General features: G+C 41.6%; 120 protein-coding genes, 1 other RNA gene, 1 pseudogene and 3 other annotated features (2 of these 125 cut by a window edge). Of the genes and pseudogenes, 106 read left to right on the top strand and 16 right to left on the bottom strand.

The window, feature by feature from the left end; translation table 11 throughout:
* From ACFPZG_RS11780 to ACFPZG_RS11870, 19 genes and pseudogenes are all read left to right on the top strand, one after another.
* Positions 1-320: the 3' portion of a M23 family metallopeptidase gene (locus tag ACFPZG_RS11780; RefSeq protein WP_283732298.1), read on the top strand. It extends 232 nt beyond the left edge of the window; only the last 320 of its 552 coding nucleotides appear in the window; the start codon falls outside the window, past its left edge; the stop codon is at positions 318-320.
* On the top strand, positions 317-931 hold the full coding sequence (locus ACFPZG_RS11785) for a metalloprotease (protein WP_283732297.1): 615 nt from the start codon (positions 317-319) through the stop codon (positions 929-931). Before ACFPZG_RS11780 ends, ACFPZG_RS11785 begins: the two co-directional genes overlap by 4 nt.
* A 39-nt stretch (positions 932-970) precedes the next feature.
* Positions 971-1,045: a sequence feature (ribosomal protein L21 leader region), on the top strand.
* Positions 1,046-1,058: 13 nt separating this feature from the next.
* A complete protein-coding gene (rplU, locus tag ACFPZG_RS11790) occupies positions 1,059-1,367 on the top strand; it encodes a 50S ribosomal protein L21 (protein ID WP_283732296.1) in 309 nt (102 codons plus the stop codon).
* 6 nt (positions 1,368-1,373) lie between these two features.
* A complete protein-coding gene (locus ACFPZG_RS11795; protein ID WP_283732295.1) occupies positions 1,374-1,700 on the top strand; it encodes a ribosomal-processing cysteine protease Prp in 327 nt (108 codons plus the stop codon).
* Between the two features lie 12 nt (positions 1,701-1,712).
* A complete protein-coding gene (gene rpmA, locus ACFPZG_RS11800; RefSeq protein WP_251624735.1) occupies positions 1,713-2,003 on the top strand; it encodes a 50S ribosomal protein L27 in 291 nt (96 codons plus the stop codon).
* Between the two features lie 200 nt (positions 2,004-2,203).
* A complete protein-coding gene (locus ACFPZG_RS11805) occupies positions 2,204-2,722 on the top strand; it encodes a Spo0B domain-containing protein (RefSeq protein ID WP_283732294.1) in 519 nt (172 codons plus the stop codon).
* Between the two features lie 11 nt (positions 2,723-2,733).
* Entirely contained in the window at positions 2,734-4,029 is a 1,296-nt protein-coding gene (obgE, locus tag ACFPZG_RS11810) for a GTPase ObgE (protein WP_317941119.1), read from the top strand.
* Positions 4,030-4,110: 81 nt separating this feature from the next.
* On the top strand, positions 4,111-4,566 hold the full coding sequence (locus ACFPZG_RS11815) for an ACT domain-containing protein (protein ID WP_283732292.1): 456 nt from the start codon (positions 4,111-4,113) through the stop codon (positions 4,564-4,566).
* A 28-nt stretch (positions 4,567-4,594) separates the two neighbouring features.
* Complete coding sequence (gene pheA, locus ACFPZG_RS11820) at positions 4,595-5,458, top strand: prephenate dehydratase (protein WP_283732291.1); 864 nt, start codon at positions 4,595-4,597, stop codon at positions 5,456-5,458.
* A 190-nt stretch (positions 5,459-5,648) separates the two neighbouring features.
* The gene (locus ACFPZG_RS11825; RefSeq protein WP_283732290.1) at positions 5,649-6,968 is read left to right on the top strand and encodes a LysM peptidoglycan-binding domain-containing protein; all 1,320 of its coding nucleotides are present in this window, start codon (positions 5,649-5,651) and stop codon (positions 6,966-6,968) included.
* 7 nt (positions 6,969-6,975) lie between these two features.
* On the top strand, positions 6,976-7,845 hold the full coding sequence (locus ACFPZG_RS11830; RefSeq protein ID WP_283732289.1) for a phosphotransferase: 870 nt from the start codon (positions 6,976-6,978) through the stop codon (positions 7,843-7,845).
* A 234-nt stretch (positions 7,846-8,079) separates the two neighbouring features.
* A pseudogene (locus ACFPZG_RS11835) lies at positions 8,080-8,423 on the top strand (MerR family transcriptional regulator); the annotation flags it as partial.
* Positions 8,424-8,468: 45 nt separating this feature from the next.
* Positions 8,469-9,611, top strand: a complete 1,143-nt coding sequence (locus tag ACFPZG_RS11840; protein WP_283732288.1) for an RNA-guided endonuclease InsQ/TnpB family protein — start codon at positions 8,469-8,471, stop codon at positions 9,609-9,611.
* 141 nt (positions 9,612-9,752) lie between these two features.
* Positions 9,753-10,358 (top strand): Holliday junction branch migration protein RuvA, encoded by a 606-nt coding sequence (gene ruvA, locus ACFPZG_RS11845; RefSeq protein WP_283732287.1) that lies wholly within the window; start codon positions 9,753-9,755, stop codon positions 10,356-10,358.
* Between the two features lie 33 nt (positions 10,359-10,391).
* Entirely contained in the window at positions 10,392-11,396 is a 1,005-nt protein-coding gene (gene ruvB, locus ACFPZG_RS11850; RefSeq protein WP_317941118.1) for a Holliday junction branch migration DNA helicase RuvB, read from the top strand.
* Positions 11,397-11,434: 38 nt separating this feature from the next.
* Complete coding sequence (gene queA, locus ACFPZG_RS11855) at positions 11,435-12,475, top strand: tRNA preQ1(34) S-adenosylmethionine ribosyltransferase-isomerase QueA (protein ID WP_283732286.1); 1,041 nt, start codon at positions 11,435-11,437, stop codon at positions 12,473-12,475.
* Between the two features lie 38 nt (positions 12,476-12,513).
* Positions 12,514-13,653 carry a tRNA guanosine(34) transglycosylase Tgt gene (gene tgt, locus ACFPZG_RS11860; RefSeq protein WP_317941116.1) on the top strand — a complete coding sequence of 380 codons (1,140 nt, stop codon included), beginning with the start codon at positions 12,514-12,516 and terminating at the stop codon, positions 13,651-13,653.
* Positions 13,654-13,691: 38 nt separating this feature from the next.
* Entirely contained in the window at positions 13,692-13,964 is a 273-nt protein-coding gene (yajC, locus tag ACFPZG_RS11865) for a preprotein translocase subunit YajC (RefSeq protein WP_283732284.1), read from the top strand.
* A 107-nt stretch (positions 13,965-14,071) separates the two neighbouring features.
* On the top strand, positions 14,072-14,713 hold the full coding sequence (locus tag ACFPZG_RS11870; protein WP_317941115.1) for a DUF421 domain-containing protein: 642 nt from the start codon (positions 14,072-14,074) through the stop codon (positions 14,711-14,713).
* On the opposite strand, the gene ACFPZG_RS11875 is transcribed toward ACFPZG_RS11870, so the two are convergent.
* Positions 14,707-16,224, bottom strand: coding sequence for a putative polysaccharide biosynthesis protein (locus ACFPZG_RS11875; RefSeq protein WP_283732283.1), 1,518 nt, complete (start codon positions 16,222-16,224; stop codon positions 14,707-14,709). The two genes, ACFPZG_RS11870 and ACFPZG_RS11875, sit on opposite strands and share 7 nt — an antisense overlap.
* Before the next feature lie 99 nt (positions 16,225-16,323).
* On the opposite strand from ACFPZG_RS11875, the gene ACFPZG_RS11880 reads away from it, so the two are divergent.
* From ACFPZG_RS11880 to dtd, 7 genes are all read left to right on the top strand, one after another.
* Positions 16,324-16,632, top strand: coding sequence for a post-transcriptional regulator (locus ACFPZG_RS11880; RefSeq protein ID WP_283732282.1), 309 nt, complete (start codon positions 16,324-16,326; stop codon positions 16,630-16,632).
* A gap of 127 nt (positions 16,633-16,759) precedes the next feature.
* Positions 16,760-19,030, top strand: a complete 2,271-nt coding sequence (gene secDF / locus ACFPZG_RS11885; protein ID WP_283732281.1) for a protein translocase subunit SecDF — start codon at positions 16,760-16,762, stop codon at positions 19,028-19,030.
* Positions 19,031-19,126: 96 nt separating this feature from the next.
* Positions 19,127-19,468: a LapA family protein gene (locus ACFPZG_RS11890; RefSeq protein WP_283732280.1), complete on the top strand. Its 342-nt coding sequence runs from the start codon at positions 19,127-19,129 to the stop codon at positions 19,466-19,468.
* Positions 19,469-19,600: 132 nt separating this feature from the next.
* The gene (gene recJ / locus ACFPZG_RS11895; protein ID WP_283732279.1) at positions 19,601-21,949 is read left to right on the top strand and encodes a single-stranded-DNA-specific exonuclease RecJ; all 2,349 of its coding nucleotides are present in this window, start codon (positions 19,601-19,603) and stop codon (positions 21,947-21,949) included.
* Positions 21,940-22,452 (top strand): adenine phosphoribosyltransferase, encoded by a 513-nt coding sequence (locus ACFPZG_RS11900; protein ID WP_283732278.1) that lies wholly within the window; start codon positions 21,940-21,942, stop codon positions 22,450-22,452. The genes recJ and ACFPZG_RS11900 overlap by 10 nt, the downstream gene beginning before the upstream one ends.
* Positions 22,453-22,596: 144 nt before the next feature.
* Positions 22,597-24,792: a RelA/SpoT family protein gene (locus ACFPZG_RS11905; protein WP_283732276.1), complete on the top strand. Its 2,196-nt coding sequence runs from the start codon at positions 22,597-22,599 to the stop codon at positions 24,790-24,792.
* A gap of 16 nt (positions 24,793-24,808) precedes the next feature.
* Positions 24,809-25,249: a D-aminoacyl-tRNA deacylase gene (dtd, locus tag ACFPZG_RS11910; protein ID WP_283732275.1), complete on the top strand. Its 441-nt coding sequence runs from the start codon at positions 24,809-24,811 to the stop codon at positions 25,247-25,249.
* A 37-nt stretch (positions 25,250-25,286) separates the two neighbouring features.
* On the opposite strand, the gene ACFPZG_RS11915 is transcribed toward dtd, so the two are convergent.
* Positions 25,287-26,822 (bottom strand): SH3 domain-containing protein, encoded by a 1,536-nt coding sequence (locus ACFPZG_RS11915; protein WP_317940780.1) that lies wholly within the window; start codon positions 26,820-26,822, stop codon positions 25,287-25,289.
* A 152-nt stretch (positions 26,823-26,974) separates the two neighbouring features.
* Positions 26,975-27,207 (top strand) — a binding site (T-box leader).
* Positions 27,208-27,269: 62 nt separating this feature from the next.
* Between ACFPZG_RS11915 and hisS the strand changes: the two genes are divergently transcribed.
* From hisS to ACFPZG_RS11935, 4 genes are all read left to right on the top strand, one after another.
* Positions 27,270-28,541 carry a histidine--tRNA ligase gene (gene hisS / locus ACFPZG_RS11920; RefSeq protein WP_283732272.1) on the top strand — a complete coding sequence of 424 codons (1,272 nt, stop codon included), beginning with the start codon at positions 27,270-27,272 and terminating at the stop codon, positions 28,539-28,541.
* A 17-nt stretch (positions 28,542-28,558) separates the two neighbouring features.
* Complete coding sequence (gene aspS / locus ACFPZG_RS11925; RefSeq protein ID WP_317940779.1) at positions 28,559-30,316, top strand: aspartate--tRNA ligase; 1,758 nt, start codon at positions 28,559-28,561, stop codon at positions 30,314-30,316.
* Between the two features lie 95 nt (positions 30,317-30,411).
* Positions 30,412-30,596, top strand: a non-coding RNA gene (gene ssrS, locus ACFPZG_RS11930) — 6S RNA.
* Positions 30,597-30,686: 90 nt separating this feature from the next.
* A complete protein-coding gene (locus tag ACFPZG_RS11935) occupies positions 30,687-31,454 on the top strand; it encodes a tRNA threonylcarbamoyladenosine dehydratase (RefSeq protein ID WP_317940778.1) in 768 nt (255 codons plus the stop codon).
* 48 nt (positions 31,455-31,502) lie between these two features.
* Here ACFPZG_RS11935 and ACFPZG_RS11940 read toward each other — a convergent pair whose 3' ends face one another.
* On the bottom strand, positions 31,503-32,789 hold the full coding sequence (locus tag ACFPZG_RS11940; protein WP_317940777.1) for a replication-associated recombination protein A: 1,287 nt from the start codon (positions 32,787-32,789) through the stop codon (positions 31,503-31,505).
* A 131-nt stretch (positions 32,790-32,920) separates the two neighbouring features.
* Here ACFPZG_RS11940 and cymR point away from each other — a divergent pair, with 131 nt between their 5' ends.
* From cymR to mtnN, 15 genes are all read left to right on the top strand, one after another.
* Complete coding sequence (cymR, locus tag ACFPZG_RS11945) at positions 32,921-33,340, top strand: cysteine metabolism transcriptional regulator CymR (protein WP_283732271.1); 420 nt, start codon at positions 32,921-32,923, stop codon at positions 33,338-33,340.
* Positions 33,341-33,366: 26 nt separating this feature from the next.
* The gene (locus tag ACFPZG_RS11950; RefSeq protein ID WP_283732270.1) at positions 33,367-34,503 is read left to right on the top strand and encodes a cysteine desulfurase family protein; all 1,137 of its coding nucleotides are present in this window, start codon (positions 33,367-33,369) and stop codon (positions 34,501-34,503) included.
* Positions 34,504-34,524: 21 nt separating this feature from the next.
* The gene (mnmA, locus tag ACFPZG_RS11955) at positions 34,525-35,649 is read left to right on the top strand and encodes a tRNA 2-thiouridine(34) synthase MnmA (protein WP_283732269.1); all 1,125 of its coding nucleotides are present in this window, start codon (positions 34,525-34,527) and stop codon (positions 35,647-35,649) included.
* A gap of 11 nt (positions 35,650-35,660) precedes the next feature.
* Positions 35,661-36,323: a tetratricopeptide repeat protein gene (locus ACFPZG_RS11960; protein ID WP_283732268.1), complete on the top strand. Its 663-nt coding sequence runs from the start codon at positions 35,661-35,663 to the stop codon at positions 36,321-36,323.
* A 27-nt stretch (positions 36,324-36,350) separates the two neighbouring features.
* On the top strand, positions 36,351-38,783 hold the full coding sequence (gene recD2, locus ACFPZG_RS11965; RefSeq protein WP_317940776.1) for an SF1B family DNA helicase RecD2: 2,433 nt from the start codon (positions 36,351-36,353) through the stop codon (positions 38,781-38,783).
* A 38-nt stretch (positions 38,784-38,821) separates the two neighbouring features.
* Positions 38,822-39,022, top strand: a binding site (T-box leader).
* Between the two features lie 293 nt (positions 39,023-39,315).
* Complete coding sequence (gene alaS / locus ACFPZG_RS11970; RefSeq protein WP_317940775.1) at positions 39,316-41,949, top strand: alanine--tRNA ligase; 2,634 nt, start codon at positions 39,316-39,318, stop codon at positions 41,947-41,949.
* 80 nt (positions 41,950-42,029) lie between these two features.
* On the top strand, positions 42,030-42,302 hold the full coding sequence (locus tag ACFPZG_RS11975) for an IreB family regulatory phosphoprotein (RefSeq protein WP_283732267.1): 273 nt from the start codon (positions 42,030-42,032) through the stop codon (positions 42,300-42,302).
* Complete coding sequence (gene ruvX / locus ACFPZG_RS11980; RefSeq protein ID WP_283732266.1) at positions 42,299-42,718, top strand: Holliday junction resolvase RuvX; 420 nt, start codon at positions 42,299-42,301, stop codon at positions 42,716-42,718. The genes ACFPZG_RS11975 and ruvX overlap by 4 nt, the downstream gene beginning before the upstream one ends.
* 10 nt (positions 42,719-42,728) lie before the next feature.
* Positions 42,729-43,025: a DUF1292 domain-containing protein gene (locus ACFPZG_RS11985; RefSeq protein ID WP_283732265.1), complete on the top strand. Its 297-nt coding sequence runs from the start codon at positions 42,729-42,731 to the stop codon at positions 43,023-43,025.
* A 113-nt stretch (positions 43,026-43,138) separates the two neighbouring features.
* Positions 43,139-44,263: an endolytic transglycosylase MltG gene (gene mltG / locus ACFPZG_RS11990; RefSeq protein WP_317940774.1), complete on the top strand. Its 1,125-nt coding sequence runs from the start codon at positions 43,139-43,141 to the stop codon at positions 44,261-44,263.
* A 12-nt stretch (positions 44,264-44,275) separates the two neighbouring features.
* Positions 44,276-44,932, top strand: a complete 657-nt coding sequence (locus tag ACFPZG_RS11995) for an O-methyltransferase (protein ID WP_381427387.1) — start codon at positions 44,276-44,278, stop codon at positions 44,930-44,932.
* Between the two features lie 31 nt (positions 44,933-44,963).
* Entirely contained in the window at positions 44,964-45,602 is a 639-nt protein-coding gene (gene udk / locus ACFPZG_RS12000; RefSeq protein ID WP_283732262.1) for a uridine kinase, read from the top strand.
* Positions 45,603-45,703: 101 nt separating this feature from the next.
* The gene (greA, locus tag ACFPZG_RS12005) at positions 45,704-46,180 is read left to right on the top strand and encodes a transcription elongation factor GreA (RefSeq protein ID WP_283732260.1); all 477 of its coding nucleotides are present in this window, start codon (positions 45,704-45,706) and stop codon (positions 46,178-46,180) included.
* Between the two features lie 88 nt (positions 46,181-46,268).
* Complete coding sequence (locus ACFPZG_RS12010) at positions 46,269-46,988, top strand: YrrS family protein (protein ID WP_283732259.1); 720 nt, start codon at positions 46,269-46,271, stop codon at positions 46,986-46,988.
* Between the two features lie 27 nt (positions 46,989-47,015).
* Positions 47,016-47,708, top strand: a complete 693-nt coding sequence (mtnN, locus tag ACFPZG_RS12015; RefSeq protein WP_283732257.1) for a 5'-methylthioadenosine/S-adenosylhomocysteine nucleosidase — start codon at positions 47,016-47,018, stop codon at positions 47,706-47,708.
* Between the two features lie 386 nt (positions 47,709-48,094).
* On the opposite strand, the gene sigK is transcribed toward mtnN, so the two are convergent.
* Entirely contained in the window at positions 48,095-48,796 is a 702-nt protein-coding gene (sigK, locus tag ACFPZG_RS12020) for an RNA polymerase sporulation sigma factor SigK (protein WP_317940772.1), read from the bottom strand.
* A gap of 169 nt (positions 48,797-48,965) precedes the next feature.
* Here sigK and ACFPZG_RS12025 point away from each other — a divergent pair, with 169 nt between their 5' ends.
* From ACFPZG_RS12025 to ACFPZG_RS12075, 11 genes are all read left to right on the top strand, one after another.
* Positions 48,966-49,481, top strand: a complete 516-nt coding sequence (locus tag ACFPZG_RS12025) for a YqeG family HAD IIIA-type phosphatase (protein WP_283734661.1) — start codon at positions 48,966-48,968, stop codon at positions 49,479-49,481.
* Positions 49,469-50,584, top strand: a complete 1,116-nt coding sequence (gene yqeH, locus ACFPZG_RS12030) for a ribosome biogenesis GTPase YqeH (protein ID WP_317940771.1) — start codon at positions 49,469-49,471, stop codon at positions 50,582-50,584. Before ACFPZG_RS12025 ends, yqeH begins: the two co-directional genes overlap by 13 nt.
* Positions 50,585-50,597: 13 nt before the next feature.
* Positions 50,598-51,428: a shikimate dehydrogenase gene (gene aroE, locus ACFPZG_RS12035; protein WP_317940770.1), complete on the top strand. Its 831-nt coding sequence runs from the start codon at positions 50,598-50,600 to the stop codon at positions 51,426-51,428.
* Complete coding sequence (gene yhbY, locus ACFPZG_RS12040; RefSeq protein WP_283732256.1) at positions 51,429-51,716, top strand: ribosome assembly RNA-binding protein YhbY; 288 nt, start codon at positions 51,429-51,431, stop codon at positions 51,714-51,716.
* Between the two features lie 10 nt (positions 51,717-51,726).
* A complete protein-coding gene (locus ACFPZG_RS12045; protein ID WP_283732255.1) occupies positions 51,727-52,308 on the top strand; it encodes a nicotinate-nucleotide adenylyltransferase in 582 nt (193 codons plus the stop codon).
* Entirely contained in the window at positions 52,286-52,843 is a 558-nt protein-coding gene (gene yqeK / locus ACFPZG_RS12050; protein WP_283732254.1) for a bis(5'-nucleosyl)-tetraphosphatase (symmetrical) YqeK, read from the top strand. The genes ACFPZG_RS12045 and yqeK overlap by 23 nt, the downstream gene beginning before the upstream one ends.
* 29 nt (positions 52,844-52,872) lie before the next feature.
* Positions 52,873-53,217 carry a ribosome silencing factor gene (gene rsfS / locus ACFPZG_RS12055; RefSeq protein ID WP_283732253.1) on the top strand — a complete coding sequence of 115 codons (345 nt, stop codon included), beginning with the start codon at positions 52,873-52,875 and terminating at the stop codon, positions 53,215-53,217.
* Positions 53,207-53,953 carry a class I SAM-dependent DNA methyltransferase gene (locus ACFPZG_RS12060; protein ID WP_317940769.1) on the top strand — a complete coding sequence of 249 codons (747 nt, stop codon included), beginning with the start codon at positions 53,207-53,209 and terminating at the stop codon, positions 53,951-53,953. The genes rsfS and ACFPZG_RS12060 overlap by 11 nt, the downstream gene beginning before the upstream one ends.
* Positions 53,954-54,020: 67 nt before the next feature.
* Positions 54,021-54,689 (top strand): helix-hairpin-helix domain-containing protein, encoded by a 669-nt coding sequence (locus ACFPZG_RS12065; protein ID WP_381427398.1) that lies wholly within the window; start codon positions 54,021-54,023, stop codon positions 54,687-54,689.
* 22 nt (positions 54,690-54,711) lie between these two features.
* Positions 54,712-55,275 carry a ComE operon protein 2 gene (locus tag ACFPZG_RS12070; protein ID WP_283732250.1) on the top strand — a complete coding sequence of 188 codons (564 nt, stop codon included), beginning with the start codon at positions 54,712-54,714 and terminating at the stop codon, positions 55,273-55,275.
* Entirely contained in the window at positions 55,272-57,563 is a 2,292-nt protein-coding gene (locus ACFPZG_RS12075) for a DNA internalization-related competence protein ComEC/Rec2 (RefSeq protein WP_317940768.1), read from the top strand. Before ACFPZG_RS12070 ends, ACFPZG_RS12075 begins: the two co-directional genes overlap by 4 nt.
* Positions 57,564-57,620: 57 nt before the next feature.
* Here the strand turns inward: ACFPZG_RS12075 and ACFPZG_RS12080 are convergent, their stop codons facing one another.
* Positions 57,621-57,755, bottom strand: a complete 135-nt coding sequence (locus ACFPZG_RS12080) for a YqzM family protein (protein ID WP_283732245.1) — start codon at positions 57,753-57,755, stop codon at positions 57,621-57,623.
* Between the two features lie 159 nt (positions 57,756-57,914).
* Between ACFPZG_RS12080 and holA the strand changes: the two genes are divergently transcribed.
* Complete coding sequence (gene holA, locus ACFPZG_RS12085) at positions 57,915-58,931, top strand: DNA polymerase III subunit delta (RefSeq protein ID WP_283732244.1); 1,017 nt, start codon at positions 57,915-57,917, stop codon at positions 58,929-58,931.
* Positions 58,932-59,099: 168 nt separating this feature from the next.
* Here the strand turns inward: holA and rpsT are convergent, their stop codons facing one another.
* A complete protein-coding gene (gene rpsT / locus ACFPZG_RS12090; RefSeq protein WP_283732243.1) occupies positions 59,100-59,351 on the bottom strand; it encodes a 30S ribosomal protein S20 in 252 nt (83 codons plus the stop codon).
* Positions 59,352-59,517: 166 nt separating this feature from the next.
* On the opposite strand from rpsT, the gene gpr reads away from it, so the two are divergent.
* The 25 genes from gpr (at position 59,518) to recO (ending at position 84,602) form a co-directional block, all read left to right on the top strand.
* The gene (gene gpr, locus ACFPZG_RS12095; protein ID WP_317940767.1) at positions 59,518-60,561 is read left to right on the top strand and encodes a GPR endopeptidase; all 1,044 of its coding nucleotides are present in this window, start codon (positions 59,518-59,520) and stop codon (positions 60,559-60,561) included.
* 42 nt (positions 60,562-60,603) lie between these two features.
* Complete coding sequence (spoIIP, locus tag ACFPZG_RS12100; RefSeq protein WP_317940766.1) at positions 60,604-61,440, top strand: stage II sporulation protein P; 837 nt, start codon at positions 60,604-60,606, stop codon at positions 61,438-61,440.
* A gap of 195 nt (positions 61,441-61,635) precedes the next feature.
* Positions 61,636-63,459: a translation elongation factor 4 gene (gene lepA, locus ACFPZG_RS12105; RefSeq protein WP_283732241.1), complete on the top strand. Its 1,824-nt coding sequence runs from the start codon at positions 61,636-61,638 to the stop codon at positions 63,457-63,459.
* A gap of 322 nt (positions 63,460-63,781) precedes the next feature.
* Positions 63,782-64,915 (top strand): radical SAM family heme chaperone HemW, encoded by a 1,134-nt coding sequence (gene hemW / locus ACFPZG_RS12110; RefSeq protein WP_317940765.1) that lies wholly within the window; start codon positions 63,782-63,784, stop codon positions 64,913-64,915.
* 96 nt (positions 64,916-65,011) lie between these two features.
* Positions 65,012-66,037 carry a heat-inducible transcriptional repressor HrcA gene (hrcA, locus tag ACFPZG_RS12115; protein WP_283732239.1) on the top strand — a complete coding sequence of 342 codons (1,026 nt, stop codon included), beginning with the start codon at positions 65,012-65,014 and terminating at the stop codon, positions 66,035-66,037.
* A 28-nt stretch (positions 66,038-66,065) separates the two neighbouring features.
* Positions 66,066-66,665 carry a nucleotide exchange factor GrpE gene (gene grpE / locus ACFPZG_RS12120; protein ID WP_283732238.1) on the top strand — a complete coding sequence of 200 codons (600 nt, stop codon included), beginning with the start codon at positions 66,066-66,068 and terminating at the stop codon, positions 66,663-66,665.
* A gap of 44 nt (positions 66,666-66,709) precedes the next feature.
* Positions 66,710-68,551, top strand: a complete 1,842-nt coding sequence (gene dnaK / locus ACFPZG_RS12125; protein WP_283732237.1) for a molecular chaperone DnaK — start codon at positions 66,710-66,712, stop codon at positions 68,549-68,551.
* Between the two features lie 153 nt (positions 68,552-68,704).
* The gene (gene dnaJ / locus ACFPZG_RS12130) at positions 68,705-69,832 is read left to right on the top strand and encodes a molecular chaperone DnaJ (RefSeq protein ID WP_317940764.1); all 1,128 of its coding nucleotides are present in this window, start codon (positions 68,705-68,707) and stop codon (positions 69,830-69,832) included.
* A 15-nt stretch (positions 69,833-69,847) separates the two neighbouring features.
* Positions 69,848-70,792, top strand: coding sequence for a 50S ribosomal protein L11 methyltransferase (prmA, locus tag ACFPZG_RS12135; RefSeq protein WP_283732236.1), 945 nt, complete (start codon positions 69,848-69,850; stop codon positions 70,790-70,792).
* 3 nt (positions 70,793-70,795) lie between these two features.
* Positions 70,796-71,536 carry a 16S rRNA (uracil(1498)-N(3))-methyltransferase gene (locus ACFPZG_RS12140; protein ID WP_283732235.1) on the top strand — a complete coding sequence of 247 codons (741 nt, stop codon included), beginning with the start codon at positions 70,796-70,798 and terminating at the stop codon, positions 71,534-71,536.
* 16 nt (positions 71,537-71,552) lie between these two features.
* Positions 71,553-72,893: a tRNA (N(6)-L-threonylcarbamoyladenosine(37)-C(2))-methylthiotransferase MtaB gene (gene mtaB, locus ACFPZG_RS12145; protein WP_283732234.1), complete on the top strand. Its 1,341-nt coding sequence runs from the start codon at positions 71,553-71,555 to the stop codon at positions 72,891-72,893.
* Between the two features lie 107 nt (positions 72,894-73,000).
* Positions 73,001-73,672 carry a deoxyribose-phosphate aldolase gene (gene deoC, locus ACFPZG_RS12150; RefSeq protein WP_283732233.1) on the top strand — a complete coding sequence of 224 codons (672 nt, stop codon included), beginning with the start codon at positions 73,001-73,003 and terminating at the stop codon, positions 73,670-73,672.
* A gap of 150 nt (positions 73,673-73,822) precedes the next feature.
* A complete protein-coding gene (gene rpsU / locus ACFPZG_RS12155) occupies positions 73,823-73,996 on the top strand; it encodes a 30S ribosomal protein S21 (RefSeq protein WP_009496905.1) in 174 nt (57 codons plus the stop codon).
* Between the two features lie 188 nt (positions 73,997-74,184).
* Positions 74,185-75,522: an NfeD family protein gene (locus ACFPZG_RS12160; RefSeq protein ID WP_283732232.1), complete on the top strand. Its 1,338-nt coding sequence runs from the start codon at positions 74,185-74,187 to the stop codon at positions 75,520-75,522.
* Positions 75,522-76,529 (top strand): flotillin-like protein FloA, encoded by a 1,008-nt coding sequence (gene floA / locus ACFPZG_RS12165; RefSeq protein WP_283732231.1) that lies wholly within the window; start codon positions 75,522-75,524, stop codon positions 76,527-76,529. The genes ACFPZG_RS12160 and floA overlap by 1 nt, the downstream gene beginning before the upstream one ends.
* A 37-nt stretch (positions 76,530-76,566) precedes the next feature.
* A complete protein-coding gene (locus tag ACFPZG_RS12170) occupies positions 76,567-77,073 on the top strand; it encodes a hypothetical protein (RefSeq protein ID WP_317940763.1) in 507 nt (168 codons plus the stop codon).
* A 47-nt stretch (positions 77,074-77,120) separates the two neighbouring features.
* Positions 77,121-77,378, top strand: coding sequence for a hypothetical protein (locus ACFPZG_RS12175; protein ID WP_283732229.1), 258 nt, complete (start codon positions 77,121-77,123; stop codon positions 77,376-77,378).
* Entirely contained in the window at positions 77,368-78,468 is a 1,101-nt protein-coding gene (locus ACFPZG_RS12180) for a sporulation protein YqfD (RefSeq protein WP_317940762.1), read from the top strand. The genes ACFPZG_RS12175 and ACFPZG_RS12180 overlap by 11 nt, the downstream gene beginning before the upstream one ends.
* Complete coding sequence (locus ACFPZG_RS12185; RefSeq protein ID WP_317940761.1) at positions 78,461-79,420, top strand: PhoH family protein; 960 nt, start codon at positions 78,461-78,463, stop codon at positions 79,418-79,420. Before ACFPZG_RS12180 ends, ACFPZG_RS12185 begins: the two co-directional genes overlap by 8 nt.
* 66 nt (positions 79,421-79,486) lie before the next feature.
* Positions 79,487-81,613 carry an HD family phosphohydrolase gene (locus tag ACFPZG_RS12190; RefSeq protein ID WP_283732226.1) on the top strand — a complete coding sequence of 709 codons (2,127 nt, stop codon included), beginning with the start codon at positions 79,487-79,489 and terminating at the stop codon, positions 81,611-81,613.
* 18 nt (positions 81,614-81,631) lie between these two features.
* On the top strand, positions 81,632-82,102 hold the full coding sequence (ybeY, locus tag ACFPZG_RS12195; protein WP_283732225.1) for an rRNA maturation RNase YbeY: 471 nt from the start codon (positions 81,632-81,634) through the stop codon (positions 82,100-82,102).
* Positions 82,103-82,109: 7 nt separating this feature from the next.
* The gene (locus ACFPZG_RS12200) at positions 82,110-82,457 is read left to right on the top strand and encodes a diacylglycerol kinase family protein (RefSeq protein WP_317940760.1); all 348 of its coding nucleotides are present in this window, start codon (positions 82,110-82,112) and stop codon (positions 82,455-82,457) included.
* Positions 82,458-82,481: 24 nt separating this feature from the next.
* Positions 82,482-82,895 carry a cytidine deaminase gene (locus ACFPZG_RS12205; RefSeq protein WP_283732224.1) on the top strand — a complete coding sequence of 138 codons (414 nt, stop codon included), beginning with the start codon at positions 82,482-82,484 and terminating at the stop codon, positions 82,893-82,895.
* A complete protein-coding gene (gene era, locus ACFPZG_RS12210) occupies positions 82,876-83,790 on the top strand; it encodes a GTPase Era (protein ID WP_283732223.1) in 915 nt (304 codons plus the stop codon). Before ACFPZG_RS12205 ends, era begins: the two co-directional genes overlap by 20 nt.
* Positions 83,791-83,816: 26 nt before the next feature.
* Complete coding sequence (gene recO / locus ACFPZG_RS12215; RefSeq protein ID WP_283732222.1) at positions 83,817-84,602, top strand: DNA repair protein RecO; 786 nt, start codon at positions 83,817-83,819, stop codon at positions 84,600-84,602.
* A 113-nt stretch (positions 84,603-84,715) separates the two neighbouring features.
* Here the strand turns inward: recO and ACFPZG_RS12220 are convergent, their stop codons facing one another.
* Positions 84,716-86,095, bottom strand: coding sequence for a glycine--tRNA ligase (locus tag ACFPZG_RS12220; protein WP_317940759.1), 1,380 nt, complete (start codon positions 86,093-86,095; stop codon positions 84,716-84,718).
* Positions 86,096-86,465: 370 nt separating this feature from the next.
* Between ACFPZG_RS12220 and ACFPZG_RS12225 the strand changes: the two genes are divergently transcribed.
* From ACFPZG_RS12225 to ACFPZG_RS12270, 10 genes are all read left to right on the top strand, one after another.
* A complete protein-coding gene (locus ACFPZG_RS12225) occupies positions 86,466-87,095 on the top strand; it encodes a helix-turn-helix transcriptional regulator (protein ID WP_381427416.1) in 630 nt (209 codons plus the stop codon).
* A gap of 39 nt (positions 87,096-87,134) precedes the next feature.
* On the top strand, positions 87,135-87,950 hold the full coding sequence (locus ACFPZG_RS12230; RefSeq protein WP_283732221.1) for a pyruvate, water dikinase regulatory protein: 816 nt from the start codon (positions 87,135-87,137) through the stop codon (positions 87,948-87,950).
* A 199-nt stretch (positions 87,951-88,149) separates the two neighbouring features.
* Positions 88,150-89,964: a DNA primase gene (gene dnaG / locus ACFPZG_RS12235; protein WP_283732220.1), complete on the top strand. Its 1,815-nt coding sequence runs from the start codon at positions 88,150-88,152 to the stop codon at positions 89,962-89,964.
* Positions 89,965-89,999: 35 nt separating this feature from the next.
* Positions 90,000-91,175 (top strand): RNA polymerase sigma factor RpoD, encoded by a 1,176-nt coding sequence (rpoD, locus tag ACFPZG_RS12240; protein ID WP_317940758.1) that lies wholly within the window; start codon positions 90,000-90,002, stop codon positions 91,173-91,175.
* Positions 91,176-91,236: 61 nt separating this feature from the next.
* Positions 91,237-91,647, top strand: a complete 411-nt coding sequence (locus ACFPZG_RS12245; RefSeq protein ID WP_283732219.1) for a hypothetical protein — start codon at positions 91,237-91,239, stop codon at positions 91,645-91,647.
* A 90-nt stretch (positions 91,648-91,737) separates the two neighbouring features.
* A complete protein-coding gene (locus tag ACFPZG_RS12250) occupies positions 91,738-92,877 on the top strand; it encodes an acyl-CoA dehydrogenase (RefSeq protein WP_317940757.1) in 1,140 nt (379 codons plus the stop codon).
* Between the two features lie 163 nt (positions 92,878-93,040).
* Positions 93,041-93,409, top strand: coding sequence for a c-type cytochrome (locus ACFPZG_RS12255; protein WP_283732218.1), 369 nt, complete (start codon positions 93,041-93,043; stop codon positions 93,407-93,409).
* Between the two features lie 121 nt (positions 93,410-93,530).
* Positions 93,531-93,812 (top strand): hypothetical protein, encoded by a 282-nt coding sequence (locus ACFPZG_RS12260; protein ID WP_283732217.1) that lies wholly within the window; start codon positions 93,531-93,533, stop codon positions 93,810-93,812.
* 46 nt (positions 93,813-93,858) lie between these two features.
* The gene (locus tag ACFPZG_RS12265) at positions 93,859-94,557 is read left to right on the top strand and encodes a tRNA (adenine(22)-N(1))-methyltransferase (protein ID WP_283732216.1); all 699 of its coding nucleotides are present in this window, start codon (positions 93,859-93,861) and stop codon (positions 94,555-94,557) included.
* The gene (locus ACFPZG_RS12270; RefSeq protein ID WP_317940756.1) at positions 94,554-95,675 is read left to right on the top strand and encodes a Nif3-like dinuclear metal center hexameric protein; all 1,122 of its coding nucleotides are present in this window, start codon (positions 94,554-94,556) and stop codon (positions 95,673-95,675) included. The genes ACFPZG_RS12265 and ACFPZG_RS12270 overlap by 4 nt, the downstream gene beginning before the upstream one ends.
* A gap of 79 nt (positions 95,676-95,754) precedes the next feature.
* On the opposite strand, the gene ACFPZG_RS12275 is transcribed toward ACFPZG_RS12270, so the two are convergent.
* On the bottom strand, positions 95,755-96,735 hold the full coding sequence (locus tag ACFPZG_RS12275; protein ID WP_283732215.1) for a 4-hydroxy-3-methylbut-2-enyl diphosphate reductase: 981 nt from the start codon (positions 96,733-96,735) through the stop codon (positions 95,755-95,757).
* 64 nt (positions 96,736-96,799) lie between these two features.
* On the bottom strand, positions 96,800-97,252 hold the full coding sequence (gene vrrA, locus ACFPZG_RS12280; RefSeq protein WP_317940755.1) for a VrrA/YqfQ family protein: 453 nt from the start codon (positions 97,250-97,252) through the stop codon (positions 96,800-96,802).
* A 111-nt stretch (positions 97,253-97,363) separates the two neighbouring features.
* On the opposite strand from vrrA, the gene ACFPZG_RS12285 reads away from it, so the two are divergent.
* Together ACFPZG_RS12285 and ACFPZG_RS12290 are read left to right on the top strand one after the other, a co-directional pair.
* On the top strand, positions 97,364-98,665 hold the full coding sequence (locus tag ACFPZG_RS12285; protein WP_317940754.1) for a DEAD/DEAH box helicase: 1,302 nt from the start codon (positions 97,364-97,366) through the stop codon (positions 98,663-98,665).
* On the top strand, positions 98,655-99,560 hold the full coding sequence (locus tag ACFPZG_RS12290) for a deoxyribonuclease IV (RefSeq protein WP_283732213.1): 906 nt from the start codon (positions 98,655-98,657) through the stop codon (positions 99,558-99,560). The genes ACFPZG_RS12285 and ACFPZG_RS12290 overlap by 11 nt, the downstream gene beginning before the upstream one ends.
* Before the next feature lie 41 nt (positions 99,561-99,601).
* Here the strand turns inward: ACFPZG_RS12290 and ACFPZG_RS12295 are convergent, their stop codons facing one another.
* Positions 99,602-99,838 (bottom strand): hypothetical protein, encoded by a 237-nt coding sequence (locus tag ACFPZG_RS12295; RefSeq protein ID WP_317940784.1) that lies wholly within the window; start codon positions 99,836-99,838, stop codon positions 99,602-99,604.
* Positions 99,839-99,961: 123 nt separating this feature from the next.
* Between ACFPZG_RS12295 and ACFPZG_RS12300 the strand changes: the two genes are divergently transcribed.
* From ACFPZG_RS12300 to ACFPZG_RS12310, 3 genes are read left to right on the top strand one after another with little or no spacing between them, the layout of a single operon-like run.
* Positions 99,962-100,726, top strand: a complete 765-nt coding sequence (locus ACFPZG_RS12300; protein WP_283732212.1) for a metal ABC transporter ATP-binding protein — start codon at positions 99,962-99,964, stop codon at positions 100,724-100,726.
* A gap of 2 nt (positions 100,727-100,728) precedes the next feature.
* Positions 100,729-101,595, top strand: coding sequence for a metal ABC transporter permease (locus ACFPZG_RS12305; protein WP_283732211.1), 867 nt, complete (start codon positions 100,729-100,731; stop codon positions 101,593-101,595).
* Positions 101,592-102,008 carry a Fur family transcriptional regulator gene (locus tag ACFPZG_RS12310; RefSeq protein WP_317940753.1) on the top strand — a complete coding sequence of 139 codons (417 nt, stop codon included), beginning with the start codon at positions 101,592-101,594 and terminating at the stop codon, positions 102,006-102,008. Before ACFPZG_RS12305 ends, ACFPZG_RS12310 begins: the two co-directional genes overlap by 4 nt.
* 82 nt (positions 102,009-102,090) lie before the next feature.
* Here ACFPZG_RS12310 and ACFPZG_RS12315 read toward each other — a convergent pair whose 3' ends face one another.
* From ACFPZG_RS12315 to ACFPZG_RS12330, 4 genes are all read right to left on the bottom strand, one after another.
* The gene (locus ACFPZG_RS12315; RefSeq protein ID WP_283732210.1) at positions 102,091-102,675 is read right to left on the bottom strand and encodes a 5' nucleotidase, NT5C type; all 585 of its coding nucleotides are present in this window, start codon (positions 102,673-102,675) and stop codon (positions 102,091-102,093) included.
* Positions 102,672-103,796 carry a flavodoxin-dependent (E)-4-hydroxy-3-methylbut-2-enyl-diphosphate synthase gene (gene ispG / locus ACFPZG_RS12320; RefSeq protein ID WP_317940752.1) on the bottom strand — a complete coding sequence of 375 codons (1,125 nt, stop codon included), beginning with the start codon at positions 103,794-103,796 and terminating at the stop codon, positions 102,672-102,674. The genes ACFPZG_RS12315 and ispG overlap by 4 nt, the downstream gene beginning before the upstream one ends.
* An 87-nt stretch (positions 103,797-103,883) precedes the next feature.
* Entirely contained in the window at positions 103,884-104,216 is a 333-nt protein-coding gene (locus ACFPZG_RS12325) for a hypothetical protein (RefSeq protein WP_283732209.1), read from the bottom strand.
* Positions 104,217-104,261: 45 nt separating this feature from the next.
* Entirely contained in the window at positions 104,262-104,765 is a 504-nt protein-coding gene (locus tag ACFPZG_RS12330) for a DUF1189 family protein (RefSeq protein ID WP_317940751.1), read from the bottom strand.
* A gap of 210 nt (positions 104,766-104,975) precedes the next feature.
* On the opposite strand from ACFPZG_RS12330, the gene ACFPZG_RS12335 reads away from it, so the two are divergent.
* From ACFPZG_RS12335 to ACFPZG_RS12350, 4 genes are all read left to right on the top strand, one after another.
* Positions 104,976-106,607: a Na/Pi cotransporter family protein gene (locus ACFPZG_RS12335; RefSeq protein WP_317940750.1), complete on the top strand. Its 1,632-nt coding sequence runs from the start codon at positions 104,976-104,978 to the stop codon at positions 106,605-106,607.
* A gap of 21 nt (positions 106,608-106,628) precedes the next feature.
* Positions 106,629-107,111: a DUF456 domain-containing protein gene (locus ACFPZG_RS12340; protein WP_283732207.1), complete on the top strand. Its 483-nt coding sequence runs from the start codon at positions 106,629-106,631 to the stop codon at positions 107,109-107,111.
* A gap of 87 nt (positions 107,112-107,198) precedes the next feature.
* On the top strand, positions 107,199-107,798 hold the full coding sequence (sodA, locus tag ACFPZG_RS12345; RefSeq protein WP_317940749.1) for a superoxide dismutase SodA: 600 nt from the start codon (positions 107,199-107,201) through the stop codon (positions 107,796-107,798).
* Between the two features lie 109 nt (positions 107,799-107,907).
* Positions 107,908-110,100 carry a peptidoglycan D,D-transpeptidase FtsI family protein gene (locus ACFPZG_RS12350; RefSeq protein ID WP_283732206.1) on the top strand — a complete coding sequence of 731 codons (2,193 nt, stop codon included), beginning with the start codon at positions 107,908-107,910 and terminating at the stop codon, positions 110,098-110,100.
* Positions 110,101-110,143: 43 nt separating this feature from the next.
* On the opposite strand, the gene ACFPZG_RS12355 is transcribed toward ACFPZG_RS12350, so the two are convergent.
* On the bottom strand, positions 110,144-110,629 hold the full coding sequence (locus ACFPZG_RS12355; protein WP_283732205.1) for a hypothetical protein: 486 nt from the start codon (positions 110,627-110,629) through the stop codon (positions 110,144-110,146).
* On the bottom strand, positions 110,626-110,982 hold the full coding sequence (locus ACFPZG_RS12360; RefSeq protein WP_283732204.1) for a hypothetical protein: 357 nt from the start codon (positions 110,980-110,982) through the stop codon (positions 110,626-110,628). Before ACFPZG_RS12360 ends, ACFPZG_RS12355 begins: the two co-directional genes overlap by 4 nt.
* A 171-nt stretch (positions 110,983-111,153) precedes the next feature.
* Here ACFPZG_RS12360 and rpmG point away from each other — a divergent pair, with 171 nt between their 5' ends.
* From rpmG to ACFPZG_RS12385, 5 genes are all read left to right on the top strand, one after another.
* On the top strand, positions 111,154-111,303 hold the full coding sequence (rpmG, locus tag ACFPZG_RS12365; RefSeq protein WP_060210366.1) for a 50S ribosomal protein L33: 150 nt from the start codon (positions 111,154-111,156) through the stop codon (positions 111,301-111,303).
* A 62-nt stretch (positions 111,304-111,365) separates the two neighbouring features.
* Positions 111,366-111,947 carry a 5-formyltetrahydrofolate cyclo-ligase gene (locus tag ACFPZG_RS12370; RefSeq protein WP_317940748.1) on the top strand — a complete coding sequence of 194 codons (582 nt, stop codon included), beginning with the start codon at positions 111,366-111,368 and terminating at the stop codon, positions 111,945-111,947.
* The gene (locus tag ACFPZG_RS12375; RefSeq protein WP_283732203.1) at positions 111,944-112,135 is read left to right on the top strand and encodes a YqgQ family protein; all 192 of its coding nucleotides are present in this window, start codon (positions 111,944-111,946) and stop codon (positions 112,133-112,135) included. Before ACFPZG_RS12370 ends, ACFPZG_RS12375 begins: the two co-directional genes overlap by 4 nt.
* 152 nt (positions 112,136-112,287) lie before the next feature.
* On the top strand, positions 112,288-114,177 hold the full coding sequence (locus tag ACFPZG_RS12380) for an LTA synthase family protein (protein WP_283732202.1): 1,890 nt from the start codon (positions 112,288-112,290) through the stop codon (positions 114,175-114,177).
* A 69-nt stretch (positions 114,178-114,246) separates the two neighbouring features.
* Positions 114,247-115,343, top strand: the 5' portion of a protein-coding gene (locus ACFPZG_RS12385) for a YqgU-like beta propeller domain-containing protein (protein ID WP_283732201.1). Its footprint extends 28 nt past the window's final position; the window shows 1,097 of its 1,125 coding nt (coding positions 1-1,097); its start codon is at positions 114,247-114,249; the stop codon falls past the right edge of the window.

Raw genomic sequence — 115,343 nt, forward strand, 5'->3', positions numbered from 1 at the left:
AATCGATGCAACCTTATAAGGACGGCGTCATCGTATCCTACACAAATGCGATGCCTATTACCGCCCAAGGGGACGGGCTTGTCGTGTTTACTGGCTTTACTCGTCAATCCGGCAAAACGATTACTGTCCTATACGAAGATGGCGATGAGGTCACATATGGATTTGTTGGATCCTTACAAAAACTTCCCTATTCAACTGTAAAAAAAGGGGACACGCTCGCATTGATGAATGATGAAGCAATCTATTTAAAAGTCAAAAGGGAAGGGACCATACTTGATGCTGCAATACTGGCAACCTATTTTTCGGAAGACAGTAAATGAAGCTTCGACTTCATCCCATTTTGGTGCCCTTCTTCCTTTTGCTCTTCATATCAGGTGGTTTTGCTCTTTACGCACTCATATTCATGTCGTTACTCATACATGAGGCCGGGCACATCGTTGCGGCAAGAGCTTCCGGGATGAAAGTCCGTATTTGCACGATTTTGCCATATGGAGGAGAATTGCAGATTCCTAGTAGGTATCTCTACGGAAAAAAGCAACAAGTGATGGTTGCGATCGGTGGACCAATCGCGACGGCAATTCTCCTATTCATAGGATTAATCGTTCCGTTTCCAGGTAATGATCAGTTTGTACGAATCCAATTAGCTATTTTGTTTCTAAATTTATTGCCGATTCTCCCGCTTGACGGTGGACAAGCTTTATTAGCCCTATTGGAAAGTGATGCCAATAAATATAAAGTCAGATCAGCATTTTTAATTTATTCGATTTCAATTTTGAGTGTATTAATTCTATTATTATTTATAGGTTGGCCAAAAACGGTTTTGGCTATTGCACTTGCTTTATTTTTATTGGTCCAAAATATATCCGCTTTTAAGTTCCGTAAATATGAAAGAGCATATGAGTTGCTGAAAAGAAAACAGTTGACGTCATAAGCCGTGCATGGTAATATTTTAATGTTATTGTTTGTAGCACCCGTGCTACAACCGCTCTGACAAGGTACAAGTATCCGTTTAGGATCACCCAAGAAGGCGAGTCTGAGTCTAAAGAGGAGGTGCAAGTATGTACGCAATCATTGAAACAGGTGGAAAACAAATCAAAGTCGAAAAAGGTCAAGAGGTTTTCATCGAGAAACTAGTCGGTGAAGCTGATGAAACTGTAACATTCGACAAAGTTCTATTCGTTGGTGGAGAAGACGTGAAAGTTGGCGCTCCATTCGTGGAAGGTGCTTCTGTAACGGCTAAAATCGTTAAACAAGGCCGCGCTAAGAAAATCACTGTATTCAAATACAAGCCGAAAAAGAACTACCACAAAAAGCAAGGTCATCGTCAGCCATACACAAAAGTTGTCATCGAAGGCATCAACGCGTAAGCGGGCATGATCAAAATCATTATTGATGAAAAACAATCGGGTCGTATCAGCTCTTTTGAGATGAAAGGCCATGCCGATTTCGCAGAACATGGAAAAGATCTCGTCTGTGCGGGTGCATCAGCGGTTTCATTCGGAGCCGTCAATGCCGTGATCGCACTCACTGGAATAACACCGGATATAGAGCAAGGATCCGATGGAGGTTATCTCAAAGTGGTTTTTCCGGAGACGGAGAAAGACGACGAAATTCAACTAATCGTGAGGGCAATGATTGTTTCATTACAGACGATTGAACAAGATTACGGGCAACATATAAAACTTATTTTCAACCGATAGGAGGTGGCACTAATGTTACGTTTGGATCTCCAGTTTTTTGCATCGAAAAAAGGGGTAGGTTCTACAAAGAACGGTCGTGACTCTCATTCGAAACGTCTTGGCGCAAAGCGTGCTGACGGACAATTCGTTTCTGGCGGCTCTATCCTTTATCGCCAACGCGGAACAAAAATTCACCCAGGTGAAAACGTTGGCCGCGGCGGGGACGATACACTTTTTGCGAAAGTTGACGGCGTAGTTCGTTTCGAACGATTTGGCCGCGACAAGAAAAAAGTAAGTGTGTACCCTGTAGCTCAAGAAGCTTAATGTTATAACTGACATTGAAAGGACTGCATTTTATGTGCAGTCCTTTTTATTTTTAATTTTTCATCATTATTATCAAAGTGCTTGGTAAGAATTGTAGCGTCCGCCTAAAGCGAAAATTCGATATATCCTCCCATTATTTTTGACGAAACTCATATTCAAAATGCTATACTGTATAGTATGAAACTTTTGGCGGTGATAAAATGGGATCCGAAAAGCTGACAGTGGGAAAAGCATTAAAGTTTGCACGCCATGATTTTTTAAACGATTTACAACTTATGTTACTAAACCTGGACCTTGGCAATTCATCTGAAGCTAAAAAAACACTAATGGATACAACAGAACGCATGAGGCAACTATCGATGCTGGAAAAACTGCGTTTGCCCGAGACGGAAGTTTGGTTAACGACTTTCGAATGGAGGCATACTGCCTTTTCAAAAGTACTACAAAGTAATATTACAGCTGCTGAACGTTCAATCGACGATGCAGCACTAACCGATTATTTGGAACGTTTGATCAAAAGTGTCGAAACGGTTGTAGATCCATGGAATGAATACAACGTTCATATAACCGTGAATGCCAGTGAAATGAATTGGTCTATTCAGTTGAAAATAGATGGTCCACTTAAAGGCGTTCCGCTAATTCCAATGGCCGCCAATGGTATTGAAGTGACTGAGGAAATTCAAGATGAGCAATGCATGTTCACAATCAGTGGACAATAGGAGGAAGTAAAATGTTTGTCGATCACGTAAAGGTATATGTTAAAGGTGGTAACGGCGGGGATGGAATGGTTGCATTCCGCCGGGAAAAATATATTGCTTATGGAGGTCCAGCAGGTGGAGACGGAGGTAAGGGCGGCGACGTAATCTTCAGGGTGGATGAAGGATTACGGACGCTAATGGATTTCCGTTACCAACGCCATTTCAAAGCTCCTCGAGGTGAGCATGGCGGAAGTAAAAGCATGCACGGTAAGGGCGGAGAAGACATGGTCGTAAAAGTACCGCCGGGCACAATTGTGAAGGAAGTTGAGTCCGGAATTATCATTGCGGACCTTGTTGAACATGGCCAAACTGCTGTCATCGCAAAAGGTGGCCGTGGGGGACGTGGGAACTCACGCTTCGCAACACCACAAAACCCTGCTCCAGAACTCTCCGAAAAAGGGGAGCCGGGAATCGAAAGAGAAGTCACTCTTGAGTTGAAAGTTCTTGCGGACGTGGGATTGGTAGGTTTTCCGAGTGTAGGGAAATCGACATTATTATCCGTTGTGTCTGCAGCTAAACCTAAAATTGCCGATTATCATTTCACAACGCTTGTACCGAATCTTGGCATGGTTGAACTAGAAGGCGGAAGAACCTTCGTCCTTGCAGATTTGCCGGGTCTTATTGAAGGTGCGCACGAAGGAGTCGGGCTTGGTCACCAGTTTTTACGACATATCGAGCGAACGCGGGTCATTATCCATGTTGTCGACATGTCTGGACTTGAAGGCCGTGACCCCTTCGAAGATTTTCAGACAATCAATGAAGAATTGGAAAAATATAATTTGCGTTTGATGGAGCGTCCACAAATTATAGTCGCGAATAAAATGGACATGCCTGATGCTGAGGGAAATCTGAAGGAATTCAAGGAAAAGTTAGCTGACGAAGATGCGTTGATCTTCCCGATTTCGGCACTCGCTCACGAAGGGTTGGATCAGCTACTATTTGCCGTTGCCGATCTGCTTGAAACAACTCCAGAGTTTCCGATGTATGAAATTGAAGACGAGGAAGAGGAGAATCGCTCCGTTCTTTACAAACATGAAAAAGAAACGGCTGATTTTAAAATCACTCGTGATGATGACGGTGCATACGTACTTTCCGGTTATGCAATTGAACGTCTATTTAAGATGACTGATTTCAACTTTGATCAATCCGTCCGTAAATTTGCCCGTCAAATGCGCGGAATGGGAGTCGATGATGCACTTCGTGAACGTGGTGCAAAAGACGGGGATACGGTTAGACTTCTTGACTTTGAATTTGAGTTCCTAGAATAATGTCTTTTATAGTTATTGTGTCCAACATCTAGCTCCGGGTGGCAACCGCCACCCTCCGCTTTTGATTTAAGGAGGCATTCCATGAAACCATTGGGGGAAGGGCAATTTTATCTTGTAAGAGAAGATGTGCTCACTGAATCGATGTTGAAAATGCTTGAAGCGAAAAGATTGCTCGCTAGCGGTGAGGAAAAAACAATTCAAGAGGCGACCAAACGGGTTGGACTTTCCAGAAGTGCTTATTATAAATATAAGGATACTGTATTCCCGTTTGAGTCGATTGCCCGTGAGCGTGTCTTAACAATATTCATTCAATTAGAAGATCGGAAGGGTTCACTTGCATTGCTTTTACGAGTCATCTCGGAGGCAAAGTGTAATGTGCTGACAATCCACCAGACTATACCGGTGCAGGGTCGAGCAAATATTACGCTTTCATTGGATGTAACCGAAATGGAGATTAGAATGGAGGAGTTCATGCATAGGTTGAAAGCCCCGAATTTTATTGACTCCGTTCATCTGATCAGCTCAGGGGCATTATAATAATCAGTTGCTTTAGGAGGTACTGAAAATGGTTGAAAAACAATACACGCCAACGGTCGCTTATTTGGGTCCTGAAACGTCATTTACTCATGTGGCTGCAACACTCCTCTTTGGAGATGTGGGCCTGGTACCACAACCAACGATACCCGATTGTATTGAAGCTGTAGCGGAAGGGAAAGTCGCTTATGCGATTGTTCCTCTTGAAAATGCACTCGAAGGGTCAGTACCGATGACAATCGATTATTTATTCCATGGGAGTGAGTTGTTTATCAACGCTGAAATATCAACTCCAATTGAACAGCATCTCATGGTGAATAAAATACGGAAGGATGAGTCGGGACAACTGCAATCGATTCATTCCCATCCAGTGGCGCTTGCTCAATGCCATAAATATTTGCAATATCATTACCGCCGTACGCCATTGATGCAGACTACATCTACTGCCGCAGCTGCAAAATACGTTTCCGATAACCCGGAACTAAATATTGCGGCTATCGGTAATCGATTGTCTGCTGAAAAATACGGACTACATATAGCAGAAGAAAATATCCATGATTTCCATTTTAATCATACCCGATTTGTTGTTTTGTCCCAGCGAAAGGGCTTTTTGGATATACCTTTCAAGTCGGAGTCGTCAAAAACAACATTAATGGTGAAATTGCCGGAAGACGATCGTTCGGGGGTGCTTCACCAAATACTTTCCGTTTTTGCCTGGCGCAAACTCAATTTAAGTAAAATTGAATCCAGGCCTATGAAGACGGGATTAGGAAATTATTTTTTTATCATAGATGTATTGGAAGATGAAGAGCATCCTATGTTGAGAGGCGCACTTGAGGAACTTACATCATTAAATTGCGCTGTTCGCTCATTCGGATCGTATTATACGTTTTAACCAAGGCCCTTGAACCGAATTAATTTCGGCTCGGGGTCTTTTGTATTTAGTAGATACAGATTGTTTTTTGATGAATAATAGATCCAATTCCGCAATATACATAGTATGAGAGAGGGCGCCAATCACGAATTTGCGTCACATAGACGGGCGTTCGTTCATACGATGGATTGATGGAAGGGGGATTTTGTTAGTGGATGTCCATATTGTTGTAAAAGGGGATACGTTGTGGAAGATTGCACGACAGTACGGTATCCCTTTTGAAGATTTGAAAAGGGTCAATGCCCATTTGGCGAATCCGGATTATATTGTACCAGGAATGAAAATATTCCTACCGAAGAAGGCGGAACATAAGCCGGGCGGGAAAGGTCCGGAAAAAATGCCTGAGAAACACCATCATCAACCTGCAGCGCCGCCAATGGAGAGGCACCATCATCAACCTGCAGCGCCGCCAATGGAGAAGCACCATCATCAACCTGCAGCGCCGCCAATGGAGAAGCACCATCATCAACCTGCAGCGCCGCCAAAGGAGAAACACCATCATCAACCTGCAATTCCGCCAATGGAGAAGCACCATCATCAACCTGTAGCTCCGAAGCAGCCAATTCCTTTGCCGCATGAGAAAGAAAAGGTGAAGCCTATGCCGCCAGCAGCGCCGCCGCAAATGAAGCCACCTGTTCCACAACCGCCTGTAATGCAACCACCGAAGCTACCGGAAACGCCACCAGCACCACCAGTGATGCCGCCACCTGCACCGCCGGTAATGCCGCTACCAGCACCGCCGGTAATGCCGCTACCAATGCCGCCAATGGCTTTTCAGCCTTGTTTTCAGCCTTGCTGTCAACCGATAATGCCTTTTCATTGTGGTTGGGTGCCGATATACGATGCCGATTGCATGCCGATTATGCATCCAGGTTTTGCACAGCCAACACCACTCCCGGCGATGCAAATGCCTCCACAGCAACTTGGAACTCCATCTTTCCCTGCTCAATCGGGAGTAATGCCACCGTTGATGGATATTAGTGAGGAAGAAGAGTACGAGGAATCGCCGATTCACCCAGGGGGTGGAATGGGTGTTTCACCAAATTATCCAATTAGTGGGTGGGAGTTAACTGAGTCTCCAACAATGGAATCTCCAACAATGGAAATGCCAATGGAGAACGAGATGATGAATCTACCACCTGAACAACAGCCATATATTCCGCAAATGATTTCGCCTGGATTCCAACCAAATCAAGGCGGTATGTTGCCGCGTCCTCAGGACGTGTTTGGAGCTAATTTCCCATGGCATATGTATTGTTCTTGTGGATGCCATCAGTTCCCAGGACATTTTCCGGGATTTGATAGTGGATTCTACCCAACGAATATGATGCCGATGCAATCAATGCCGGCGATGCAACCGATGATGCAACCAATGCAACCAATGCAGCCGATGCAAATGTTTCCAACGCAAATGTACCCAATGAATATGCAACAGTTCAATTTAATGGATAATAACGGCTGCGGATGCTGACCGGCGTATGGCGCTGGAAAAGAACATTCGTAAAGTAAAGGATAATGTATGGAAATTGCAAGAAGGCGAAGCCTCCTACTCATTAAAAAAATATAAAACCCGATCTACGGCAGTGAAAGTAGAGTATGTACATCGGCAGCTCCAGACAATCAGATTCCCGCATATTGTTCCGATCATTTCGACGGAAGATCCGTTATATATCATGCAGCCTTGGATTGAAGGAACAAAACCAGTCAACTTTAGAAAAAGGGTAGACCGAACGGATTCACTAATGGCTCTTCAAGCGTTGCATGAGACAAAAGAGATGATTGATTGGGATGCTTCCCCGTATCTGCATAGATATCAACTTATTGATAAATGGCAAGAAAGATTGGAACGTTTCATCGATAATCGCAATGCAAGTGAAAATTACCTTGGTAAAAAGACGGTCGACGAAATTATTCTATATGGAAAGAAAGCTCTTCCTTTGATAAAGAAGCAATACCGTCAACCCTTTGGCCAAACTTTACTTCACGGCGATGTCGTACACCATAATATTTTGCGTGATGAAAATGGAATGATTCGCTTTATCGATTTTGATCTTGCATGTACGGGGCCTCCCGGAACTGAGCTTGCGCTTTGGATGCATCGTGTACTACCGAATATCGGCTATAACCTTGAATTTCTTTTAGCGGAACAATCCGCCTTAAATGATTTAGATAATGCTTCAAAATCAATGCTGCTTTATCCAAATGAGCTGTTAAGGGAATGGCTTCACCTTTTAAACTTACCTAAGAACAAGCAATATAATCTTGCAAGGAAACTCATACCATTTACAGAAAGCGCCCTCTCTTCCTGGCCGAAGCTATGGTATGATGTCGAACGGAATATGAACTAATTCAGTGCAACCCATTATAGATGAGCCAATAAGCCGCTTTGACAGCGGCTTATTTTTTTTGCTCCCACACACCGGGGGAGGCATTAACACATCTATAGATAGAAAATCCGTTCGTATGCTATAATAGTTTCTATACTTTAGGGGGGCTTATAACAGACGACTCAAGGTTAAAAAATAGAAGAAATTTCAAGTTTATTATATTTTTTTGTATAACGAAATTAGCGGTGATAGAGAATGAAATATTATTCTATTGGCGAATTCGCTGAATTGATCGGGAAAACGAGTCAGACATTAAAAAAATGGGATTAACAAGGGGTTTCCAAGCCGCATCATGTTAAAGCGGTTATCGATATTATTCGTACGAACAGCTCCGTCACTTCTTAGGCGTTTAAAGGTGAACGACAACTGAATAAAGTGGTGAGGTTATTGCAGGGTTAGCTCGCAGAATCAAAAAGATGACCTGGATAAAAATTGAGAATGTCAAAACGTATTATGTTGCAATAGGTTATCAATTTGAAATCATAACGGATGTTGAAAGCAGGATGAACTGCAATAAAAAGGGATTAAACAAACTAATCGTTAAGCAAACAAAGCCAAGAAGATGATTAAGGAGTTGTTAGAGAATGATTCTTGCGAAGAAAATCAGACTCCGACCAACTAAAGAACAAGAAAAACAGTTATGGAAGTCTGTAGGTACTGCCAGATGGGCGTATAATTGGGCGTTAAACAGACAACAGGAAAACTTCATGCAGGGAGACAAGTTTATTTCCAATAATGACCTGCGGAAAGAACTGACAAAACTGAAACAAATGGAAACATTTTATTGGTTATTTGACGTATCAAACAATGTTACAAAACAGGCGATAAAGGATGCTTGTATAGCATATAAAAATTATTTCAAGGGGAAGGCCAAGTATCCTAAATTAAAAAGTCGTAAAAAATCAAAGCTATCCTTTTATAATGATACCGGCAAATTAAAAGTGAAAAGGAATTTGGTGTTGATCGAAAAGGTAGGTTGGATAAAAACAAGTGAGCAGATTCCGATGGGGGTTTCTTATACCAATCCGAGAATTAGTTTTGACAATAAATATTGGTATATTTCCGTGGGGATTGAACAAGAATTTGAACAGCCTGAACTAACAGATGAAATCATTGGAATTGACTTAGGGATTAAAGAGTTGGCTGTTTGTTCCAATGGTCAAGTATTTAAGAATATCAACAAAACCAAAGAAATAAGAAAGACCGGGAAACGCTTGCGTAGGTTGCAACGAAGCGTATCGCGCAAATACGAGATGAATAAGGAGGGAGACCGTTTCGTCAAAACGAGCAACATTATAAAACTTGAAAACCGGATACAACACCTACACAGGCGATTATCCAATATCCGAAACAATCATATTCACCAGGCAACTAACGCTATCGTGAAAACCAAACCAAGCAAAGTTGTGATGGAGGACTTGAATGTGAGTGGCATGTTGAAAAACCGCCATCTTTCAAAAGCAATTGGAGACCAGAAATTCCATGAGTTCATTCGCCAAATGAAATATAAGTGCGAAAAATATGGAATTGGATTCACTAAATCGGATCGTTTTTACCCGTCCTCCAAAAAGTGTTCATCATGTGGAACGATTAAAAAAGACCTGAAACTGTCTGATCGTGTGTTTTCATGTGAATGTGGATTGAAGTTGGATCGGGATAGAAATGCATCATTAAATTTGGCAAGCTATGAAGGATTAACAGTTTTGTCACCAACAAGACACTGTTAATGTGTAGGGTTCGTTGTACCCGAATTTACGCTTGTGGACTGTTAGAACAAACGAAATTAGCTTCGGCAAAATCGGACAGGATGAAGCAAGAATCAAACAGGCTTTATAAAATTTTATAAGGTTTTGGCAACGGAGAATGATTTGTACGATTATATTAAAGGGATTGTCACACGTGTGACACCGGAATACATAACGCTCGAGCAGGGGGGCGTTGGATGGCAGATTATGACTCCTAATCCATATGCATTCCACAGGACTGAAGAAATTCAACAAGTATTTACCTACTTGCATGTCCGTGAAGATATGCAGTGGCTGTTGGGATTCAAATCACTGGAACAGCGCGAACTGTTCAAAAAACTCATCACTGTTTCGGGTATCGGTCCGAAAGGCGCACTTGCAATTTTGGCGAGTGGCATCCCATCACAAGTAATTGGTGCAATTGAAAGGGAAGATGAAACCTTCTTAGTCAAATTCCCAGGTGTTGGTAAGAAGACTGCGAGGCAGATGATCCTTGACCTAAAAGGAAAACTTGGAGATCTTTTCTCCGAAATCGAAATGCCGGATACGGAGGCTACACTTCTTTCAATGGCTGAAAATGACGCGTTGGAAGAAGCGATCCTTGCATTGCAGGCGCTTGGCTATTCTCAGCGGGAACTGACCAAAGTGAGAACAGAGATGCAAAAGGAAGAATTGGATACGGAAGGTTATATGAAACTTGCGCTACGCTTATTATTGAAACAGAAGTAGGTGGAATCTGTTTGGAAGGAGGAATAGGCAGGCATGGAACGAGTCATTTCAAGCGAGAATTCCAATTATGACGATAGCTTCGAACAATCGTTGCGCCCGCAGACGTTGCAACAATATATTGGACAGGAAACTGTAAAGGACAATCTGAGTATTTTCATCCAAGCCGCAAAGGGTAGAAATGAAAGCCTGGATCATGTCCTTCTTTATGGTCCTCCGGGACTTGGAAAGACAACATTGGCGACAGTTATTGCCAATGAGATGGGTGTCAATGTGAAAATGACAAGCGGCCCCGCTATAGAACGGCCAGGGGATCTTGCAGCCGTCGTCTCATCATTGGAGCCGGGAGATGTCCTTTTCATCGATGAAATACATCGCTTGAACCGGTCAATCGAGGAAGTGCTCTATCCGGCAATGGAAGACTTTTGTCTCGATATTGTTGTCGGGAAAGGGCCATCCGCAAAGTCGATAAGACTTGACCTACCTCCATTCACACTGATAGGTGCTACAACAAGAGCAGGCTCTCTATCCGCGCCGCTTAGAGACCGTTTCGGAGTACCACTTCGTCTTGAGTTTTACAGCGAAGAACCGTTAAAAGAAATTGTCACAAGAAGTGCAAACCTATTCGACGTCGCTATCGATGAAGGTGCGGCTGTAGAAATTGCCAGAAGGTCAAGAGGGACACCGCGGATTGCGAACAGACTACTACGGAGGGTACGGGACTATGCACAAGTCAGGGGAAATGGAAGCATTACTTTTGCAATTGCTAAAGAGGCCCTTGAAATGTTGCAAGTCGATTCCCATGGCTTGGATCATATCGACCATAAATTACTCTTAGGTATGATTGAGCGATTTCGTGGCGGCCCGGTTGGAATTGATACGATTGCTGCAAGTATTGGGGAAGAGTCGATTACTATTGAAGACGTTTACGAACCCTATTTGCTGCAAATCGGCTTCATCCAAAGAACACCTCGTGGTAGAATCGCTACACGACTTGCCTACGAACACTTCGGCCTAACAGCCCCCGAAACAATAAATTAAATGTACTTAGTTAAAGATAGAAGGAGTCTTCGCAAATTATGGATGTAAATGATTTCGACTTTGAATTGCCGGAAAGTCTAATAGCACAAACACCATTAAAAGATCGTACAGCAAGCCGACTAATGGTACTGGACAAAGTTACAGGAGAAATTGAACATCATCAATTCCGTCAAATTGTCGATGAGCTACAGGCAGGAGATGTACTCGTACTTAACGATACACGCGTCCTTCCCGCCCGTTTAATCGGAATTAAGGAAGATACCGGTGCATCAATCGAAGTCCTTCTCCTAAAAGAATACGGCCAAGACGAATGGGAAACACTTGTGAAACCTGCAAAACGGGTCAAAGTCGGAACTGTCATATCGTTTGGTAATGGTACGTTACAGGCAGAATGCACTGAAATATTGGAACAAGGTGGCCGAGTATTCCAATTCCGTTATGAAGGCATCTTCTATGAAATTTTAGATGAACTCGGACAGATGCCTCTACCTCCATATATCACCGAAACACTCGATGATCAATCGCGCTATCAAACTGTTTTTGCAAAAGAAAGAGGATCCGCTGCAGCTCCTACTGCCGGTCTTCATTTTACTGAAGAGATCCTGCAGGAAATCAGAGACAAAGGCGTTGGTGTTGAGTTTATCACTTTACATGTAGGTTTAGGTACATTCCGTCCAGTCAGTTCTGATACGATAGAAGAGCATACGATGCATTCCGAGTATTATCACGTAACCGAAAGCGCTGCAAACGCGATTAACGAGGCAAAGTTAAGTGGTGGAAATGTCATTGCTGTTGGTACAACCTCTGCTCGCACACTTGAGACAATTGCTTCGCAAAATAATGGGAAAATTGTTCCTACGAGCGGTTGGACTTCCATCTTCATCTATCCGGGGTATGAATTCAGTATTCTTGACGGGATGTTGACGAATTTCCACTTACCGAAATCGACGTTAATTATGTTAATATCGGCCATGACGACGCGGGATCATATTTTAGCTGCATATAAAGAAGCAGTGAAAGAGAAATACCGATTTTTCAGTTTTGGTGACGCAATGTTTATCAAGCCTCCAAAAAAGTAATGGGAATAAGATTCCTAAATTAGAAAGGGTAGTAGTTAATGGCAGCAATCACATACGAACATATTAAGACGTGTAAACAGACGGGTGCCCGTTTAGGTATCGTCCATACGCCACATGGATCATTCGAAACTCCTGCCTTCATGCCTGTCGGAACGCAAGCAACCGTCAAGACAATGTCTCCAGAAGAGCTTAAAGCGATGGGTGCAGGAATAATTCTTAGCAATACGTATCACCTATGGCTAAGACCGGGACATGACGTCATTAAGGAAGCTGGCGGCCTTCATAAATTCATGAATTGGGATCGGCCAATCTTAACGGATTCAGGCGGTTTTCAAGTATTTTCATTGAGCGAATTCCGTAAAATAGAAGAGGAAGGTGTCCATTTCCGTCACCATTTGAATGGAAGCAAACTTTTCCTCAGCCCGGAAAAAGCGATGGAAATTCAGAATGCACTTGGTTCGGACATCATGATGGCATTTGACGAATGCCCTCCATATCCCGCGACATTTGAATATATGAAAGCGAGTGTCGAACGTACATCTCGATGGGCGGAACGTTGCCTGAAGGCGCATGCCCGTCCTGAGGATCAAGGTCTTTTTGGCATCGTGCAAGGTGGGGAATTCGAGGAACTTCGTAAACAAAGTGCAAGAGACCTTGTTTCATTGGACTTCCCGGGTTATGCTATCGGAGGATTGTCCGTCGGTGAACCGAAAGATGTCATGAACCGTGCGCTTGAATTCACAACTCCTTTGTTGCCGGAAAACAAACCGCGTTACTTGATGGGAGTCGGTTCTCCGGATTCATTGATCGATGGTGCGATACGCGGAGTTGATATGTTCGACTGTGTTCTACCTACGCGTATTGCTAGGAATGGAACACTTATGACGAGCGAAGGACGCCTCGTTGTGAAAAATGCGAAATACGAGCGCGATTTCGGACCATTGGATCCGAACTGCGATTGCTATACTTGCAAAAATTACAGTAGGGCATACATCAGGCATTTGATCCGTGCGGGTGAAACCTTCGGTATTCGATTAACGTCTTATCATAATCTCCATTTCTTATTGAATTTAATGGAGCAAATTAGGGAAGCAATCCGCAATGACCGTCTCGGAGATTTCCGAGAAGAGTTTTTTGAGCAGTATGGATTTAATAAACCAAATGCAAAAAACTTTTGAATCTTGTATAATAAACCGAGAGAAAAGGGGGGAATAAAATGGGTGACTCATTAGGAACTTTGCTTCCGATTATCGCAATGTTTGCAATTATGTGGTTTTTGTTGATCCGACCTGCACAAAAAAGGCAAAAACAGACTAAATCAATGCAGGAAAGTTTAAAACGCGGTGACAAGGTTATTACAATTGGCGGAATTCACGGTGTAATCGACGCAGTGGATGAAGGTTCTGTATTCTTGAAAGTAGCGGACGGTACAACTTTGCAATTCGATAGACAAGCTGTTGGTCGTGTTGTGGATGCAAGCGCATCTTAAAACTTTTAAAGAGGCAGTCACACAGTTATACTGTGGTGCTGCCTCTTTCTTATTTTGTATATTCCGAACTACGATTAGGCATCCTTACTTGGATAGGAGGGATTGCTTTGTCTGATTTAGTAATAATTGGTGCAAGGACAGTATTTTTGTATGTGTTAGTATTAATCATTCTCCGGGTAATGGGAAAACGAGAAGTAGGGGAATTAAGTGTTATTGATGTAGTTGTGTTTGTTATCATCGCGGAAGTCGTAGCAATTGCTCTTGAATCGCCTGAAAATAAATTAAGCCATACGATATTGCCCATGCTTATCCTCTTAGGTATCCAGTTGTTAACTTCTTATATTTCTTTGAAGAGTAAGAAATTTAGGGATCTTGTTGATGGAGATCCAACTGTTATCATTGAAAATGGTGTCATACTAGAAAAGGAAATGAGGAAACAAAGGTATAATATGGATGATTTATTCCAACAACTTCGTGAACAACAAATTGGTTCGGTACGTGAAGTCTCCTACGCTTACTTAGAACCTTCGGGAAATCTTTCGGTTTTTAAGTATGATCAAACTCAGCCAGTTCTTGCGCTTATTTCAGATGGTGTAATCCAAAGCAGTCATCTTCAAATTATTGGGAAATCCAAGGGGTGGCTCGTTGACGAATTGCAAAAACAAGGTGTCAATGATGTCAAGCAGGTTTTCTATTGCTCATTTGAAGATGGAAGGCTCCACCTCCAACTAAAAGAAGAGTATCAATAAAGTTTTGCAAGTCGTTTTAGCATTAATACATCATTTTTCTTCACTTGGCCGAATAAAAGCAGGATTACAAGAAGGAATGCTGTCGTAATTATGCATTCAAACAACAAGCCGAATTGTCCGATTGGAAGGAAAATAGGACGCATGACAGCTGTCAGGATGAATGATACATATGGCAATGCAAACATTGTAAAACCTGCAGCTGCGGCTTTGTTTTTCCTTAGTGTGGCGATATGGAGGAAAGAGGTGACAAGCACACCAAAGCCGATCGCCAGAACGGCCCCTGTTTCCTGTAGCCCGGGTTGTGATGCCAAAACGAACATCACTCCCAATTTTGCAATTCCTCCATAGACTGAATTCATCATTCCTGCTTTTGCATCTCCAGTCGCTTGCAAAATGGAATACAAAGGCCCCTGAATATAGTAGAAGAAAAAAACAGGTGCCAATAATGTCATATAGGATCCGCCTTCGGTAATTTTGAAGAGCTTTTCTGCAAGATCCTGTCCATGAACGTAAAATACTGCTGCTGCAAAAGCGCCAGTCAAGGCGGATAGTCGTAATGCCAGTTGAATCCGTTCTTGTAGCTTCTTTTTATTGCTCGAGGCTGCAGCCCCGCTCACGGCTGGTACAAGCACTACAGAAAGGGCATACGGAATGAATGAAGGGAAGAGCAACAGAGGTATCAGAACCCCTGAGATGATACCGTAAAGCGATGTGGCGGCAACGGCCCCGACTCCAGCCATGGAAAGGGCACGTAAAAAGATAATTGGCTCTAAAAACCAAGTGAATGTACCGAATAATCTGCTTCCCGAAGAAGGCAGGGCAATAGACAAAAGTGGTTCCATCGGGAATTTCTCTTTCTTTTGAACGGGATACCGTTCACGTTTCTTATGCTGCTGATATTTATACCATAAATAACAAGCTGAAAGAGCCTCCGCAAGAAGGGTGATACCCATTGCATATGCGGCATTCATAGCGGTGTTATCTGGCGTTAAGAACATCGGCAACATCCAAGTTATTAAGGCGATACGGCAAATTTGTTCAATAATTTGGGACCATGCTGTTTCTTCAATCCTAACAATCCCTTGAAAATATCCACGTATAAGACCGCAAACTGCCGCGATCGGTATAATGGCGATTCCAACGTATAAAGTAGTTGAAGAAGCCGCATTCCCTAATAATGTTTCTGATAAATAAGGAATAAATAAAATGGATAATGGAAGGAAAATGACCCCAGTTATAATCGTTATGACGGTTGCTGTTCTCATGACAGCCGGCAACTTGGCGGTTTCTCCATTTACCTTCAGCTCTGCAATTACTTTTGCGACGGCAATTGGGACACCTAATTGGACAAGGGATAAAAAGAAGATAAAGGCAGGATAGGCAGTCATATAAATACCTACAGCCTCTTCGCCAGCTACCCGCATAAACTGGATTCGAAAGACGAATCCTAATAGCTTGGTCATAAAAACGGCAATCATTAATATGGCGGTTCCACGTATGAAAGTGGACATTCATAAACAACTCCTTCTAAATTCCGGTCATTTCGTTTACACTAAATCTATGCACAAGTTTGTCTATTTACGACTGAACAGGAAAGGATGGGGAGTGTGATGATTCAATTCGGACAATTATTCAATCATGCAATACCCGCAATCGAAAGCAAAAGGGATGAATTCCGGTTATATGGCTATTCGACTGTAACAAGTGAAGAAATATGGAAATTCTGTATCCGTAGAAAATGGCGCAAAAAAAATATCGAACAGATGCCCATCCACGAGATTGTGAACGGCATCCTTCGATTGTCAGCTGCTGAGTTTATGACCTTTACTCAAATTGAAGAGCAACGGGATGCGAATTGGTTCTCAGATTTACATAGCGAGGAGCTTCAATTGCTTTTATCACCAAATAGTAAGGAGTAAAGTTTTACATTTATGGAACGAAGCTATTTGACAGATGGCTGTCACTGTTTCATAATTGGAGTATTGTATTTTTAAAAACTGTACATGGCAATCATTTCACAGCTCCGTACAGAGGGGGAACAATTTTATGAAAAAAAGAAGTAGGATAGTGGCGTTTTTACTCGTGCTTGTTTTATTCGGGTCATTAGTAGGCGTTTCTATTAAACCAATTATAAAAGATGTACGACTTGGCCTCGATTTACAAGGAGGATTCGAAGTCCTTTATGAAGTTCAGCCTCTGAAGGAAGGTCAACAGATTACGGAGTCCGTAGTCGTGGATACCTCAGGCGCTTTACGGAACCGCGTTGACGTCCTCGGTGTTAGTGAGCCAGTCATCACAGTTGAATCGAATAATCGGATTCGAGTTCAACTCGCAGGTGTCGAGGATCAGGAAGAAGCTCGTGAGCTATTATCGACTCAAGCGAATTTAACATTCCGCGATGCAGACGATAACCTTCTTCTAGACGGAACCGATCTAAAAGAAGGTAAAGCAAAAGCTAACTTTGGACAATATGGCGATCCGGTTGTTACGCTTGAAATGAAAGATCCGGACAAGTTCGGAAAAGTAACGTCGGAAATTGCAAAAAAACCGAAACCTGAAAACGTCATGGTTATTTGGATGGACTTTGTAGAAGGTGTTGACTCTTTCAAAGAAGAGGTAATGAAAGAAAAAACGAAGTTCATATCCGCACCATCTGTAAGACAAACAATCAATTCATCCAATGTTGAAATTTCAGGAAGCTTTACTGTTGAAGAAACAAAGAAATTGGCTGGAATCTTGAATGCCGGTGCACTTCCTGTCCATCTTGAAGAAATCTACTCCACTTCCGTTGGTGCTCAATTCGGTGCACAAGCGTTGGATAAAACGATTTTGGCAGGAATTATCGGTATTTCATTAATTTTCATTTTCATGTTGTTTTATTACCGTATTCCTGGAATTGTGGCAGTTATTACATTATCCATCTATATCTATTTAATTCTTGTTGTTTTTACAGGCATTAATGGTGTTCTTACACTTCCTGGTATTGCGGCCTTGATGTTAGGGGTCGGTATGGCGGTTGATGCGAATATCCTGACATACGAAAGGATTCGAGAAGAACTGCGGGTAGGAAAGTCAGTGAAATCTGCCTTTACGACTGGGGCGAAATCTGCATTTACCGCTATCTTGGATGCCAATATTACAACCTTGCTTGCAGCAGTTGTTCTATTCATATTCGGGACAAGCTCAGTTAAAGGTTTTGCTACAATGCTCATTATAAGTATAATGGTCAGCTTCTTGACAGCTGTATGGGGCTCAAGGTTATTGTTAGGCCTACTTGTTCAAAGTGGTGTTCTTGACGGGAAAACAGGTCTCTTCGGTATTTCGAAAAAACGAGTCCATCCAATTGAAGAAGGTGTGGACACGCTTGACCTTACAACGAAATTCGATCGATTTGATTTTGTTAAGACGCGCAAGATGTTCTATGTCCTTTCCATTGTATTAATTATTGCAGGTATAATTGTATTAGGGATCTTCAAGTTGAATCTTGGAATCGATTTTGCAGGTGGTACACGTGTCGAAATCTTATCGGATACTCCATTAACGACAGAGGAACTCTCAAATACACTTGAGGAAATAGGCCATCCTGCGACGGATATCGTTATTTCCGGTGATACGAACAATATTGGTGTTGTACGTTACAAGGAAGAGTTCAAACAAGAAACTGTTAATAAAATCAAAAGGGATCTAATGGCTCAATATGGTGCAGATCCTAACATTTCAACCGTTTCCGATACGGTTGGTAAGGAATTAGTGAAGAATGCTTTCTATGCATTGCTTTATGCTGCACTTGGTATCGTCGTCTATGTTGCATTCCGATTTGAATGGCGGATGGGTGTTGCCTCCATTGTCGGTCTAATCCATGACGCATTCTTCATGGTTGCCGTATTCAGTATTTCAAGGCTTGAAGTGGATATCACATTCATAGCCGCGGTACTGACGATTGTCGGTTATTCAATCAATGACACGATTGTCACCTTTGACCGGATCCGAGAGAACTTGCATAAGGTTGGCAAAATCAAAGACGCAAATGAATTGGCGGTAATTGTCAATAAATCATTACGTCAAACATTGAGCCGTTCAGTGAACACTGTATTGACCGTCATCTTTGTTGTAGTAGCATTAATTGCACTTGGTGCGGAGGCAATCCGTCCATTCTCAATTGCATTGTTGATCGGTTTACTTGCGGGAACTTATTCATCCATCTTCATCTCCGCTCAAATCTGGTTTGATCTGAAGAAGAAGGAACTGCAAAAGACGGGAACAATAAAAGTTGATAAAGAGAAAAAGAAATGGGGATCAGACGAACCTGTTGTCTGATTTAGAAAGCATGTACAATGTTTAAATCCATAATGGAACAGGGTATACATAAATGTATATCCTGTTTTTACTTGTATGAAAGGGATGTGGTGAAGTATGAAGATGCAATGGTCGTTGATAATAAGTCTTATTTTTGCAATTATCATTGCCGTTTTTGCTATACTGAATGTTGAGTCGGTACAAGTGAATTACCTATTTGGAAAAGCACATCTTCCACTCATCCTTGTTATACTGTTCACAGCATTTTTAGGTGCTGCCATAAGTGGATTCATAACAATGTTCAGATCAATTAAAGCAAATCGACGAATCAATGAGTTGAAAAAGGAAATGACAGCGAAGGAAATCCTAATTGCTAATCAGCAAAATGAAATAGCGGCTTTGCTACAACATATAGCTGACGTTGAAGTTAGGAATGACAATATCGATGAAAAGCAGTAAATATTGCATCCATATCTGAATATGTGGATGTTTTTTTATTTGTAAAAGAGTTAGCGAATTGTTAATTCGGGATAATTCCTTTCAGTGGTCACTTATATCCTCTATAATAAGCATTAAAGGAAGTGATGAGCGTTGATAGAATCGATGAAAACCTGGACGATCAACCGTCCAGATGAACATATCGTAAATTTATTCATGAACGAGTTAGGCATTCCGTCAATACACGCAAAAATCTTAGTGTCGAGAGGTATTACAGATCTCGATCAGGCTAAGTCATTTTTACATATAGACGAAAGTTGCCTGCATGATCCTTACTTACTTTTTGACATGGAAAAAGCGGTTACGCGAATCATGCATGCTATTGAAAGGGACGAAAAAATAACTGTTTACGGTGATTATGATGCTGATGGAGTTACGAGTGTGACCGTCTTGACAACTGCTCTTGAGCAATTAGGTGCAACTGTCGATTTTAAAATACCTAATCGTTTTGAACACGGTTATGGGCCTAATATTGAATTATTCAAAGTGATGAAAGAGGAAGGAACTGCTCTTATTATCACCGTGGATAATGGAATTTCTGGTTTGGAGGCGATAGCGTTTGCAAAGTCCGTTGGAATGGATGTTATCGTCACTGATCACCATGAAATCGGCGATGAGCTACCAATTGCGGATGCCATCATCCACCCACGGCATCCTGAAGGGATCTATCCTTTTGGGGAGTTGGCGGGAGTCGGCGTGGCGTTTAAATTGGCATGTGCCCTGTTGGGGGAAGTGCCAGAAGAACTTTTTGAGATAGCTGCAATCGGTACTGTTGCAGACCTTGTTCCGTTGAAAGATGAAAATAGGTACATCGTCAAGGAAGGCATAAGACGGATGCGGATGTCCCATAGACCGGGTATCCAGGCTCTAACAAAAGTTAGCGGAACGGAGCAATCTTCCTTATACGAAGAGTCATTGGGCTTTATGATCGGTCCAAGGATTAATGCTCCAGGGCGCTTAGGTAGTGCGAATCCAGCCGTCCATCTATTAAAAACGGAAGATATGATGGAAGCTGTGTCCATTGCAGAGCAATTGGATTCGTTGAATAAGGAGAGACAGGCGCTTGTCGCAACTATTGCGGAAGAGGCTGAGCAAGAGCTTATTGAAATGTACGGGGACATGCTGCCGTATGTTATCGTCCTCGCGGGGGAAGGATGGAACCCAGGGGTAGTCGGCATAGTCGCCTCCCGATTGACTGAAAAATATTATCGACCGTCAATAATACTATCAATTGATAAAGAATCAGAAAGTGCAAAAGGATCCGGACGTAGCATTCAAGGTTTTGATTTGTTCAAGGAATTGTCGAAGAACGCCGATTTACTGCCGCATTTTGGAGGCCATGAAATGGCGGCAGGTATGTCACTTTCCCTTGAAGATGTCAATTCGCTAAGAGACCGTTTGAATGAACAAGGGAAAATGGCGATGACAGATGATATTCTGACACCACGTCTAAAAATTGATGTGCCACTTGAGATAGGTGAAATAGAAGTTGATGTGCTAGAAGGGTTAGAATCGCTACGACCTTTCGGGGTAACTTTTGAAAAGCCAGTTTTCCTAATCGAGGATCTGTCTGCAACAACGATTCGAAAGATCGGTGCAAATAAGAATCATTTAAAACTTGAATTGTCGGATGGTAAAAATAGCATTGATATTATCGGATTTGGAAATGGGGCTATCGCCGATGAGATAAGCCCTGGAGTTAAATTATCCGTTACAGGGGACTTGCAAGTGAATGAGTGGAATGGCAGGAAAAAGCCTCAATTGCTGTTAACGGATTTACAGTCAAATGAACGTCAACTATATGACTTGCGTGGAATTCGTGAACCGAATAGATGGATTTCAATTATCCCTCAAAAGAACAATCTTTTCATCGCTTTTCAGGAGGCGTCGATTGGTCATTTTCAATCCTTGCTTAAAAATGTCCAGATTCATCAATTCGGACAAGTGGAATTGATGGAAACGGACCATGTGATCCTATTGGATATGCCAGAGTCTACGGACCAGTTAAAAGAGTTAATCGACCTTACGAAACCAAAACGGATATATGCGCATTTTCATGTCAATGAATCTGTGTACTTTGAAGGAATTCCTTCCCGAGAGCAATTCGGTTGGTATTATAGTTTTCTTAAAAAACGGGGCACCTTCGACCTGCGAAAGCAGGTTCAGGAATTATCCAAGCATAAAGGATGGAAGGTTGACACAATTTATTTCATGACAATGGTGTTTTCGGAGCTTGGATTTGTTAAGATAGAGAGTGGACTTGCTTCAGTACAAGAAGATGCGTTAAAGAAGAAACTTTCCGAGGCTCCTTCCTACCAAAAGAGGGAGAGACAGATTGAACTTGAAAATAAGCTTGTTTACGCTCCGTATACGGAATTGAAAAATTGGTTTGATGAAGTTTGTAAAGAAACAGCTAACAGGGAGGAACAATTATGGATTTGAAAAGTTTTGTAACAATCGTGCCTGATTATCCGAAAGAGGGTATCAGTTTTAAGGATATTACAACGATTATGGATAATGGGCAAGCTTATAAATATGCTACCGACAAAATTGTCGAGTTTGCAAAAGAAGTAGGGACAGATATCATCGTTGGTCCTGAAGCAAGAGGTTTCATCATTGGATGCCCAGTTGCTTATGCACTTGAAGTGGGTTTTGCTCCTGTCCGAAAACCTGGGAAACTGCCACGTGAAACGATTGCAGTGGAATATGATCTTGAATACGGTAAAGATAAATTGACAATCCATTCGGATGCCATTAAACCCGGGCAGCGGGTATTGATTGTTGATGATTTACTTGCGACAGGTGGAACAGTCGGCGCGACAGTGGAACTTGTCGAAAAATTGGGCGGCGTCGTAGCTGGATGTGCGTTTTTGATTGAACTTTCCTATTTGAATGGTCGCGAAAAGTTAAAAGGGTATGAAGTTAGTGCGTTAATGTCATATTGAAATATAAAATATGAAATAGTAGGGTCCTTCGCGAAACAGCGAAGGATCTTTTTTAGTTCTCAGGGCTTTACATTCATAGCCATTTATACATACAATAGAAATATGTTTAATTTTTTTGCGGAAAAGGTTGAAAGGAGTAATAAAATGGCGAAAAATCGTGACATGACGACAGATGAGATTTTCGAACTGATTGCTTCCTATATGAATGAGCAACATGTCGCGTTCGTCAAAAGAGCGTATAGGAGCGCAAAGGCTGCTCATGATGGGCAGTTCAGAAGTTCTGGCGAGCCATATATTCTGCATCCCATCCAAGTAGCTGGCATTTTAGCAGAATTACAGATGGACCCATCTACAGTTGCAGCGGGTTTCCTTCATGATGTTGTAGAAGATACAGACGTCAGCAGGGAAGATATAATTCGCGACTATGGAGAAGAAGTTGCGATGTTAGTCGATGGTGTTACAAAGTTGGAAAGACTGAAGTTTAAGTCGAACGAGGAGAAGCAGGCAGAGAATCACCGAAAGATGTTCGTTGCGATGGCGAGGGATATTAGGGTTATTCTTATAAAGCTCGCGGATCGTCTTCATAATATGCGTACGTTGAAACATGTACCTGAGGAAAAGCAACGAAGGGTAGCGGCAGAGACTTTAGATATTTTCGCTCCACTCGCACATCGCCTTGGAATTTCAACGATAAAGTGGGAGTTGGAGGACACTGCACTTCGTTATTTGAATCCACAGCAATATTATCGGATTGTCAATATGATGAAGAAAAAGCGTGATGAACGTGAGAATTATTTATTGAATGTAATGGATTTAGTACGCAAAGAAATTGGCGAAATGGAACTTGAAGCTGAAATCAGTGGAAGGCCAAAGCATTTGTATTCCATCTACAGGAAAATGGTACTTCAACAAAAGGAATTCAATGAAATATATGACCTTCTTGCAGTGCGAATCATCGTCAATAGCATAAAAGATTGTTACGCAGTTCTTGGGATCATTCATACATTGTGGAAGCCGATGCCGGGACGGTTTAAGGATTATATAGCAATGCCAAAGCAAAATCTTTATCAATCAATCCACACAACCGTCGTTGGTCCCGCCGGTGATCCGCTTGAAGTGCAAATCCGTACAGGGGAAATGCATAGGATTGCGGAATACGGGGTTGCTGCACACTGGGCATATAAAGAGGGGAAAACAGTCTCCGAAAAGCCTAATAATATCGATTCCAAGTTAAAGTGGTTCAGGGAAATCCTTGAATTCCAAAACGAATCATCGAACGCGGAAGAATTCATGGAATCATTGAAATTCGATTTGTTTTCCGACATGGTATACGTATTTACACCGAATGGTGATGTAATTGAAATTCCACAGGGCTCCGTACCGATTGACTTTGCATATCGGGTCCATTCCGAAGTTGGAAACCGGACGATTGGTGCGAAAGTAAATGGAAAAATGGTTCCATTGGATACTGAATTATTCACAGGTGATATCGTTGAAATACTTACCTCTAAACAATCATTCGGACCAAGTCGAGACTGGTTGAAAATCGCGAATACTTCGCAAGCAAGAAATAAAATTCGTCAATATTTTAAAAAGCAATTAAGAGAAGAGAATATTGTAAAAGGCACGGAAATGGTCGAAAAAGAAGTGAAGATGCAGGAATTCGATTTGAAAGCTGTGCTGACACAGGAAAATATTCAGCGCACTATCGACAAATTCAGCTTTACTTCTGAAGAGGACATGTATGCTGCGATTGGGTCCAACGGGATCACAGCTCAACAAGTTGTAAATAGGTTGGCGGAGAAGATACGTAAGGAACGTGACCATCAGGAGACAATTGATAAAATCGTTTCGGATATGAAGTCTCCACAACAAGTACGTACGACTGAATCTGGTGTTATTGTAAGAGGGCTTGAGAATTTGCTGATTCGCCTGTCAAGATGTTGCAATCCTATCCCAGGAGACGGTATTGTTGGATTTATCACGAAAGGTCGCGGCGTTTCCGTTCACAGGTCAGATTGTCCGAATATCCATACCGAAGAGGATACTGACAGGCTAATTGATGTCGAATGGGCGGTCGACTCGAGTGAAGCAAGAAAAGACTTCCAAGTGGATATTGAGATTTCCGCTTTCGATAGACAAGGACTTCTTAATGAAGTGATGATGGTTGTTGCTGATACTAAAACACCAATGGTCGCTGTAAGTGGGAAGGCCGATAAGGAAAAAATCGCAAAAATCAATATGACGATAAAAATAACGGATGTTACTCATTTACACCGGATTGTCGATCGTATTAAACAAATACGCGATATCTTTTCGGTGGAACGTATAATCCATTAATGGGAAGGTGTTTTACTTGAGGGTCATCTTACAAAGATCTGGTAAAGCGTCCGTAACAGTCGCTGGGGAAGTGACAGGCTCAATTGATAAGGGTTATGTCCTTCTTGTAGGCGTTACACATGAAGATACAAAACAGGATGCTGATTATATAGTTAAGAAAATAGCTGGCCTTCGATTATGGGAAGATGATGAAGGAAAGATGAATCATGCCATCGATAAGGTAGAAGGTGCCATTCTTTCTGTTTCCCAATTCACTTTGTATGGAGATGTAAGAAAAGGACGCCGTCCAAGTTTCATCGAGGCAGCAAGACCGGAACATGCGGAGCCGCTTTGGAACTATTTTAATGATGCTTTACGTGAGCAGGGCTTGCAAGTCGAAACAGGAATTTTTGGTGCCATGATGGACGTGGAATTAGTTAATGATGGCCCGGTTACAATTATTATCGAATCAAAATGAAAACCGCAACTCCTTATAAAGGGGCTGCGGTTTTTTGTTAATTCTTATCGAAATATTGAATGATACCTTGATAAATACCATGTGTTGCCTGCTCGCGGAACTTTTCGGTAATAAGGATCCGTTCCTCCGAAGGATTGGACAGGAAACCTAATTCTACAAGAATTGAATTCTTCTTATTCTCACGTAGGACTAAATAATTGGCAGGTTGCGCGCCGCGATTACGGAGGTTAATGGATTTCTCCAGTCCACTGTTCACCGCTGCTGCAAGTGCTTTTTGGTTGCTATTCGTGTAATAAGTTGTGAATCCAGTAATCGATGTATTCGGGTTTGCATCATAATGCAGGCTGATAAAAGCATCAGCATTTGCTTGCAAGTTGATGGAAACACGTTTACGTAGCGAGATGTACGTATCGGAATCACGTGTCAGTATGACATTGGCGCCGGCGGCTTTTAACTTTGCAGATAAGGACTGTGCAGTCATCAGTGTAAGAAGTTTTTCATCGGTGCCGTGCAATCCCGTTGCTCCACGGTCATTGCCTCCGTGACCTGCATCTACAACGATTGTTAATCCTTTTAAGGTCCCTGTAGGACGATCGGACTTTCCATCATTACTTTGTAAATCTGCTTTTGTGACTTCACCAGAAGAAACAACCCATTTAGCAATAAATGCAGTTTCCCCGGCCGGTAATGCGACCTTATACCAATCGCCCTCTTCCGCTACTACGGTTAAGTTTTCCCCTGCAAATGCTCGTTTGACAATAGTAGAAGAGGTGGTTGCCGATTGCCTAATATTCGTTCCATTTGTTAAAACAGTCACTTTACTGACTGCGGATGAATCAGATTGTAGATTACTCTTTGGACCAATTGTACCGTGGAAGGAATAGACCCAAGCATCAGTTTTATTATCAAGTTTTATCTTAACCCAATTTCCGTCAACTTGAATTACAGGATAAACCTCCCCGCTTCGAATCAACCCGATTTTCTTCGAAGATAGTCCTGGTTCTTGTCTGACGTTCAGTGCATCGACTGACACGGTGAACTGTTCGGCCTCCGTTGCTTGTTGTTTTGAAGTAGTCCCGGCTTGTCCACTATCACTTTGTGAAATCTCCGTAATGTAATCTGTATGTACCCACCCGTCATTTCCGTTACTGACGATGGAAGACCAATCACCTTTTCGCCCGGTTACTTCAACTGCCTCCCCGGCCATTAACTGCCCAATTACAGAAGAGCTAGTTGATGGTTCGATTCGGATATTCAAAGCATTTACTTTTGAGACTGCCGTCTTTTTCGAAGTCCCAGCCGCCCCTTGGTCCACTACAAGCCAAGATGCAATCCACCCTGTACCTGACCCGACTTTAACTTCATACCAATCCCCGTTGGTAGACATCACTTCAACTCGATCGCCTAATTTCATCGAAGCGGTCACAGAATAAGTCAGACCTGGTCCCGAACGGACATTTAGTGATTTAGTATTGATGATGACGGTTTCGCCTTTTGCAGAAATTGTAGGAAAATCGTAATTGACGGCGATGATTAGGATGAAAGCCAAAATCCATTTGCATAATTTCGACAAACTATCACTCTCCCTTTCTATCTATTGTAGAAGTTTTCCATAGAAAAAACCAGATGGAAATGAAAAAGGTTGACACTTCGGCTGCGAATGATTAAGATAAGGATTAATTCAAACTAAGAGTTGTTTCAAAACAAAGGTTAAATGAAAACAAAATTACGCTGATGACATGGAAAGTAACTATATTGCGGGCTGACAAGAGAGGGGGGGACGTGGCTGAAATCCTTCCTACAGACGGATAAAGTGAACAACACCATCGAAGCTCCGTGCTGAACGATTCATTTTCAGTAGGTGTGGACGGAACCGGCCGTTATCCGGATACGAGTGGGCATTTTAGTATGCCAATTTGGGTGGAACCGCGGAAGCTTGCATAGCTCTCGTCCCTTGTGAAAACAAGGGATGGGGGCTTTTTTTAGTTCCATAATGTGAAATATTGGAAGGGGTAGTCAAATGAATTTTAAAGTACCAAGGGGGACCCAGGACATTCTCCCATCAGAATCATGGAAATGGCAACAAGTCGAATCGATCATACGTGAAGTATGCGACATGTATCGCTACAAAGAAATCCGCACACCAATTTTCGAACAAACTGAGTTGTTTCAAAGAACAGTTGGAGATACTACCGATATCGTAACGAAAGAAATGTACACATTCACAGATCGTGGCGATCGTTCAATGACGCTTCGACCTGAAGGCACAGCACCTGTCGTTCGCTCATTCGTCGAGAACAAAATGTTCGGCTATCCGGACCAACCCGTCAAACTATATTATCAAGGTCCGATGTTCCGATATGAGCGCCAACAAGCTGGACGATATCGTCAATTTGTTCAGTTCGGTGTGGAAGCAATCGGTAGTGCTGACCCGGCAATCGATGCTGAAGTAATATCTTTGGCAATGGAAGTCTATAAACGCGCAGGTTTAACAGACATCAAGCTTGTCCTTAATTCATTGGGAGACAGCGAATCTCGAAATGCACATAGAGAGGCCCTTGTTACACATTTCTCACCACATATCGGTGAATTCTGTAAAGATTGTCAATCACGGTTAGAGAAAAATCCACTTCGTATACTTGACTGTAAAGTTGACCGTGAGCATCCATTAATGGCTTCGGCGCCATCATTGACGGATTACTTAAATGAATCATCGACGGCTTATTTTGAACAAGTAAAAAGCTATTTAGAAGAAATAGGTATCCCGTATGAGCTTGACCCGAACTTAGTCCGTGGTTTGGACTATTACAACCACACTGCATTCGAAATCATGAGCACTTCAAAAGGCTTCGGCGCCATCACGACGCTTTGCGGCGGTGGCCGATATAACGGATTGGCCGAGGAAATCGGCGGTCCATCCGCACCAGGAATAGGATATGGAATGAGCATTGAACGTCTACTATTAGCGCTTGAAGCTGAAGGGAAGTCCTTTATGCAGGATCCCGAGTTGGACGTCTACATCGTAACGCTCGAACAAGCGGCACGTCGGAAAGGTTTCAAATTACTGAACGAACTTCGTAAAGCTGGGATTCGTGCGGATATGGATTATATGGATCGTAAAATGAAGGCGCAAATGAAATCGGCCGATCGATTCAATGCTAAATCTGTAATTGTAATTGGAGAAGATGAAGTGAACGATCAAGTTGTCCAACTGAAAAATATGGGCGATGGTTCGCAGCAAAAAGTATCCGACGCGGCAATTATTGAAACAATAAAAGAACAGTTGAAATAAGGAAGGTTGATGATTTTATGCAACGTACACATTATTGTGGAGAATTAACAGAGAAAATCATAGGGCAAACAGTTACATTGCAAGGTTGGGTACAAAAAAGAAGGGACCTTGGCGGACTTATCTTTATCGACCTTCGGGACCGTTCGGGGATTGTTCAAACCGTTTTCAATCCTGATTTCTCTAAAGAAGCACTTGAAATTGCAGAATCGATTCGAAGTGAATTTGTAATTGAGGTATACGGCAAGGTAGTTGAACGGGAAGAGAAACAAAAAAATGACAAGCTGCTAACAGGATCTATTGAAGTGCATGTCGAAAACATCCAAATTATTAACGAGGCTAAAACTCCTCCTTTCATTATTGAAGACGAGACGGATGTAAATGAAGAAATCCGGTTGAAATACCGTTACTTGGATCTACGCCGCCCACAATTGGCGAAAGTATTCAAAATGAGATCAGATATTACTAAGACAGTCCGTAATTTCCTTGACGGTGAAGGGTTCCTCGAAGTGGAGACACCTATATTGACAAAGTCCACACCGGAAGGCGCAAGGGACTATCTCGTACCAAGTCGTGTTCATGACGGACAGTTCTACGCATTGCCACAATCGCCTCAGTTATTTAAACAAATGCTGATGGTATCCGGGTTTGACAGATATTATCAAATCGCGCGCTGCTTCCGGGATGAGGATCTACGTGCGGACCGTCAACCTGAATTTACACAAATTGATATGGAAATGAGCTTCATGACAATCGAAGGCATCATCGAATTGAATGAACGACTTATGAAAAGAGTAATGAAAGATGTAAAGGGAATTGATATTGAAACTCCTTTCAAGCGGTTGCCATACGATGAAGCAATGAGTAGATTTGGATCGGATAAACCAGATACGCGTTTCGCAATGGAATTGCAGGATGTGTCTGAGGTCGTGAAGGATTCTTCATTTAAAGTGTTTGCTGGAGCCGTGGAATCGGGTGGGCAAGTTAAGGCCATCAATGTAAAAGGTTCTGCTAATAGCTATTCACGAAAAGACATTGATGCACTTGGCGAATTTGCTGCGCGTTACGGAGCGAAAGGTCTTGCTTGGCTAAAAGTCGACGCAGAAGGATTGAAAGGTCCAATTGCAAAATTCTTTGAAGGTGAAGCTGCGGAAGAATTAGTGAAGTTGCTTGATGCGCAAGAAGGTGACTTACTCCTGTTTGTTGCAGACAAGAAGTCAGTTGTTGCGGATGCACTTGGAGCACTACGTTTGAAACTTGGTAAAGACTTGAATTTGATCGATGAAACGAAATTTAATTTCTTATGGGTAACCGAATGGCCATTATTTGAATACGACGAAGAAGAAGGCCGTTATTACGCTGCGCATCATCCATTCACTATGCCTGCAGATGTGGAAGGTCTTGTATCGAATCCAAGTGCCGTAAAAGCACAGGCATATGACCTTGTTTTGAACGGCTACGAGCTTGGCGGGGGATCATTGCGGATTTACAAGCGGGATGTACAAGAGAAAATGTTTAAGGCACTTGGATTTACCGAAGAAGAAGCTCGCGAACAGTTCGGTTTCTTGCTTGATGCATTTGACTATGGTACTCCTCCACACGGCGGTATCGCTTTTGGCTTGGACCGAATCGTTATGTTATTATCCGGTTCAACAAATCTACGGGATACTATTGCATTTCCGAAGACAGCGAGTGCAAGCGACTTGTTGACAGAGGCGCCAAGCGAAGTAGATCCTACACAACTTAACGAGTTAGGAATCTCCATTCAGTCGAAATAAAATTAGTGGAAAAGTAACTATTCAAAATATGCAATAAATTACCTATGTAGAAATCGTTGAATACAGTATCAAAATGTGATAGGATACAATTAATACGAATCCTAAAGTGTTCGTTATTTGCTAATCAGTTTTGACCGAACATTTTTATCGTAGGGAGCTTGTATTCCACTTTGGATGGAACGCCCGTAACTTTAGGGACTTCAGAATAAATGGATATGGCACCCACCTGCAGAGTGCGGGTTCAAAACGATACTTCAAAGACGGCACGTTTGGGATTCGTTAACGTTTTTATACATTTATTTAATTCACTATACCCCTCTTGCGGACCTGCGGAGGGGTTTTTGATTGACATAAGAAAGGCGGAATTTAAGTGTTGCATCAATTTTCTCGTAATGAATTGGCGTTTGGTCCAGAGGGCATTGATCGGATGCGTAATACAACAGTGGCTATACTTGGTGTAGGCGGAGTTGGTTCTTTTGCAGCTGAGGCCTGTGCACGTAGTGGTGTAGGTAGAATCATTCTTATCGACAAAGATACAGTAGATATAACGAATGTGAATCGTCAGCTTGTTGCTACACTTTCTACAATCGGTCGTTCGAAAGTGGAAGTGATGGAGGAACGGATTGCTGATGTGAATAAAGATTGCGAAGTGATAGGACTCCATATGTTCTATACTGAAGAGACATATGAAGAGTTTTTTAGCTATAATCCTGACTATGTGATTGATGCTTCGGATACGATCAGTTATAAAATCCATCTTATTAAGGAATGTGTTTCCCGGGGAATTAAAATCATTTCAAGCATGGGTGCTGCGAATAAACTGGATCCAACACGCTTTCGGATAGCGGATATTTCGAAGACGCATACGGATCCGATTGCGAAAATTATAAGACTTAGATTGAAAAAAGAGGGTATTAAGAAAGGTGTACCTGTTGTGTTTTCGGATGAGAGCCCGATTGTTATACGGGAGGATATCGCGGAAACAGTAGGGAAGCCTGATGCGGCAATTCGTAAGGCGAAGATGCCGCCTGCTTCGAATTCGTATGTTCCTTCAGTGGCGGGTCTTGTTTGTGCGAGTTGGGTGTTGAATGACATTGTTAAGGATATTCCGATTGAGCGAGTGAAGGATAAAAAGTAATGAAAAGGGTTGTCCGGATATTCATATCCGGACAACCCTTTTATGCGTTTATTTTTTCTTCCTAAATTCTTTAAGGCGTTGGTAGATGCCTGCGAGTTTTCTTTCTTCGCCGGCGATTACGGGGGTGTAGAATTCTGTATCCTTTATCTTATCAGGCAAGTATTGCTGATCGACCCAACCGCCGAAGGAGCCGATTGGTGAATCATGCGGGTACTGATACCCTTCATGTCCCAATTCCGCTGCTCCTGCATAATGCGTGTCACGAAGGTGTAAGGGGATATCGCCTGTCTTACCATCATTTATCGCCCTTATTGCGGCGTCAACTGCTTTATATGCTGAATTGGACTTTGAGGCGAGACACATCTCGATAACGGCGTTCGCCAAAGGAATACGTGCTTCAGGCATGCCTAACCGAACAGCAGCCTCGGTTGCAGCAAGAACGTGAGGCCCAACTTGAGGGGCAGCTAAACCTACATCCTCATAGGCCATAACAAGCAATCGTCTTGAGACGGCGATCAAGTCCCCGGTTTCAAGTAAGTTCGCCAAATAGAAAATTGCTGCATCTACATCGCTCCCACGCACTGATTTCTGCAAAGCCGATAAAAGGTTATAATGGTGGGATCCTTTTTTATCACCAACGAGTCCGATACGGCCAATCAGATTATCGATTAGCCAATCCTCGATTAGTATTTTTCCGTCTTCTTCATCACTTGCAGAAACGATTGACTCCAACAACGTGAGTGCTTTCCTTGCATCACCATTTACCCCCTCTGAGATTTTTTCGATTTGATCATCAGTCATCTCGATTGGTGTTTTTCCTAGACCGCGTTCTTTATCATGTAAAGCTCGCTCTATTAATTTAATAACATCTTTAGAATCAAGCCGCTTTAACTGTAAAATTTCGCCGCAGCGTGACCTGATAGCAGGGTTTACGCTATGGAAAGGATTTTCAGTTGTGGCTCCGATAAGCACTATGGATCCTTTTTCAACATGCGGAAGCAGTGTATCCTGTTGTAGTTTATTGAACCGATGGATTTCATCAAGAAATAGAATTACTTTACCTGTAATCCTTGCTTCGGCAACTACATCCTCCACTTCTTTTTTTCCGGAAACTGTGGCATTTAAAGAGATGAATGGCAATTGGGTCGTTCCAGCAATGGCAAATGCCAGTGATGTTTTCCCAATTCCAGGTTCGCCGTAAAGCAACATAGAAGGGACATGGCCTTTTGAAATCATTCTGTAAAGTGCTGTGTCTTTTCCAATGATATGCTGTTGTCCTGCGATTTCATCTATAGTTTTTGGTCGCATTCGGAATGCCAATGGTTCGTTGTGCAAAATAATCACTCCCCGTACATCTGTTCCTTCATTATACATGAGTATTGGGGATAAGTCATTTGGAGGAAGCGGCAAGGTCAATTATGCTATAATATTTTGAAGTGTAGTTAAAGAAAAGGACGTTGGTAATTATGAGGATTTCTACGAAAGGTCGGTATGGACTCACGGTTGTTGTAGAGCTTGGGAAAAAGTATGGGGAAGGCCCTTTGCCATTGCGAAAAATAGCAGAAGAACAAAATCTATCAGAAGCTTATTTAGAGCAACTCATACCTACTTTGCGCAATAGCGGAATTGTGAATAGTGTCCGTGGTGCTTACGGGGGCTATAAGCTTTCGAAACCACCGAGTGAGATAACAGCCGGAGATGTGATTAGATTGCTTGAAGGCCCAATTCAGGTTGTTGAAGGAATTGAGGAGAGCAATGTACCACAACAGACACTTTGGAATCGAATCGGGGACGCAATTAGGGAAGTCCTCGACAAAACGACGATTAAGGACCTTATTGAATCAGAAGATGAATCTAATTTAGACGGATATATGTTTTATATATAATCCTGTGAAGGAGACGAATCAAGACAATGATATATTTAGATCATGCTGCCACAACTCCTATACATCCGGAAGTCAGTGCGGCCTATATGCGCGCAATGGACACGGTATTCGGCAACCCCTCGAGCATCCATACATTCGGTCGTACTTCACGTAAGCTTTTAGACGAATCAAGAAAGACGATTGCGGAAGCATTACACGCAGAACCGCCTGAAATCATCTTTACTTCAGGAGGCACTGAAGCAGATAATATTGCTGTTTTTGGCACAGCAAATTCAATGAAAGAAAAAGGCAATCATATAATTACCACTGCGATTGAACACCATGCGGTTCTGAATTCTTGTAAAGAATTAGAGAAATCCGGTTTTCAAGTAACATATTTACCTGTTGATAAAAACGGGAAAGTAAATGTAAAACAAATAGAGGCTGCATTAACAGATCAAACAATCCTTGTGTCAATCATGTATGGAAACAATGAGATTGGTACGATTCAACCGATCAAGGAGATTGGTGAAGTATTGAAGGAACACCAGGCTATTTTTCATACCGATGCTGTACAAGCATTCGGAGTAGTGGAACTGGATGTGAATGAACTACATGTTGATTTACTAAGTGCATCTGCCCATAAGTTGAATGGACCTAAAGGTGTCGGCTTCTTGTACCAAAGAAAAGGACTTCAAACGAATCCGCTACTCTTTGGTGGTGAACAGGAGAGGAAAAGAAGAGCGGGAACGGAAAATGTACCCGCGATTTCAGCCTTTGCAGAAGCTGTGAAAATAGCTCAACAAGAGATGGCTCAAAACCGTATCAAATATGCGGGCTTTGAAAAAATCCTAACAGAGACTTTTGAAATGAACAATGTATCCTATGAAGTGAATGCAAACGGAGCAGAAAGACTCCCGCATGTTATAAATATAAGTTTCCCAGGAACAGATATTGAATCCCTGTTAGTAAATATGGATATGGCAGGAATTGCGGTATCAAGCGGTTCCGCTTGTACAGCAGGATCTCTTGAGCCATCCCATGTTTTATCCGCAATTTGTGGAAGTGAATCTGCAAAATTAAGGAATTCCGTACGATTCAGCTTCGGACTTGGTCTTGAAGAAGACGCTATCCGAGATGCGGCACAAAAAACTTCAGAAATCGTAAACCGACTAGTGAAATGAATTTAAAAAGGATGAATAACAATGAGAACTACAACTAAACCGATTGCTGAAACAAGAGTAGTCATCGGGATGTCCGGCGGTGTTGACTCTTCCGTAGCGGCACTACTATTAAAGGAACAAGGATATGACGTCATCGGAATTTTTATGAAAAACTGGGATGACACAGATGAGTTTGGGGTTTGTACCGCAACTGAGGACTACGAAGACGTAATCAGTGTATGTAATGAAATCGGAATCCCTTATTATGCAGTCAACTTTGAACAACAATATTGGGATAAAGTCTTTTCCTATTTCCTTGAGGAATACAAAGCCGGAAGGACGCCGAACCCAGACGTAATGTGTAATAAGGAAATAAAATTCAAAGCGTTTTTAGATCATGCAATCAGTCTTGGAGCGGATTTCTTGGCAACAGGCCACTATGCACAAGTCGTAGAAACAGAACAAGGGGTAGCGATGTTAAGAGGGAAAGATGAAAACAAAGACCAGACCTACTTCCTTAATCAGCTCAATCAGGAGCAATTGCAAAAAGTGATGTTCCCGATTGGCGACCTCGATAAATCAGAAGTTCGTAAAATTGCTGAGAGAGCTGGACTTACAACAGCGAAGAAAAAAGATTCAACAGGCATTTGCTTTATCGGTGAACGGAATTTCAAGGAATTCCTTGGCCAATACTTGCCAGCTCAACCAGGCGAAATGAAAACGATGGACGGAAAAACCGTCGGAAAACATGATGGGTTAATGTATTATACAATCGGACAGCGTCATGGTCTTGGAATCGGTGGTGCTGGTGATCCTTGGTTCGTTATTGGAAAGGATCTTAAAGAAAATACATTGCTTGTCGGTCAAGGATTCCATCATGATGCACTTTATTCCGATAGCCTAACTGCCATTAATATCAGTTTTTCAACTGCTCGTAAGATGCCGAAAACATTTGAATGTACGGCGAAATTCCGATACCGTCAACCTGATACGAAAGTGACAGTTGAACTATTGGAAAATGGTGAGGCAGCCGTTACGTTTGCCCAACCAGTAAGAGCGATTACTCCTGGTCAAGCTGTCGTGTTTTATGACGGAGAAGAATGTCTTGGTGGTGGAACAATCGATACAGTCATCAAAAACGGCGTGCAATTAGATTACGTAGGATGAGAGGAAATTCGATGGAATACAATGAACTTGGAATAAAAGCCCTGCAAGAAGGGGCGTATGAAAAAGCGATAGAAGCTTTCATGAAAGCGGCTGAGGAGGAACCGGACAATCCGGTAGGGTACATTAACATAGCAAATGTATTTGCTTCCCTAGGTGACACGGAAAGGGCGGAGCGATTCTTTCAAAAGGCGATTACTTTAGACGAAAATGCTGGTTCAGCTTTATATGGATTAGGCAATCTCTATTTTACGAATGACCGTTTTGAAGAGGCGGCAAAGTTGTATGAAAAAGCAATCCGAGCCGGTTTAAATGAAGCTGATGCTTTTTTCATGCTTGGAAAAAGTTTAAAGCAATCTGGTAATAGTAAACTTGCATTGCCGTATTTTCAAAGGGCAGCTGAATTGGCTCCTGATGACCTTGAAATTAGGCTAGCCTATGGAATTCTCCTTGCTGAAATGGAATTATTTGAGGAAGCAGGCAAAGAACTTCGATTTATCCTTGAAAAGGACGAGGCGAATGTTGATGCCCATTATAATATCGGTGTGTTGTATGCAGTATCGACAAACCGGAAAGAGGATGCTATTCATCATCTTGAGAAGGCATTCACACTTGAACCGGAACATACCCAGGCACGATATATTTACGACATGATCAAAATGGGCGAACAATCATAACAGCTGATGGTTAAGGTGGTGGAAGGTATGGAAGGAAATGCAGAGGCGATGTTCATAGTTGGAAGACCGGTAGTTACAATCTTCCACAATCCCGATAATCTATTTTCAATTGTCAAATTGAAAATAACGAAAACAAATAGCGGTTATGCGGATCGGGAAATTGTCATAAAAGGAAATTTTCCACCGCTCGCAAACGAAGAGGATTATCGATTAACGGGGGTACTTGTCAACCATTCGACGTACGGACAGCAATTCGATGTCCACACCTTCTCCAAAGAATTGCCAGAAACCGAAACTGGGATTGTCCATTATCTATCAAGTGATTTATTCCCCGGTATTGGTAGAAAAACTGCGGATACAATTGTTAAAACTTTAGGAATGGACGCTATCAAACAGATTCTTGAAAATCCGTCTGTTTTGGACCGTATTCCTAAGCTCTCAGAAGAGAGGAAAGAAACCCTTGTTACAGTACTGCAGGAAAATTTAGGGTTAGAACGTTCGATGGTTCAATTGAATGAATGGGGTTTTGGCCCCCAACTTTCCATGCGGATTTACCAGACATATCGCGAGGAAGCAATTGAATTATTAAAAGAAAACCCTTTTCGGTTGATAGAGGACGTTGAAGGAATTGGTTTTCAACGAGCGGATGAATTAGGTAAACAATTGGGTATCACGGGTAGCCACCCTTCACGTGTGAAAGCTGCCATTCTTCATTCGATCAACCAAGGAGTCCAGTCCGCCGGCCATGTTTTTTTAGACGCAGAAATGATTTTGCCGGAAGTGAAGCGACTACTTGAAAGTAGCCAAAGGGAAGAAGTGACTTTTCAGCAAATTTCTCAAATGGTCATTGAATTGGTGGAGGAAGGGAAGCTCTGTGGCGAAGGTAAAAGGCTATATGTCCCTTCTCTCTATTTCTCGGAAATTGGCATCGCTTCGAAGTTGGAACGAATTATGGAGAATGACCATGCCGACAAATTTCCGGTATCCGAAATCAGAAAAGCAATTGGTGAAGCGGAAGAACGTCTTGGCGTCAGTTATGCAGAAACTCAAGTTGCTGCAATTCAGGAGGCTATTCATTCTCCAGCAATGATTCTTACTGGTGGTCCGGGTACTGGTAAAACAACAGTAATTCGGGGATTAGTTGAAGTATATGCCGAGTTGCACGGTCTTTCATTAGACCCCAAAATCTATGCGAAAAAAGAAGAAAGTTTTCCAATTGTTTTAGCGGCTCCGACAGGTCGTGCGGCTAAAAGGATGTCTGAATCCACGGGCCTTCCTGCGATGACAATCCATCGCCTTCTTGGTTTCACTGGCCAAGAAAGAGATGATGCAATCGGAAAGGAAGTGGAAGGGCGACTCATCATAATCGATGAAATGTCGATGGTCGATACATGGTTAGCGCACCAGTTGCTGAAGGCATTACAAAACGATATCCAAATCCTTTTCGTTGGCGACCAGGATCAGCTTCCCCCTGTAGGGCCCGGACAAGTTTTAAAAGATATGCTTACCTCAGGAAAAATCCCGGTTGTCGAACTGACCGAAATCTATCGTCAAAGTGCCGGATCCACAATTATTGAAATGGCCCATATGATTAAAAACGGCGACTGGGTAGATGATATCACCCGGAAAACAGGAGATCGTTCATTTATCAAAGCATATGGAGATCAAATCCTTGAAGTGGTCGAACAGGTGGTCAAAAATGCAATTTCAAAGGGCCACCATATCAAAAACATCCAAGTACTTGCACCAATGTACAAAGGGCCTGCAGGTATAGACGGGTTAAACAAGATGATCCAGCAGATGGTCAATCCTCCGGGTCCTGACCGGAAGGAAGTCGTATTCGGGGAGACTGTTTACCGTATCGGGGACAAAGTGCTCCAGCTTGTCAACCAACCTGAAAGTAATGTTTTCAATGGCGATATGGGTGAAGTTATCTCTATCATCAAAGCTAAAGAAACAGTGGATAAAAAGGAAATGCTGATCGTTTCATACGACGGGATTGAAGTGGAATATGAACGTAATGACTTAAATCAGATAACACTAGCTTATTGCTGTTCAATCCATAAATCCCAAGGTAGTGAATTTCCAATTGTCGTCATGCCAATTGTCCGAGGCTATCGGAAAATGCTCCGGAAAAATCTTTTATACACAGGGATTACACGGGCCAAAAACTTTCTAATTCTATGTGGAGAGCCTGAGGAATTCAAAATTGGAATAAATCGGACAGACGAACTGGAGCGCCAGACGACTCTAAAGGAAAGATTACGCAAAGAGTCTATCGTGGAAAATGAAGATGTCATTGAAACAAGCCAACTGGCGAAACATAGTGAAACCTTAGACAATCCTGATTCCGATGTTAAAAAAGAATACAGACTTACAAGAGAAACAATTCTTGGCATTGACCCGATGATTGGTATGAGGGGAATAACCCCATACGACATTTCCGAGGCAATAGATTGACACATCGCACTCTATTCCCTATAATCCTAAGTATCATATAAAATTCGTTGACGGAGAAAGTACGCCTATCGCCATGTTCAGAAAGGAATCCCCAGGCTGCAAGGATTCCCATGGCCATTTGCCGGAAAGCTACTCCCGAGAGCAACTAATCCTTGCCGTTAGCCGCGTTAAGGCGTCTTGAGATACCGGTTTTCACCGGTAAATTAGGGTGGTACCACGAAAAAATCTTCGTCCCTTGTACAGGGGAGGAGATTTTTTTGTTTTTATTTAATTTTATTTTTGCTTTTGCTTTCAAATCTTTGATTGTTAAGTATGTCTAGTTGCTTGAAGTGGAAGGCGGCGACTCCAGCAAAAGCGTAGCGTTACGAGCAATGTTTACTGCGACCCTAAGGGAGCAGGAAGTTGTAAGTCGCTGCCTTAATTTCTGCAAAAAACGCAGAAATACGGCAAATCGAACTCTTCGTGGTTCGATTGGAAAGCGTCCGCCTGCAACGTAAAGCAACGGTTTATAATAACCCAAGGAGGAAATTTCATGAAAAAACTAACATCAGCTGAAGTCAGAAGAATGTTTCTTGAATACTTCAAACAACATGGCCACAGCGAAGAACCATCAGCACCCCTAGTGCCAATCGACGACCCTTCACTTCTATGGATCAACAGCGGAGTCGCAACACTAAAAAAATATTTCGACGGACGTGTCATCCCAACTAACCCACGTATCGTCAACGCCCAAAAATCAATCCGAACAAACGACATCGAAAATGTCGGAAAAACTGCTCGCCACCATACATTCTTCGAAATGTTAGGGAACTTCTCAATCGGTGACTACTTCAAAGAAGAAGCAATCATCCGTGCATGGGATTTCCTAACGAATGAAAAATGGATCGGCTTCGACCCGGAATTACTTTCCGTCACCATCCACCCGGAAGATGACGAAGCATACGCAATTTGGAAAGATAAAATCGGTATTCCCGAAGAGCGCATTATCCGATTAGAAGGGAACTTCTGGGATATCGGAGAAGGACCAAGCGGCCCGAACTCAGAAATTTTCTATGATCGAGGCCCATCATATGGCGATGATTTTTCGGATCCGGAATTGTATCCAGGCGGTGAAAATGAACGCTACTTAGAAATCTGGAACTTAGTGTTCTCCGAATTCAACCATAATCCTGATAACACGTACACGCCGCTACCAAAGAAAAATATTGATACTGGAATGGGACTTGAACGTCTTGTTTCCGTCATCCAAGAAGTGCCGACAAACTTTGACACGGATCTATTTATGCCGATCATCCATTCTGTAGAAAACGTTTCCGGCGAGAAATACGGCGAGAACGAAGTAAAAGACACAGCATTTAAAGTGATTGCTGACCATATCCGTACTGTTGCGTTTGCGATCGGCGACGGGGCACTACCTTCCAACGAAGGAAGAGGATATGTCTTACGTAGACTTTTACGTCGCGCAGTACGCTTCGCAAAACAATTGGGTATCAATAAGCCATTCATGTATGAACTCGTCCCTGTCGTTGGGGAAGTAATGGAAGACTTCTATCCACAAGTCAAAGAAAAAGAAGCTTTCATTATGAAGGTTATTAAGAATGAGGAAGAACGCTTCCATGAGACTTTGCACGAAGGATTGTCTATATTGAACACTGTTATGGAAAAAGCGAAAGCTGCTGGCCATTCAGTCGTATCTGGTAAAGATGCATTTAAGCTTTATGACACATACGGCTTCCCGTTTGAGCTAACAGAAGAGTTTGCAGAAGAAGCAGGAGTGACAGTCGACCGTGTCGGCTTTGAAGAAGAAATGGAGAATCAACGGAAACGTGCTAGGGCGGCTCGACAAGATGTCGATTCAATGCATGTTCAATCAGAAGTGTTAGGGAATCTTCATGAATCAAGCGAATTTATCGGATATGATAATTTGGCTTGCGAGTCACAAATCAGCGTTTTATTGCATAATGGTGATTTGGTTGCGCATGCTTCTGAAGGGGATGAAATCCAATTCATCCTTGAACGTACACCGTTCTATGCAGAAAGCGGAGGGCAAATCGCGGATAAAGGAATCGTTGAAAGTGTGGCATTCATCATCGATGTGAAGGATGTGCAGAAAGCGCCGAATGGCCAAAACTTGCATTCCGGAATTGTTCGTTCAGGCGAAGTTTCGCATAGCACCAATGTACATGCAGAGGTGGATGTGGAATCACGTAAATTGACGATCAAAAACCATACAGCAACTCATCTTCTTCATAAAGCGTTAAAACTCGTACTTGGAGAACATGTTAATCAGGCTGGATCGTATGTTGGACCGGATCGTCTACGTTTCGACTTCTCACATTTTGGTCAAGTCACAAAAGAGGAATTGGAACGGATTGAAGAAATCGTTAATGAAAAGATTTGGGAAGATATCTCCGTTCAAATTGAACAGAAACCGATTAATGAAGCAAAAGAAATGGGTGCAATGGCTTTATTCGGTGAGAAATATGGGGATGTAGTTCGTGTAGTTTCCGTGGGAGATTTTTCACTTGAATTATGCGGTGGTTGCCATGTGCCGGCAACTTCTACAATAGGCCTTTTCAAAATTGAATCGGAAAGCGGAATTGGTGCAGGTACAAGACGAATCGAGGCAGTTACTGGCAAACAAGCCTACCTCTCATTCAAAATGGAAGAGGGACTATTGAACAGCGCTGCGACAATTTTAAAAACTAATCCAAAAGAGATTGTAACGAAGGTCCAATCCACGTTGATGGAGGTAAAAGAGCTTCATCGTGAAAATGATTCACTTTCCGCGAAATTGGGGAATAGCCAACTATCAGATATATTGGCAACTTCACAACAAATTGACGATGTGACAGTAATATCAGCCAGAGTGGATGTTAAGGATAACAATGCACTTAGACAAATGATTGATGAATTGAAACAAAAGATTGTAAAAGGTGTAATTGTACTTGGTGCGGCGTCGGAAGGAAAGGTTTTACTCGCATCTGGAGTGACAGAAGACTTGAAAGGCGGGAAATTCCATGCCGGAAAAATCGTCAATCATGTAGCTTCTCAGTGCGGCGGTAAAGGTGGAGGTCGTCCAGATATGGCGATGGCAGGTGCAAAGGATGCTTCTAAACTTGATGTAGCCCTCCAATCCGTGTATGATTATGTCAAATCCGTTTAACCGGAAATAGGCATCGGGTATAGAGAAGTGGGACAGATATCCGATTAACAAACGGACGATTGGAAAGTGGGGTGTCGACTATGAATTCATACGACAAAACGATGAAATTCAACTTTCCTGAGGAATCGATGGAGCAAGAAGTAAAATTGGTCATGCTTCATGTGCATAAAGCACTAGAGGACAAGGGTTACAATCCTATTAACCAGATTGTCGGTTATCTTCTTTCTGGCGACCCAGCTTATATTCCTCGTCATTATGAAGCCCGTAACCTCATCCGGAAATTGGAGAGGGACGAAATTCTTGAGGAGCTTGTGAAGTTCTACATCCGTGAAAACGGAGGTAAATCCAAGTGAGGGTAATGGGGTTGGATGTTGGTTCCAAAACGGTCGGTATTGCAATCAGCGATGCACTTGGGTGGACAGCCCAAGGCATCGAAACGATTAAGATTGATGAAAGTGCCGGCCAATTTGGTATGTCAAGAATTCAGGAGCTTGTTACTGAATATGCAGTTACTTCTTTCGTTGTCGGTTATCCGAAAAACATGAACAACTCGATCGGTCCAAGAGGGGAAGCATCTGAAAGATACGCGGAACTTTTAAAGGAAACGTTCGGTCATCCTGCTGTACTGTGGGATGAGAGACTTACGACAATGGCAGCGGAACGGATGCTGATCGAAGCGGATGTCAGCAGAAAGAAAAGAAAAACCGTCATCGATAAGATGGCAGCAGTCATGATACTACAAGGGTATCTTGATTCAAAAAATAGATGAGGTGATTTATATGGAACATGGACAAGAAACAATGACAGTAGTAGATGAGCACGGTGTAGAGCATGTATGTGAAGTTATTTTCACATTCGATTCGGAAGATTTTGGAAAATCATATGTCCTTTACCACATTTTAGGTGAAGATGAAGTCGGCGAAGATGAAGAGGTTGAAATCCATGCTTCTGCTTTCATCCCATCAGAAGATAACGAAGACGGAGAGTTATTGCCAATCGAAACAGACGAAGAGTGGGATATGATTGAAGAAATGTTGAACACTTTCCTTGCTGAAGACGACGAGGACGAAGAATAATTCATATGTGCACGGACGGAATGGTGCAGGCCATTCCGTTTTTTTCAATGAAAAGAACCTTTATCCAAGTTTTCAGTTCAATAGTTAGATAGCACGAAATGGGGTTACGCAGAATGGAAAATGGGTCAAAAAAAGAAGCGATGTTTGAAAAGATGCTCGAACAGAAAAAAGAAGTGAAAATTGTTAGGCGCATCGTGTTTGTTCTCACATTGTTAATCATAATCGGGGGGCTTCTTGGTGGCCGTGCAGTTTATAAATACATAAACGAAGCACTACAGCCTGTTGACCCTAACTCCGAAGAGATAATAGATGTTGAAGTTCCGATAGGATCTGGGTTAACATCGATTGCCGAAATGCTGGAGGAAAAAGGTCTAGTCAGGAATGCGAAAATATTTAAGTATTATGCAAAATTCAACAACGAGGCGCAGTTTCAAGCGGGTTCGTATGGATTGACAAAGGCAATGACTTTGGATGAATTAATTGAAAGTCTAAAAACAGGTAAAGTCTATAGGACACCAATTTTCACTATGACTGTTCCAGAAGGCTTAACATTGGATCAGATAGCAAATGTAGTTGAAAAACGGGCCGGAATCCCTGCAAAGGACTTTTTGAAGTATGTGAATAACGAGCAGACGATTGCGGATCTTATGGGTAAATACCCTAAAATTCTAACTGAAGATATTTTGGCTGAAGACGTTAGATATCCACTTGAAGGGTATTTATATCCAGCTACGTATCCATTCTACGAAGAGAAGCCATCAGTTGAAACGGTTGTCACTACGATGTTGGATGCAACATCTTCGAACATTACACCTTACTTCGCTTATTTAGAGTCAAACGGAAGGTCTGTTCATTGGTTACTTACATTCGCCAGTTTACTTGAAAGGGAAGCCACGGCAACTACGGATCGAGAGGCAATTGCAAGTGTCTTTTATAACAGATTGGAAAAAGGCATGATGCTTCAGACAGATCCAACTGTTTTATATGCGTTAGGCATGCATAAAGATAGGGTTTTATTTGCCGATTTGGAAGTTGATGATCCATATAACACATATAAATACGTTGGACTTCCTCCTGGACCAATAGCGAATTCTGGAAAGTCTTCAATCGAGGCAGTAGTTGACCCTGCAATTACGGAGTACTTCTATTTCCTTGCAGACAAGGAAGGAAAGAATTACTTCGCGAAGACTTACGAAGAGCATTTGGCTAATATTGCAGAACATCTATCAGGCGATTGAGCCGCAGAAAGAATGGAAGTGATCATCGTGAGTGAGTACACAACATATATTTCCAATTTGACTGAAGCCGAAAGTCCGTTGATTCAAGAAATGGAGAATTTTGCAGAAGAAAATAGGATTCCGATAATGGATAGGAACGGGATTGACACGTTTGTCGGTCTACTTCGAATCCAGCAGCCAAAGTTTATACTTGAAATCGGCAGCGCAATAGGATATTCTGCTATCCGGATGGTATCGTCAATAAAAGAAGTGTCCATCGTTACCATCGAACGGGACAAAGAAAGGTATGAGTCCGCAGTCGAGTATATCGAGCGAAGTGGATACAATGATAGGATTACCATCATTGAAGGCGATGCTTTACTGATGGATGAAGATCTTATTCCTGCACGTCAGTATGATGCTCTGTTCATTGATGCTGCGAAAGGCCAATACAAACGGTTTTTTGAGAAATATTCAAAGCATGTTGCTCCGGGCGGTGTCATTTATTGTGATAATATGTTTATGCATGGTGCGGTACTGATTCCGGATGAAGAATTACCGAAACGGAACCGTACGATGATTCGAAATCTAAAGGAATTCACTACTTGGATCATGGGGCATCCTCAGTATGAAACGTCACTGCTTCCAGTTGGTGACGGAATTTTAATTGCAGTTAAAAAGAGGGACTAGGGGTTTCCCTGCATTTGAGGGAGGAAAATAAATGGATAAGAGCAAACCTCTTGTCATTGGCATTGCCGGTGGTTCAGGATCGGGGAAGACCAGTGTTACGAACCGTATTTATAATGTGTTCAAGGAACACTCAGTTGTTGTTATTGAACAGGATTATTATTATAAGGACCAATCCCATTTGGAGTTTGAAGAAAGACTTTTGACAAACTACGATCATCCACTTGCGTTTGATACAGATTTGTTGATTGCTCATATCGGTAAACTTTTAGATCGGGAAGCAATAGAAAAACCGGTGTATGACTATGCTTTGCATACAAGGTCTGATCAGAAGATAACGATTGAGCCGAAGGACGTCATCATTCTTGAGGGAATTCTTGTTCTTGAGGATGAAAGGCTGCGTGATCTGATGGATATTAAGCTTTTTGTCGACACGGATGCTGATTTACGCATTATTAGGCGTCTTTTGAGAGATATTAACGAAAGAGGCAGAACAATCGATTCTGTTATCGAGCAATATCTATCAGTTGTTCGTCCAATGCACAATCAGTTCATTGAACCGACAAAACGGTATGCAGATATTATCATCCCGGAAGGCGGTCATAATGAAGTTGCGATTGACCTTATGGTAACGAAAATAAAAACAATTCTTGAATACGGCACGAAATTGTAATATGATAAAGTCAGAATTCAATATAAATGGCCCTATGTCGCATACCTTTAGCAGGAGCGGCATAGTGTTTTTATGAACAGGAATATGAGGAGTGTTGTAAAATGGTATCAGAGAAAAAATATCCAATGACAGTATCAGGCAAAAAAAAGCTTGAAGATGAGCTTGAGTTCTTAAAAACTGTAAAACGAAAAGAAGTCGTTGAACGCATTAAAGTTGCTCGTAGCTTTGGTGACCTATCGGAAAACTCGGAATATGATTCCGCGAAGGAAGATCAGGCATTTGTTGAAGGAAAGATTTCTACACTCGAGTCGATGATTCGTAACTCTGTCATTATCACAGAAAACGAATTGAATACTGATGAAGTACAACTTGGGAAAACGGTTACATTTAAAGAACTACCTGATGGTGATGAAGAGACATACACGATTGTAGGCTCAGCAGAAGCTAATCCGATTGAAGGGTTAATCTCTAACGATTCACCAATCGCAAAGGGCTTGATTGGCCGTAAAAAAGGCGACGAAGTTAAGATTGTGACTCCAGGGGGAGAAATGTCGGTCGTTATTGTTGAAATAAAGTGACCTTTAATGGCCGCCTTCAATATGAGGGCGGTTTTTTCCCTTATAGGGGTTTAGTTTGCCTTGACTAACTGTAAAGGGGGATGGTTGTATGAATGGAACTAATTCAAATTATTCACGAACGAGCCGTAAAAAAAGAAAGAACCGAGGCAACCAATTATTAAATATTATGATTGGACTTGTTGTTGTATTGATAGTGATCGTCGGGGCCAATATTTTTATCGGCAGTAAAAACGATGATAGTAAGGATCAAACAGCAAATCAAGATGCACAAGAGAACATCGAAGAGAACTCAAGTGAAAACGATGCAGATACTGACGGTGAAAATGGAATGCCGGCTGATGATGAAGATCAATCCAATGATAGTGATGTGAATGATGAAAGCACGGACGATGGAGGATCTGATGGTTCGGGAGCGGGAACATCCGGAGACGGAAATACTGACGAAGCTAACGATGAAGATACCATAACTATTGTCCCGAATGATGAAGAGATAATTGATGAAACAATTATTAACAATGCTTGGCAGCCAATCGGAACAGTTCAAACAGGCGATCATATTTCAATCTATGAAATAGGTACTGTTGACTGGGATGAAAAGAAAAAAGCAATCGCCTATGCAACTGGATTTCCGGAGGAATCCTTAATCTATTGGAAGATTAAAAATGGCGGTGGGCCACAAAAATCGATTGGGATTGTCTCAACTAGGGACGAAGTGGAGAAATTCCGTGTTTATCTCGAATGGGTGGATGAAAAGGGTTGGCAGCCAGTGAAAATGGATATTTTAAACACATTGGACTTTGAATATTGAACTGAACTACAGTCGGAGGGCAACTAGATGAAAATAGCAATTATAGGTGCAATGGAAGAAGAAGTAGAAATCTTAAGAGGAAAAATCGAAACACAGCATGCAAGCGTGATTGCAGGGTGTGAGTTCATTGAAGGAAAGATTGGCAATCATGATATCATCCTTGTGAAAAGTGGGATTGGTAAAGTAAACGCGGCAATTGCAACGACATTGCTAATACAACAATATAAGCCAGATGCAATTCTAAACACTGGATCCGCAGGTGGTTTTGCTGAAACCCTTGAAGTTGGAACAATTGTCATCTCGGATGAGGTCAGACATCATGACGTGGACGCGTGCGTCTTTGGTTATGAAATCGGCCAAGTACCGGGAATGCCACCGTCTTATCTATCAGATCCGAAGCTTGTCCAAGCCGCAAGGGAAGCCGTTGAGGAAATTGGGGAACACGCGCATGCGACAGGACTGATTGCTTCAGGGGATGTATTCATGAGCGACAGTGAACGTGTTAATCTCGTGAAAAGTCAGTTTCCGAAAATGATTGCTGCTGAAATGGAAGCAGCAGCGGTTGCACAGGTTTGTCACCAATTTGGAACACCTTTTGTTGTAATCCGAGCATTATCCGATATTGCCGGTAAGGAATCTTCAATCAGTTTTGATGAATTCCTACCCCTTGCAGCAAAACATTCTTCTGAAATTGTCATGCATGTCTTATCGAAATTATAATTGATATATGGTAAGATAGAAGTAAGGTATTTATTGTCTATAAGGAGGTTATGATAGATGTTTTATCTAATGGCTGGCGTGTTTTTTCTATCCACAGTTCTCGCTGTTATAATCGCTCGTGAGGTAAGTGCAGACTGATATCCTAAATGCGAGATGTAAAAACAAAATGCATTAAATTGGCGTTTCCTTTCACGCGGCCGGGGGCCCTGTGTAAGGAAACGCCTTTTTACTTCGTATAGACTCCGGTCGCCCTGCGTTTTTGTTTACGTATAGACTCCGAGCGCCAGTCCCTCAAGTCGGTTCAGACATGCCAAAAAGGCAAAGTGCGCCTTTCCGGCATGTCTTCCACCGCTTGTTGGGAATAAGCAGGCGCCCTCCGCTTTTGGTTATTCATTGTATTCATGCTTAAATAGCTGATACAATTTGACAATGGCCCTTTTCTCGATACGGGAAACATAGCTTCTTGAAATATTGAGTTGCTGGGCAATGTCCTTTTGGGTCATCGGTTGATCATCCAATAATCCATATCTTCTTTGGATGATTTCGAGCTCCCTTCCATCCAACTTTCCAAGATGGCGATAAAGCCGTTCTTTAAGCTCTTTCTGTTGGACGGTTTCGACTGGAGCTTCCTCTTCGGTTTGCAACAAATCTGCTATCTGAAGGGACTGCCCATCCTTGTCTGTCCCGATTGGATCAAAAAGCGATACGTCTTTTTGCACTTTTTTTTGGGTTCTTAGGTACATGAGTATTTCATTTTCAATACAACGGGCTGCATATGTCGCTAATTTCGTTTTACGGTCAAGTGTAAAACTGTTTACAGCCTTCATAAGCCCGATTGTACCAATGGAAATGTAATCGTCCAGTTGTTCGTGTTTTGGGTGGAATTTTTTTACTACGTGAGCGACGAGGCGCATATTCCTTTCTATTAGCTCATCTCTTGCGCTCTCATCACCTTCTGCCAATCGCTTCAAACAATCCGCTTCTTCCGCTTTGGATAACGGGCGACGGAATGCCTGCCCCCGGATATAGCCGACCATTGCCGGGATTTCGACCCACAGTTGGACGAGTGTCATAACAAATCCGCTCATCGGTCCACCTCCTGTGTCGTTATATGACAGCATATGCGCTGACGGCTTGTATTAATTCGGCGTGGTGAAGCGAATGATTGAAAAGGATTTGTCTCTCTTACAATGCATGTGAAACGCTTCTGTTGTGGTATAATACACTTTGAATTGGAGATATAACGGAGTGGATAACTTGTATAATTACTTTCTGCCGGATGAGTATGTTAAAGACATCTTTCAAATTTCGCCGGATAAACTAATTGAAAAAGGAATTAAAGGAATCATTACCGATTTAGATAATACGCTTGTGGAATGGGATCGGCCAGAGGCGACTCCCGAAATTTCGGAGTGGATGAAAATGATGCAAGACGCGGGTCTTCAAGTGACGATTCTTTCGAATAACAATCATGCCCGTGTGCAGACATTCTGTGATCCACTTGGTACACCATTCATATGTGACGCCCGTAAACCATTGGCAAGAAACTTTAAAAAGGCACTTGCCACGATGGGCTTACAAAAGGAAGAGGTTGTAATGGTGGGAGATCAGCTTATGACAGATGTGTTAGGTGGCAATCGATTTGGCCTGCGTACGATACTTGTTGTTCCTGTAGCAAGCTCAGATGGCTTTGTTACAAAGTTTAACAGGATGATTGAAAGAAGAATCTTGGCCAGACTCAAACGTCTTGGAAAGATTGAATGGGAGGAATAAGGTTGGAACAACTTAAATGTATAGGTTGTGGAATAGAAATTCAAACGGAGGATCCGAAAAAGGAAGGTTTTGCTCCTCCATCGTCATTGGAGAAGGAGGAAGTCATTTGTCAACGCTGTTTCCGACTTCGCAATTACAATGAATTGCAGCCCGTCTCATTATCTGGTGACGATTTCCTCAAGATTTTGAATGGTATTGGGAACAAAGATGGCCTTGTCATTAAAATCGTTGATATTTTTGATTTTAACGGTAGCTGGATAAATGGATTGCAACGATTCGTTGGCGATAAGGATATATTGTTAGTCGGCAATAAATCCGACGTCCTTCCCAAATCAATCAATCGCAATCGACTTATCAATTGGATGAAAGCTGAAGCCGCAAAATTGGGGCTGAAGCCAATCGATGTGTTACTTATTTCCGCACATAAAGGGCATGGCATGGAAGAGGCAATGGAAGCTATCGATAAATATAGAAAAGGGAAAGATGTCTACGTTGTCGGTTGCACGAATGTTGGAAAGTCAACGTTCATAAATCGAATCATAAAGAATGCAACAGGTATGGGTGAGGTTATTACGACATCCCATTTCCCTGGGACTACGCTCGACTTAGTTGAAATTCCTCTTGACGACGGAAAGGCTATATATGATACGCCTGGAATTATTAACGACCATCAAATGGCCCATCATTTAGATGCCAAAGATCTTAAGGCGATTACTCCGAAAAAAGAGTTAAAACCAAAAGTGTTCCAATTGAATGCTGAGCAGACTCTATTCATAGGAGGGCTCGCTAGGTTCGATTTCCTTAAGGGTGACCGTTCCTCTTTCACAATCCATATATCGAATGACCTTCCTATCCATCGTACAAAGTTGGAAAATGCGGATTCATTATATGCTTCGCATTTAGGTGATTTACTTTCACCACCAAGCGGAGAATCACTTGAGAAAATGCCGCCACTTGTAAGACATGAATTTTCCATTAAAAAACCGAAAATGGATCTTGTCATTTCGGGCTTGGGCTGGATCACTGTGCAGCATCCCGGAGTAGTTGTTGCAGTACACGCACCCCGTGGTGTTGATGTAGTGCTCCGTCCATCACTTATTTAAGGGGGGACAGTCCATGAAGAAGTGGTATGCAGTTATTGGTGACCCAATTGCACAATCGATGTCTCCAGAAATGCATGAAGCCTGGTTCAGAGAAAACCAGATTAACGCATCCTATATACCGGTACATGTGAAGGCAGATGAATTGGAAGCTGCTGTAAGTAGCCTAAAAAGATTGGGATGCAGCGGTTGGAACGTAACTGTTCCTCACAAGACTGCCATTATTCCTTTTATAGATAAATTGGACGAAACCGCAAGTCGAATGAATGCTGTGAATACAGTAAAAGTGCTTGAAGACGGTACTCTTTACGGTATGAATACTGATGGACAAGGATTTGTCCGTTCATTGCAAGAAGTCTACGCATTAGGGGAAACTATCGGTAATGTACTTGTCATCGGTGCGGGAGGAGCGGCAAGTGGTATATCTTTTGCCTTGGAGGACGCCGGTTTTGGTCCCATCACTTTTACGAATAGGACCTTTGAAAAAGCTTTGCAGTTATCTGGTGGTTTTTCTTCAGGTTCTGCTTTATCATTTAAAGATGCCGAATCGGCAATCGGCAAATTTGAATTGATCGTACAAACGACGTCCGTTGGCATGAATTATGCCCGCAGCGGAATCCCTTTGGATCCCTCGGGAATAACTGAAGGAACAATTGTCGCGGACATCATCTATAATCCGTTCGAAACTGATTTTTTACGAATTGCTCGTGAATCGGGCGGTAAGACATTGAATGGTATCGGAATGTTCGTCCATCAAGGTGCCCTATCATTTGAGTTGTGGACAGGCATTACCCCTGATACGCGTAAAATGATTCAGTCCATTTCAACAAAACTTGGAGGAAATTAAATGTTATCTGGAAAACAAAAAAGTTATTTACGTAGTGAAGCACATCATCTTCAACCTATTTTTCAAATCGGAAAAGGCGGTTTGACAGATCAAATTATTAAACAGATTGAGGAAGCACTTGAAGCAAGGGAATTGATAAAAGTGAGCATTCTTCAAAATTGTGAAGAGGATAAGAATGAAATTGCTTCAAAACTTGAAAGTGCTGGAATTGAAGTTGCGCAAGTGATTGGTAAAATCCTTGTGCTTTACAAAGAATCGAAAGAGAAAAAACGGATTGTCCTTCCATAAGGAGCGGATTATGAAAAAGGTTGGACTATTGGGAGGCACTTTTAACCCTCCCCATATCGGACATCTGATTATCGCCAATGAGGTGAAACATGCTCTCGGCCTTGACGAAGTACGGCTTATGCCGACCTCTATCCCGCCGCATAAGTCGAACCCGACAGATGCGACACCTGAGCAGCGTCTTCGCATGGTGGACCTCGCTGTAGAAGGGACGAATGGTTTGTCTGTTTCCGCTTTTGAAGTTGAGCAAGGTGGGGTTTCATATACCTTTGAAACCATGAAGCGGTTAAAGGAACATGAACCGGGCAGTGATTTTTATTTTATTATCGGTGGGGATATGATTGATATCCTCCCAAATTGGTATAAAATAGAAGAACTTGTAAAAGTCGTCAAGTTTGTTGGAGTTGGTAGACCGGGTACAATCGGAAAATCAGATTTTCCGATTAGAATGGTTCAAATTCCTGAAATCGAACTTTCCTCGACACTCATTCGGGAGAGGATTGGGTCAAATGGGACAATTCGATTTCTCGTTCCGGAAAAAGTTGAAAATTTTATCCGTTTGGAGGGACTCTATGGAAACCCGACAAATAATTGAGGAAATCAAAAAACGTCTTTCTTTAAAACGGTTCGAACATGTTATTAGAGTTGCGGAAACTGCAAAAGTCTTGGCTGTTCGCTTTGGAATTTCAGTCGAAAAGGCAGAGTTAGCTGCTTTGTTACATGATGTTGCGAAAAACATGGAACCAGCAGATATGCGTAAACTAATTGAAGAAAATGGTGAAGATAGTAGGCTTCTTGATTTTCACCATGAAATTTGGCATGCAGCTGCAGGGAAGATCATAGCACGTGATGAATTCGGGGTAAAAGAATTGGATATACAGAATGCCATACGTTACCATACAACTGGCAGGGCAGGAATGTCTGCCCTTGAGAAAGTAATTTATGTTGCAGACCTGATTGAACCGGGGCGAACATTCCCCGGAATCGAGGAGCTTCGAAAGACAGCCGAATTATCGATTGAAGAGGCGATGAAGTCTTGTATCATTCATTCGGTCGGTTATCTAATTGACAAGCGGATAACAGTTTTCCCTGACTCTTTCGAATGCTATAATGAGCACGTACAAAGATGAACAGTCAACTACGAAAGGAAACGTGAAATATGACAACATTATTGGAAATAGCATATAAAGCAGTAGACGACAAGCACGCACAGGAGATCGTCGTTTTAAACATGGAGGGTGTTTCACTCATAGCAGATCAATTCATCATCTGCCATGCGAACTCAGAACGTCAGGTACAAGCAATCGCAAGGGAAGTAGCAGATAAGGCTTCTGAAAATAACTATGTTGTGAAAAGAGTAGAAGGCCTGGAAACTGGAAGATGGGTGCTTGTAGATTTAGGTGATGTAGTTGTACACGTATTCCATAAAGATGAACGTGGCTATTATAATTTGGAAAAGTTATGGGGAGACGCCCCTTTACTGAAAATGGCCAATGAGCAATAAAGAAGCCTACACAAATTTCGCACTCGTTTACGATGAGCTAATGACTGATATTCCATACGATGCTTATGTGGAATTACTCTCACTTTCATTAGATGGGTTGAAAAATCGCAGAATCATCGATATCGGCTGCGGAACTGGATTACTCTCCGTGAAACTTGCAAAGGCAGGAGCGGATGTTACTGGAATTGACCTCTCGGCGGATATGCTTGAAGTTGCGAAGAAAAGAGCAAATGCCCTTTCAATGCCAATTCAATTTATAGAGCAGCCTATGCAGGAAATTGAAGGTACGCCGGAATATGATGGGGCAGTCATTGCGATAGATTCCCTGAATTATCTTCCCGATCGCGAGAGTGTACTCCAAACCTTTAAGGGAATTCATTCGATACTAAAAAACGGTGGTTTGTTGATGTTTGATGTGCATTCCACCTTTAAGACGGATGTCATTTTCATGGAAGGGCCTTTTACATTTGATAATGAACGAATTGCCTACATTTGGGAAACGGAGGAAGGAGATACGGAGCATTCGGTCTACTCCAATCTAGCTTTCTTCGTCAAGGAGGAAAATGGTCTTTATCGGAGGTTCAATGAAAGTCATCTTCAGACAACATACCATGTTCATGATTATGTAGAGATGTTGCAGAGTGCCGGGTTTAAGGTGGAGCGTATTTTTGCAGATTGGGAAGATGAACCACCATATGAAGAAAGTGAAAGAATTTTTTTTCAAGTCCGTAAATGAAACTTCCTTTTTAGGAAGTTTTCGTTTATAGTGGTATAAGACTCCATATGGATGCCTCGAAGAAAGGGTGACAGTGCTGCTTACTTCATTTTCTTCAGGTAAATGGCGTAGGATCATCACCCCCATTGCAGCAATCGCTGTACTTTCCGCAATACTGTTCTTTCCCCGAGGACAGGCTGATAATCATCCGATTATCGTAAGCGGTCAATCCCCAATTATTAATGTTTTAGAGGAAGAACTTCCTGAAGAGGAGCCCACGGATAGTAAGGATGAAATTTTCCCGGTATTGATCATGGTTGATATTCAAGGAGCCGTGAAATATCCTGGTGTATATTCCTTAGTCGAAGGGGATCGCCTGATCGATGCGATACATGCTGCGGGAGGTTATTTGCCGAATGCAGATTCCCGAATGTTGAACCATGCGATGAAATTGGTAGATGAATTATTCATTTATATACCAAGGGAAGGCGAAGAAATGGATTTTTATGATTCTAAAAATGTATCGATGCCTCATTCGGGCATAGGCCAACAGAATAATGATGGAAAAGTTAATATTAATCTTGCAGACGTTCAGGAGTTAATGACGATTCCGGGAATCGGGCCGTCGAAAGCTGCGGCGATTGTAAAATATCGTGAAGAAAATGGTTTTTTTAACTCTCCTGAAGCGATAATGGTAGTGTCTGGAATTGGACAAAAGACATTTGAAAAACTTGAGTCTTTTATTTCAACCAACTAAGAAATAGTTTGGAGGCATACATATGGAGCGTATTACATGGGATCAGTTTTTCATGGCGCAATGCCATCTTCTTGCGGTCAGAAGCACTTGTACAAGACTTGCTGTCGGAGCGACAATTGTTAGGGATAATAGAATTATTGCAGGGGGCTATAACGGTTCTATTTCTGGTGGAGACCATTGTATCGACCACGGATGCTATGTCGTCGATAATCATTGTGTCCGTACAATCCATGCTGAGATGAACGCATTATTGCAATGTGCGAAGTATGGTAGTCCAATAGACGGAGCAAGCATCTATGTCACCCATTTCCCTTGCCTGCAATGTTCGAAAGCGATTATTCAAGCGGGAATTCGAACAGTCAATTATGCAAAGGATTACAGAAACAACGAATATGCGATAAAGCTATTTGAGCAAGCTGGAGTTGAATTAAATCATATCCCTAACGATGAAAGTAAAGTCGATTTCACCAAGGATGGAAAAGTGGAGTTGCTCACTGACATACTTGATGAAATGAAAGCATTGGGCGCACCTACAGATAAACTGTCCTCATTTAAGAGAAGGGTGGATGACCTATTCGGCAATTGATTGGTGAAATACGTCCAATTTATGTTTGTATACCGGTTGCCGTATCGGCTTTTGCCGCGTACGGTCCGGTTCAGATTTTATTACTCAATCTTCTTCTTTTCCCCGTTTTTCTTCGTAGAAAAAAAGATTTGCTCACACCGCTTTTTGCGTTAACAGCAACGTTTTTTTCTTATTTTCTCATTTCCATGCAAATACCCGAGCTTAAACAGGCCGGTACACCCATAACCATAACACTAACCTGGACAGATCAGGTGAAAATAGATGGTGGAGTTTTGAAGGGCTTTGCTAAAACTAATTCCAATGAAATTGTTTATTCGAAATTGAAGTTTACAAATGAAAAACAGAAAAGACAGTTCGAGGACATCCACATACCTTCATATCAGTTTACTTTATCCGGAGCTTTCCAAGACTTGCCTCCAGCTGCACATGACTATTCTTTTAACATGGAGAATTACTTAAAAGCGAATGGTGCAATTGGAATGTTTGAGGCTGAACAAATCGCTAACTATAAAAAAAATACTGGCATACAAACTGTATTATCGGAGCATAGGTGGCGGGTGAAACAGCATATAAAGGATAACTTTCCTGAAAGCCTGGTGGTCGAGGCCGAATCTTTATTAATTGGTGATAGGAGCGGTATGGACGAAGAACTAGCAGCGAGTTACAGGACATTGGGCATAACCCATCTGTTTGCAATATCCGGTCTTCATGTAGGTTTATTGACCTTTCTATTTCGGGCTCTGCTTATCAGGTTGTCTTTGAGGAAGGAAACTGTAGATACTCTCTTAGTGATCCTGTTGCCTCTGTACGCGGTAATTGCAGGAGGGGCCCCATCTGTTTGGCGTGCTGTTTCCGTTACGGTTCTCATTCTTTTGACAGCCTCTGGACGGTTTAGGATGCGAATGGATGATGCGCTTGCCGTAAGTGCAGCCTGTTTTATCCTATTACAGCCATGGGTCGCTTTTCAACCAGGATTTCAACTTTCTTACTTGGCTGCATTTTCATTAGTCTATTCAACCAAAATTCTTTCCCGTCAGAAATCAGGATTAGCCATTTCGTTTCTTGTTACAATGATTACCCAATTGGCGCTATATCCAGTTATTTTATATCACTTTTATGAATTGTCACTGTCGTCTTTTGTTGTTAATTTACTATACGTTCCCATTTATTCGGTAATCATATTGCCGATAAATATACTTTTGCTTTTGTTAACGTACTTGTCACCATCGATTGCAGCAATCATTTTCTTCATTTATGAACCACTTAGAAATTGGCTTGGGTTATTTACAGAGTTCTTATCGTCTTTACCATATCAGATGTGGGTCCCAGGCAAACCGCCTGCGGTGCTGGCCGCTTTAATAGTTATGGGAGTGTTCCTCTTTTTTATCTCGTTTGAGCGTGGGAAAAATCCGTTTCGATCCTTTTGTTTTATACTTGTTCCGGCAGTAGTCCTGCATATATACCCCTATTTGGACCCGTCATTGAAGGTTACTTTCCTTGATGTTGGACAAGGGGATGCTATCGTTATTGAGCTTCCTCACCGACAGAAAGTCTACGTTATTGATACAGGAGGAAATGTAAACTTTGGTGAACCTAATTGGCGTACCCCGGAAAAGGAATTTGAAGTTGGCAGGAAAATCGTTGTTCCTTTTTTGAAGGGAAGAGGCATAAATAAAATAGATAAATTGATACTTAGCCATGCGGATAGTGATCATATAGAAGGTGCTGACGAAGTACTTGAGGAAATATCCGTAAAGGAGATCCACATCTCCCCTAATAGTGAAAAGGAACTGACAATGGAAGAAGTGCTTCATATTGCTATAGAAAAGAAAATCCCTATTTTTGCAATGAACGAAGGATATCATTGGCAGGAAGGGCCGACTGTGTTTAGCTATATCGCTCCCCAAAAGGGTTTGTATAAAGGGAATGATAGTTCACTTGTTCTATTAATGGAAACTTCCGGTCTATCATTTCTTTTTACAGGGGATTTAGAATTCGAAGGGGAAAAGAGGATAGTAAGAGAATACGAGCACAAGAATTGGGGCCAATTAATACTTAAAGCCGGTCATCATGGCAGCCGTACATCAAGTTCAGATGCATTTATCAAAACATTACATCCTGAACTAACCATACTTTCCTACGGCAGGAATAATCGATACGGTCATCCTCATCCGGAGGTACTTGCCACTTTTGAACAGAATAATTTGCAAACGATATCAACGGCGGATTATGGATCTATCACGATTACGGTGAGGAAGGATAGGTATTCCATACAAACTTCACGATAAAAAAAGACGGATATGTCCATTCCGATTAAGGATGGACTATCCGTCTTTCCTAGACCATTAACGTCCGACGACGTCAATGATTGTAGCAACAACGAAAATTGCAGAAAAAGCCACGAAAGCTACAATGAATCCAATACCTGAGTCAATTAAATCATTGCGTTTGGACTGTACGTCTTGTTCAAACTCATTCATTGCTACACCTCCTAATTCCTTTATAGTATAGATGATTAACCAAAAAAAATCTATATCAAACGTTCTTTTAAGTCGGGTATATGACAATCGACACAAAATGTTCATAGTCGTGAAATGGTAATGTATAATGGGGAAATGTAAGTGATTGGAGTGATTAGAATGGTAAATGCAATCTGGAAAAGCATTAGCGAGGGGAAGATTGAACCTGTTTACTTGTTGATGGGTGTCGAAAGACATTTAATCGATGAGACGATTAAGCGGCTAATCCAAGCCTTGCCAGATGGAGAAGAGGATGCGGTTGTCAGATTCGATTTGGATGAAACACCGATTGAAGCAGTAATTGAAGAAGCGGATACACTCCCATTCCTCGTAGAAAGAAAATTAGTCATCGCGAATAATACGTCTTTCCTAAAGGCTGCAGATAAAACAAAAGAGAAAGTTGTACATAATATTACTTTGCTGGAAGAGTGGCTATCAAATCCATCACCTACAGCTACAGTTGTTTTTTTGGCCCCTTATGAAAAACTTGATGGCCGGAAAAAAATCACAAAACTTATGATGCAAAAATCTACCGTAGTAGAAGCATTGCCGCTCGTCGGTCGAGACTTGACAACATGGATTCAAAATGAAGCAAGTTCGTTTGGTATCAAAATAAGTCCCGAAATTGCACAAGTACTTATCGATATGACAGGAGACAGTCTTTTGGCACTTTCTTCAGAACTTGAAAAAATTGCGATGTATATGGATGGAAAGGGCGAAGTGACAAAAGAAATAGTAGAAATGCTCGTCCCTCGTCTGCCCGAGATGGATGTTTTTAGATTGACAGATGCATATATGAACGGAAATATTAAAGAGACCATTAAGATTTACCATGATTTGTTAGGGAATGGCGAAGAACCGATCATGTTAACTTCCCTGATTGCAGGACAAATCAGACTGATGATCCATGTCGCGTCGTTGGCAAAAAAAGGATATCATCAACAACAAATAGCAAAAACTCTAAACGTCCATCCATACCGCGTAAAACTCGTAATGGAAAACAGAAGCATACCTAAGATGGAAAGGCTGTTAGTGATTCTCGAAAAACTCGCCGATATCGACTATAAACTAAAATCAACAAGTGGCAAAAGAGAAAGAGTATTAGAGATTTTCTTCATGGAACCTTTAAAGGGATAAATAGAAAAGGCTGTCCATTTCATTATGAAATGGACAGCCTTATTTTCATCCAGCTCCGGGTGGCAGCTGCTCGGGTCATAAGTCGGCTCTGCTGCACGGCAAAAACCGCCGTTTCGCAAATCCGCCTTATGCCTGTCGCAGCTAATCGCCACCCTCCGCTTTTGTTCATTACAAAGCTTTTTTTGTAAGACGAGCTTTTTGACGAGCTGCTGTATTTTTGTGGATTAGACCTTTACGAGCAGCAGTATCCAACTTCTTAACTGCGTCTTTCAAAAGTTCTGCAGCGTTCTCTTCTTTATTGATGATCGCAGTGTCAGCTTTACGTACAGCTGTACGCATTGCAGATTTAACTTGTGAATTCTGTTCATTCGCTGCGGCACTTTGTTTAACGCGCTTAATTGCACCTTTGATGTTTGGCATTCCATTCACCTCCAATTTCAGGTAACGCAAGAGTCTTTCCATAAGTAACTTCCGGATTCTCTTTACAACATTAACATTTTAGCAAAATCACTGGAAGAACGCAATAAAAATATGCAAAGAATATTTCCTTGACGCATCGTGCAAACTGCATATTGAGGTGATAACAATGGATAAATACGATTTTTACCGTACCGACCTATTAGTGGAAAACGAAGAAATGGTTCGCCACCGGACGGAAAAAGAAAAAGAAAAATTAAAGGAGTCCGAAGGCATCCAGTTCGATGAAACAAGAAAGGGCAGAGTGATTTTGACATCCGTCAAAATAAATGCCGAAGGTGAAAAAAGAATTGGGAAAAAAAGAGGCACTTATTTGACATTGACAAACCCAACCTTGACTCATACCGATCGCGAGGGACTTGAAGAAATGGGGGGATTGCTCAAATCGAAACTAACTGAAATGACCAAGGAAATAGCAAATCTGAAGAACGGCAAAATCCTTTTGGTCGGGTTAGGAAATAGAGAAGTGACACCTGACGCCGTTGGGCCGCTAACGATGGATCGATTAAAAGAGATTGTCCCTATGTATTACTCGGACGAAGGGAGCGAATTGTTTGTCTATGCGCCTGGCGTAACGATCCAGACGGGGTTAGAGACAGCCGATTTCGTTAAGGCGATAGTTCATGAAATCAAACCGGATGTTATAATCGTCGTTGATGCCTTAGCGGCAAGGGATAGTTCACGCTTATGTAAAACGATTCAAATGACAGACACAGGGATACATCCTGGTTCAGGCGTTGGAAATAGTCGAAAAGAGTTGTCGAAGGAAACATTGGGAATCCCGGTTATCGCAATTGGTATTCCGACTGTTGTCGACGGTCCTGTCTTAATTGCTGATGCTATAAATACATTGTTTAATTATATCGCGACCAAAATTGAAGAGGAAAGTCATCCATCCTCCCGGTTGTCTGTTTCAAATTGGTTGCATACTCCGAATAAGGATGCGGACAGGACGAAACTGATTCCTATATTTGGGGATTGGACATCATGGCCGCATGAGGAAAGGGTGCAATTATTTGAAGAGGTTTTATCCAACCATGATTTGAATACTTTTATCTCACCAAAAGAGATTGACTCCTGGGCAGCACTTTATGCAGAAATCTTAACTGACTCCATTAGCGAATGGATTCAAGAACTTAAAACAAGTCATTGACCCATTCCCCCCGGCATATAGTTGAAAAAGGGGGGATGTCGCATGAAGAAAAATATGCAAATATGGCTTGTAATCGTATTCGTTCTATTCCTATTCCCGGTAGTCATCCAATTTATACCGGAAGAATCCAAGATCTCCAATTCCAAAATAATTAAGGAAAATGCTCTTATCGTCTATGCATCCAACGTAGTGGCAGAGGAAGAGCCAGTCCCTGAGGTTGAAATTGAAGTCCAAACAGAATTGGAAACTGAAGAAGAACCGAAACTTGGAAAAGTATTACTTTATAATACGCACTCTACTGAGGCATACAAACCGATTACAAAAGCGATTGATGGGAAAATTGCCGTAAACCATCAAACTGAAAACGTAGTGAAAATGAGTGAAAAACTTAAAAGCCTACTGGAAATCAATAGCGTGGAAACTGATACACTAAATAAAGCAGTACCCTACTCACGCGCCTATAGGGAAATAAGGCCATTCGTCAAACAGCAAATTTCAGAAAATGAATATGATTTAATAATTGACATCCATCGGGATGATATAGGACCTGAAAAGTCGACGATTATTCATAAAGAAGAACGGTATGCAAAAATCGCATTTGTACTTGGTTTGGATAATCCATCCTATAAAGAGAATGAAGCGATTACGAAGAGATTGAATGCAATAATGGAAAAGAAGGTACCGGGCATCACGAGAGGTGTCATTCCGAAAGGTGGAGCAGGTGTCGATGGGAAGTATAACCAAGATCTTCACCCTAAGTTAGTTCTTTTAGAGTTAGGTGGAGTAGGGAACTCGGAAGACGAGTTGAACAGGACACTAACTGTCCTGTCAGAAGCAATCCTTGAAATGTTTGATGAAGAAGAGTTAGAACAGAAATGACAGGAGTTTCTGCTTCATGGATAGTTTCCATGGGGCTTTTTTCTTTTGAATTGGGCCAGGCTTTATCAAAGTGAACTCATCTGTTAAACTTAATTAGTTGAGCGTGATTAATGAAAATTAGGGAATAAGAATATGTAACATGTTTATCAGTTATTTGCTATAATGCAAATAGCTTATATAGGAGTGAACTGACAGATGAATCATGAGGAAAGATTGGCACGTCAAAAAAACATTAGAAACTTCTCTATCATTGCCCATATCGATCACGGGAAATCGACGTTGGCCGATCGCTTGTTGGAAAAGACTGAAACTGTGAGTTCGCGTGAAATGAAATCACAAACATTGGATTCAATGGATTTGGAGCGCGAGCGCGGAATTACGATTAAATTGAACGCAGTACAATTATCTTACACAGCGAAAAATGGCGAGGAGTATACGTTCCACTTAATCGATACTCCAGGGCACGTCGACTTTACGTATGAAGTGTCACGAAGCCTTGCAGCATGTGAAGGGGCTCTTCTTGTCGTTGACGCAGCCCAAGGAATTGAAGCGCAAACGTTGGCAAACGTTTACTTAGCGCTCGACAATGATCTTGAAATTTTGCCTGTTATTAATAAAATCGATTTACCAGCTGCGGATCCGGATAAAGTGAAAAAGGAAATTGAAGACGTAATTGGCCTGGATGCCTCCGAGGCAGTCCATGCATCTGCAAAAGCTGGTATCGGCATCGAGGAAATCCTTGAGCAGATTGTCGAAAAAGTACCCGCACCTACAGGTGATCCACAAGCACCGTTGAAAGCATTGATCTTCGACTCGCATTATGATCAATATAAAGGCGTTATTGTCAATATTCGGATTGTCGAAGGGACTGTTAAACCAGGTGATAAAATCCGCATGATGGCAACTGGAAAAGAATTCGAAGTCATTGAAACAGGAGTGTTCACACCGAATATTTCCTTGCGCGATGAATTATCTGTAGGCGATGTCGGTTTCCTTTCTGCAGCCATCAAAAATGTCGGAGATACACGCGTCGGTGACACAATCACGAATGCAAAAAATCAAGCCAGTGAACCGTTGCCGGGTTATCGTCGATTGAATCCAATGGTATTCTGCGGATTATACCCGATCGACTCGTCTAAATATGTCGATTTACGTGAAGCACTTGAGAAACTTGAGCTGAACGACTCAGCTTTGGAATACGAAGCAGAGACATCACAAGCGCTTGGCTTTGGATATCGATGCGGCTTCCTTGGATTACTCCATATGGAAATCATCCAGGAGCGGATTGAACGTGAGTTTAAGATTGATTTAATCACAACGGCTCCGAGTGTTATTTACAATGTTGTAACGACAGACGGAAAAGAATTGAAAGTGGATAATCCTTCGATGATGCCAGATGCACAGAAGGTTGACCACGTTGAAGAACCGTATGTGAAAGCATCGATCATGGTGCCGAATGAATACGTCGGCTCTGTCATGGAATTATGCCAGCATAAACGAGGTAACTTCATTACGATGGATTATTTGGATGCATCTCGCGTAAATATCATTTACGAATTGCCTCTCGCGGAAATCGTTTATGACTTTTTCGACCAATTAAAATCAGGTACTAAAGGTTATGCGTCATTTGACTATGAGCTGATTGGCTATAAAACATCGAAGCTTGTCAAAATGGATATTCTATTGAACGGAGAACAGGTCGACGCACTTAGCTTCATCGTGCATCGTGACTTCAGCTATGAGCGAGGCAAAGCGATTGTTGAAAAGTTGAGAAAACTCATTCCGCGTCAACAGTTTGAGGTGCCAGTCCAAGCTGCAATCGGTCAAAAGATTGTAGCGCGTTCAACGATTAAATCAATCGGTAAAAACGTTCTTGCAAAATGTTATGGCGGTGACATTTCCCGTAAACGAAAACTTCTTGAAAAGCAAAAAGAAGGTAAGAAGCGTATGAAACAGGTCGGATCGGTAGAAGTTCCGCAAGAAGCTTTCATGGCGGTCCTTAAAATGGATGAAGATTAACAAAAGCGAAAAGCGCCTGCATTGAAAAGGTTCGCAGTCTAAGTTCGCCGCGTCAAAGAGGAAGGTGACCTAAATGCGCGACATCGTGTCGCAACGGTCGCATGACTCGCATCCTGCGAGCCTCAACGACTGCATGACCGGCATCCTGCCGGCCTCAGGCATAAGGCGAAGATGCGGCGTGGCGCTTTTTGCCACATAGCAACTTTGACTTATGACCCGAGTCTCTGGCGCTCGGAGTCTGGACGATAATCATAAGAAGGGGGCCTACTTCAGGCTCCTTTTTTGCACTAACGGCATTGCCGAAAGAAAGGGGACACAACAAATGCGAGGCATGTATATCCATATTCCTTTCTGCCATCAAATTTGCCATTACTGCGATTTCAATAAAGTGTTTTTTAAAAATCAACCAGTTGACGAGTATATTGAATCGATAGGAAATGAATTATCCATAATGAAAGAAGAGGGTACTTCATTTAAAAGTCTTGAAACGGTTTTCTTAGGCGGAGGAACTCCGACAGCATTATCAGAAAACCAATTGGAACGTTTACTTGAAATAATCCATCAATATGTAGATGTTAGTTCCCTTAAAGAATTTTCCACTGAGGCAAATCCGGATGAATTGACTAACGGAAAGCTGTCTGTCTTGAAAAATGGCGGTGTTGGTCGACTGAGCATAGGTGTCCAGTCTTTTGACACGGAGCTTTTAAAGAGGATTGGTAGAACACATGGTGCAGATGATCCGATACGAGTAATAGAAAATGCCCGAAAAATAGGCTTTGAAAATATAAGCATCGATCTCATCTATGGTTTACCAGGACAAACCATCCAACAATGGGAGGATACACTTAATAAAGCACTATCCCTTGATCTTCCACACTACTCCGGGTATTCACTCATAGTGGAACCGAAAACTGTCTTTTATAACTTGATGAATAAAGGGAAGCTTCCTTTGCCCGGTGAAGATATGGAAACGTCCATGTTCTCAATGCTTATCGATCGTATGGAAGCTGCCGGTAGACGACAATATGAAATCAGTAATTTCTCTATTCAAGGAAAAGAATCCATACATAATCTAATCTATTGGGAGAATGATGAATATGCCGGGATAGGTGCCGGAGCGCACGGGTACTTGAATGGACAAAGGTATGCGAACATTGGCCCTTTGAAAAAGTACATGGAAAGCGCGGATAACGGAACACGACCGATCATGAATCAACAAGAAGTAACTAAAATCGAAGCAATGGAGGAAGAAATGTTCCTTGGCCTTCGAAAAACTGACGGAGTTTCATTCAATTCGTTTGAAATGAAGTTTGGTAAAACGTTACCTGAAGTTTATGGAGCCGTTATCAAAGAATTATCCAATAAAGGGCTCGTTCAGATTTCAGAAGAGCATATAAAATTGACAATCAAAGGTGTTTTTAGGGGCAATGAAGTATTCCAGGAATTTCTTCACTGATTGGGAGTTAATTCGTTGACACCGTTAAACTGATTTGATAAATTATGAATAGCATTAGCACTCGCTTATAAAGAGTGCTAACAGGAGTGATGATTAATGTTGACAAACAGACAATTGCTTATATTGCAACTGACGGTTAACGATTTCATCGAATCCGCTCAACCTGTCGGATCAAGGCAGTTATCTAAAAAACCTGAGGCCCCCTTTAGCCCCGCAACCATTCGCAATGAAATGGCTGATTTGGAGGATCTTGGTTATCTTGAAAAGACCCATACTTCATCGGGCAGGATTCCTTCCGAAAAAGGTTACCGTTTCTACGTTGACCATTTGTTGACACCGGAAAAGTTAACAGTGGAAGATAGCGTTCAAATCCGCTCTGTTTTCCAGAACAGTGTCGTGGAAACAGAAGAGCTGATCCGCAATTCTGCTAAAATCATATCTGAATTGACGAATTATACGTCAATCCTTTTAGGGCCAGACACATTGATGCACTCGGTGAAGAAGTTCTCAATTGTACCATTGGATGAAACTAAGGCTGTAGCCATTATTGTTACTGATAATGGACATGTAGAAAACCGGATTTTTGATGTGCCAAAAGGTATGGTGGCTTCGGATATTGAAAAGATGGTAAATATTTTAAACGAAAGGCTTGTCGGAACTCCATTGAGTCTCCTTCAGAACAAGCTTGCCCGGGAAGCAAAAATAGTGTTCGAACAGCATGTCCATCATGCGGGCGACCTATTTGCCTCGTTCCAACGGGCCATGACAATCAAACCAGAGGAACGACTCTATTTCGGCGGCAAAATGAATATGATGAAACAGCCGGAATTCAATGATCTTCAAAAAATGAAGATGTTATTCGAGTTCATGGAGAATGGAACAACCGCTTTTAACTTTTTCCGAGATGACACGAAGGGAATTCATGTACGGATCGGTTCGGAAAATGAACTGGATGCAATGGAAGATTGCAGTGTTATTACTGCGAATTATTCCGCTGGCCCTAATATGTCTGGATCCATAGCAATCATTGGACCGAAACGGATGGATTACGGAAGAGTCATTACGATGCTCGATATCTTAAGCGGTAATTTATCACAAGCATTGGAAAAAAACAGAAAATGAGTATCGGATTGGATAGGAGGAAAGATTTGTGACTGATAAAATGAATGAAGTTGAAAATGATGCTATCGAAAAGCAGGAGGAAGTAAGTACTGATTCAGCAGTTTTGGATGCCGAACAGGAAACGATTTCCGGATCCGATGAAAGTTTGGAAGAGACGAACGAAGTAATCGATGAAAAAGATGCAAAGATAAGTGAGTTGGAATCGAAGTTACAAGACGAGGAAAACAAGCTATTCCGTGTACTCGCTGATTTTGAAAATGCTAAAAGAAGAGCAACTCTTGATAAAGAAGCTTTGAATAAGTACAAAGCACAGAGTATCCTTACAAATCTATTGCCTGTGCTTGATAATTTTGAACGTGCTTTGGCTGTTGAAACAAAAACTGAAGAAGCACAGTCACTTATGACAGGCATGGATATGATATATCGCAGCCTTGTCGATGCACTAAAAGGCGAAGGACTTGTCGAAATCGAGGCATATGATAAAGAGTTCGATCCTAATTTCCATCAAGCGGTTATGACAGGCAGCGAACCTGATAAGTCTTCAGGCATCGTGCTTGAGGAACTTCAAAAAGGGTATATGTTAAAAGATCGTGTGCTTCGACCTTCCATGGTCAAAGTTAACGAATAACCCGTTAAATCTTTTAATTTGCATTATATTTAGGAGGAATACAAATGAGCAAAATTATCGGTATTGACTTAGGAACTACAAACTCTGTAGTAGCAGTATATGAAGGTGGAGAAGCAAAGGTCATTCCTAACCCGGAAGGCAATCGTACAACTCCATCTGTAGTAGCTTTTAAAAACGGCGAACGCCAAGTCGGTGAAGTGGCTAAGCGTCAATCCATTACAAACCCAAACACAATCATGTCCGTTAAAAGACATATGGGATCTGATTATAAAGTAAAAGTTGAAGATAAAGAATATACACCTCAAGAAGTTTCCGCAATGATCCTTCAATACATGAAAGGATATGCAGAAGAATACTTAGGTGAAAAAGTGACAAAAGCGGTCATTACTGTACCAGCTTATTTCAATGATGCACAACGCCAAGCAACAAAAGATGCTGGAACAATTGCAGGTCTTGAAGTAGAACGGATCATAAACGAGCCGACAGCGGCTGCATTGGCATACGGCTTAGATAAGACAGATGAAGATGAAACAATCCTTGTATACGACCTTGGTGGTGGTACATTCGACGTTTCTATCCTTGAACTTGGCGACGGCGTATTCCAAGTACGTGCGACAGCTGGAGACAATAAATTGGGCGGGGACGATTTTGACGATGTTATCATCGACTACCTTGTTCAAGAATTCCGTAAAGAAAACGCAATTGACCTTTCAAAAGACAAAATGGCGATGCAACGTTTGAAAGATGCAGCGGAAAAAGCGAAAAAGGACCTTTCCGGTGTAACTTCTACACAAATTTCCTTGCCGTTCATCACAGCTGGCGAAGCTGGTCCATTGCACCTTGAAATTTCATTAACGCGTGCTAAATTCGATGAATTGACAGCTCATTTAGTTGAACGTTCTATGGTACCAACACGCCAAGCGATGAAAGATGCTGATCTATCAGCGTCCGAAATTGACCGTGTTATCCTTGTTGGTGGTTCAACACGAATTCCAGCAGTCCAAGAAGCGATTAAGAAAGAAACTGGAAAAGAACCGTTCAAAGGTGTAAACCCAGACGAAGTTGTTGCAATGGGTGCAGCTGTTCAAGGTTCAATCATTCGTGGAGATGTGAAAGATGTTGTATTGCTTGACGTCACACCACTTTCACTTGGTATTGAAACAATGGGAAGCGTATTTACAAAATTGATCGAAAGAAATACGACAATCCCTACAAGTAAGTCACAAGTATTCTCAACAGCTGCGGATAACCAACCTGCTGTTGACATCCATGTCTTGCAAGGTGAGCGTCCGATGGCTTCAGACAATAAAACACTTGGCCGCTTCCAATTGACAGATATTCCACCAGCTCCACGTGGAATTCCACAAATTGAAGTGACATTTGATATCGACAAAAACGGTATTGTTACAGTTAAAGCGAAAGATCTTGGTACTCAGAAAGAGCAAAATATTACAATCCAATCAAGCTCAGGTCTATCTGATGACGAAATCGAGCGCATGGTGAAAGACGCCGAAGCGAACGCTGAAGACGACAAGAAACGTAAAGAGGAAGCAGATTTGAAAAATGACGCGGACCAACTCGTTTTCATGGCTGAAAAGACATTGAAGGATCTCGAAGGCAAAGTATCCGAAGACGAAGTGAAAAAAGTTGAGGATGCAAAAGCAGAATTGAAAGCGGCTATTGAAGCTAACAATTTGGATGATATGCGTACGAAGAAAACAGCTTTGGAAGAAATCGTGCAACAAATGACGATGAAATTATATGAACAAGCTGCTGCAGACGCACAAGCTCAAGATGGAGCGGGTGAAGATGTTAGCGGCAAGCCGCAAGATGATGGCGTTGTAGATGCTGATTTTGAAGAAGTTGAAGATGATAAGAAAAACTAATTGAACGATCGATTGACGGAAAAGTCAAAGTCCGATATTCCGGCTTTGGCTTTTTCTTTTGGTAAAGGTTCTTCACGTGTTACAATTAGTCGAGCTTTTAGCCGAATTGAATAATATAAAATAGTGTCGATTGATTTATGGGAGTGTGGAATAATGAGTAAACGAGATTTTTACGAAGTGCTTGGCGTTTCGAAATCAGCAAGCAAAGAAGAAATAAGGAAAGCTTATAGGAAACTATCGAAACAATATCACCCTGACTTGAATAAAGAAGCAGGAGCAGAAGATAAGTTTAAAGAAGTAACAGAAGCATTTGAAACATTGAGTGATGAAAGCAAACGTGCAAATTACGACAGATTTGGTCATTCAGACCCTAACCAAGGATTTGGTGGATTCGGAGGCGGAGGATCAGCAGACGGATTCGGATTCGAAGATATTTTCAGCACGTTTTTTGGAGGCGGAAGCACAAGACGTCGTGATCCAAACGCCCCAAGAAAAGGCGATGATCTTCAATATACAATGACAATCGATTTCATGGAAGCGGTTTTCGGTAAAGAAACCGAAGTCGAATTGCCAAAAGAAGAGACATGTGATACTTGTGATGGATCAGGTGCTAAAAAAGGAACACCTGTCAACACTTGTTCGCACTGTGGTGGATCTGGACAGATTTCAGTGACACAAAATACGCCTCTTGGTCAGATGGTAAATCGCCGTACATGTCCACATTGTCAAGGTACAGGGAAAATTATCCCTGAAAAATGTAACACATGCCATGGTTCAGGAAGAGTGACAAAACGGAAGAAGATTAAAGTAACTATTCCTGCTGGAGTTGATGACGGACAGCAACTGCGAGTATCCGGTCAAGGCGAAGCTGGAGTAAATGGCGGACCTTCTGGGGATCTGTACATTGTATTCCGGGTCAGAGAACATGAAAGTTTCGTCCGTGAAGGTGATGATATTTACCTTGAAGTGCCTGTTACATTCCCGCAATTGGCGCTTGGTGATGAAATCGAAGTGCCGACCGTACATGGGAATGTGAAATTGAAAGTACCTGCTGGGACACAAACAGGAACGAACTTCCGTTTACGCGGAAAAGGAGTAAAAAATGTCCATGGTCACGGACAAGGCGACCAACACGTAATTATCAAAGTAGTTACTCCTAAGAAAATGACCGAAAAACAAAAGGAACTACTTCGTGAATTCGCTTCTATCGGAGGCAACTCACCAGATGAATACTCAAGCTCTCTTTTTGACAAAATTAAACGAACACTAAAAGGCGACTGAAAGGGATGAATGTAGTTGAAGTGGTCTGAAATCTCCATCCATACAACACATGAAGCGACCGAAGCGGTTGCCAATATCTTGCATGAAGCAGGAGCAAGTGGTGTCATAATCGAAGATTCAAATGAACCCGATCGCATCCATGAAGATCGTTTCGGGGAAATCTATGAGTTGAAAAAAGAGGATTTTCCTGCTGAGGGTGTCATTGTCAAAGCTTATTTACCTGCCAATAGCTTTTTAATAGAAACTGTAAAAGAAATTAGTGAATCCGTAGACAAATTAGTTGAGTATGGCTTAGATGTCGGTATCAATTTGGTTCAAACAAGTGAAGTGGATGAAGAAGATTGGGCTACTGCTTGGAAGAAATATTATCATCCAGTGAAAATCTCTAGCAGGTTCACAATCGTGCCTACTTGGGAAGATTATGAACCGGTTGAATCTGATGAATTGATTATTGAACTGGATCCAGGGATGGCATTCGGAACTGGAACTCACCCAACAACCGTCCTCTGTCTACAGGCACTTGAAAAATACGTTAAAAAAGGTGACTCTGTCATTGACGTTGGAACCGGTTCAGGTGTATTGTCAATCGGCGCAGCCCTACTTGGTGCATCACATGTTCATGCACTCGATCTTGATGAAGTCGCTGTAACTGCGGCAAAAGAAAATATAGAATTGAATAATGTCCAAAACATTGTGGAAGTCACTCACGGAAACTTATTAGACTCTGTGAAGGATCCAGCTTCAATAATTGTCGCCAATATTCTTGCGGAAGTGATCATGACGTTTACGGAAGACGCATATTCTATCTTGCCTGACAATGGACTGTTCATAGTATCGGGAATCATTGCCCAAAAACGTGACCTTGTAAGGGATGATCTTATTGAAAAAGGCTTTGAAATTGTTGAGTCAATATTAATGGAAGATTGGGTTGCAATTATCGCATCCAAAAGGGGAGTGTAACGGTTGCAACGCTATTTTCTTGACTCTCCTTTCGACGTAGATGGAAAAGCAATGATTCAAGGAGAAGATGGTAAACATATTGTCAAGGTCATGAGGATGAATGTAGGGGATCGAATCATCGCCGTCACTGATGGTGAGGCATTTATCTCAGAAATCATAGAACTATTTTCTGACGGGGTTCTTATCAGTTGTAATGAAGGGCCACTATCATCCAATGAAATGCCGGTTCAAGTGTCTATTGCTTGCGGTTTACCAAAAGGGGATAAGCTTGACTTGATTGTCCAAAAAGGAACTGAGCTTGGCATGAAAGCGATTATTCCATTTGAAGCAGAACGATCTATTGTTAAATGGGATAGTAAAAAAGGCGATAAGAAAGTGGATCGGTTACGTAAAATTGCAAAAGAAGCAGCAGAACAATGTCACCGGACTGTTATCCCGAATGTGAAACCTCCTCTGTCTTTCAAACAGCTTTTAGTCGAAGCCGAAAACTATGATGTACGGTTATTTGCTGATGAAGAGGATGCAAAAAGTGCTGAACCCAATAGGATTGCAGATAGGCTTAAAAACGTGTATCATAAACAAACGGTAATAGTTGTTTTCGGGCCTGAAGGTGGGTTATCCAGAAAAGAGGCGGACTCGTTAGTCTCTGCTGGATTTCTCTCGGTATCATTAGGACCCCGTATTCTTAGGACGGAAACAGCCCCTTTATATCTATTGTCCGCAGTGTCTTACGAATTTGAATGAAAGAGGTGAGCAGCTAGTGTCTTCTGTTGCTTTTCATACATTAGGCTGCAAAGTGAATCATTATGAAACGGAAGCGATCTGGCAACTTTTCAAGGAATCTGGCTACGACCGTTCCGATTTCGAGAAAAATGCAGACGTCTATGTTATCAATACATGTACGGTTACGAATACTGGCGATAAGAAAAGCCGTCAAGTCATTCGAAGGGCAGTGCGTAGAAATCCGGATGCCGTTATTTGTGTTACGGGCTGTTACGCCCAGACATCTCCAGCTGAAATCATGGCAATTCCTGGGGTCGATATTGTTGTCGGTACACAGGATCGTACGAAGTTATTAGGTCTCATCGATGAGTACCGAAGCGAACGTCAACCAATCAATGCTGTCCGCAATATTATGAAAAACAGGGTTTATGAAGAGCTTGACGTCCCTGCATTTACGGACCGTACACGTGCATCTTTGAAAATCCAGGAAGGCTGCAACAACTTCTGCACCTTCTGTATTATTCCTTGGGCACGAGGCCTAATGCGTTCAAGGGACCCCGAAGAAGTCATCCGACAAGCTCAACAGCTTGTTGATGCCGGCTATCTTGAAATCGTCCTTACGGGTATCCATACGGGTGGCTATGGAGAAGATTTGAAAGACTATAACCTGGCCCGTCTGTTACGCGATCTTGAAACGAAAGTAAAAGGCTTGAAAAGGCTTCGCATCAGCTCCATCGAAGCAAGTCAATTAACTGATGAAGTGATTGATGTTCTTCGAAATTCTTCTGTTATTGTGCGCCATTTGCATATCCCGATTCAATCAGGATCCAATACAGTGCTTAAACGTATGAGAAGAAAATATACAATGGAGTTTTTCGCGGAACGATTGGATCGTTTACGTGAAGCGTTGCCGAATCTTGCAATCACATCTGACGTCATCGTTGGTTTCCCGGGTGAGTCTGAAGAGGAATTCATGGATACGTATAATTTCATCAGAGACCACAGATTCTCTGAATTACATGTATTCCCTTATTCGAAACGGACAGGAACACCTGCTGCGCGCATGGAAGATCAAATAGATGAAGATGTGAAAAACGAACGTGTTCACCGTTTAATCGAATTGAACGATCAATTGGCGAAACAATATGCTTCTGAATTCGAAAATGAAGTACTCGAAGTCATCCCGGAAGAAAAGTACAAGCTTGATCCTGAAAGTGGCTTGTATGAAGGGTATACTGATAATTATTTGAAAGTTGCTTTCCAAGCAGATGAGTCAATGGTCGGGAAAATTGTTAAAGTGAAGATTGTCAAAGCGGGTTATCCATATAACGAAGGGCAATTCGTGCGCGTTGTCGAATCAGACGAAGCGCTTGTATAATTTTTAGAAAACAGTCTATCCTTACGGGTGGACTGTTTTTTAATGCAGAGGAAAACAATTTTTGTTATGATGAAGAGGTACATACAACTCAAGGAGGATTATTTACATTGAATAAAAATTATGCATCGTATATTGATCATACATTACTGAAAGCTGACGCAAAAAAGGAAGAAATCGTTTTATTATGTGAAGAAGCGAAAACTTATTCATTCGCATCGGTCTGTGTCAATCCAGCGTGGGTAAAAACAGCCTCGGAACTTCTTGAAGGGACAGACGTGAAAGTTTGTACAGTCATCGGATTTCCACTTGGTGCATCAACATCAGAGGTAAAAGCATTTGAAACGAAAGATGCGATTGGCAATGGTGCAACTGAAATCGATATGGTTATAAATATCGGCGCTTTAAAAAGCGGAGATGATGAAAAAGTTGGACAAGACATTGCAAGCGTAGTAGAAGCAGCAAAAGGAAAAGCGATTGTTAAAGTAATCATTGAAACTTCTTTGCTTACTGACCAGGAAAAGCGCAAGGCTTCTGAATTATCACGTGCAGCTGGAGCTGATTTCGTTAAAACGTCAACTGGCTTCTCTACAGGCGGTGCGACTGAGGAAGATGTAAAGTTGATGCGTGGAGTAGTTGGGCCGGAAATGGGTGTGAAAGCATCCGGAGGAGTTCGTAACTTTGAGGATATGCAAAAAATGATTAATGCCGGCGCAACACGCATTGGAGCAAGTTCAGGCGTTAAAATCATGCAAGGATTACAAAGCGATTCTGATTATTGATAGGTTTGGGACGATTACAAAGGCATTCACCTATTTTGGATAGATATTTTGAAAGTTTTTTATTGACCGTTTTGTAATAGTACGTTATAATTTTTTAGTACAAGGGTATCACCTTGTTTCGAAGTGTGCTCGGAGGGAGGGACAAGAGATATGACGAAAACTGTCGTTCGCAAAAATGAATCGCTTGAAGACGCTCTTCGCCGCTTCAAACGTACTGTATCAAAAAGTGGTACAATACAAGAGGTAAGAAAGCGCGAGTTCTACGAGAAACCAAGTGTCAAACGTAAAAAGAAGTCTGAGGCTGCTCGTAAGCGTAAATTCTAATATCTGTCCATATTGAACTAACAATTAAAGCTTGTTTATTATGAAACCGGAACTTCCTTTGGAATTTCCGGTTTTTTATATGCGTTTTCGCAAATAATATTTTAAAACATCTAATAGAGTGAAACTTAATACCATTACCATACGTAAAGAAGGTATAATTGTAAGTAGAGAAAGGGGTGAACATAAAGATGCATAAAATGATAGGAAAGTTCATCCTGTTCATTTTATTTTTATCTATGATTTCTGTTCCTTTTGCACAAACGTCAGCCGCGGTTGACAAAGTCTACCATGTGAAAATTGATGAGGCTGTAGAAAAAGGCCTTTATGCGTATCTAAAACGATCCTTCCGTGAAGCTGAGGATGCAAATGCCAAAGCGATCATCCTTGAAATCAATACAAATGGAGGTTTTACCGACGCGGCGGGCGAGATTGCAAAGCTGATGAGTGAGACAGAGCCTGATATCATAGCCTTTATCAATTACAAGGCAATTTCAGCAGGGGCATACATCGCACTTTATGCTGATCAGATCTATATGTCACCGAATGGTAAAATCGGCGCTGCACAAGTGATTGAGGGTTCTGGTAATGCCGCGGATGATAAGGCACATAGTCTATGGGTTGCTGAAATGAAAAGCGCAGCCGAATCTCATGGTCGTAATCCGGAATTTGCGATTGCAATGGCTGAACCGTCAGTTGACCTTGAGCAGTATCGTGCAGGACCTGGCAAGCTGTTGACACTTACAGCAAGCGAAGCGGTAAGTGAGGAAGTCGGATATAGTGAAGGAACCGTCTCTTCATTGGATGAACTTTTAAAATTGAATGGACTGCAAGATGCAGAAATCATTGCAACAAAAGTGTCATTTGCTGAAGGGATTGTACGTTTCATTACACATCCGATCGTTGTACCAATCTTGCTATCAATTGCAGGACTCGGCCTTGTAGTGGAACTTTATTCTCCTGGTTTCGGGGTTCCTGGGACGATGGCGATCAGCTCATTGATGTTATTCTTTTTCGGACATCTTATCGCCGGCTTGGCAGGTTATGAGACGCTGATCCTTTTTGGCATAGGTGTCATTCTTATTATATTGGAGCTTTTCCTACCAGGTGGAATTGCCGGGACCCTTGGTGCGATTGCGGTTGTTGTTAGTATCATTTTGGCAGGTGGCAATCCGATGTACATGGCTTATTCTGTTCTTATCGCGATTGCTGTTGCCGTCATTGGGATGGTGATCATAATGAAGTTTTTTGGAAAAAGGTTGCACTTGCTTAATAAGATGGTGCTGATGGATTCAACAGATACCGATAGCGGGTATGTCTCGAACGTCAATCGGACTGAACTGTTAGGTAAGAAAGCCAAAACTATCACTCCTCTCAGACCAGCGGGAACGATTGATATGAATGGAGAACGAATTGATGTTGTTTCCCAAGGAAGTTACATCGACAAAGGTAAACATGTTATTATAGTGAAGGTTGAAGGATCCCGGATTGTTGTCAGGGAATCTGAAAAAAAGGGGGAAAATGAATAATGGGAGCACTTGCAGGAGGTTTACTTATTCCGGGATTAATCATCATCGGGGCAATCATTGTACTGTCAGTATTTTTCACACTTGTTCCTGTAACGCTATGGATTTCGGCGTTGGCAGCAGGTGTACGAGTTAGTATTTTCACGTTAATCGGTATGCGTTTACGTCGGGTAATTCCAAGCAGGGTCGTAAATCCGCTTATTAAGGCGCATAAAGCTGGTTTGAATGTTGGAATCAATCAACTTGAGAGCCATTACCTTGCTGGTGGTAACGTCGACCGTGTTGTCAATGCATTAATTGCTGCACACCGTGCTAATATAGAGTTGACTTTCGAACGTGCTGCTGCAATCGATCTTGCTGGTCGTGATGTTCTTGAAGCGGTACAAATGTCAGTTAACCCGAAAGTCATCGAAACACCATTCATCGCAGGTGTTGCACTTAACGGGATTGAAGTTAAAGCGAAAGCTCGTATTACAGTACGTGCCAACATCGACCGGCTTGTCGGTGGTGCAGGTGAAGAAACAGTTGTTGCACGTGTTGGTGAAGGTATTATTTCAACAATCGGTGCGTCTATCGACCATGCGAAAGTGTTGGAAAATCCGGATTTGATTTCTCAGACTGTATTGGCAAAAGGACTTGACTCCGGTACGGCTTTCGAAATCTTATCCATCGATATCGCGGACGTTGACATCGGTAAAAACATCGGTGCAGAGCTTCAAACTGAACAAGCGATGGCTGATAAGAATATTGCACAAGCTAAAGCCGAAGAACGCCGTGCAATGGCTGTTGCGAACGAACAGGAAATGAAAGCGAGAGTCCAAGAGATGCGCGCGAAAGTGGTCGGAGCTGAGGCTGAAGTACCTTTAGCGATGGCTGAAGCACTCCGTACTGGCAATATCGGCATCATGGACTATATGAATTATAAAAATATCCAAGCGGATACAGGAATGCGTGAATCCATCAGCAAAATTGGTGGAGATCAGCCAAAACCGGATGCAAAGAAAGAGTGACGTTTGAGCATAAAATTCCCGGAAAGGGGATGCACAGATGGAAACGTTGATCATAGCAGTTGTCTTGGGATTCATCAGTATGCTCTTCAAAGGGAAAAAACCTGGTGAAGAATCGAAGACACAAACAAAACGGCCCTCTACACAATCGAAACAACAGCAATGGCCATCTGCGAAACCAGATACACGTGCACAAGATCCATTGCGAAGATTAAAAGAGATGTCCCAAGAGATGTATAAAGAAATTCAACGGGAGTTTCAAACGGAAATTGATGAACCGCCAAGCAGGCAAACTGAACCGGCAAATATGTCGAAAATGGTTCCTGTCGAGGAGAAACCTCAAGAGATTTCAAAGCCTTCTCAACGTAGAGAAAGGGAAAAGCCATCTCAGAAAAATACCCACCGAGGCAGACTCTCTACTCATCAAGGTGAAGCAGTTTGGGAAAAACCTGTTGAACAGTCCCATATGATTCCCCAAAACGAACAGGATCTTATCAAGGGCATCATCTTCTCTGAAATTTTAGGACCGCCTAAATCAAAACAATAATCATCGACCCCCTATCCAAATCATAGGCTTGGATAGGGGGTTTTATCATGAAAAATTTATTTAAAATGAACTCTTCAGTAACAATTGATGAATTTGTCGTTATTCGTATCACGGGTCCTTATACTCTATTGAAACTCGGCCCCGATTACGCAGCAGTTCGAAGTGGGGATCATGTCATTGAAGCAACAGGGGAAGATCTTATCGTTGAGACCTTATCAGAGGAATTGGCGGTGTTCTCTTTTGAGGCCATTTCAACGGTATCCATGAAGGAAGTTAAGGATGGACAGGGCGCCTATGATTCATAAAAGATACGAAGTCATTTTAACGGGCAAAACTGATCCATCCAGGTTTTTAGGTTTCCTCGCAAGGTCTGGGGTCAAGATTACAGGGATAACAGAATCGGATGACAAAATCCGATTCCAAACTGACAAGAAAGGCATCCAATTCATACGGAATAATAGGCGTCGATATAGGATGAAGGTATCTATAAAAAGGCCAGATGAAGGATCCGTGGAACAGCGGCTATTTACCTCTTTCCGGTTTTTGATAGCATGCCTAATTCCTTTAATCGCATCAATGTTTCTTTGGGAAATAGAGATTGAATCGGATATGCCAGAAGTGGCTGAACGAATTGAAATTAAATTGGATAAAGCGTCAATTTCAAAATTTCGGCCCCTTTCCACAATTCCTGATGAAGGAGAAATTAGACGAGCGCTAATGCTTGACGATCCATCACTATCCTGGGTTAGATTCAAAAGATCAGGAAGTACATTGACAATCACCCCAATGTTATCACCGAAGTTGAACGACAAAGTTGAAAAAGATGGTCCGCCCTCCGATTTAATCGCAAGAACCGGTGGGGTTATTACAAGCTTTCGATTAAGTAGGGGGGAGAGGGTGGCCCACGTCTTCCAAACAGTGAAGAAAGGGGATTTGCTGGTGACTGGCACTTTGGTACAGGGGGATAAGACGACAGTTGTAGGTGCGGAGGGTTCAGTGTTTGCCGATTTTTGGACAGAATACACGTTTAAAATCCCGAAAACAATAGACTACCAGTTGTTAGGTGAAGAGAACGTAATCGTTCATTGGCAATCCCCAATTGTTTGGAAAAAAGAAGGTATTCCATCTTTCCGATCCTTTATAAAAACTGAACATGTCCGAGAAGACCGAATTGAACAGTTTGAATTAACTGAAGACATGGGAGAATCCATCATCCTTCCATTAATAAAACACAAAATCTTAAATGATTCACAGTCCAATCTCATCATTAAAGATGAAAACATTTTACACTTGACGTTCGGAAGTGATACAGTTGAGGGGACTATATTATTTTTAATGAATGAAAATATAGCGGTTAGAAGACCGATTCCCAAGGAGACTGAAACTATTGAGTGAACAAGTAATTCAACTTCATATTGAGGAACCAAATGAAGCGGTTATGCTTTTAGGCATTTCTGATCAGAATTTGAAAATGATTGAAGAGTCAATGAGTATTTCTATCCTGACACGGGGCGATACGATTTCATTGGCGGGTGAAGAAAAAGACATCCAAGCAGGAAAGTTCTTACTTGAGCAACTCTTAAAGGTCATACGAAAAGGAATCAACATTAACTTGCGGGATATTTCTACAGCCATCGAAATGGTGAAGAATGGAACAATTGAATATTTTTCAGAACTGTATGACGAAGAAGTTGCGAGAACTACAAAAGGAAAAGCAATCCGTGCAAAGACGATTGGTCAGCGTGAATATATCCATGCGATACGGAAAAATGACCTTGTTTTTTGCATTGGTCCAGCAGGGACAGGAAAGACATATCTTGCCGTAGTTCTAGCTGTGCAAGCTATGAAAACTGGCAGTGTCAAAAAGATAATTTTGACGAGACCAGCTGTGGAAGCTGGAGAAAGTCTTGGTTTCCTTCCAGGGGATCTAAAAGAAAAGGTCGATCCTTATTTACGTCCTCTGTATGACGCTCTACATGATGTCTTAGGGGCAGAACACACTGAACGACTAATGGAGAGGGGAGTCATTGAAATTGCTCCCCTGGCCTATATGAGGGGCCGTACGCTCGATGATGCTTTCGTAATTCTTGATGAGGCCCAGAATACAACAAAGGCTCAAATGAAAATGTTTCTGACACGACTTGGCTTCGGGTCTAAAATGGTGATTACGGGGGATAAAACCCAAATTGACTTGCCTAAAGGAATCGGATCAGGGCTAATTGCATCGGAATCGATTTTGAAAAATGTATCTGAAATACACTTCCAGTACCTTGAGCAGGGTGATGTTGTACGCCACCCAATTGTTGCAAAAATCATTGAAGCTTATGAAAGTGAGCAGTCATCTTAAAGTGGCTGCTCTTTCAGTATTTTTATAAACAACAGTAAAAAGATATAAGGGCAGGGGGGATCAATCGTGTTCAAACCAGTGGTGAAGCTTTTCAAGTCATTGAAGTTCAAATACCTTTCTCTGTTTGTAGTCATCTTGGCGGCTATTGCATTATTTTCGTTGATGTATGGGAATGTAAAGCAAGAAACATATGAACTGCATGAATTCAAAATTTCTCCAAAAACGATTAGGTCCTTGAAAACAGTCGAGGATACCGTGAAAACAGAGCAGGAGAAACGTAGAATTGAAGCTGAAGTAACGCCTTTTTATCAATTCAATGAAGATATTTCGAAAAATAGGTCAGCGATAGCGACACAGCTTTTTGATATTATCATAGAAGCCAAACAGGTAAATGTTCCGGACCCCGATGATGAATCCAAAATAGTGAAGTCCCGCTCTGATCAAATAAAAGAAATCCGGACAAAGTTTACTAAGTTGGAGGAAGAAGAGCCGGGCTTAAGGCTGACCAATGAAGCGATAAGCAGCTTATTGAATGAAAATATTATTGAGTTAAGGAAAATGCAAAGGGAAGTCTCTACGATAATTGAAGAAGAATTATCAAAACCGATTCGAGGTGGAGATCTTTCTACAGTAAGGTACGAGGTAGAGAGGAAACTTCGTTTATCCGAGGCCATTAGGCCAGCTGTTTTGCAGACGTTAATCACACTCGGAAGATCCTTAGTTGTCGAAACTGAAACGATTAATAAAGAGTTGACGAATAAACGGATTGAAGAGGAGAAAAATGCGGTTGAATCGAAAAGGATTCTGCAAGGACAAGTAATTGTCCGAGAGGGGCAATTCATTGATTCCGAAATATATAGACAGTTAGAGTTGGCTGGCTTATTGACAAATCAATCCTCTTTAAAACCGATTATAGGACTGAGCCTTTTTGTATTGTTTGTGTCGGCAATTATTTATATGCATTTCCTGACATGGCAAGAAAAAAGCAATAAGAAGAAAAAGTCCTTGCTAATTGTTTATAGTATCTTTTTTATATTAGCTGTAATGATGAAACTAATTGGATTGATAGATAAGGAGTTTGATGTCCAAGTTGCATTTTTATTCCCGACTGCATTGGCGCCTCTTCTTGTGAAACTATTGACGAATGAGCGCTTGGCTTTCATGATGACGATAGTCACCGCCGCAACTGCTGGAATTATGCTTCATGAAGGATTCACTTCAATCATGCAAATGGAAATTGTCCTTTATATCCTATTTGGTGGGATCGTTAGTATTTATGTCTTAGGTAATAACGGAAGAAGGTCGAATATCTTAAGGACGAGTCTTGCCGTTGCTGCGTCCAATATTTTATTCATAGGGTTTTATTTATTAATGACTCAGTCTACATACGACCTAACGGAATTGATATTTTACCTAATTGTCGCTTTAACATCTGGAATAGTCTCTGGAGCGCTGACCATTGGACTAATGCCTTTCTTTGAATCAGCGTTTGGATTGCTTTCTGACATGAGGTTGATAGAATTATCAAACCCCAATCACCCATTACTGAAAAAAGTTCTTACAGAAACACCTGGTACATATCACCATAGTGTCATGGTTGCGAATTTAGCAGATGCCGCCTGTGAATCCGTCGGGGCTAATGGATTGTTGGCAAGAGTGGGAAGTTACTATCATGATATTGGGAAAACCGTGAGACCAAACTTTTTCATCGAGAACCAACATGGGACAACAAATCCACATGATGCTTTGCCACCTGAAAAAAGCCGTGATATCATTATTGCTCATGCTACTGACGGAGCAGATTTACTTGCGAAGCATAAGATGCCATCTGAGATCGTTGATATTGCTAGACAGCACCATGGAACAAGCTTTTTGAAATTCTTTTTTGTAAAGGCGAAGGAAATGGGACAGGATGTAGTTGAGGATGATTTCCGATATCCTGGCCCCAAGCCACAGACGAAGGAAATTGCAATCATTTCAATTTCGGATAGTGTTGAAGCTGCGGTACGTTCAATAAAAGAACCGACGCCGGAGAAAATTTCGAAATTGGTCAAATCGATTATTTCAAGTAAATTAAGTGATGGCCAATTCGATGAATGCGATTTGTCCATGAGAGAGTTGAAGACAATCGAGAACGTCATTTGCGAGACGTTGAACGGCATATTCCATAGCCGGATTGAATACCCGGACTGATAGGAGGAAGGCAAGAGAATGCTGGATATTTATTTCGATGACAGAACTGAAAAAGTGACCGATGATATTACAAAGCTTATTCAGGATGTATTGGATCATGCTGCTAAAATGGAGGATCTTAAGGGAAGTCCCGAGATTTCCATCACTTTCATGACAGACGAAGAAATACGCAAACTAAACGCTGAATACAGGGGAAAAGATAAAGCAACCGATGTTATTTCATTCGCACTTGAAGAAATGACAGAAGGTGAAGTTGCCATTGTACAAGAAGATGATATGCCCATTGTACTTGGGGACATTATTATCTCGGTCGAAACTGCAAATAGGCAAGCTGCGGAGTATGGTCATGATGAAAAACGTGAAATTGGTTTTTTAGCATTGCATGGTTTCCTGCATCTACTTGGATATGACCATATGACGGAAGATGATGAAAAGAAAATGTTCGGAAGGCAGAAGGATATTCTTTCTTCATTCGGCCTTGAAAGGTGACATAGAAATGCATCCTTTCTTCAAATCATTTCATTATGCTTATAAAGGAATACAACATTGCATTATCGCCGAACGGAATATGAAGTTTCATACAATTGCGGCCATCGGAGTTATTGTCGGGGGAATACTTACAGGACTATCAAAGATGGAGTGGATTATCATTATACTTCTCATTGGAGGAATGTTAGCCCTTGAGTTGTTGAATACTGCAATTGAAAGGACGGTCGATCTCGTAACGGAGGAATTCCATCCGTTAGCTAAGCAAGCTAAGGATTTGGCCTCCGGAGCGGTTTTGATATTTGCAATTTGTTGTGCAATCATCGGTATGATTATTTTCATTCCAAAATGGTTGTAATAATTAATCTCTAGGAGTGAGTTTATGGATAAAAATATATTAATGGATGAAGCAAAGCTTGCACGCGAAAAGGCATATGTGCCTTATTCAAAGTTTCCGGTAGGAGCGGCTCTTTTAAGTGAAGATGGCCAATTGTACCATGGTTGTAATATTGAAAACTCGGCATACAGTATGACGAATTGTGCGGAGCGGACTGCGTTTTTCAAGGCAGTCTCTGAAGGTGTTACAAAGTTTAAGGCGCTTGCAATTGTTGCAGATACAGAAGGCCCTGTTTCACCATGCGGAGCATGCAGACAAGTCATAGCAGAATTCTGCGATCATTCAATGCCGGTTTATTTGACGAATTTAAAAGGTGAGGTCCAAGCTACAACCGTTGGAGAATTGCTGCCTGGCGCTTTTTCCAAGGAGGATTTAGATTATGCAGAAGGACAGCAATAAATTTAAATCAGGATTCATTTCAATCATTGGACGTCCGAATGTCGGTAAATCCACATTTTTAAATCGTGTCGTTGGACAGAAAATCGCAATTATGAGCGATAAGCCACAAACGACAAGGAATAAAGTTCAAGGCGTCGTAACTACGGATGAATCGCAGTTGATATTCATAGATACTCCAGGTATCCATAAACCGAAGCATAAGCTTGGAGATTTTATGGTGAAGGCTGCACGAAATACATTAAAAGAAGTCGATGTCATCATGTTCATGGTGAATGCCAATGAGCCAATAGGCGGTGGTGACAGATTCATAATCGACTTATTACAAAATACGAAAACACCAGTCTTTTTAGTTATCAATAAAATTGATTTGGTTCACCCAGATAACTTGTTATCAACGATTACGTCATATACCGAAGTCTATGAATTTGCGGAAGTTGTACCATTATCTGCCCTTAATGGGAATAATGTTGAAAGATTAATGGAGACTTTGACGAAGTATTTGCCGGAAGGGCCTAAATATTATCCTGATGACCAGGTAACAGACCATCCGGAGCGCTTCATTATATCTGAATTGATCCGTGAAAAGGTTTTGCATCTTACACGTGAAGAAATTCCACATTCCGTGGCGGTTGTCATCGAGAAAATTGATCGTGATGAAACCCGTGGACTCGTTGAAGTTTCTGCAACAATTGTAGTTGACCGAGATTCCCAAAAGGGGATTGTGATCGGCAAAAAAGGTGCTTTACTAAAAGAAATTGGCACGAAGGCAAGACATGATATCGAAATGCTACTTGGATCGAAAGTGTTTTTAGAACTGTGGGTGAAGGTGCAGAAGGACTGGCGTAATAAGCCAGGCCAACTGCGTGAGTTCGGTTTCAGGGAAGATGAGTATTGAGTCGTTAATGAAAAGGAGTGACGGCCTTGCTTAATAAATGGGAAGGGATCGTTCTTAAAAGCATGCCCTATGGTGAAGCGAATAAAATCGTAACGCTCTACACCCGTGAAGCAGGGAAAATGACGGCGATGGCAAGAGGCGCAAAAAAGCCTGCAAGCCGTCTATCCGCTGTCACACAAACATTCACATATGGATTTTATCTTTTACGGTCGGGTCGTGGAATGGGTACTCTTGAGCAAGGGGAACCAATCGATTCAATGCGGCATATTCGGGAGGACCTCGAAGCTACGGCATACGCGAGTTATATTGTTGAGTTAATCGATCGATTGACAGAAGACCGTGGGGCAAGTCCAAACGTTTTTGGCTTGCTCCATGATGCGCTTCATGCAATCAATGAACAATATGACCCTGAAGCAATTTCGTTATTTGTTGAATGGAAGATGCTGCCAATTGCGGGCGTGCATCCTGTCCTTCATCAATGTGCAAATTGTGGGTCAACTGAAGGAGAATTCGCATTTTCTTTCAGAGAAATCGGCTTCCTCTGTCATCGCTGTTATCAAATCGATCCATATCTGATTCGGATCACTCCAACGCAACTTAGACTAATCCGAACCTTCTTCACGGTACCGATTCAGCAGGTCGGATCGTTGAAGTTAAAAAAAGCGACAAAGCAATTCATGAAAAAAATAGTTCGGACAGTATATGATGAGCAGGTCGGAGTACGTTTGAAATCGAGGTCATTTCTTGACCAATTGGAAAGAACCCCAGAATTATTGCCACAAAGAGAAAAACCACCGGAAGAAGGCGACTAACCTTCTCCTGTGGTTTTTATTATTTTTAAACTAATAATCAGTATGTTGATATTCCGTTGCTTGAAGTGGAAGGCGTCCGCCTGGAACGTAAAGCAACATTTTATTTTTTAGTATTAAAATTCCAGGTGCTTTTCGATGTATGCTTTTACGTCTGCGATTGGCATACGGACTTGTTCCATGGAATCGCGGTGTCTAACAGTCACTTGGCGATCTTCTTCAGAATCGAAGTCGTATGTGATACAGAATGGCGTGCCAATCTCATCCTGACGGCGGTAACGGCGTCCGATGGATTGAGAATCATCATACTGCACAGCGAAATGCTTACGAAGCTCTGCATACACCTCATCAGCGCCTTCAGCCAACTTCTTCGACAATGGAAGAACAGCTGCTTTGATAGGTGCTATAGCTGGGTGGAAACGCATCACAGTACGCTTATCGTCTCCTTCAAGCTCCTCTTCGTCAAACGCATCACATAAGAACGCCAATGTGACACGGTCCGCACCAACAGATGGCTCAATGCAGTATGGAATGTACTTATCGTTTGTAACTGGGTCTTGATAATGGAAGTCTTCTCCGGAATGTTCCATATGTCTGGATAAGTCGAAATCCGTACGGTTTGCAATACCCCAAAGTTCTCCCCAACCGAATGGGAATTTGTATTCGATATCAACTGTACCTTTTGAGTAATGAGAAAGTTCATCAGAACTATGTTCACGAAGTCGAATGTTTCCGACTGTCAAACCAAGGTCTACTAGCCATTTCTCAGAGAAATCTCTCCAATATTCATACCATTTCATGTCTTCTCCAGGCTTACAGAAGAATTCCAATTCCATTTGTTCAAATTCACGTGTACGGAATGTGAAGTTACCTGGTGTGATTTCATTACGGAAGCTTTTTCCGATTTGTGCAATTCCAAATGGCATCTTTTTACGCATAGAGCGTTGAACATTTTTAAAGTTCACGAAAATCCCTTGAGCTGTTTCAGGGCGTAGATAGATTTCATTTGCAGATGAATCAGTCACGCCTTGTGAAGTTTTGAACATCAAGTTGAACTGGCGAATTCCAGTATAGTCCATTGCACCACAGCTTGGGCAAACGATAGTATGTTCTTGGATAAGTGCCTCCATTTTTTCAAATGGCATCCCGTCAACTACAAGTTCGATACCTTTTTCATCTAATGCGTCTTCAATCAGTTTGTCAGCACGGTGCCTCGTTTTACATTTCTTACAATCAATCATTGGATCATTGAAATTCCCGATGTGGCCGGAAGCAGACCATACTTTTGGATTCATCAGAATCGCAGCATCCAGACCTTCGTTATAAGGGGATTCCTGGACAAATTTCTGCCACCAAGCGCGTTTAATGTTATTTTTCAATGCAATACCTAGTGGACCGTAATCCCAAGTATTTGCTAATCCGCCATAAATATCGGAGCCTGGGAAGACAAAGCCTCTTTGCTTCGATAAATTTACAATCTGTTCCATTGTTAACATAAAAAATCCCTCCAATTAAAATAAGCACCCATCCCCGGACATACAGTCCGAGGACGAGTGCATAATAACCCGCGGTTCCACCCCGATTGGTTGTAGAAACAACCCACTTAAAAAGTTTTTGGCTCCAGGCTGCCGTTTCATGCCTTTACGGGCTTCCACTGTCCCCGTTCGCTATTGTTGGCATTACTTATAGGCCTTTCCTCGCCTATTTAATTCAGTAATAGTGTAGCACGCTTTATGTCGCTCTGCAAACCAAATAGCCAATTACATAAAACAAAGTTAGTTAGGAAGCCATCGGGTTAGGAATTATTGTTGTAAAATGCTATACTATTCAAGTATCTATTATCGAACGATTAGGGCGGTGATTCATATGGAATTGAATAAGCGCCAGACGGAAATTCTTGAAATTGTGAAAGCAGACGGTCCCATCACTGGTGAACAGATAGCTGAAAGATTGAATTTGGCAAGAGCCACGATACGACCCGATCTAGCAATTTTAACGATGGCGGGCTATTTGGATGCAAGGCCGCGTGTCGGTTATTTCTATTCGGGAAAGAAGCCGACCCAATCGGTCATGGATGGCATGATTGGAATGAAGGTCGGAGATTTCCAGTCCATTCCTGTTGTTGTAAATGAAAATGTTACAGTCTATGATGCTATCTGCCAAATGTTTTTGGATGATGTTGGCACTTTGTTTGTTGTGGATAAAAATTCATTTCTAACAGGTGTTCTGTCCAGGAAGGATCTTTTACGAACAAGTCTCGGTAACAGTGAACTTGATAAAATTCCGGTACATGTCATTATGACGAGGATGCCGAATATAACATATTGTAAAAAGCAGGATTCACTTATTCAGGTGGCAAAAAAAATGATTGATCAACAAATAGACTCCCTACCAGTAATATACGCTAAAGAAGAAGGGCTAGAAGTAGTGGGAAGAATAACCAAAACTAATATTACACGAGCTTTCCTTTCGCTAGCAGAGGAACATGAATTATAAGCGGTGTGGCTTAGTGCATAAAGAAAAAGGAGTGATACAATGAGAAAGTTAACATTGTTCATCGTTTCCGATTCTGTCGGTGAGACAGCAGACCTAGTTGCCAAGGCAGCAGCGTGCCAATTCAGGCAGGACCTGGAAACTGTATCGATGAAACGCTTTTCACATGTTGAGGATGAATCCCAACTTAGGGAAATAGCGTATTTGGCTAAACAACAACAAGCCGTCATCATCTATACACTAGTGAAAAGCTCCATGCGTGAAAAACTTAAACAAGAGTGTCAACTTAATGGATTAAATTGCATAGATTTATTAGGGCCGATTGTCGAAGGGATCGGTAATTCACTGGGTGAAAAACCAAAGGAAGAGCCTGGGCTTGTCCGCCAATTAGATGAGGATTATTTCAAAAAGATAGAAGCGATAGAGTTCGCAGTAAAATATGATGACGGTCGGGATCCGAGGGGCGTCATGAAAGCAGACATAGTATTAGTCGGAGTATCTAGGACATCAAAGACCCCACTGTCTCAATATCTTGCTCATCGCAGTTTTAAAGTCGCGAATGTCCCACTTGTTCCTGAAGTTGACCCGCCCGAGGAATTATATAATATTGACCCGAAGAAATGCTTTGGTTTAGTCATTTCGCCGAATGTATTAAATTCGATTCGAAAAGAAAGACTGATTGTACTTGGATTGAAGGATGATGCAAATTATGCCCGAATCGAGCGGATTAAGCAGGAACTTGATCATTTTGAAAAAGTTGTATCGAAAATTGGTTGTAAAGTGATTGATGTATCAAATCGAGCTGTTGAAGAAACTGCAAACCTTATTTTAAGTGAATTACCAAATAGGCGTTTATAAAAAATACAAGAAAAGAAGGACCACCCGATGAGAAATGGTTGGTTCTTTTTTGCGGATTGTGTACAATAGTAAACTGGGTGTAAATTTTATAGAATTTGTTAAAGATGTATTTATAATAAGAACTTTTTTTGTCGAATAAGCAGGATTTATGAAAACTATCCCGAATTGAACTATGTAAGAGGGGAATGGTGATGATAGAATGACCAAAATTCCCGAAGAGACAATTGAGGCGATCCGATCTCAGACAGATATCGTCGATTTAATCGGAGAATATGTTCAACTGACAAAAAGGGGAAGGAATTGGTTTGGATTATGTCCGTTTCACGGCGAGAATACGCCATCCTTTTCCGTTGCAGAGGATAAACAATTGTTTCATTGCTTTGGATGCGGAGCTAGTGGCAATGCCATTACTTTTATCATGGATATTGAAAACAGTCCGTTTACAGAAGCAGTTTCGAAACTTGCAGATCGGGTTGGCATTGAGCTGGAAGTATCGGTAAACGATCGTACAAGAAATGGGAAGACAAGTGACTTTCAGCATATGATTGACGCCCATTCACTTGCAGCGAATTTTTATAGTCATTTACTGCTAAATACAGTAGAGGGTGAGAAAGCATTATATTATTTGGAACAAAGAGGATTTTCCCGTGACCTTATCGAAAAGTATGGTATAGGATGGTCCCTTGATGACCGAGAAGTGCTCACCCAGCTTTTACAACGAAAGAAATTTGAGATGAAGGAGATGGAGCGCGCCGGACTTTGTGTTATGAAAAATGACGGCACTGGGTATTTCGATAGATTCCGCGGACGTATCATGTTCCCATTGCATGACGATAATGGAAATGTTGTCGCCTTTTCGGGACGGGTATTATCAGACTCAAAAGAGGAAGCTAAATACTTGAATAGCCCTGAAACACCCATTTTTGAAAAAAGTCGTTTGCTTTATAATTTTCATCATGCACGTCTTAATGTCCGTAAAACGGGTAAAGTAATACTGTTCGAAGGATTTATGGACACGATTGCTGCAGAAAAAGCAGGAATTATGAATAGTGTTGCAGTCATGGGCACATCCTTGTCTGACACACATCTAACAAAATTGAAACGAATCGCCAACCAATTAATCATTTGTTGTGATGGCGATAACGCAGGCTGGGAGGCCGCCAAAAGGTTTGCTCTCCTTGCCGCACAAAAAGGGTTAGATGCACAAATTGCCCTTTTACCAGGGAAAATGGACCCGGATGAGTATATTTCTATAAACGGTGGCGAAGCATTTACTGAGAAAGTACTAGGGAATCCATACTCTTATATGTCGTTCATTATGGCCTACTATAAAAGGTCGAAGAACTTATCACATGAAAATGATGTGTTGCAATATATTCATGAAGTGATAGAGGAGCTTGCAACGAAAGTATCACCGGTAGAACGGGATTTAATGATCCGTCAATTATCGACTGAAACCGGTGTATCGTCCAACGCTCTAAATGAACAGATCATAAAAAAAGTCGGTCAGCAAGCAAAACAGGAAAAGGCGAATCAGTCGATTGGACAAGCCCCTCAAATTGCTATCAATATGCCGGAGCGTCAGCAAAACAGTATTGATCGGGCAGAACGACTTTTATTATGCCATCTGTTAAACGACGGGAATTTATTCGATAGGATTCGTGACGAGCACCAAGATCTTTTCATGCGAGAAGAGTACGCCACGATTTTTGTGAAACTTGCTGGGTTTTATGAACAGTCTGGCGAGCCGGATTTCCACAGATTCGCTGAGTCTTTGGAGGATCGTGAACTTCGAAAAATCGTCATGGAAGCGGCAATGCTTGAAAGGGATCCAGAATTTGCAGAGCAAGAATTTAGTGATTGCATACACCATCTAAAAAAACATAAAATTAGAAGACGCATTGACGAGATGATGCATGAATCGAAAGAAGCAGAGAAGATGAATGATTATACCCGGGCACTGGAGCTGGCCAGGGAAATTATACAGCTCCGGAAATCATTATCGGCAATGTAGGCCGGATTCTGGTGAATTAAGGAGGAACGGGTATTATGACTAAAAAAGAACAATCCGGAGAGATGGAACACGAGATGACTGTAGATGAAGTAAAAGCAGGTTTATTGGAAGCTGGTAAAAAAGCAGGGGAACTAACCCTTGAAGAGGTAACAGAAAAACTTTCTGTCTTTGAGATGGAGCCTGAGCAATTTGAAGAATTTCTTGATCAAATAGAGGCAGCTGGTATAGAAATGGAACGTAAAGATGATGAAGAGGAATCAAGCAAAGAAGAAGAGCAATTTGACCTGAATGACCTGAGCGTACCGCCTGGTGTTAAGATCAATGACCCCGTACGTATGTATTTGAAGGAAATTGGCCGCGTCGATTTGCTGACAGGAAATGAAGAAGTGAAATTGGCAATTGCGATTAAGGAAGGTGTGGAGGCGGAAGAGAAGCTTGCTGACATGAAAACTCCTGATCCCGAGCAATTAGAGCTTGTCGAGAAGGGTGAAAATGCAAAGAAAAAACTTGCAGAAGCTAACCTCCGTCTTGTAGTCAGTATAGCAAAAAGATATGTCGGACGTGGAATGCTCTTTTTGGACTTAATTCAAGAAGGAAATATGGGACTTATCAAAGCGGTTGAGAAATTTGACCATACTAAAGGATTTAAGTTCAGTACGTACGCAACATGGTGGATTCGTCAGGCCATCACACGGGCTATTGCTGACCAAGCGCGTACTATCCGTATCCCGGTTCATATGGTTGAAACGATTAATAAATTGATCCGGGTTCAACGTCAATTGCTTCAGGATCTTGGGCGAGAGCCTTCCCCAGAGGAAATTGGTGAAGAAATGGACTTAACTGCAGAAAAGGTAAGGGAAATTTTAAAAATTGCTCAAGAGCCGGTTTCACTTGAAACACCTATTGGTGAAGAAGATGATTCACATTTAGGTGATTTTATCGAAGACTCTGAAGCGCAATCCCCTTCGGACCACGCTGCTTATGAATTACTGAAAGAACAATTGGAAGATGTTCTTGATACGCTTACCGACCGGGAAGAAAATGTTTTACGACTACGTTTCGGTCTGGATGATGGCAGAACGAGAACTCTCGAAGAAGTCGGCAAGGTTTTCGGAGTTACACGTGAGCGGATCCGTCAAATCGAAGCAAAAGCACTTCGTAAGCTTAGACACCCGTCACGCAGTAAAAGATTGAAGGACTTTTTGGAGTGATCCGCATCGGCATTTTATGCCGATGCGTTTTATTATTTCCTAGGGTTCAGGGGGAGACATCGTGAGTAATCAACGGAAAAAGACCATAATAACAGAAATTAAATATTGGAAGGAAAATAAATTGTTACCTGAGCATTATTGTGATTATCTTATTACTCTATACACTCAAGGGGAACAAGAAGAGAATATCAATGCCTCAGATGCTATCCTTCCGAAAAGGAAAAAGAAATTAAACAAAAGCTTTATTTTTTTGCACCTTATATACATACTCTCTGGATTGATACTACTTGCAGTAAGCTTAAAAGTATGGGCAATCTATTTTGAGGGGCAAACAACATTATTGACTTTGCTCTTAGCCCTGAACTGCTTGCTGTGGTTTGTAATGGGTAGACTATTAAAATTGATCTATTTTACAATTTCAGGAGTTGCAGGCATCATTTTCATCATTACATTTATAGTCATGCATTTATAGAATAGTATCCTTCCAAAGAATGATTGTGATAATGCTTCGGATTTCGGTATAATAGTAATGTAAGCGTTCACAAAAAAGGGGATGTTAAAAATGAATTTTGATTTGACAGATGAGCAGCTGATGATTAGGAAGATGATGAGGGAATTTGCGGATGAAGTTGTTGCGCCAGGTGCAATAGAACGTGACCGTACAAAGGAATTTCCAATAGAGATTTTTAAACAGCTATCTGAAATGGGTATGATGGGGCTACCGTTTCCTGAAGAATATAGTGGGGCAGGGGCAGATACGACAAGTTTCGCAATCGTAACCGAAGAGTTAAGCCGTGCCTGCGCTTCAACTGGTATTACATATTCGGCGCATATCTCATTAGGTGGAGCACCGCTACATCTTTTTGGAACGGAAGAGCAGAAACGGAAGTACTTAACTCCAATCTGTACTGGGGAATCTTTCGGTGCATTTGGACTGACTGAACCGAATGCAGGGTCAGATGCGGGGGGTACTCAAACGACTGCAAAAGAAGACGGGGATGATTTCATCATCAACGGCTCAAAGGTATTTATAACGAATGCAAGTCATGCCAAACATCTTGCCCTTACTGCAATAACAGGTGAGAATAACGGTAAGAAGGAAATTAGTGCAATTATCGTACCGACAGATGCAGAAGGCTTTAAAGTGATTGATAACTATGAAAAGATGGGCTTGAATGCTTCGAATACAACAGAATTAGTACTTGAAAATGTAAGGGTACCGAAAGAAAACCTACTTGGAAAGCGTGGAAATGGGTTCAGGCAATTCCTTGTTACATTGGACGGTGGCAGGATTGGTATCGGGGCAATGGCTGTAGGTATAGCTCAGGCGGCTTTTGAAAGGGCGTTAAAATATTCTAAAGAACGAAAGCAGTTTGGAAAGGCATTATCAGAATTCCAAATAACGCAGTTTAAATTGGCAGATATGGCGATGAAAATAGAATTAGCTCGAAATATGGTATATAAGGCTGCATGGATGAAGGATCAAGGCAGACCATTCACGAAAGAGGCTGCAATGTGTAAGCTATATGCGTCTGAAATTGCGATGGAAGTAGCCGATCAAGCAATCCAAATTCACGGTGGCTACGGGTATATGAAAGAATACGAAGTCGAGCGTTATATGCGAGATGCGAAACTGCTCGAAATAGGCGAAGGGACTTCTGAAGTGCAACGAATGGTGATTGCACGAGAAGTTCTTAATTGATTTTCGTATAAAATTTCATAAGCTAAGAAAAAGTATGTCGAATTTGTCACAAACGTAGAATTGTATAGGGATAACTCTTTCAGTTTTCTACAGGATACAGTACAATATTAAATGTGCACTGTATAATTTTACAGAATAATTCCTGGTGAAGGAGGGTAATTCAATGAAAAGCAATCCTGTAGTGCCTTATATCCTGATTTTCGCGCTGGGATTAGGACTTATTTTCTTTATGTCCCTATACGGTCTTGATCAGAAAAAAGAAATTGCTGGGGCGGGTGAAGAAGGTCAAACAGAAACAGATGTAGCTACATCTGAAGATTTCGATCCTGAAAGCTTTACTCAAGGTCAATGTGTGAGCTGTCATGGTGGCGATCTATCTGGTGGATTTGGACCAACTCTTCACGGTCTAACTGACAAAGAAGCGGTTCATGACATCATTAAAAATGGTGTTGGTTCAATGCCTGCATTTGGAAGTAAACTATCTGATGAGCAAATCGATCAACTAACAGACTATCTTCTAACACTTAAATAAGAGCAAGAAGTCATCGAAACTTGGCAATAACTTGCCGTTTCGATGGCTTTTTTAATTTTTGTATGTTTTTAATTCTATCAGTGATTAGTAAATCAGTGACACCGGCATTCTATGGGAAGTCGTGGGCATTCTATGGGAAGTCCGCGGTGTTCTATGGGAAGTCATCGGCGTTCTATGGGAAGTCATCGGCGTTCTATGGGAAGTCGTGGGCATTCTATGGGAAGTCGTGGGCATTCTATGGGAAGTCCGTGGTGTTCTATGGGAAGTCATCGGCGTTCTATGGGAAGTCCCTAACATCCTATGGGAAGTCGTCGGCGTTCTATGGGAAGTGCCGCCGTTTCTACGGGAAGACGCCGTACTCTCCAACGAAGTACATTATCCCGTTTTTGTAAATTGGCAATGATAATGGAATCCCCTTATAATGGGGATATTGGAAAGGCGGGGTTTTATTGAATTCAGACAAACTATCTATGCGACTAACAGCAGTCGCTTCATATGTAGAAACAGGTGCAATACTGGCTGATATCGGGAGCGATCATGCATATTTGCCTTGTTATTTAATCCGCAATGAAAAAATTTCAAAGGCCATTGCGGGAGAAGTTGTAAAAGGCCCTTTTGAGTCGGCAAAGAAAAATGTTAAAAAAGAGGGATTTGAGAATAATATAACTGTTCGTTTAGGAAATGGTTTGCAAGCTGTCGAGGAAAGTGATGGCGTAGATACAATTACCATTGCTGGTATGGGTGGACCTTTAATCGCTTCCATATTACAGGAAGGCCACACTAAACTTGGGCAAGTGAAACGCATAATTACACAACCAAATATTCATTCTTCGTCAATCCGGGAATGGGCAGTGCAAAATGGATGGGTCATTATTGACGAAGAGATCCTTAAAGAAGACGGCAAGATTTATGAAATTATAGTACTTGAAAGAGGGCAAGCCAACTACGATGAACTTGAGATGAAATTTGGCCCTTATTTACTTAAAGAAAAATCTCCAGTTTTTATTGAGAAATGGGAAAGGGAATCGACTGAATGGAAAAGGATTCTTGGCTCGTTGGAAAAGGCGGGAGATACGGAGGAAATCTACCAGAGGAAGGAGCAATTACGGAAGGAAATTGAGTTGGTTGGGAGGGTATTAACAAATTGAAAAAGGTAAATGGGCATGAAATTATAGCTTTATTTGAACAATGGTCCCCTAAACGGTTTGCAGAAGATTGGGATCCGATTGGTTTACATATCGGCCAGCTGAACCGTCAAGTCGAGAATGTGTTAGTTACATTGGATGTCAATGAGGCTGTAGTTGACGAAGCAATCAAAAATCGTGCAAATTTAATAATTGCTCACCATCCACCAATCTTTAGCCCGATGAAAACAGTTTGGACGGATACACCCCAAGGTCGCCTTATCGAGAAATGCATTAAACACGATATATCTGTTTATGCTGCACATACGAACTTGGATGTAGCACCAGGTGGGGTGAATGACCTTCTTGCAAACCAATTGGGACTACTTGACTTGGAAGTGATGAGTCCAACCGTTTCAGATCCGTTGTACAAATTGGCTGTCTTTTGTCCAGTGAGTCATGCGGAACAATTACGAGCTGTTTTGGCACAGGCAGGGGCGGGAGCAATAGGAGATTATATCGGATGCAGCTTTACCTCAACCGGTACGGGAAGATTTATCCCGTCGACTGGTGCAAACCCGTTTATCGGAGAAGTTGGCAAGTTGGAAGAGGTCGAGGAGGAACGGATCGAAGTTGTGCTTCCTGGTCCGATCAGAGGAAAAGTTTTGAAGGCAATGCTTGCGGCGCACCCATATGAGGAGCCAGCATATGATTTTTTTGTGCTTGACCAACGAACCGAAGAATTTGGTCTTGGTAGGGTAGGCAATTTACCTGAGAAGATGGAACTTGAGCAATTCGCCATTTATGTAAAAGAAACATTCAAAGTTCCTGCTGTGAGAGTAGTTGGTAGTCCACAGAAGCAAGTACGTAAAGTTGCTGTGCTTGGTGGGAGTGGAAGCAAATATATCAAGGCGGCAAAACGAAAAGGTGCGGATGTTTTTGTAACTGGGGATATGGATTTTCATAGTGCGCAAGATGCTGAGTCATTGGATTTGGCAATTGTCGATCCGGGTCATCATGTAGAAAAGGTAATGATTACAGGCGTTGCAGAATATATGCAGCATGCCTCGCGTGAAAAAGGATATGAGGTTACCTTTATCCAATCCGAAATTGATACCGAACCGTTTCGATTTGTATATTAAATTAATACAAAAAAGAATAAAAAAAGTGCTGCCCAATATGTTAATAATTTAACGCGGGACAGCACTTTATTTAACTACCTTATTCGGTTACGGCATATGGTTCAATTCGCTTAACTGGTTCCGGGTTTTTGATTTTCGGTAAAATCTTCTCCAATTTGAACTTTCGTTCTGGTAAATGAGTGGATGGATCTTCCGGATCAAAGCTTTCAAGGAAATTAATCACTTCACGGACAATGATAGTCGGTGTAGAAGCTCCTGCGGTAACTGAAACGGTTTTAACATCTTTTAACCAATTAATATCAATCTCAGAAACATCCGATATGCGATAAGATGGTGTATTAGCGATTTCGACAGAAACTTGCGTCAGTCGATTTGAGTTATTGCTTTTCGGATCACCGACAACTATTAGAAGATCTGATTCGCCGGCTTGCTCCGCGACTGCTTCCTGTCTAACTTGAGTAGCAAGGCAAATCTCCTTGTGTGCTTCAATATGAGGAAACTTTTCTTTCAAAGCTTCCATAATATGAACGACATCCCACTGGCTCATTGTTGTCTGATTCGTAACAAGCAATTTCTCATTTTCAACCTCTAAATTCTCAACATCATCAAGCGTTTCAATCAGATGGACGGCATGAGGGGCTACGCCAATTGCTCCCTCAGGTTCTGGGTGATATTTCTTACCGATATAAATGATGTCATATCCTTGATCAGTCTTTTCTTTTATCAAGTCATGGGTAACTGTCACGTCTGGGCATGTCGCATCAATTGAAACGAGTCCTTTACGACGTGCTAGTTCCCTAACTTCAGGGGAAACGCCATGTGCCGTGAAGATGACAGTTCCCGTCTCAACCTTTTCAAGGATTTCCAAACGGTTTTTACCATCCAACGTAATAATGCCGTCCTCTTCAAATGCATCAGTAACATGCTTGTTGTGGACAATCATGCCAAGTATATAAATTGGTCTCGGCAATGATTTGTCGAGTGCCGCGTTTCTTGCAATAACCATTGCATCAACAACCCCGTAACAATATCCTCGCGGGGAAATCTTCTTTACTATCATTCGTTCCTCACTCCTCAAAAGAGATCTATATCTATTATAGCGGAGTTAGGCACCTGTTTCAAAATTATAAATTAGGTGGTTGGAAAATACGTGGATTGGAAATACCTGGAGTCGGGCCTGGCGTGCCTACCGGCGGCGTATTCCTTGCAACCGGGTTTGCTGCACCACTTGCTCCCCCAGCTGCCCCGGAAGTTGGTAGCGACTGAAATCCTTTATATAATCTCCACATGGCAGGAAGGTTCTGGAACATTGGTGCTATTTGCTGGACAAGTGGTGCATATTGCTGTGCGGTAGTTAAAAAACGGTTAGCAGTTTGCATGTATGCTTCCATTTTGGGAATGTTTTGTCCCTGTCCCTGCATGGGCGGTCCGAATTGATTTCCCATTGGAGACCCCCGAAAAGGTTGTCTCGGTGGCTGGCCGAAGAAGGGTTGCTGTTGTTGGCCGTACATCGGTTGTCTAAAGCCGAACGGCGAAGAATGTCCGCGTGCAAAAGGATAGAAGGATTCGTATCTCATGGATAACCCCTTTCATTTGGTCATGATAACTTTCACATATATACTATGCCAAAAACACATACGATGGAACGAAAATCATGCTACAATAGGAATACGTTAGGAGGCATATAAATGTCTAAATTCACTGATTATCAATTCAAACCATTCATTAGGGAAGCAATCGACCGCTTAGGGTTCAAAGAACCTACACCTATACAGAAGGAAATGATTCCTTTAATTTTAAAAGGGTCGAATGCAATTGGCCAAGCCCATACAGGAACAGGTAAATCGCATAGTTTCCTTATACCAATTGTTGAACGGTTGGACGAGCAAAAAGAGGAATTGCAAGCTGTCATTACAGCACCGACAAGAGAACTTGCAATGCAACTATATGAAGAATTAAACAAAATAATTGAAAACACGGCAATACGGAGCTCGATTTTGATCGGAGGAACTGATAAGCAACGTTCCATTGACAAATTGAAGTCGAAGCCCCATATCATTGTGGGAACGCCGGGAAGAATCCGGGATCTCGCTGAAAATGGAGCATTGTCAATCCATACTGCTACAATTTTAGTTGTCGACGAAGCGGATCTGGCTTTTGACATGGGATTCATCGAGGATATCGATCAATTCGCTTCAAAAATGCCAACGAACTTGGAGATGTACGTATTCTCGGCTACAATCCCCGAAAAATTAAAGCCATTTCTTGCAAAATACATGGAAAATCCTATCCATGTGCAAATTGGAAATAAAAAGCCATTGACAGAGGGAATGCAATATTCTCTTGTGCCGGTTCGAAGTATGGACAGAAAGAAAAAGTTGCTACATGTCTTGAATGCTATCAATCCATATTTGGCGATTGTTTTTACAAATACAAAGCAGAATGCAGATGAACTCGCGAATTATCTTGCTACGCAAGGCATTAAGGCAGGTAGAATCCACGGCGATTTGTCACCACGTGAACGAACAAGAATGATGAAACAGATTCGTGATCTTGAGTACCAATATATCGTAGCGACTGATCTTGCTGCACGCGGAATTGATATTCCTGGCGTCAGCCATGTCGTCAACTATGAACTTCCCGATGACTTGGAGTTTTTCATTCATCGTGTAGGTAGGACTGCGAGAGCGGGTCTTGAAGGTATTGCTATTACATTATATGAGCCTTCAGAGGACGATAAGATTGTCCAAATTGAAAAGATGGGTATCCCATTTGTCCATGAAGATGTGAAAAATGGAGAGTGGATAGAAGTAAAAGAGCGAAATGCACGGAAAAAGCGCGTCAAAGAAGTTGACGAACTGGATCGCAAAGCTGCATCCTTTGTCCGTAAACCTGACAAAGTTAAACCAGGTTACAAAAAGAAAATGGCAAAAGATATAGAGAAATTCAAGAAAAGGGAAAGGAGACTGAAACGCAAAAATGACAAATGATCAACCACTATTATTAGGTTCCCATGTTTCCATGAGCGGGAAAAAAATGCTCTTAGGTTCAAGTGAGGAAGCATTAGGATATGGAGCGAGCACTTTCATGATTTATACGGGTGCTCCGCAAAACACACGTCGAAAAGCAATTGAGGAGCTGAACATCGAACAGGGGCTCCTGCATATGAAAGAGAATGGATTATCCAATATTGTTGTCCATGCACCTTACATTATCAATATCGGGAACACAACAAAGCCCGAAACGTTCAGATTGGGCGTTGACTTCCTTCAAAAGGAAATAGAAAGAACAGCAGCCCTCGGAGCCAATCAGATTGTCCTTCACCCTGGTGCTCATGTAGGTGCGGGTGCCGATAAAGGGATTGAAAAGATTATTGAAGGGTTGAATGAAGTCCTCTCCGAAGATTCCACAGTGCGAATAGCCCTTGAAACGATGGCTGGGAAGGGCAGTGAATGTGGAAGGAATTTTGACGAGATTGCCAAAATTATCGATGGCGTTAAGAACAATGAAAGGCTTTCCGTCTGTTTCGATACTTGTCACGTTCATGACGCAGGCTATGATATCGTTAATGATTTTGATGGTGTATTGGAAGAATTCGACCGGATCATCGGCAAAGATCGAATTTCTGTTATCCATGTCAATGATAGTAAAAACGAACGCGGTGCGATGAAGGATAGACATGAAAATATCGGGCATGGGCATATCGGCTTTGAACCACTTAGCTATATCGTTCACCATCCGGACTTTGCGTTGATTCCAAAAATCTTAGAAACACCTTTCGTTGGTAACGATGCTAAAAACAAGAAAGCTCCATATGAGCAGGAAATCGGTATGTTGAAATTGAAACAATTCCAACCTGAGCTACGAGAGCTTTTATTAGTCTAAAAAAGAAGTCCCGCCCTTACAATAGCAAGGGCGGGGCTTTTTTAAATCATATCTAAATACTGACGAAACAATTCCTCACCTTTTTTATCCCCAACAGCATTCTTTACTTTATCCAAGAAGCTTTCTGGTATTCCTGTAAATAGCCAATGAAATGAAATCTCGTCAAGCAATGGACGTAATGCCCTTATTTCATTTACGGATAAATTAATGCCATATGCATCCGCCAACATTTTCGCTTCTTGATCACTTTTCGTTTTTATCTCATTTAAAATTCTCATGTAATCCAAAATTAACCATTCCTTCTCAATTAGTTGTGCCCAGCCATCACTTCGTATATAATTTTACAAGTAATCGTAATCGTTCCTGTTTACAACAAGGAGATAATAGAAAGGATTTTTCATTTGAAAAAGTCGATTATTGAATGTGAAGATGTATATTTTCAGTATGAAGATTCTACTGTTCTTGAAGAAATTACACTAGAAGTGAAAGAGGGCGAGTTTTGGGCGCTTATAGGTCCGAACGGTTCCGGCAAATCAACGTTGATCAATATTATTTTAGGTCTAAAAAATCCCGATCAAGGGATTGTTAAGTTATTTGGTGAAAATGTGGACTCATTCCGGCAGCGGGAACGGATCGGCTATGTCTCACAGAAATCCAATTCATTCAACACGGGCTTTCCAGCTACAGTACTTGAAGTTGTAAAAAGCGGCCTTACCGCAAAGGTAGGATTGTTTAAAGCTTTTTCCAAACAAGATGAGCAGAGGGCGATGGAAGCATTGCGGATTGTTAAGATGGATGCATTTTCAACAAAGAATATTGGAGAATTATCCGGAGGGCAACAGCAGCGAGTGTTCATTGCGAGAGCATTGGTTGGAAAGCCTGACTTACTAATAATGGATGAACCAACTGTAGGAATTGACCAGAAAAACGTTGCTTCGTTCTATTCTATGCTCAATGAATTAAACCGTGAGCATGGTATTGCGATATTGCTTGTTACCCATGAAATTGATTTAGTAACCGACCTTGCAACGCATGTGGCTTGTTTGAATCGGTCAATCCATTTCCATGGCAGAAAAGCAGAATATCAGAATATGGATGATGCTGATATTTCGAAATGGTATGGTCATCCTGTAAGGCGCGTTCATACCGATCGGAAGGGGGTATAACGTTGATCAGTGCTTTATTGACATATGAATTTCTTCAGAATGCATTCTTATCTGGACTGATTATCGGTATCATTGCTCCTTTGTTAGGCTTATTCATTGTTGTAAGAAGACTTGCACTGATAGCGGATGCATTGAGCCATGTTGCACTAGCAGGCATTGCGGGAAGCCTTTTCCTCAGTCAATCGGTGCTGTTTTTTTCTGCTCTAAACCCAGTTTACCTTGGAATGGCGACGGCAGTTGGAGGCTCGCTTTTGATCGAAAAACTGAGAGGTGCCTATAAGCATTTTGAGGAACTTGCCATACCAATTATCCTATCTGCTGGAATTGGTTTTGGAGCAATCTTCATTTCTTTGGCTAAAGGGTTTTCATCTGATTTGATGGGGTATTTATTCGGTTCTGTTTCTGCTGTCAGTCGGCAGGATTTATGGATAATCGTCATTATTGCTATTATTGTTATTGTCTATATCCGATTAGTCTATAAAGAGCTATTTGCATTATCCTTTGACAGCGAATATGCAAAAATCTCAGGAGTGCGTGGCAAAGTAATTCAGACAATTTTTATGATTATCGTTGCATTGGTTATTGGTGCTTCCATGAGAATAGTAGGTATCTTACTTGTATCATCATTGATGACTATTCCCGTTGCGGCTGCAATACAGCTTGCAAAAAGTTTTAAAGGGGCCATGCTGTACTCACTAATTATCGGTGAGCTATCTGTTATCATCGGTTTATTTTCGGCGTACTATCTTGATATTGCCCCAGGAGGTACAATTGTCATAACTTCCATCGTCATTTTACTCGCAGTCTTAGGGTGGAATAAAGTGAAAGGTAGAAAACGAAACCGGATTGTGAAGGGGGAATTTGCATGATGTTAGATGAAGCTTGGATCATTCTACAAGAAAATCAACTCAAGCGGACTAAAAACCGAGAAACAATTCTTGAGTTTTTTGCTGAGAATGACAGGTATTTAACGGCAATGGAAGTTCGGAATTTTATGGCTGCCGATAATCCGGGCATTAGCTTTGATACGATATACCGCAATTTAGCGTCATTTTCCCAACTTGGTATTTTGGAAGAAACGGAGTTAAACGGTGAACGTCACTTCCGGATGCAATGCGATCACGGAGTACATCATCATCATTTTATTTGCACAACATGCGGAAAGACGAGAAATATACTACACTGCCCGATGGAATCGATTTCGGTAAATTTACCTGGTTACGAAGTTGAAGGACATAAGTTCGAAATCTACGGAAAATGTCCGGTTTGTACAAAAGCGTAGGGTGCCTGCTTAGGCCCGAAGCTGGACGGCATTGATAATATAAAAGGAGTGGGAATCCCATTATAGGGTCCCACTCCTTATTTTATTTCACACTTTCTATTAGTGGAAACAGTTTATTGATCCATTCATTTGCTTCTTGCCAATTTGTTACTCGTATAACCCCTTCAGGAATCGGTTCGCGATTGTATGGGGTGTCAAAAAGAAAGACTGGAATACCCAATTCTTCATGTATCCCAACTGCATTATCATGCTTATCTTCAAAAAACGCGTCAACTTCAAACTTTCTCGCAGACTCTATTTTTTCATGGCTGCCGATTAATTCGATATGATCGTAAGGAATTTCCTCACGTTCGAACCATTGAACTGTACAATCCAAAACATTTTTTCCCCGTGCCGAAATATAGAACAACTCAAAACGCTGTTGTAATTCCGAAAGAATCATTTTAGCATGTTCCTGAGTGGGGGATGTTTCATAAATCGTAGTTTCAGCCTGACGATACCATTCATAGAACTCTTCTTCATTGACCGGGAAAGCCTTCGTTAAGTCGTATTCCTTTATATCATCTAAAACTAAATTACATCCAAATTGTTTATTGATATGCGGGAGTAGGGAAGTAGGACATGTTACAGTCCCGTCGATATCAATACCAAAACGGAATTCCCTCATTCAGCGGCTCCGCTTTTTAATAGAAGCTCTTCTTGACGCTTCTTTTCAAAGTATTCTTCAGCCAATTTATCGATTTCCATTTTTAACTCTTCAACCATTGTTTCCTCAGGAACTTTCCGGACCGTTTTACCTTTCATGAAAAGAAGGCCTTCCCCACGTGCGCCGGCAATGCCTATATCTGCTTCTCGTGCTTCTCCCGGGCCGTTTACCGCACAACCTAATACAGCCACCTTCAAAGGAGCCTTGATCGTTGAAATATACTCTTCAACTTCATTGGCGATGGAAATTAGATCGATTTCGATACGACCACATGTCGGACAAGAGATAAGTGTTGCGGCATTCGATGAAAGTCCAAATACTTTCAATAGCTCGCGAGCAACTTTAACTTCTTGCACAGGATCAGCGCTTAAAGAAACACGAAGTGTATTTCCGATACCTGCTGAAAGCAATGTCCCGAGTCCTGCGGCACTTTTAATAGAACCTGCGAAAAGGGTACCAGATTCTGTAATACCAAGATGTAAAGGATAGTCAAAAGCAGCTGCGGCCTTCGTGTATGCTTCTACCGCGAGATTCACGTCAGATGCTTTCAATGAAACGATAATATCGTGAAAATCCAAGTCTTCTAATATTTTAATATGATGCAATGCACTTTCAACCATTCCATCTGCCGTAGGATATCCGTATTTTTTAAGGATATGCTTTTCAAGAGAACCGGCATTTACACCAATCCGAATTGGAATTCCTTTAGCTTTAGCCGCTTTAACAACAGCTTCCACTTTTTCTTGCCGTCCGATATTTCCAGGGTTGATCCTGATTTTATCGGCACCTTGTTCAATTGCGATTAACGCGAGTTTATAGTCGAAATGGATGTCAACAACTAACGGAATATTGATTCGCTCTTTAATAGCTCCAATTGAATAGGCTGCGCGTTCATCAGGGCAAGCTACACGAACAATTTGACAGCCCGCTTCCTCTAAACGCAATATTTCAGCAACTGTAGCCTCAACATCATGTGTTTTCGTTGTTGCCATGCTTTGGATGAACAACTCATCACTGCCGCCAATTGTCAAATTGCCTACACGGACAGGACGTGTTTTGGATCTGTGTGTCATTTCATTCATGGATTCTCTCTCCTTAAAAACTCATAACTACTTTCTATTTTAGCAATCAATCATATGAAAAGACAAGGGACTGAGTCTAAATCATCTTTAATTGCAGTTGTTCACACCCGTTTTGGAAAGTGGAAGCTTGACGGTCAGGCCGCCTACTATTTCCTGGTTTTGAAGATGGGGATTAAGGGAATAGAAGGTAGATAGTCTTTCTACAAATGTCATATTCATATCCGGATACATTGATAATAGCGTTTCAATTGTATCGCCTTCTATCGTAGTGACGCTTATTGAGTCAATTGTTGATTCGCTGCAAGGCTGCGGTGCTGTATCCCCGTAAAAAGCAGCCAGAGGGATTGTCCCTTCTGAAAAGTCAATTCGGATAATATGGATGGCTATAAAAATAATAACGGCTATTAATAAAGTGCGCATGGTCATTCCCCCTCGCGATACTATATGCGAGAAATGGGAAAGTATTCATTTTGGCGCGTTTGGATAATACTTGAGTGTTACAAAAATATAGCAGATATGAATTAAGGACGACAATACTGAACTAATGGTTTCAGCAGAAGGGAAGAAGTCCAGTACAATCGTTATTAATAAAGGAACAGTCGCTGCAATTGCCGTCGTCCTCCATAAAAAACGATACTCCACACGTTTTTTTCTCAACTTTCCAATGAGCATTCCGATAGCTGCAAAGATACTAATTCTAACAAATACATAAAATGTGGCAATGACAAATTGAATAACAAATGCCATAGGATAAAGTAGTCCGCCAATTGTTTTACTATAATCGTCCAATTCTGGACTAGTTTCAAAAAGTGCAACATCCCCAAAAACAAAAAGGCTGAATGAGATCAAAGTCATTAACAGGATGAAAAAGAAAGCAAAGCGGATCACCCTTCCAATTGGAAGGAGACGGAATGCCGCAAGCTTTTTCGGTTCATGAAAGCCAGCAAGTAATAATTGGTGAAACTTCACAATACAACCTCCTTCAACTATTAATAGTTTATCATTTTCTTAATTTAAAAAGGCAAATATGGTTGAAATGCATATTTGACAAAATGATGGCAGTATCTTGGTGAATTGTTAAGGGAATGTAAAGTTTTAGCTGTTAGTATTTACAATTCCTTAATATTATCAACATAATAAGATTGAATTACATAATGTTTGATGGAGGTTGGCTGAATAATGGAGATGAATTGGCAGGAAATGCTCTTTCAGTTTGTGGGGGGGTTAGGGATTTTCCTCTTTGCCATTAAATACATGGGTGATGGACTACAAAAAGCGGCGGGGGATAGGCTTAGATCCATTTTGGATCGGTTCACTACAAACCCGTTCATGGGTGTGCTTGTCGGAATTATTGTTACCGTCCTCATCCAGTCCAGTTCGGGAACGACTGTTATTACTGTTGGATTGGTTAGTGCAGGCTTCATGACGTTGAGGCAAGCAATCGGTGTCATAATGGGAGCAAATATTGGGACAACAATTACTGCCTTCATCATCGGATTGGACGTAGGTGCGTATGCATTGCCAATTATGGCTGTAGGTGCTTTCCTCATATTTTTCATGAGGAAAAACTCTGTAAAAAATATTGGTGAAGTTATTTTCGGTTTCGGTGGCTTATTCCTAGGTCTCGAGCTTATGAGCGCTGGTATGAAACCACTCAGATCGCTTAGTGCGTTTTCCGATTTTACAGTCGCGATGGCAGATCATCCGTTATTAGGGGTTGTAGCTGGAACGGTATTTACTCTTATTGTTCAAAGCTCAAGTGCGACGGTAGGGATTTTGCAAGGTTTGTATGCAGAGAATCTTATCCCATTAGGTGCTGCTTTACCGGTGCTGTTTGGCGATAATATCGGAACGACAATTACGGCAGTACTTGCGTCAATTGGTGCCTCTGTTGCAGCAAGAAGAGCCGCAGCGACACATGTACTTTTCAATATTGTAGGTACAATCGTGTTCATGATTATCCTTTATCCATTCACTTTATATGTTGAATGGATTGCGGGTGTTTTAAATTTGGAAAATAAAATGCAAATTGCCTTTGCCCATGGTTCATTCAACGTCGCAAATACAATATTGCAATTTCCGTTAATCGGAGCTTGGGCATTGTTGGTAACAAAGATCATTCCAGGCAAGGATGTTACAATTGAATACAAGCCGAAGCATCTGGATCCTAACTTTATCAACCAATCGCCAGCTGTCGCAATTGGACAAGCGAAAGAGGAAATCATTCGAATGGGTGATTTCGCGGTTCAAGGATTGCAAGAGACGTATGAGTATTTAAAAACAAGTAATAAACGAAATGCTGAAACAGCCTATCAAATCGAAGACGCCATCAATAATTTAGATAGAAAAATCACTGATTACCTCGTAGAAATCTCGGCTGTTAACATTTCACCGATCGAATCGGCCAGACATGTAATGCTGATGGATACAGTACGTGATATTGAACGAATTGGTGACCATTTTGAAAACATCATTGAATTGATCGATTTCCGTGAAGTGAACCGTGTGAAATTGACGGATGAAGCTATGAATGACTTAACAGAGATGTTTACTCTAACTATAGGTACAGTTGATAAAGCGATTCGCTCGCTTGATATGAACGATACAGAGTTAGCGAAGTCGGTTGCAGAGCAGGAAGACTTGATCGACAAGATGGAGCGGAAGTTCAGGAAAAACCATATTGTTAGACTAAATGAAGGACTGTGTACTGCACAGTCAGGTATGGTATTTGTCGATATCGTTTCGAATCTTGAACGAATCGGTGATCATGCCGTTAATATTGCAGAGGCGATTTTAGGGAAACGAGTATAAGGAAAATTCGGGAGGGAAGTCATGGAAATAATCGGTTGGATAATAGCCATTGTCATGTTTATCATCGCATTTATCGGATTGGTTTACCCAATCATCCCTTCCGTAATCTTTGTTGTGGGCGGTTTCTTGTTGTATGGATGGATTGTGACGTTTGACGGGATGAATTGGCTATTTTGGATCATCCAAATTCTTTTTGTGGTTTTGCTGTTCGGTGCTGATACACTAGCCAATATTGTTGGCGTGAAGAAATTTGGCGGTTCCAAACCAGGGATGTGGGGAAGTACGATTGGTCTGCTTGTAGGACCTTTCGTAATTCCTGTTGCTGGCATTCTGATTGGACCGTTTATCGGTGCAGTTTTGGCCGAGCTGCTTATATCGCGTACAGACTTTAAACAATCATTGAAAACGGGAATCGGGTCCCTTGTTGGTTTCTTAACATCCATTGTTGCAAAAGGGGCTGTAATGCTTCTAATGATTGGAATATTTATATTCTTTGTCGCCTAATAGTTCATTTAAATTGAATGCCCTTCTAAATTTTGATAATGTTTATAGTGCAGGATAAATTATGAATCAATCAAGGAGGAATGGAAAATGGCTTACAAATTACCAGAACTGCCATACGCATATGATGCGTTAGAGCCTCACATCGACAAAGAAACGATGAACATCCACCACACGAAACATCACAATACGTATGTGACTAACGTGAACAACGCATTGGAAGGACATGAAGAGCTAGCTTCTAAATCTGTAGAAGAGCTTATCTCCAATTTGGATGCTGTTCCTGAAAACATCCGTACAGCTGTACGCAATAACGGTGGTGGACATGCAAACCATACATTCTTCTGGAACATTCTTTCACCAAACGGTGGCGGAACTCCAACGGGTGCTCTTGCAGAAGCTATCGATAAAAAATTCGGAAGCTTTGATGCATTCAAAGAAGAGTTTGCAAAAGCTGCTGCAACTCGCTTCGGCTCTGGATGGGCTTGGCTTGTTTCAAACAACGGAGAACTTGAAATCATGTCTACTCCAAACCAAGATTCACCATTAATGGAAGGCAAAACACCAGTGTTAGGTCTTGACGTTTGGGAGCATGCTTACTACCTAAACTACCAAAACAGACGCCCTGACTATGTTTCAGCTTTCTGGAACGTTGTTAATTGGGACGAAGTTGCTAAAAACTTCGGCTAAAATCAAAAATTGATGCAACCTAGCATACATTCTGTTCGTCAGAATGTATGCTTTTTGTATATAGAATGATATAATCCAAAGTGGACTATTTTAAGTAAGGGGAATACATATGAAAAAGCCGATGCGCAAGGTGGATCAAGCAAAAATCCGTCAACGGAAACATATTGCCTTTAGGATGAACCTACTTTTCTTTTCGATTTTCATCCTGTTTTCCATGCTCATTTTCAGGCTTGGGTATTTGCAAATCGTTAAAGGCGAGGACTATACAAGGGAATTGGAGAAGAAAGAGGAAATCGCTGTCAATACCAGTGTCCCACGTGGCAGGATTTATGATCGCATGGGGAATATCCTTGTTGATAATAAACCAATGAACGCCATCACATATACGAAGTCAACATCCACAACTGCAAGGGAAATGTTAGAGATTGCCGAGAGTCTATCCGAATTGATCGAGCAAGATACGAGGAGGGTTACGGTCGGCGATAAACGGGATTTCTGGATTCTTTTGAATAATGAAGAGGCAAAAGCGAAAGTCAGCGCCGAAGAAATAAAGGAAATTGGCAAGGATGGAACGCTTTCCAAACAGGACATTCAGCGCGAGGTAAACAGGTTGACGCGTGAGAGGGTAACAGAAGAAGAACTAGACTCTTTTACAGATCATGAACTTGAAGTATTAGCAATCTATCGAGAGATGATGTCAGGCTATGCTTATTCTCCTCAAATTATTAAAAGCGGCAATGTAACGGAGGAAGAGTTTGCGGCAGTCTCAGAACGATTGACTGAATTTGAAGGAGTCGATACGACGACCGATTGGGAACGTGTTAAATTCTCTGACAGCACAATTCTTGGTACGATGACGAGCCCGATCGAGGGGATTCCGTTAACGCATCTGGATTATTATTTGGCTAGGGACTATTCCCGCAACGATCGGATCGGGCGAAGCTACTTTGAACAATATTACGAAGAACTTTTAAAAGGTCAGAAGACTATCGTCAAAAACATTAAAGATCGAACGGGCCGTGTCGTTGAAACAAAAACCGTAAGAGAAGGTGAGCCGGGTAAGGATCTTGTTTTGTCGATGGACAGTGAATTACAAGAATCATTGGAAAAACTTCTATCAGATAAGTTGTTAGAGTTAAAGAAAGACCCTAAGTCGGATCTATTGGATCGAGCTTTTCTAATCATGATGGATCCGAATAACGGTGAAGTCCTTTCCCTTGTAGGAAAACGACTACTAAAGGATCCTGACTCAGGTAGATGGGAAGTCCGTGACTATGCTTACGGAACATTCACTTCCGCCTATGAAGTAGGGTCAACTGTAAAAATTGCGACTGTATTGACGGGCTATAGTGAGGGCGTATTAAATGTCGGGGACATTAAAATAGACGAACCAATCTATATTGCTAATTCCAAACCAAAACGATCTCTATTCAATCAGAACGGACGCTATTCTGTCGATGACGTCCTGGCACTTGGCAGGTCTTCTAACGTCTATATGTTCCGGATTGCCATGTCTCTTGGGAACGCAGTGTATAGACCAAATCTTCCACTACCAATCGATATTGAAGGATTTGATAGACTTCGGAATGGGTATGCCTCATTCGGGTTAGGTGTGAAGACAGAAATTGATTTGCCGGGCGAATACGCGGGTCAAACAGGTACGGATACTATTTCGGGTAAGCTCTTAGACTTCGCAATCGGGCAGTTTGACACGTATACGCCATTGCAACTCGCACAATACGTTTCTACAGTTGCAAATGGAGGATATAGGGTTGCACCTAAGATTTTGAAAGAAATCCGAGAGCCTTCTCGTGATGGTGAAACACTTGGTCCTTTGTTGCAAGAGACGAAAGTAAAAGTATTAAATCGTATCAACAATACCGAAAAAGAGATTGAGCAAGTGAAAAAAGGGATGAAATACGTATACTATGGACCGAATGGAACGGCGCCGAATCTGTTTAATGATGCACCGTACACAGCTGCGGGTAAAACAGGAACTGCCCAATCTGCGTATTACGGAGATGATCGTAGCAAGTATGGAATGGCGTCTGTTAACTTGACCCATGTCGGATTTGCACCAGCCGAAGAGCCTGAAGTGGCGTATGCGCTTGTTATTCCGTACGCTTCTACGGATCGCGGCCACTACCCAAGTAGGGATGCGAATCGGTTAATGAGAGATGCACTTGATATTTATTTTGATTTGAAAGAAAAACGTGGAAACGTGAACCAAAACGAAACGACTAGTCTAAAAATAGGACGTAAATCTGTTGTGGAGCTTGATGAGGAAGACGAGAAGGAATAAAAAAACTGCCAGATCGATAACAAATCGATAATGGCAGCTTTTTTTATTTCGTTTTTGTGATAATACTTGCAATCGTTTTTAAATCCATAGTCGTGTCGACTTCATATTCTCCAATTTGGATAAGGCCAGAAAGACCATTTTCAATTAAATAGGATTCAAGGTTTTTAGCGCTATCGATAACACCAGCTCTTTCAAGTTTGTTCGCAACAGTTTTGGAATTGGAACCTGGTTCGATGGAGAGTATTATTTTTGTTATTGGCTCAGGCGCAGTTTGTTGTTCATCTTCGGCCTTAGCCACATCCTCGGTTTGAGTTGAAACCGGATTGTTTGGTGTAACCGTTTCTGTGGAAGTTATTGTTTGTGCAATTGCCAATTCCTTTTTCACTCGTTCCAACTCGGTTTGCAACTCTTCCAATTGTGTTTGCTCGTGTTGAGTAGAGGATGGGGTAACTAAGGGTGTTGTAAAATAAATGATTCCTCCAGCCAAAATGCATCCGATACCTGCTGCCCTAAATATATCTTTCATCATAGCAGAACACCTCGGGACTTCAATACATCCAAAACTTCATCGTTTGTAAGAGACGAGCGTTTTGCGATTTCTGGAACGGTATAACCTTGTGCTTGTAAGGAAAGGATTTGGTTGACGATTATTTCATGCACAGGTTTAGTTTTAGGCTGTTTACCCTTTGGAATTGGTCCAACACTGATCATCAATTCCTCTTCGATGGCCCTCAATCTCTTTTTTAACTGATTTGTTTCTTGATGCAGGCTAATTGAGATATTTTCAATTTCATCTTCGTGCTTGCGTGAGGAGGTACCGAAAAAGAATGAAAGTATGATTAAAATAATTCCGCTGACTAATAATATTAATGGTATATCCACTTGAAAACGCCTCCGGGAAAGATTACTTTGTTCCCATAGTATCATATGCACCAATTTATTGTAATTTGAAACTTTCTTCTTTACATACACGTGTGGTATGATACAATAAAAAAGTCGTATAAATCATGCTCATATTTAATTTATATTGCTGAATGAGTGGGAGGGACAACAATGCGCGTAAATATTACACTTGCTTGCACAGAATGTGGAGAGCGTAATTATATTACAAAGAAAAACAAGCGTAACAATCCGGAACGTCTTGAAATGAAAAAATATTGCTCACGTGAAAAGAAACAAACTTTGCATCGTGAAACGAAATAATCGCTCATGCCAAAACTCTTCACGGGTTTTGGTTTTTTATTTCAAAATGGGGGAATAATATAATGGGGAAATTGACTAAACGAAAACAAATATTGTCTAATATGAAAGATATGGATACATCCGAATATGCAAGTAAATCTTCATCGATTGTAAAACTCCTACTAGCTTCTGAGGAATATTGCAAAGCGGAAACAATTGGTGTAACGATATCTCGTTTTCCGGAAGTCGATACAATTTCTATAATCGAAGCTGCGTGGAAATCGGGTAAGAAGGTAGCTGTACCCAAGTGTATTTCTTCGACCAGGGAAATGGATTTCCGAATCATTACTTCATTTGATGATTTAGAAACAGTCTATATGGATTTAAGAGAGCCTGTCATCGAACGAACCGAAACGGTTGAAAAAACGGCTATCGACCTGCAAATTGTGCCAGGAGTCGTCTATTCCGATGAAGGCTATCGGATCGGCTTTGGTGGCGGATATTATGATCGTTACTTGACTGATTATCCCGGGGAACGTTTATCCCTCGCTTTTAAAGTTCAGACGGCCCTTAACGTTCCTGTTGAAGAACATGATATACCAGTCAATAAGATTATTACTGAAAATGGAGTCATTCAATGCCGAATGTTACGTGAAAGAATATGAAAGAGATGAAAGACTTTTTTAGTGTTCTGCAACTCCTTAAACGTTTTGGGATTTTCATATATACCGGAGACCGAAATACAGACATTGAGCTGATGATGTCCGAGGTGAAAGAGCTATTTGATAACGGCTTAATCCTTAAAGAGGATTACCTACGGGCGCTACTTATATTGAAAAAGGAATTAAATTAAATACGATAAGTTTACTTTTTAAGACTATTTAGAAGTAATTTTTTAAAGATAATCTGCAACTTTTTCTCCTCTAATCCGTCTATAATATGTAGTGCATGTACAATTGACAGGGTGAAATTACAAAAAGCTTCAATAATGAAAGGAAGATAAGTATGAAAAAAGTAACGTGGCCCAAACATTCCGTACTCGGCATTGCAATTGTCGCTACATGGCTCACAACATATATAGGCTACATTACTAGCTTCAATATGAAAATCGATAATATGGTACAGGAGTTAATACTCTTCATAAATCCATTAAGTTTTCTATTATTCCTGTACGGCCTCGCGCTATTCATAAAGAGTACGAAACGTAAGAATATCTATATAATTTCAATCAGTTTGATCACATCTATTATTATGTTCAGTAATGCAGTGTTTTATAGGTTTTTCAGTGACTTCATCACATTGCCATTGTTGTTCCAAACTAATAATTTCGGGGATTTATCTTCCTCGGCAACTGCTAATATGCACTTTACAGACATCTTCTTTTTCGCAGATGTCATCATCATTGCATTAGCTATCAAGTTCATCCCTCAGAGGGAAAGTGCTTTAAATCGTCGTAACATTGGCCGTAAGCTTTATTTTGTTGTAGCTGCTACAATTTTGATGGTGAATTTAGCTTTGGCTGAAGCTCAAAGACCACAACTTCTAACAAGAAGTTTCGATAGGGAACTGCTTGTGAAGAATATCGGGACGTACAACTACCATATTTATGATTTATTCATCCAGTCGAAAACACATGCGCAACGTGCTTTGGCGGATGGTAGTGAGTTGACCGAGGTCGCAAACTATATTAATGCGAATTATGCGGAACCGAATCCGAAAATGTTTGGTGCTGCGGAAGGTCGTAACTTGATCATTGTTTCGATGGAATCTCTTCAAAACTTCGTTATAAATAATAAGATGAATGAGTATGAAATCACACCATTCTTAAACAGTTTGACAAAAGACAAGGATACATTTTATTTCAATAACTTCTATCACCAAACAGGTCTTGGGAAAACATCCGACTCCGAATTCATATTGGAAAACTCCTTGTATGGTAGAAATGGAGGAGCTGTTTTCTTCACAAACAGTGGAAACACGTTTAACTCATTATCTGAAAAACTTGGTCACAATGGTTATTTTACAAGTGTAATGCATGCCAATAACCGAAGCTTCTGGAACCGGGATATTATGTACCAAGCTCTTGGGACTGAAAAGTTCTATGATGTGGAAAGCTATGAAATCGGTGAAGGTCAAGCGGTTAACTGGGGTATGAAGGATATTCCATTTTTAGAGCAATCTGTGGATTTAATGAAAGAAATGCCACAACCATTTGCAACTCGTTTGATCACATTAACGAATCACCATCCTTTCGATTTGGATGAAGAGGATATGATGATTCCGCAGTATGATTCTAATTCGAAAACGGTAAACAAGTATTTTCAAGCAGTCCGCTATATGGATGAGGCGTTAAAGATATTCTTTGATGACTTGAAGCAAAGCGGTTTATACGATAACTCTATTATTGTGATGTATGGAGATCATTACGGTATCTCTGAAAATCATAATAAAGCGATGGGTATGTACATGGATAAAGAAATTACACCGTTTGATAATGTTGAATTGCAGAAAGTGCCAATGTTCATCCATATTCCAGGATACGGAAAAGGTAAAACTATGGATGAATTATCAGGACAATTGGATTTAAGACCAACAATCTTGCATTTATTAGGCGTTGACACAAAAGAAGATATGCAAATGGGTGCTGATGTTTTCTCTCCTGATCATGAACCTTTTGTCATTTTCAGAGATGGTCGATTGGTGACGGAAAACAATATTTTCACCAATGAAGTATGTTATGATATCTCTACAGGAGAAGAAACAGATAACGAAGCTTGTGAGCCTTACGTTGAACGCGCCACAACTGAACTTGACTATTCCGATCTGATCATCAATGGAGACTTGCTCAGATTCACAGATGATGACCAGGAAAAGTCAAAGACAAAGATGCATTAAAACGACTAAGTTCTGCACGGGTTCGTTTCCCGTGCAGTTTTTTTATAAGGATGGGGGGGAGGGGACGTATTGAAAAGAATAGTAATCTTGCTTATATTGGCGTTAATCGCTTTGACGGGTTGTACAACAAAAAAAGAAACAGTTGAACAACCTGAAATCGAAAAACCGAATGAACCAATTGATGGGCCGATTAATGAACCAGATGTAGAAAACATAGTTTCACCTAAGCCTCTTCCCATTTTCAAAGCGGACCCCTCTTCGTTTCACTTCATTGCCGACTGGCTTACTGATTCTGAAATCCTTTATGTGGAAAAGAGGAATGGAGTTTATCAAGTTAAGTCATATAATTTGGAAACGGGAGAATCGAACCTTGTTTATGAAGATGAGTCCTTTATAACGGATATTATTGTTCATCCTTCAATGAATTATTTGCTTGTACATACGAGTGATCAATCGGATCTTGCAATTGTTAAAGTGATTTCAATGGACGGCGTAGTCCGACATCAAGTTGAAATTAATTCCACAGAATTAGCGATTGAATGGAATGATTTGGACCCGGAAAAAATATTACTTACCGCTTTCCATGAAGATTGGTCTTTTGATCTCTTCGTCTTTGATGGCCATACTGAGAGTCTTTCGGTTATTGAGATGGATGATCCGTTTCCAAAATGGATAGGTGATAGTCGAATTGCCAATATTGTTTTTTCGGAACATCCTCTTGATGGAGGAAAAATACAAATTTTAAATATAGCAGCAGGAGCGACAGAAACTTTTGATGCGGAAAATGTCATTTACTTCGATACGTATGAAGATAAGTTACTGATTGTTCAGTCCCTTGAAGCCGATAATTTTTCATATTCATTACGCAATGATACTAACACGGTGTTAGCCAATTGGAATATGCCGTTAGTCAGCAATTATTCGGAATGGGTCATTCCGGAAATTGAATGGATTAATGGAGAAAGTTTTCTTTTTAAAGGAGCTTTGAGAAGCGGGCAGTTGGACGAGCTTAGTTCGGAGTTTAATTTATATCTTCATGAAGTTGGAGTCTCGAAAATAATAACAGAAGGATTGGATGCGGATTCAATCACGTGTTCACCTTCCGGTAAAAGATGTTTGAATGGGTATACTTTCGAAGAAGTAATAGAGGTTGAATCTGGCGATAG

Source organism: Sporosarcina thermotolerans (assembly GCF_042658975.1).
GTDB classification, from domain to species: Bacteria; Bacillota; Bacilli; order Bacillales_A; family Planococcaceae; genus Sporosarcina; species Sporosarcina thermotolerans.

Excerpts from the sequence above, each read along its gene's own strand:
- ACFPZG_RS12340 (WP_283732207.1), top strand. The coding sequence starts at position 106,629 with ATGGAAATAATCGGTTGGATAATAGCCATTGTCATGTTTATCATCGCA.
- ACFPZG_RS12060 (WP_317940769.1), top strand. The coding sequence starts at position 53,207 with ATGAGCAATAAAGAAGCCTACACAAATTTCGCACTCGTTTACGATGAG.
- rpsU (WP_009496905.1), top strand. The coding sequence starts at position 73,823 with ATGACGAAAACTGTCGTTCGCAAAAATGAATCGCTTGAAGACGCTCTT.
- vrrA (WP_317940755.1), bottom strand. The coding sequence starts at position 97,252 with ATGAGATACGAATCCTTCTATCCTTTTGCACGCGGACATTCTTCGCCG.
- rpsT (WP_283732243.1), bottom strand. The coding sequence starts at position 59,351 with ATGCCAAACATCAAAGGTGCAATTAAGCGCGTTAAACAAAGTGCCGCA.
- ACFPZG_RS12325 (WP_283732209.1), bottom strand. The coding sequence starts at position 104,216 with ATGCGCACTTTATTAATAGCCGTTATTATTTTTATAGCCATCCATATT.
- ACFPZG_RS11840 (WP_283732288.1), top strand. The coding sequence starts at position 8,469 with ATGATTCTTGCGAAGAAAATCAGACTCCGACCAACTAAAGAACAAGAA.
- ACFPZG_RS12230 (WP_283732221.1), top strand. The coding sequence starts at position 87,135 with ATGAGAAAGTTAACATTGTTCATCGTTTCCGATTCTGTCGGTGAGACA.
- ACFPZG_RS12170 (WP_317940763.1), top strand. The coding sequence starts at position 76,567 with ATGGAAACGTTGATCATAGCAGTTGTCTTGGGATTCATCAGTATGCTC.
- ACFPZG_RS11900 (WP_283732278.1), top strand. The coding sequence starts at position 21,940 with ATGGATTTGAAAAGTTTTGTAACAATCGTGCCTGATTATCCGAAAGAG.
- yhbY (WP_283732256.1), top strand. The coding sequence starts at position 51,429 with ATGTTATCTGGAAAACAAAAAAGTTATTTACGTAGTGAAGCACATCAT.
- udk (WP_283732262.1), top strand. The coding sequence starts at position 44,964 with ATGGATAAGAGCAAACCTCTTGTCATTGGCATTGCCGGTGGTTCAGGA.
- ACFPZG_RS12225 (WP_381427416.1), top strand. The coding sequence starts at position 86,466 with ATGGAATTGAATAAGCGCCAGACGGAAATTCTTGAAATTGTGAAAGCA.
- era (WP_283732223.1), top strand. The coding sequence starts at position 82,876 with ATGCAGAAGGACAGCAATAAATTTAAATCAGGATTCATTTCAATCATT.
- alaS (WP_317940775.1), top strand. The coding sequence starts at position 39,316 with ATGAAAAAACTAACATCAGCTGAAGTCAGAAGAATGTTTCTTGAATAC.
- rpmG (WP_060210366.1), top strand. The coding sequence starts at position 111,154 with ATGCGCGTAAATATTACACTTGCTTGCACAGAATGTGGAGAGCGTAAT.
- dnaJ (WP_317940764.1), top strand. The coding sequence starts at position 68,705 with ATGAGTAAACGAGATTTTTACGAAGTGCTTGGCGTTTCGAAATCAGCA.
- ACFPZG_RS11960 (WP_283732268.1), top strand. The coding sequence starts at position 35,661 with ATGGAATACAATGAACTTGGAATAAAAGCCCTGCAAGAAGGGGCGTAT.
- ruvB (WP_317941118.1), top strand. The coding sequence starts at position 10,392 with ATGGAACGAGTCATTTCAAGCGAGAATTCCAATTATGACGATAGCTTC.
- ACFPZG_RS12350 (WP_283732206.1), top strand. The coding sequence starts at position 107,908 with ATGAAAAAGCCGATGCGCAAGGTGGATCAAGCAAAAATCCGTCAACGG.
- yqeH (WP_317940771.1), top strand. The coding sequence starts at position 49,469 with ATGGGAGGAATAAGGTTGGAACAACTTAAATGTATAGGTTGTGGAATA.
- aroE (WP_317940770.1), top strand. The coding sequence starts at position 50,598 with ATGAAGAAGTGGTATGCAGTTATTGGTGACCCAATTGCACAATCGATG.
- ACFPZG_RS11785 (WP_283732297.1), top strand. The coding sequence starts at position 317 with ATGAAGCTTCGACTTCATCCCATTTTGGTGCCCTTCTTCCTTTTGCTC.
- ACFPZG_RS11875 (WP_283732283.1), bottom strand. The coding sequence starts at position 16,224 with ATGTCCACTTTCATACGTGGAACCGCCATATTAATGATTGCCGTTTTT.
- rsfS (WP_283732253.1), top strand. The coding sequence starts at position 52,873 with ATGACAACATTATTGGAAATAGCATATAAAGCAGTAGACGACAAGCAC.
- ACFPZG_RS11905 (WP_283732276.1), top strand. The coding sequence starts at position 22,597 with ATGGCGAAAAATCGTGACATGACGACAGATGAGATTTTCGAACTGATT.
- recD2 (WP_317940776.1), top strand. The coding sequence starts at position 36,351 with ATGGAAGGAAATGCAGAGGCGATGTTCATAGTTGGAAGACCGGTAGTT.
- yqeK (WP_283732254.1), top strand. The coding sequence starts at position 52,286 with ATGGAAACCCGACAAATAATTGAGGAAATCAAAAAACGTCTTTCTTTA.
- ACFPZG_RS12250 (WP_317940757.1), top strand. The coding sequence starts at position 91,738 with ATGAATTTTGATTTGACAGATGAGCAGCTGATGATTAGGAAGATGATG.
- dnaK (WP_283732237.1), top strand. The coding sequence starts at position 66,710 with ATGAGCAAAATTATCGGTATTGACTTAGGAACTACAAACTCTGTAGTA.
- ACFPZG_RS12285 (WP_317940754.1), top strand. The coding sequence starts at position 97,364 with ATGTCTAAATTCACTGATTATCAATTCAAACCATTCATTAGGGAAGCA.
- ACFPZG_RS11830 (WP_283732289.1), top strand. The coding sequence starts at position 6,976 with ATGGCGCTGGAAAAGAACATTCGTAAAGTAAAGGATAATGTATGGAAA.
- ACFPZG_RS12175 (WP_283732229.1), top strand. The coding sequence starts at position 77,121 with ATGAAAAATTTATTTAAAATGAACTCTTCAGTAACAATTGATGAATTT.
- ACFPZG_RS12355 (WP_283732205.1), bottom strand. The coding sequence starts at position 110,629 with ATGATGAAAGATATATTTAGGGCAGCAGGTATCGGATGCATTTTGGCT.
- ACFPZG_RS11795 (WP_283732295.1), top strand. The coding sequence starts at position 1,374 with ATGATCAAAATCATTATTGATGAAAAACAATCGGGTCGTATCAGCTCT.
- yajC (WP_283732284.1), top strand. The coding sequence starts at position 13,692 with ATGGGTGACTCATTAGGAACTTTGCTTCCGATTATCGCAATGTTTGCA.
- holA (WP_283732244.1), top strand. The coding sequence starts at position 57,915 with ATGGTAAATGCAATCTGGAAAAGCATTAGCGAGGGGAAGATTGAACCT.
- secDF (WP_283732281.1), top strand. The coding sequence starts at position 16,760 with ATGAAAAAAAGAAGTAGGATAGTGGCGTTTTTACTCGTGCTTGTTTTA.
- ACFPZG_RS12335 (WP_317940750.1), top strand. The coding sequence starts at position 104,976 with ATGGAGATGAATTGGCAGGAAATGCTCTTTCAGTTTGTGGGGGGGTTA.
- ACFPZG_RS12275 (WP_283732215.1), bottom strand. The coding sequence starts at position 96,735 with ATGATAGTAAAGAAGATTTCCCCGCGAGGATATTGTTACGGGGTTGTT.
- ACFPZG_RS12080 (WP_283732245.1), bottom strand. The coding sequence starts at position 57,755 with ATGAATGAGTTTGAACAAGACGTACAGTCCAAACGCAATGATTTAATT.
- rplU (WP_283732296.1), top strand. The coding sequence starts at position 1,059 with ATGTACGCAATCATTGAAACAGGTGGAAAACAAATCAAAGTCGAAAAA.
- ACFPZG_RS11985 (WP_283732265.1), top strand. The coding sequence starts at position 42,729 with ATGGAACATGGACAAGAAACAATGACAGTAGTAGATGAGCACGGTGTA.
- ACFPZG_RS12255 (WP_283732218.1), top strand. The coding sequence starts at position 93,041 with ATGAAAAGCAATCCTGTAGTGCCTTATATCCTGATTTTCGCGCTGGGA.
- spoIIP (WP_317940766.1), top strand. The coding sequence starts at position 60,604 with ATGAAGAAAAATATGCAAATATGGCTTGTAATCGTATTCGTTCTATTC.
- dnaG (WP_283732220.1), top strand. The coding sequence starts at position 88,150 with ATGACCAAAATTCCCGAAGAGACAATTGAGGCGATCCGATCTCAGACA.
- hemW (WP_317940765.1), top strand. The coding sequence starts at position 63,782 with ATGCGAGGCATGTATATCCATATTCCTTTCTGCCATCAAATTTGCCAT.
- ACFPZG_RS12045 (WP_283732255.1), top strand. The coding sequence starts at position 51,727 with ATGAAAAAGGTTGGACTATTGGGAGGCACTTTTAACCCTCCCCATATC.
- ybeY (WP_283732225.1), top strand. The coding sequence starts at position 81,632 with ATGCTGGATATTTATTTCGATGACAGAACTGAAAAAGTGACCGATGAT.
- sigK (WP_317940772.1), bottom strand. The coding sequence starts at position 48,796 with ATGAGCGGATTTGTTATGACACTCGTCCAACTGTGGGTCGAAATCCCG.
- rpmA (WP_251624735.1), top strand. The coding sequence starts at position 1,713 with ATGTTACGTTTGGATCTCCAGTTTTTTGCATCGAAAAAAGGGGTAGGT.
- greA (WP_283732260.1), top strand. The coding sequence starts at position 45,704 with ATGGTATCAGAGAAAAAATATCCAATGACAGTATCAGGCAAAAAAAAG.
- mltG (WP_317940774.1), top strand. The coding sequence starts at position 43,139 with ATGGAAAATGGGTCAAAAAAAGAAGCGATGTTTGAAAAGATGCTCGAA.
- ACFPZG_RS12290 (WP_283732213.1), top strand. The coding sequence starts at position 98,655 with ATGACAAATGATCAACCACTATTATTAGGTTCCCATGTTTCCATGAGC.
- ACFPZG_RS11815 (WP_283732292.1), top strand. The coding sequence starts at position 4,111 with ATGAAACCATTGGGGGAAGGGCAATTTTATCTTGTAAGAGAAGATGTG.
- rpoD (WP_317940758.1), top strand. The coding sequence starts at position 90,000 with ATGACTAAAAAAGAACAATCCGGAGAGATGGAACACGAGATGACTGTA.
- queA (WP_283732286.1), top strand. The coding sequence starts at position 11,435 with ATGGATGTAAATGATTTCGACTTTGAATTGCCGGAAAGTCTAATAGCA.
- ACFPZG_RS12310 (WP_317940753.1), top strand. The coding sequence starts at position 101,592 with ATGATGTTAGATGAAGCTTGGATCATTCTACAAGAAAATCAACTCAAG.
- pheA (WP_283732291.1), top strand. The coding sequence starts at position 4,595 with ATGGTTGAAAAACAATACACGCCAACGGTCGCTTATTTGGGTCCTGAA.
- sodA (WP_317940749.1), top strand. The coding sequence starts at position 107,199 with ATGGCTTACAAATTACCAGAACTGCCATACGCATATGATGCGTTAGAG.
- cymR (WP_283732271.1), top strand. The coding sequence starts at position 32,921 with ATGAGGATTTCTACGAAAGGTCGGTATGGACTCACGGTTGTTGTAGAG.
- ACFPZG_RS12205 (WP_283732224.1), top strand. The coding sequence starts at position 82,482 with ATGGATAAAAATATATTAATGGATGAAGCAAAGCTTGCACGCGAAAAG.
- ispG (WP_317940752.1), bottom strand. The coding sequence starts at position 103,796 with ATGAATGAAATGACACACAGATCCAAAACACGTCCTGTCCGTGTAGGC.
- ACFPZG_RS12160 (WP_283732232.1), top strand. The coding sequence starts at position 74,185 with ATGCATAAAATGATAGGAAAGTTCATCCTGTTCATTTTATTTTTATCT.
- ACFPZG_RS11975 (WP_283732267.1), top strand. The coding sequence starts at position 42,030 with ATGAATTCATACGACAAAACGATGAAATTCAACTTTCCTGAGGAATCG.
- lepA (WP_283732241.1), top strand. The coding sequence starts at position 61,636 with ATGAATCATGAGGAAAGATTGGCACGTCAAAAAAACATTAGAAACTTC.
- mnmA (WP_283732269.1), top strand. The coding sequence starts at position 34,525 with ATGAGAACTACAACTAAACCGATTGCTGAAACAAGAGTAGTCATCGGG.
- ACFPZG_RS12180 (WP_317940762.1), top strand. The coding sequence starts at position 77,368 with ATGATTCATAAAAGATACGAAGTCATTTTAACGGGCAAAACTGATCCA.
- hrcA (WP_283732239.1), top strand. The coding sequence starts at position 65,012 with ATGTTGACAAACAGACAATTGCTTATATTGCAACTGACGGTTAACGAT.
- ACFPZG_RS12370 (WP_317940748.1), top strand. The coding sequence starts at position 111,366 with ATGGGGAAATTGACTAAACGAAAACAAATATTGTCTAATATGAAAGAT.
- floA (WP_283732231.1), top strand. The coding sequence starts at position 75,522 with ATGGGAGCACTTGCAGGAGGTTTACTTATTCCGGGATTAATCATCATC.
- ACFPZG_RS11805 (WP_283732294.1), top strand. The coding sequence starts at position 2,204 with ATGGGATCCGAAAAGCTGACAGTGGGAAAAGCATTAAAGTTTGCACGC.
- hisS (WP_283732272.1), top strand. The coding sequence starts at position 27,270 with ATGAATTTTAAAGTACCAAGGGGGACCCAGGACATTCTCCCATCAGAA.
- ACFPZG_RS12375 (WP_283732203.1), top strand. The coding sequence starts at position 111,944 with ATGAAAGAGATGAAAGACTTTTTTAGTGTTCTGCAACTCCTTAAACGT.
- ACFPZG_RS12070 (WP_283732250.1), top strand. The coding sequence starts at position 54,712 with ATGGAGCGTATTACATGGGATCAGTTTTTCATGGCGCAATGCCATCTT.
- gpr (WP_317940767.1), top strand. The coding sequence starts at position 59,518 with ATGGATAAATACGATTTTTACCGTACCGACCTATTAGTGGAAAACGAA.
- ACFPZG_RS12315 (WP_283732210.1), bottom strand. The coding sequence starts at position 102,675 with ATGAGGGAATTCCGTTTTGGTATTGATATCGACGGGACTGTAACATGT.
- ACFPZG_RS12200 (WP_317940760.1), top strand. The coding sequence starts at position 82,110 with ATGCATCCTTTCTTCAAATCATTTCATTATGCTTATAAAGGAATACAA.
- ACFPZG_RS11950 (WP_283732270.1), top strand. The coding sequence starts at position 33,367 with ATGATATATTTAGATCATGCTGCCACAACTCCTATACATCCGGAAGTC.
- ACFPZG_RS12220 (WP_317940759.1), bottom strand. The coding sequence starts at position 86,095 with ATGTTAACAATGGAACAGATTGTAAATTTATCGAAGCAAAGAGGCTTT.
- ACFPZG_RS12295 (WP_317940784.1), bottom strand. The coding sequence starts at position 99,838 with ATGAGAATTTTAAATGAGATAAAAACGAAAAGTGATCAAGAAGCGAAA.
- ACFPZG_RS11995 (WP_381427387.1), top strand. The coding sequence starts at position 44,276 with ATGGAAGTGATCATCGTGAGTGAGTACACAACATATATTTCCAATTTG.
- obgE (WP_317941119.1), top strand. The coding sequence starts at position 2,734 with ATGTTTGTCGATCACGTAAAGGTATATGTTAAAGGTGGTAACGGCGGG.
- ACFPZG_RS12010 (WP_283732259.1), top strand. The coding sequence starts at position 46,269 with ATGAATGGAACTAATTCAAATTATTCACGAACGAGCCGTAAAAAAAGA.
- mtnN (WP_283732257.1), top strand. The coding sequence starts at position 47,016 with ATGAAAATAGCAATTATAGGTGCAATGGAAGAAGAAGTAGAAATCTTA.
- ACFPZG_RS11890 (WP_283732280.1), top strand. The coding sequence starts at position 19,127 with ATGAAGATGCAATGGTCGTTGATAATAAGTCTTATTTTTGCAATTATC.
- tgt (WP_317941116.1), top strand. The coding sequence starts at position 12,514 with ATGGCAGCAATCACATACGAACATATTAAGACGTGTAAACAGACGGGT.
- ACFPZG_RS12380 (WP_283732202.1), top strand. The coding sequence starts at position 112,288 with ATGAAAAAAGTAACGTGGCCCAAACATTCCGTACTCGGCATTGCAATT.
- aspS (WP_317940779.1), top strand. The coding sequence starts at position 28,559 with ATGCAACGTACACATTATTGTGGAGAATTAACAGAGAAAATCATAGGG.
- ACFPZG_RS11880 (WP_283732282.1), top strand. The coding sequence starts at position 16,324 with ATGATTCAATTCGGACAATTATTCAATCATGCAATACCCGCAATCGAA.